The following is a 115,343-nucleotide window of genomic DNA, read 5'->3' on the forward strand; positions in this document are numbered from 1 at the left end:
GTCTCTGACCCGTGTTCGTCATAATGGTCTGGACGACAGCCCGCAGTTGCAAATTGATATCGATCAGCGCAAAGCCCAGGCGCTGGGCGTTTCCATTGATGACATCAACGACACCTTGCAAACGGCCTGGGGCTCCAGCTACGTCAATGACTTTATGGACCGGGGTCGTGTGAAGAAGGTTTACGTGCAGGCGGCGGCAAAATATCGCATGCTCCCGGACGACATCAATCTGTGGTACGTCCGCAATAATAGCGGCGGCATGGTGCCTTTCTCGGCCTTTGCCACGTCGCGCTGGGAAACGGGTTCACCGCGTCTGGAACGCTATAACGGCTACTCCGCCGTCGAGATTGTTGGCGAAGCCGCCCCAGGCGTCAGTACCGGTACGGCGATGGACATTATGGAATCGCTGGTCCACCAGTTGCCGACCGGATTCGGCCTCGAATGGACCGCGATGTCTTACCAGGAACGGCTGTCGGGCTCTCAGGCGCCAGCCCTGTACGCCATTTCTTTGCTGGTGGTGTTCCTGTGTCTGGCGGCCCTGTACGAAAGCTGGTCGGTTCCCTTCTCCGTCATGCTGGTTGTACCGCTGGGGGTCATTGGCGCGCTGCTCGCTACCTGGATGCGCGGTCTGGAAAACGACGTGTACTTTCAGGTCGGGTTACTCACCGTTATCGGGCTTTCGGCGAAGAACGCAATATTGATTGTTGAATTCGCCAATGAGATGAACGAGAAAGGTCACGACTTGCTCGACGCCACGCTGCATGCCTGTCGCCAACGCTTACGCCCAATTCTGATGACGTCACTGGCGTTTATCTTTGGGGTGTTGCCGATGACCATCAGCAGTGGCGCAGGTTCCGGCGGTCAGCATGCGGTGGGGACTGGCGTAATGGGCGGGATGATTTCAGCCACTATCCTGGCGATTTACTTCGTTCCTCTGTTCTTTGTGCTGGTACGCAGACGTTTCCCGTTGAAGCCACGCCCAGAATAATCGGACACAAAAAAGGCGACTTACGTTGAGTCGCCTTTTATTATCCTTTGCAGGATATGAATTTCTTCCAGAAAATTATTTACGAAGCATCACTTCGATAAAGTCTTTCCAGTTCCCCAGTTCACGTTCAATCATAACAACCTCTCTTATTATTATGGGCATTCTACGAAATCATCATCATAAAAAGAAGATCATTTAACCAATGGTTGCGATTACATCCTCCAGTGTTCGGGGGTATATGTAATCACTATGCGCTAACCTCATAAATTTTATGTGACTTACTGCAATATTTTGAAATATTCATACATCATCTACGACTTTGGCAATTCTGATGGAAAAACAGGCTGATGCAAACAGGCAAATTCTGATTTTCAGTTTCCCGTGAATTTTGGAACTTTCAGGAATCATTATTCACCATTCAACAACAATGTTATATTTTTCTATAACGGTTCGATGACAATATGTATTATTCATGTTTATAGAACACAAGAATAAATATTCAAATTACGTCAATAAGGATTCAAATGATCACCCTCTACGGCATTAAGAATTGCGATACGATTAAAAAAGCCAGACGCTGGCTGGAAGACAATGGGGTCGACTACCGCTTCCATGATTATCGCGTCGACGGCCTGGACAACGCGTTATTACACGCCTTTATCAGCGAATTAGGTTGGGAGGCGCTGCTCAATACACGTGGAACCACCTGGCGCAAACTGGATGAAGCCACACGTAACCAAATCACCGATGCGTCCTCTGCTGCTGCATTGATGATTGAAATGCCTGCAATTATCAAACGCCCATTGCTCTGCGCGCCGGGTAAGCCTATGCTGCTTGGCTTTAGTGAATCCAGTTATACGCAGTTTTTTAATGAGGTATAGTCTATGTCGTGCCCGGTTATTGAGCTGACACAGCAGCTTATTCGCCGTCCTTCCCTGAGCCCGGATGATGCCGGGTGCCAGGCGTTAATGATTGAACGCCTGCGCGCGGTAGGTTTTACCGTTGAGCATATGGATTTTGGTGACACACAGAATTTTTGGGCATGGCGCGGCAAAGGTGAGACTCTGGCATTTGCCGGTCACACTGACGTAGTGCCTGTCGGCGATGTCGATCGTTGGATTAATCCACCGTTCGAACCGACTATTCGCGATGGCATGTTGTTCGGGCGTGGCGCAGCCGATATGAAAGGCTCACTGGCGGCAATGGTCGTGGCCGCAGAACGTTTTGTCGCCCAGCATCCGAACCATCAGGGTCGTCTGGCGTTTTTGATAACCTCTGACGAAGAGGCCAGCGCCCAAAACGGCACCGTAAAAGTGGTTGAAGCACTTATGGCGCGCAATGAACGACTGGATTATTGTCTGGTTGGCGAGCCGTCCAGCACGGAAATCGTTGGCGACGTGGTGAAAAATGGGCGTCGTGGTTCACTGACCTGCAATCTGACCATTCACGGCGTGCAGGGCCACGTAGCCTACCCGCATCTGGCCGATAACCCGGTACACCGCGCGGCGCCAATGCTCAATGAACTGGTGGCGATTGAGTGGGATCAGGGCAACGAATTCTTCCCGGCGACCAGCATGCAGATTGCCAATATTCAGGCAGGAACCGGCAGCAACAATGTTATTCCCGGCGAACTGTTTATCCAGTTCAACTTCCGTTTCAGCACCGAATTAAACGATGAAATGATTAAGTCCCGGGTGCTGGAGCTGCTGGAGAAACATCAGTTGCGTTATACCGTCGACTGGTGGCTTTCCGGTCAGCCGTTCCTGACCGCACGCGGTAAACTGGTGGATGCGGTGGTGAACGCCATTGAGCACTATAATGAGATTAAACCGCAGTTACTGACTACAGGCGGGACGTCCGACGGGCGTTTTATTGCCCGCATGGGGGCACAGGTAGTAGAACTGGGGCCGGTCAACGCGACCATTCATAAAATTAATGAATGTGTTAATGCCGCCGACCTGCAGCTGCTTGCCCGTATGTATCAACGTATCATGGAGCAACTCGTCGCCTGATGAGTGTTCCTGTAAGAGGAAATGAGCATGGACTGGCTGGCAAAATACTGGTGGATTCTAGTGTTGGTGTTTCTGGTAGGCGTATTGCTGAACGTGATTAAAGATCTCAAGCGCGTCGACCACAAGAAATTTCTTGCCAATAAGCCGGAGCTTCCCCCGCATCGTGATTTTAACGATAAATGGGATGACGACGACGATTGGCCAAACAAGGATCAACCGAAGAAATAAGCCAACGTAGGCCGAATGGCGGTTTCACATCGCCATCCGGCCTGCGGGTTAAATCATCTCAATCACATCATCATCGTGAGGCTTACCACCGCTCAGCGCTTCATCAAAGTAGTGCTTCGGTACGGTAAAACGCAGGTGGTCGAGCGCAAACTGCATACTGCGTTCATCAATGGCGTGCCCCAGATTTTCGACGATATCCAGCGTCACATCCCCACCGGCACGTATTAACGCCTCCTGTGCGGCAACGGCATGAGATAACTCAATCACCCGGTCTTCACCGCCGTGAATCAAATGCACCGTCGTCGCGGTGGTTGCAACCTCCGGCAACGTGGCATAGCGACCATTAAAGGCGATGACCCGCGACGCCAGCCCAGGCTCGGCTTTAATACTCTCAAGCGACATAATCGAGCCCTGAGAAAAACCAATCAGCGCGGTCGCCTGAGGCGAAACGCCGCTTTGCTTCTGCCAGTAGCGAACGGTTTCGATAAAGACCGGCATAATCGCGTCAATACGCGCCTGGCGGTTCTCTTCCGTTACCCCCTGTACCGAAAACCACTGACGCCCGGAAGTCGTACCATAAGGCTCTGCCCCGCCAATGCTGACGATTAGCGCATCCGGAAACAGCGGCGCAAACCAGGAGCCAATTTCGCCCATGGCAACCGGGTTATCGCCGACGCCATGAAACAGCAACAAGAGCTGTTGAGCGGGTTTATCGGGACTTTGAACAACAAAATGGTCATGTTTCATGGCGATCTCCTTAACTGATGAGAATCATTCTACGCCGCTTAACCGCAATGACCATGCCAGGAAATTGAAGAAGTTAGTGAAAAAATTGCCATTGCATAATGCGATTATGTAGCCGTTGTTCACGCTCAGCATCCAGCTGTTTTAAGGCCTGCGCCGCCTCGGTGCGCTGAACTGCCAACAGCGCTTTGCGACCCGATATTTTCAACTGTTGGCACAATTCAGCATCGCTGCGTTGAGCCTGTATACGCCCGCGCAATGCCGGAAGAGGTAACTCGCTGCGCTCAAGCAAACGACTCAGACAACCTAATGATGTCAGTAATGGTCGATGCGCGAAGGCAAACCCAGCCAGCTCACCCCAGTCATCCTCATTAAGCGTAGTCTCTTTCAGTGGTACCAGCGGAAGGCGCTCTGCGTTCCACTGCGCAAGAATCTCCGCATCCCGTCGCAGGCGCTGGTGCGCCCGCCAGGCAAGGCGTTTTCCCGCTTCGCTGATGGGCAGCACCGCCATAGCGGTATAACAGCCGCTGCTGGCTTCCCGATGATTGCCCATCCGTACCAGGACAAAACCGCAGCGCTGCCAGAAACGCCATAATTCAGCCGTATAACCAAAGCTGACGGACAGATAGTCGCACTGCGTGCAATAGTGCCGGGCCTGCAGAATCAGCTGTTGCCCAATACCTTCCCTTTGACGCGCGGGATGAACCGCAATTCGACTGACCCGCCGCCCGACGAGCGTCGCCGCCAATGGGTCTCCGCCGTGCGCCGCCAGTGACTGCGCAACCAGATTTCCTCTTGGTCGGCGATATCCGGCCCAGACGGCCTGGCTTAATTCTGCGGATAATCCCCCCTCGTCGACCAGCCAGACGGCTCCCGCCACCGAGTCAGCAGCCGAAGCCTGAAGAAAATGCTGACCCGGCGCGTCCATCATTCGCCGCAGATCCAGTGGCGAGGTGCGATAATGCGCGCCGGAAAGCAGCTGATATACCGCTAACGGAAGCGCCGGGTTTGTCTGCCATGAGAGTTGCTCAAATGCCGAGAAGTTAAGCTCCCCCAAGGGGGCATGCGCAAAGGTTTCGTCGTCAAACACCAGCGCATCGCTGACAATTTTCTCCAGCGGACATCCCTGCGCCCAGCGCACGGGTTGTTGCAACTCATAGCGTCGAAGATGGGGAAAGCGGGCGCAGAATTTCAGCAAAAAGCCTCTGCCGGTACCCTCGTAGCCCTGAACGGTGGTGGTTAACAGCGTACGAGGGAAACGCGCAACCAGTTGGTGCAGCAGCGGCGCGGGGATCGCGGCGGCTTCATCCACAACCAGCCAGTCTGCGGTTGCAGAACTGCTTAACAGCGCATCCGGGGCCATAAAGCGGTAACGCTCTGCGGCAAATTGCGCCAGCACATCCGTTGCCGCTTTAGCAGGCGCGGTGACAATCGCGGTCCCGTTGATACGTGCTATCAGTTGCCCTGCCAGAGCCGATTTGCCCCGGCCACGTGCAGCTGTGACCGCAGCCACGCCGGGAGGCATATCCAGCAACTGGGTTAAAATCATCGCCTGTTCAGGCTGAGGGTAACCGGTTGCCGCGTGCCAGACTGCACGAACAGGAAAACGCGGGCTGGAAACTGCGTGATGCTGCTGCCAGTGCAGAGCCTGTCCGTCACGGGAAATCACCCGTTTGACATGTTCAACAAAGTGCGGCGTTGGGATAGGTTCAGCACAGTCGCTCCAGCGCAGTGAATCCACGTCCGGATGCGTGTGCCAGGTATGCCAGGGGGGAGTCAGCAAAACCAGCCAGCTCCCGGCGATCAGCGTTCCGCTTAAGGCGGCAAACGCCGCAGCGTCAAATCCCTGCCCGGCGTCAAAAACCGCATGACGAAACTCGCGGCCTAATAACGTTTGCAGCGCCTGTGGCGTACAGTTTGGCTCAGCAGGGGCGGGGGCGCCCACCCATAACCAGTCGCCGGGTAACGTGTCGCGTAGCGCTAATGCCCGCTCCTGACACCAGTTCCCCTCGCCACTGATAATCAGCAGACGACGGATCCCTTCGTGGGCCATCTGTTCGGTTAACGCGCTCAGCGCCGTATTATCAGACATCCCTGCCTCAGTAGCTTAAATGCCTTTACCAAAAGTATTACATTGTCCCGGATCGCCGCTGTCAAAACCGCGTTTGAACCAGCTAAGCCGCTGCTCAGAAGTGCCGTGGGTAAAGCTGTCCGGCACAACGCGTCCTTGTCCCTGCTGCTGCAGGCGATCGTCGCCAATAGCCTGAGCGGCGTTCAGCGCTTCAGCCAGGTCGCCGGACTCCAGCACGCCCTGCTGCTGCATACTGTTGCCCCAGACGCCGGCAAAGCAGTCCGCCTGCAGTTCCATACGTACGGAAAGACGGTTCACCTCAACCTGTGAGGCATTCTGCTGCATCTGGCGAATTTTCGGTTCAATACCCAGCAGTTTCTGCACGTGGTGGCCCACTTCATGGGCGATAACATAGCCCTGAGCAAAATCACCATCGGCGCCCAGCTTGTTTTTCATGTCATCATAAAATGAGAGGTCGATATACACCGTACCATCCGCCGGGCAGTAAAACGGCCCCATCACCGACTGACCTGCGCCACAGCCGGTACGCGTCGCTCCGCGATACATTACCAGCTTCGGCTGTTGGTAGGTCCGGCCCATGTTTTCAAACTGCTGCCCCCAGGTATCTTCCGTGGTGGCCAGAATCACCGAGGTAAATTTTGCTGCTTCATCATCATTTGGGCTGATGGAGTGTGATGATTGCTGTTGGGAAACTGGCTGGCCGGTCATTAATCCGGTGAGATCCACGCCATAATATCCCGCCACCAGCACCACAATCAGCAGGATGATGCCGCCTTTACCACTGGGCAAACGAAAACCAGGGCCGCCTATAGAAGGGCCGCCACCGGAGCTATTTCGTCTGTCTTCCACATTGTCACTTTCACGACGCCCTTGCCAGCGCATAATCACCTCAACTTTTTATTCATTATGATGATGATCGTAGGCGGTTCGGAACAGGATTACCATAAGAAACAGTAATCAAAATCGGCGGGATTGATGAGCCGGAGAGCGATCGCCGGCTCAGGGGAGGATTAGTCTAACTTCACACCCAGACGATGCGCGACGGCTTCATAGGCTTCGATCAGGCCGCCCAGGCTCTGGCGGAAGCGATCTTTGTCCATTTTATCCAGCGTTTCTTTGTCCCACAGACGGCTGCCGTCCGGTGAGAACTCATCGCCCAAGACCACTTCACCTTTATACAAACCAAATTCAAGTTTGAAGTCGACCAGAATCAGACCGGCATCATCAAACATCTTTTTCAGCACGTCGTTGGCTTTGTAGGTCAGCTCTTTCATACGCGCCAGATTCTCTTTGCTCACCCAACCAAAAGTTTCGCAATAGGAATCGTTAATCATTGGATCGTGCATAGCATCGTTTTTCAGGAACAGATCAAACAGCGGCGGATTCAGTTCAATACCTTCCTCAACGCCTAAACGCTTAACCAGGGAGCCTGCTGCGCGGTTACGAACCACACATTCAACCGGTACCATCTCCAGTTTTTTCACCAGACATTCAGTATCGGAAAGCAGTCGCTCCATCTGGGTAGGAATGCCCGCTTCTTGCAGTTTAGTCATAATGAAATGGTTGAACTTGTTGTTCACCATGCCTTTACGATCAAACTGTTCAATGCGCGCGCCATCCCCTGCTGACGTATCATTGCGGAATTCGAGCACCAACAGGTCCGGGTTTTCCGTGCTGTATACGGTCTTCGCTTTACCACGATACAACTCAGCTTGCTTTTGCATCTTTATTACTCCTGGGTGTGAATTAACGATAAATATTGCGTTTTTCTGCCGACGCACACGTTTGCGTATCATATCAGAAAAAAAGGGCTGGAGTTATCCAGCCCTTTATTTTTACTTACTGAACGCTGCCTGGAAGACGGCGACCAGCGCGTCGTTCTGGCTTTGCGTCAGGGTATGCCCCTTCGGATCGATAAACTGCAAGCTACTGCGGTTGTCTAAATCACCGACCTGCAGTTTATAGTCGCCGGATACCAGACCCGGATCGCTTGCGCCCAGCTCCTGCCAGTTGCTATCAGACAGTGGTTTGTAGGTCACGGCGATGCTGCCCTGAGAACGGGTGCTGTCGGTCACTTTCATCCCCACTTTCTCAAGCGCTGCCGGCAGACGCTGCCATACCACGTTGAACGGTCCACGTACCACCAGCATCGGTAAACCGGTGTCATCGGCAGCACTCTGAACATCCATGGTGGCGGCAGAGCGGTTCTGCGCGGCATTCGCGGCGTCAGTGGCGTTCTTATCCAGACCTGCGGAGATAACGTTCATCATCTCAGCGCTGTAACGCTGCATTGATGCTGGATCAGCTACGGGTTTACCCGCCTGCTCGAGGTTAATCAGTTTCACCGTTACCGCTTGCTGATAACCCTGCGGTTTAACCGAGATTTGATAACGTCCACGGTACTGCTCGTCTTCATCCAGACGGTTCCAGTTAACCCAGTCGGTGGTCAACGTCTGGCTGGCATCATCACGTTTGGTGATCGTGTAGTTTTTAGACTGAATGACGCTAACGACCTGTGGCCACAGCGTGTTGCCACGACCATTTTCCACCAGCAATGTCGACGTATCACCCGCGATCTGAGTGCGAGCACCGGTGACTAGTGCTAACGGCTGAGCCGGCGGGCGAATGTCCAGCGCTTTACCAACGGCACCGCTGCCGTTGGTGACCGGGATATTATAGTCACCCGACATAACCGGCAGAATCATCCCAGCTGGAGCGTGAAGCTCAGCAAGCGGTGCGGCCTCCAGATAGGATTCATCACCGCTCACCTGGCGCTTATAACGCGAGTCAGAACTACAGGCCGCGAGCAACATAACAAGCGAAACACCCGCAACCTTGGCCAGGCGCGACTTTTGTACTGAGTAAGCCATCAAATCTCCCTAAACTTTACAGCAAACCGGCATGCTTAAGCGCCGCTTTGACGATTTCACGAGCATTATCCGTGATTGGCGTCATCGGCAGACGTAGCGTATCGGTCGCCACAAGTCCCAACTCCTTACACGCCCATTTCACTGGGATAGGATTGGGTTCGACAAATAGTTTGTTGTGTAACGGCATCAGACGCTGGTTAATCACCCGCGCCTCGGCAAAGTTCCCGGCTGCCGCCAGTTTGCACATTTCGGCCATATCGCGTGCCGCAACGTTAGACGTCACGGAAATCACGCCATGACCACCGAGCTGCATAAAATCCAGTCCGGTCGCGTCATCACCGCTGAGCAGAATAAAGTCGTCTGAAACCAGCTCTTTGATCTGGTGAACGCGACTTAAGTTCCCCGTGGCCTCTTTAATAGCGATAATATTTTTTACTTTCGCCAGGCGACCAACGGTTTCCGGCAACATATCGCAGCCGGTACGGGACGGTACATTATACAGAATTTGCGGCAGGTCAGTATGTTCAGCGATGGCTTTGAAATGCTGGAACAAACCTTCCTGGGTTGGGCGGTTGTAGTAAGGCGTCACCGTCAGGCAGCCGACAACACCACTGTCGTTGAAACGCTGCGTCAGACTAATGGCTTCCGCGGTCGCATTAGCGCCGGTTCCGGCAATCACCGGAATACGCCCGTCGGCCAGCTCCAGGGTCATCATCACCACATCGCCATGCTCATCATGACTCAGGGTGGCAGACTCACCGGTGGTGCCAACCGAAACGATCGCCGAGGTGCCGCTGGCGACATGATAATCAATCAGTTTTTTCAGGCTCGACCGGCAGACTTTACCTTTCTCATCCATCGGCGTAACAAGCGCGACAATACTTCCCGTGAACATGGGCCATCCTCTGTGCAAACAAGTGTCTCAATGGTACGTTTGGTACGACAATAAAAGCAAGCGACCAGAGCCGTTCTGATTGTTGTATGCATGTTTTTTTTATGCTTTCCTTATGATTACCTCACCGCTCAAAGGAAGAACAGGTTTGACATCGTCATCGCAACACTATCTGGTCATTACTGCGCTGGGTGCTGACCGCCCGGGAATTGTGAACACCATCACACGTCATGTCAGCAGTTGCGGCTGTAATATCGAAGACAGCCGACTGGCCATGCTGGGTGACGAGTTCACGTTTATCATGTTGCTGTCGGGCACCTGGAATGCCATTACCCTAATTGAATCAACCTTGCCGTTGAAAGGTGCAGAGCTGGATTTACTGATTGTGATGAAGCGCACGACCGCACGCCCCCGTCCGGCGATGCCCGCTACGGTATGGGTGCAGGTCGATGTTCCTGATTCTCCGCATTTGATTGAACGCTTTACCGCCCTGTTTGACAGCCACCAAATGAATATTGCGGAACTGGTTTCACGCACGCAACCGGCTGAGAACGAAAAGGCGGCACAGCTGTTTATTCAAATTACCGCACATAGTCCTGCGTCACATGATTCGGCAAATATTGAAGATGCGTTTAAAGCACTCTGTACAGAACTCAATGCGCAAGGCAGTATTAACGTCGTCAATTACTCACAGCATGATGAACAGGATGGAGTTAAGTAATGAACCCACTGAAAGCCGGTGATATCGCACCGAAATTTAGCTTGCCGGATCAAGACGGAGAACAAGTAAATTTAACCGACTTCCAGGGACAGCGTGTTCTGGTTTATTTTTACCCGAAAGCCATGACACCCGGCTGTACCGTTCAGGCCTGCGGCCTGCGCGATAACATGGATGAGTTAAAAAAAGCAGGTGTTGAAGTGCTGGGAATCAGCACCGATAAACCAGAGAAGCTTTCCCGATTCGCGGAGAAAGAAGTCCTTAACTTCACGCTCCTGTCCGACGAAGATCACCAGGTTTGCGAGCAGTTCGGCGTCTGGGGTGAGAAGTCATTTATGGGCAAAACCTATGATGGCATCCACCGCATCAGCTTCCTGATTGATGCTGAAGGGAAAATTGAGCATGTGTTTGATGACTTCAAAACCAGCAACCACCACGACGTGGTAATGAACTGGCTGAAAGAGAACGCCTGATTTACATTTTGCCGGATAGCGCCTGATGGTGACGCCACGCGTCTTATCAGGCCACCATCCGCATAACTCCGTAGCCGGATAAGGCGTTTACGCCGCCATCCGGCATCAACGTCGTTTATTCAAACGTCCCTTTTACACAGGCTTTTTTCTCTCTGACGACGGCTTTGCCCTTCGCCCACAGGTGATGAACTTCAAGCGCATCATTGAGCACCAGAATGTCGGCATCGCATCCCACCGCCAGACGCCCTTTATGCTCCAGTCCCAAAAATTCTGCGACCGTTCGCGTCAGCGGACACAGCGCCAGTTCCAGCGGTATGGCATGAACCTTCACCAACTGGCGCACTGTTTCAGCCAGTGATTCAAACCCTGCGACACCGATGCCGGTAAGATTACCGTAGTCATCAAATTCCGGCTGGCTACCGTTACCATCCGAACTCAAGGTAATACGCGACAGCGGCACGTTCTGGCGTAGCGCCGTGGCGATAGCCGTGGCCGGGTCGACGGGTTTATCAATGCTGCTGGTAATGTCGATATAACCGCCTTTGCGGGCATACTCCAGCGCCGACTGAAACAACGGTTCCGCACGATTGACGTGTGTGGGCAGCAGCTTGGTAATCGGTACATCGCAACTGTCGAGGATCTGGTACAACGGCTCCAGCATGCGCGGGCTGTCGCCCATATGGAAGACGCTAATCCCCGGCTTGCGCCCTAACAATCCGCCAACGCGCGACTGCGCCGCCATGGTTGCCAGCGCCGAGGTGTCCGGGGCTGAAGAACGATGGTCTGAAACAGCACATTTCACGCCAATGATTTTATCGATCAGCGCCACATCGCGATCGATACTGCCGGTGATGGTCGGGGAAGGCAGAGAATACGCCCCGGTCAGCATCCATGCGCTGATGCCTTCAAATTCCAGCGCGCGGGTTTTCGCCAGCAGCGATTCAGGGTGACGGGTAATACCATCTGTCCCCAGCAATCCCACCACCGAGGTGACGCCAGCTTCAACCAGCCGCGACAAGCGCACTTCCGGCGTGCGGGTGTGCGGCCCCGCTTCTCCGCCGCCGCCAATCAGATGGACGTGTTGATCGATAAATCCTGGGCACACAATCGCACCGTCAAGATTGATACACTCGCAGCCAGGAAAATCGTCAGGGGAAATCGACGGCGCGATGGCAACAATTTTGCTGCCAGATACCAGTATATCCTGGCGTCCTAAATCTTCCGGCGCGTACACGTGTCCCTGCAGGAACAACGTCAAATTAAGAATGGAACAGTTCATAACCTTCCTTGTCAGGCAATAACCTGCATAACCCAAATAGAGAGCAGCGCATTAATTACGCATACCGCAATAATAAGCGGGTAATAACGGGGATGGACCCCCGCGGTACCCAGACAGCGTCCCACATTTTGCACCGGATTGCCCATCAGGTAGATAGCCGGTAACAGCACCGTAGCATCATGTCCCGAAAGCGTACCGGCGACAACCAGGCTGGCGCAAACACCGACGCCGCCTCCCATACTCATCACTGCCGCCAGCAGTACGGTAGCAGATTCCCCCGGCAGTCCCCACAGCGCCATTACCGGCTCACATACCCGCCCGACAATCTCAAGCAGTCCCGTCACCTTCAGCGCCTGAATAATCACAAACGCCATTACCACGTTAGGCAACAGGCTGGTTGTTGCAATAGTGAATCCGCGCCGTGCGCCATCGATAAACATATCCATGACGTTTTTACGTACTTGCGTTGTCATCTCACGCCTCCTGCTGCGTACGGCGATTTTCCAGCTGCGCAATCCACAAACGCAGCAGGTTCGCACCCACAAATTTGAAGACAAGGATCACCGCCAGCGGCGTAATCACCGGGACGGTAACCATCGTAAACAGCGCAGCACCCGAGGAAAAATAGTTGGTAATACACGCACTGCCGCTGGTTTGCCAGCAGGCAAAAATGGCACGTTCCTGTTCAGTGATAATGCCCTCTTCCGCCATTTCTTTAGTCATCCCTGCCGCAGCATCGGTATTTTGCAAATTCGCAATCAGCGCCAGCGAACAAATACCCGGAATACCGAGTAACGGGCGCAGGACTGGCGTCATCAGTTGCTGTGCCGCACGCAACCCTCCCAGCCCTTCGGTGACGGAAATTATCCCGAGTGAAAGAATGACGGAAGGCGCCAGCTCAAGCGCGAATAAGAAGCCGTCTTTTGCGCCCATACCGCCCGTGCCGCGAAAAGAGACCGCCGTGTCCCCCGCCGCATTAATCTGCCCAAACGCACCGTTGAGAACGGTGAAATCAAAGACTCGCCACCATTCGGTACTTTTCGCAAACATGCCGGAAAAAAGAATAATCGTAATAAAAAAAGCGAGATAACCGCCCCATCCCACCTTCTGCTGCGTGTGTGTGTTGTGACCCATTTTGTTCTCCTGTTGGCCTTATTCCTTGCGTGACTAAAGACATCACGCGGGTCAAGTTAAAGACAAACGCAGAGAAAAACGACACCAGAGGAGATTATTCAGAATGTGTGGATAGAGGTCAGACAAGTTCGGCTCCGGCGACATTGCATCGCCGGAGCAAACAGATTAGGGTTCATCAACGACCTGACCATCCGGCCAGGCATGCATTACCGCTTTGATTAACGTCGCCAGAGGAATCGCAAAGAATACGCCCCAGAATCCCCACAGGCCGCCGAATATCACTACTGAGAGAATAATCACCAGCGGATGCAGATTTACCGCCTCGGAGAACAGCACCGGCACCAGCAAATTACCGTCCAGCGCCTGGATTATCAGGTATACGGCAAAACAGCTCCAGAACTCGGTGCCAAGCCCGAACTGGAACAATGCCACACCGACCACCGGAATAGTGACCACGAAAGCGCCGATATACGGGATCAGCACGGAGAAGCCTACCAGCACCGCCAGCAGCAGCGAATAGTTGAGGCCAAACAGCAGGAAGCCGAGCCAGGTCGCCACGCCAACCACCACCATTTCCAGCACCTTGCCGCGGATATAGTTGGTGATTTGCTGGTTCATCTCTTTCCACACCTGCCCCGCCAGTCCGCGATTACGCGGCAGCACCCGACGCACTGCGTTCAGCATTTGTCCTTTATCTTTGATCAGGAAGAACACCATCAACGGGACGAGAATCAGATACACCGCCAGCGTCAGCAATCCGACCAGTGAAGCCAGCGAATATTTCACCACCGAATCGCCCATGGTGAGCATTCGCGAGCGCATATTCTCCGCCATCGCATCAATAATGCCTGCATCCATCAGCGCCGGATAACGCCGCGGTAAAGTGGCGGCAAAATCAGACAATTTATTGAGCATGCCGGGCATATCGCGGATCAGGTAGATCCCCTGTTGCCATGCAACGGGCATTACCACAAACGCCATCAGCAGCAAAATACCGACAAACACCACCAACACAATCGATGTCGCCCAACGCCGTGAACAACCAATATGTTCCAGCCGTACTGTCGGCCATTCGAGCAGGTACGCCAGCACAATGGCGACCAGCAGCGGCGCCAAAAGACCGCTAAAAAAGAACAGGATGCCAAAACCGGCAACCAGAATAATCAGCAAGGCGATGGCTTCGGGGTCGCTAAAGCGGCGGCGATACCATTGCATCAACATTTCGAGCATAAAACCCTTCCATGAATCCAATAGCGGGATTGCGATCCCGAATTGTATCGAAATGTCACAAAAAAGACTTCGCTTTTTATAGCGGATTACGCAAAGTGAAAAGACATTTTTCCTGGGTGTTCATCGTCAGGTTTCGCAGTTACACTCCCTAAGCTTGCGGAGTGTGAACGATACTTCACGGCATTGGTCAAATGGCTATCTCAAAAAAGAATACAGGACAGAGGTTATGTTCAGGCAGTTGAAAAAAAACCTGGTTGCTACCCTCATTGCTGCACTGACCATCGGTCAGGTTGCGCCCGCATTTGCCGGAACCGCGGACACCCTGCCTGATATGGGAACCTCGGCAGGGAGTACGCTTTCCATAGGACAGGAAATGCAGATGGGCGATTATTATGTACGCCAGCTGCGCGGCAGTGCGCCATTAATTAACGATCCGTTGCTGACGCAATACATTAATGCGCTGGGGATGCGTCTGGTCTCGCACGCCGACTCGGTAAAAACGCCCTTCACCTTCTTTTTGATTAACAACGATGAAATCAACGCCTTTGCTTTCTTTGGCGGCAACGTTGTTTTGCACTCCGCACTGTTCCGCTATTCCGATAACGAAAGCCAACTGGCATCGGTTATGGCGCACGAAATTTCCCACGTTACGCAGCGTCACCTGGCGCGCGCAATGGAAGATCAGAAACGCAGCGCGCCGCTAACGTGGGTGGGTGCGTTAGGGTCAATTTTATTGGCGATGGCCAGCCCGCAGGCGGGTATGGCGGCGCTGACCGGTACGCTGGCGGGTACACGCCAGGGGATGATTAGCTTTACGCAGCAAAACGAACAGGAAGCAGACCGCATCGGTATTCAGGTACTGCAACGCTCGGGATTCGATCCCCAGGCCATGCCGACGTTTCTGGAAAAATTGCTCGATCAGGCCCGTTACTCTTCGCGTCCACCAGAAATTTTGCTGACTCACCCCCTGCCAGAAAGCCGTCTGTCGGATGCCCGTAACCGCGCCAACCAAATGCGTCCGGCTGTCGTCCAGTCTTCAGAAGATTTTTATCTGGCCAAGGCACGCACCTTAGGCATGTACAACTCTGGTCGCAACCAGCTGACCGATGACCTGCTGAGTAACTGGTCGAAAGGCAATATACGTGAGCAACGTGCGGCGCAGTATGGCCGGGCATTGCAGGCAATGGAGGCCAGTAAATATGACGAGGCACGTAAAGCACTGCAACCGCTGCTGGCGGCAGATGCTAACAATGCCTGGTATCTCGACCTGGCAACGGATATCGATCTCGGCCAGAAGAAAACCAGCGATGCCATTAATCGGTTGAAAAACGCCCGCGACCTGCGCACCAACCCGGTACTGCAGCTCAACCTGGCAAATGCGTATTTACAGGCCGGGCAAGCCAAAGAGGCGGCGACCATCCTGAATCGCTATACGTTTAACCATAAGAACGACCCTAACGGCTGGGATCTGTTAGCGCAAACGGAAGCCAACCTGAACAACCGCGATCAGGAGCTGGCGGCCCGCGCGGAAGGGTATGCCCTCGCAGGACGTCTGGATCAGGCGATTTCGATGCTCAGCAGCGCAAGCTCACAGGTCAAGCTGGGTAGCCAGCAGCAGGCCAGATACGATGCCCGTATCGACCAGCTACGCCAATTGCAAGAGCGCTTTAAACCGTATACGAAAATGTAATTATCGAACCCTTGCCGGATGGCGATATGTAGGCCTGATAAGGCCTTTGGTCGCTATCCGGCAGGATTGTTATGCAAGGAGAAGTCATGTCAGACGCGATTAAAATCTACCATAACCCACGCTGCTCCAAGAGCCGTGAAACGCTGGAGTTACTGAAGTCCAACGGTGTGGACCCGGAAGTGGTGTTGTATCTGGAAACCCCGGCTGACGCCACAACCCTGCGTGAATTGTTGCAGATGCTGGGCATGTCCAGCGCGCGCGAGCTGATGCGCCAGAAAGAAGATCTCTATAAGTCACTTAATCTGGCGAACGTAAATCTGAGTGAAGATGCGCTGATTCAGGCAATGGTGGAAAACCCGAAATTGATGGAGCGCCCGATTGTGGTTGCCAAAGGCCAGGCGAGAATTGGACGCCCGCCGGAGCAGGTACTGGAAATCATCGGTTAACCTGAAACCTGCCGCAGTCTCTTCGGCTGCGGCGCTTACAGCTTCAGTATCTCTTTTACGAATGGAATGGTCAGCTTACGCTGGGCGGTGATCGATGCATGATCAAGCTGATCCAACGTCATAAACAGCGTACGCATTTCTCGATCCAGACGCTTGAGCAGGAAGCGTCCCACATCTTCCGGCAGTTCAAACCCACGAAGTCTGGCGCGTAATTGCAACGCCTGCAGCTTATCTTCATCGGAAAGCGGCTGCAGCTTGTAGATTTGTCCCCAGTCCAGGCGCGAGGCGAGATCCGGCAACCCCAGATTCAACTGTCTTGGCGGGCGATCGCCTGTGATCAGCAGACGCGTTTTCCCCGACTCCAGGATGCGGTTGTAGAGATCAAAGATCGCCATTTCCCACAGCGAATCCCCGGCCACACATTCGATGTTATCGATGCATACCAGCGATAAATGCTCCATACCGTCGAGCACCTCGGGGACGAACCAAGTACGCTTGTCGAGCGGCACATAGCCTACCGCATCGCCGCGCGCGGACAGTTCCGCACAAGCTGCATGCAGCAAATGACTACGGCCAGCGCCTTCACGCGACCAGAGATAAATATACCCGCTATGGTCCTGACGCAGCACGTTTTGCAGTGCAGCCAGTAAAGAGGAGTTATCCCCCGGCCAGAAACTTGCGAAAGTTTCGTCGTCAGGAAGATAAAGTGGCAAAGAGAGCTGTGCCGGTGTGTTCAGAGATACCTCAACCCAGGATTTCATAAAATCGCGTTGAGTTTAACACAGAAATACGTCGTGATAGAACCGGGCAACATCGCCACCCGGTAAGAGATTTACTGTTGCGGACTGTCGGCATCTTCCGCGTCAAGCACGACTTCTTCCGGACGCAGCAGGCTGATAACTTTGAAAATCAGGCTCAGACAAACGCCAACAATGGTCGCCAGCGCCATGCCTTTCAGCTCAGCGGCGCCAATGTGAACTTTCGCACCACTCACGCCGATGATCAAAATAACCGAGGTCAGGATCAGGTTTTGCGCTTTGTTGTAGTCAACTTTTGACTCGATCAGTACGCGAATACCAGAAGCACCAATCACGCCGTACAGCAGCAGCGATACGCCACCCATGACCGGCAGTGGAATGATTTGGATCGCCGCAGCCAGTTTGCCCACACAGGAGAGCAGAATGGCAAAAATTGCCGCGCCGCCGATAACCCAGGTACTGTAAACACGGGTAATCGCCATTACGCCAATGTTTTCGCCGTATGTGGTGTTCGGCGTAGAGCCGAAGAAACCAGAGATAACCGTAGACAGGCCGTTGGCAAACATAGAACGATGCAGGCCAGGATCGCGAATCAAATCTTTTTTCACGATATTCGCCGTTACCACCAGGTGTCCAACGTGTTCAGCGATGACCACCAGCGCCGCCGGCAGGATGGTCAGAATGGCAACCCATTCAAAGCGCGGCGTGTAGAACGTTGGCAGAGCAAACCAGTGGGCCTGCGCAATCGGCGTGGTGTCCACGACCCCCATCACGAAGGAGAGCGCGTAGCCGGCCAGCACCCCAATCAGAATCGGGATAATCGCCATAAAACCGCGGAACAGTACAGAGCCAAATACCGTAACCGCCAGCGTCACCATTGAGATGATGATGGTTTTTGAATCCGGTAATTGTCCCTCTGCTGGCAGTAACCCCGCCATGCCCGCAGCGACGCCAGCCAGCTCCAGACCGATGACGGCAACGATTGCGCCCATCGCCGCAGGAGGGAACATGACATCCAGCCAGCCGGTTCCTGCTTTCTTAACGATGAAAGAAACCAGACAGAACAGAACGCCGCACATAATGAAACCACCCAGCGCCACTTCATACCCTAACGGCAGCAACAGCAGTACCGGGGAAATAAATGCGAAGCTGGAACCCAGATACGCAGGAATTTTACCTTTACAGATAAAGAGATACAGCAATGTACCAATGCCGTTAAACAGCAGAACGGTAGCCGGGTTGATGTGGAACAGGACTGGCACCAGTACCGTTGCGCCAAACATGGCGAACAGGTGCTGCAAACTAAGCGGGATTGTCTGTAAAAGCGGCGGTCTTTCACTCACCCCGATAGCACGGCGCGTCATAGTGTTTTCCTCTGAGTGTTGTTTGTTATTAGCCTTGGGTTGTTATATTCAAAAAAAAGCCGACTCTTAAAGTCGGCTTCTTTTCACTTATTCGTTTACTTGGTACCAAAAATCTTATCGCCGGCATCGCCGAGCCCCGGAATAATGTATCCGTGCTCGTTCAACCCCTGATCGATGGAGGCCGTGTACAGCTCAACATCCGGGTGCGCTTTTTCCAGTGCCGCAATACCTTCCGGTGCCGCAACCAGGACCAGCACTTTAATGCTGGTGCAGCCTGCATTTTTCAGCAGGTCGATGGTGGCGATAACGGAACCGCCGGTTGCCAGCATCGGGTCAACGATCAGCGCCATACGCTCATCGATGTTAGATACCAGCTTCTGGAAGTACGGAACCGGCTCCAGCGTTTCTTCGTTACGGTACATACCAACCACGCTGATACGCGCGCTCGGAACGTTTTCCAGTACGCCTTCCATCATGCCCAGGCCCGCACGCAGGATTGGCACAACGGTGATTTTTTTACCTTTGATTTGGTCAACTTCAACCGGACCGTTCCAGCCTTCAATGGTCACCTTTTCGGTTTCCAGACCAGCGGTTGCTTCATAAGTCAGCAGGCTGCCAACTTCCGAGGCGAGTTCACGAAAGCGTTTAGTGCTGATGTCGTTTTCACGCATCAGTCCCAGCTTGTGTTTGACGAGTGGGTGTTTGACTTCCACGATCTTCATACTCTTCTCCTTTCCTCAGACGAGTGGCAACCACAAAAAAAATCGCCGGATTATACCGCTTTTCGTCTCTGGCGCAACACTGGATACGCTTGATATGGATCAACCAAAGTCGTTTGCGTCTGGATGATGAGTATAAAACAAGCCCCGCATTATTGGCGGGGTTGGCTGTCAATACTATGAATTTTATAGATATTCAGCATTGGTCTGGATAACGTTTTGATACCATGAAAAAGATTTCTTCGGCGAGCGTACTAACGTTCCGCTTCCGTCATTATTTTTATCAACATAGATAAAGCCGTAGCGTTTTTTCATCTCCCCCGTCCCGGCCGAGACTAAATCAATACAGCCCCACGGGGTATAACCCATCAGGTCCACGCCATCTTCCACTACCGCTTTTTTCATTTCGCTGATATGTGCGGCCATATAGTCAATACGATAGGAATCATCCACCGATCCGTCGGCCTGCTGCACGTCAATCGCACCAAAGCCGTTTTCGACGATAAACAGCGGCAGTTGGTAATGATCCCAGAACCAGTTCAGCGAATAGCGCAGACCAACGGGATCAATCTGCCAGCCCCAGTCCGATTTCTGCACGTACGGGTTGGAAACCAGACTTTTCGACTCGTCGTAGTCCAGCTGTGGGTTGTCTGCCGTGGCCTGCGTTGCGAAAGACATATAGTAGCTAAAGCCGATGTAATCGACCCCCCCCTCGGTCAGCGCCTGACGGTCTTCCTCGGTGATATCAAGATCAAAGCCACGCCGGGCAAAGTAGTTGAGAAGATGCTGCGGGTATTTGCCGCGCACATGGACATCGGTAAACCAGTAACGCCGGTGCATGGCGTTCATCGCCATCATCATATCGTCCGGCGCACAGGTCAGTGGATAGATAGGACACATGGCAATCATGCACCCTATCTGCAATGCCGGGTTAATCTCACGCGCAGCCTTTACCGCCAGCGCGCTTGCCACCAGTTCATAGTGCGCCGCCTGGTACATAACCGGCTCGCGGTCTTCACCGGGCTGATATTTCAGGCCAGAGTTAGTAAAAGGCGCGAAGTCTTCGTGATAATTTGCCTGGTTGTTAATTTCATTAAACGTCATCCAGTACTTCACTTTGTGCTGGTAACGGGTAAAAACCACTGCGGCAAAACGGACAAAGAAATCGATAAGTTTGCGGTTACGCCAGCCGCCATATTCCGTCACCAGATGGTATGGCATCTCGAAATGCGACAACGTAATCACCGGTTCAATGCCATATTTCAGGCATTCGTCAAACAGGTCATCATAGAACTGCAGGCCAGCCTCATTGGGTTGCGCTTCGTCGCCTAAAGGGAAAATACGCGTCCAGGCAATCGAAGTGCGAAAACATTTAAACCCCATTTCGGCAAACAGTTTAATGTCGTCTTTATAGCGGTGATAAAAATCGATGGCGTCGTGGTTAGGGTAGTTTTTACCGGCAATCACACCGTCAGTGATTTCACGCGCCACGCCATACGCCCCCGCCGTCATGACATCGGCAACGCTAATTCCTTTTCCACCTTCCTGCCAGCCACCTTCCAGTTGATGAGCGGCTACGGCACCACCCCACATGAAATCTGCTTTAAATCCTGACATACCCTTCCCCTCTCGTGATTACTCTGTGCCAAACGCTGTTGATGAGGTCTGCAACAGAAAACAGAAACCGGTTTCAGTACGATACTGTGTATTCAGCAGGCAGGTTTCAAGCACAAGACTGTACCCGGTTTCATTTTCGTGGCGCAGTTCAAACAAATAGATAAATGATTGTAAAATGCTGAAAAAATCAGCACATAAAACTTGATGCAGAGCAGGCTCGCAAACGTTTGCTTTCCCTGTTAGAATTGCGCCGAATTTAACTTTTACTGCAAGTAAACATGTGGGGAAGCAGGCAGTGACCGATAAAACCTCTCTTAGCTACAAAGATGCCGGTGTTGATATTGATGCAGGTAATGCTCTGGTTGATCGAATCAAAGGCGTAGTAAAGAAAACTCGTCGTCCGGAAGTTATGGGTGGTCTGGGTGGCTTCGGTGCGCTGTGCGCATTGCCGCAAAAATATCGTGAACCGGTACTGGTTTCCGGCACTGATGGCGTCGGCACAAAACTGCGTCTGGCGATGGATCTGAAACGCCACGACACTATCGGCATTGACCTCGTCGCAATGTGCGTCAACGACCTCGTGGTTCAGGGCGCTGAGCCGCTGTTTTTCCTCGACTACTATGCTACCGGCAAACTGGATGTGGATACCGCAGCCAGCGTCATTAACGGTATTGCCGAAGGCTGTCTGCAGTCTGGCTGTGCGCTTGTCGGCGGTGAAACGGCTGAAATGCCGGGGATGTACCACGGCGAAGATTACGACGTGGCAGGCTTCTGCGTTGGCGTCGTCGAAAAATCTGAGATCATCGACGGTTCAAAAGTGGCTGACGGCGACGTACTGATTGCACTCGGCTCCAGCGGTCCGCACTCCAACGGCTACTCTCTGGTGCGCAAAATTGTTGAAGTCAGCGGTTGTGACCCGGAAATCACCGAGCTTGAAGGCAAGCCGCTGGCCGATCACTTACTGGCCCCGACCCGCATTTATGTCAAATCCATTCTGGAACTGATTGAGAAGGTTGATGTGCATGCCATTGCCCACCTGACCGGCGGTGGTTTCTGGGAAAATATTCCACGCGTTCTGCCAGACAACACGCAGGCTGTGATCGACGAATCTTCATGGCAGTGGCCAGCCGTCTTCAACTGGCTGCAAACGGCGGGTAACGTCAGCCAGCATGAGATGTATCGCACCTTTAACTGCGGCGTAGGCATGGTTATCGCCCTGCCAGCTTCTGAAGTGGACAAAGCCCTTGCTTTGCTCAATGAGAAAGGTGAAAACGCATGGAAAATCGGTATCATCAAAGCTTCTGATTCCGAACAGCGTGTGGTCATTGAATGAAAAACATTGTGGTGCTCATTTCCGGCAACGGAAGCAATTTGCAGGCGATAATGGATGCCTGCGAACAGAATAAAATCAATGGCACCATACGTGCAGTATTCAGTAACAAGGCCGATGCGTTCGGCCTTGAGCGCGCACGCGAAGCGAATATTCCTGCACACTCGCTGGAAGCCGCCCAGTTTGCCAGTCGCGAAGCATTCGACCAGCAACTGATACAAGAGATCGACGCTTATGCCCCCGATCTCGTGGTGCTGGCCGGTTATATGCGCATTCTAAGTCCGACGTTTGTTGCTCACTATTCTGAACGATTGCTGAATATCCACCCTTCTTTATTGCCGAAGTATCCTGGCCTGCACACGCACCGTCAGGTTCTGGAAAACGGCGATGAACAGCATGGCACTTCCGTCCATTTCGTCACAGATGAACTGGACGGCGGACCGGTTATTCTCCAGGCCAAGGTTCCGGTATTTGAAGGCGACAGCGAAGATGATGTCACGGCACGAGTCCAGACCCAGGAACATACCATTTACCCGCTGGTGGTAAGCTGGTTTACTGATGGTCGCCTGAAGATGCGTGATAACGCAGCATGGCTGGACGGCGTTTGTCTGCCGCCACAAGGCTACGCCGCCGACGAAGAATAAAATCAACCTGTAAACCGGATCTCATCATCCGGTTTACAGGCATAAATACCTTTTCCGGTTAACATCTCCGGTATTCATCTACGCTCCCCCTTTCTCTTTGCTATCAGACGGTTTATTGTCATATTTTTCTGGCACTGTTGGACATCTGAGAGCAATGCTCGCCATAATAAATCGGTAGTGTCCCGTGAATGAAACGGAGTAAAAGTGGTAATGGGTCAGGAAAAGCTATACATCGAGAAAGAACTCAGCTGGTTAGCGTTCAACGAACGTGTACTCCAGGAAGCTGCTGATAAGTCAAACCCGTTGATCGAACGGATGCGTTTCTTAGGCATCTATTCCAATAATCTCGACGAGTTTTATAAGGTTCGTTTTGCCGAACTGAAGCGCCGAATCATTATTAGCGAAGAACAGGGTTCAAACTCTCACTCCCGCCATCTGTTAGGTAAAATCCAGGCCCGTGTATTAAAAGCCGATCAGGAATTTGACGGCCTGTACAACGAGTTGCTGCTGGAGATGGCGCGCAACCAGATTTTCCTTATCAATGAACGTCAGTTGTCGGTCAATCAACAGAGCTGGTTACGCCACTACTTCAAACAATATCTTCGCCAGCACATTACACCGATCCTGATTAACCGCGAGACGGATTTAGTTCAGTTTCTGAAAGATGACTACACCTATCTGGCGGTGGAAATTATCCGCGGCGATACGATCCGCTATGCGCTGCTGGAAATCCCTTCCGACAAGGTTCCCCGTTTTGTGAATCTACCGCCGGAAACCCCGCGCCGTCGCAAACCGATGATCCTGCTGGACAACATCTTACGCTACTGCCTTGACGACATTTTCAAAGGGTTCTTTGATTACGATGCGCTGAACGCCTATTCGATGAAAATGACTCGCGATGCCGAATACGATTTGGTGCACGAGATGGAATCGAGCCTGATGGAGCTGATGTCGTCCAGCCTGAAACAGCGTCTGACCGCAGAGCCTGTACGTTTTGTCTATCAGCGCGACATGCCCAATGCGCTGGTCGAGGTACTGCGTGAAAAGCTGACGATTTCTCGCTACGACTCGATTGTTCCCGGCGGGCGTTACCATAACTTCAAAGACTTTATTAATTTCCCCAACGTTGGCAAAGCTAACCTGGTGAACAAACCGCTGCCGCGTTTGCGCCATATCTGGTTCGATAACGAGAAGTTTCGTAACGGCTTTGACGCCGTTCGCGAACGCGACGTGCTGCTATATTATCCGTATCACACTTTTGAGCACGTTCTTGAACTGTTGCGCCAGGCCTCTTTCGACCCGAGCGTGCTGGCGATAAAAATCAACATCTACCGTGTGGCCAAAGACTCGCGCATCATTGATTCGATGATCCATGCTGCGCACAACGGTAAGAAAGTCACCGTGGTGGTGGAGTTGCAGGCTCGCTTTGATGAAGAAGCCAACATTCATTGGGCCAAGCGTCTTACCGAGGCAGGCGTTCACGTTATCTTCTCCGCGCCGGGCCTGAAAATTCACGCCAAATTGTTCCTTATCTCGCGTAAAGAAGGTGATGAAGTTGTGCGCTATGCACATATCGGGACGGGGAACTTCAACGAAAAAACGGCGCGTCTCTATACCGACTACTCGTTACTTACCGCCGACTCACGCATTACCAACGAGGTTCGTCGGGTGTTCAACTTCATCGAGAACCCGTATCGTCCGGTGACGTTCGATTATCTGCTGGTTTCTCCGCAGAACTCGCGCCGTTTGCTGTACGCGATGATTGACAAAGAAATCGCCAACGCGCAGCAAGGACAGCCTTCCGGTATCACCCTAAAACTGAATAACCTGGTCGATAAAGGCCTGGTTGATCGTCTCTATGCGGCCTCAAGCTCAGGCGTGCCAGTCAATTTATTGATTCGCGGTATGTGCTCTTTGATTCCGAACCTGGAAGGCATTAGCGACAATATTCGCGTGATAAGCATAGTTGACCGCTACCTTGAACACGACCGGGTTTATATCTTCGAAAACGGTGGAGACAAGCAGGTATACCTCTCCTCCGCAGACTGGATGACCAGGAATATCGACTATCGCATCGAAGTCGCCACACCGCTGCTGGACCCGCGTCTTAAGCAACGGGTGCTGGATATTATCGATATCCTGTTCAGCGACACGGTGAAGGCTCGCTTCATCGATAAAGAACTCAGTAATCGCTACGTACCACGCGGAAACCGCCGTAAGGTTCAGTCACAATTGGCGATATACGACTACATCAAATCACTCGAGCAACCTGACTAACGCTATGCCAATACACGACAAGACTCCACGACCGCAGGAATTTGCTGCGGTCGACCTTGGTTCAAACAGTTTCCATATGGTCATTGCCCGCGTGGTTGATGGCGCAATGCAGATTATCGGGCGACTGAAACAGCGCGTTCATCTGGCGGATGGCCTCGGCGAAGATAACAAGCTGAGCGAAGAGGCAATGGAGCGCGGATTAAGCTGCCTGTCGCTGTTCGCCGAACGTCTGCAGGGCTTTCCCCCATCAAGTGTATGCATCGTGGGAACCCATACTTTGCGTCAGGCGCTAAATGCGACCGAGTTTCTCAAGCGAGCAGAAAAAGTTATCCCCTACCCGATTGAGATTATTTCCGGTAATGAAGAAGCCCGACTGATTTTTATGGGCGTGGAGCACACCCAGCCGGAAAAGGGTCGTAAGCTGGTTATTGATATCGGCGGTGGTTCAACAGAACTGGTGATCGGCGAAGATTTCGAGCCCAAACTGGTGGAAAGCCGTCGTATGGGCTGCGTCAGTTTTGCTCAGATGTATTTCCCGGGCGGCGCTATTAGTCGAGAAAACTTCCAGCGTGCGCGCATGGCGGCAGCGCAAAAGCTTGAAACCTTAACCTGGCAGTTTCGCATTCAGGGCTGGAACGTTGCGCTGGGCGCGTCGGGCACGATTAAAGCGGCACACGAAGTGCTGCTGGAGATGGGCGAGAAAGATGGTTTTATCACCCCTGAACGCCTGGACAAACTGCGATCCGAAGTGCTGAAGCATGCGTCATTCGATGCGCTCAGCCTGCCGGGGCTGTCTGAAGAGCGAAAAGCGGTGTTTGTGCCGGGACTCGCGATTCTGTGCGGCGTTTTTGACGCACTGGCTATCCGCGAACTCCGCCTTTCTGATGGCGCACTACGCGAAGGCGTGCTGTATGAGATGGAAGGTCGTTTTCGCCACCAGGACGTTCGCAGCCGTACCGCGAGCAGCCTGGCGAACCAGTACAACATCGACAGCGAACAGGCCCGGCGCGTACTGGAAACGACGATGCAAATGTACGATCAGTGGCATACGCAGCAGCCAAAGCTGGCCAATCCACAACTGGAAGCGTTGCTGCGCTGGGCGGCGATGCTGCATGAGGTTGGGCTGAACATCAACCACAGCGGTTTACATCGCCACTCGGCGTATATCCTCCAAAACAGCGATTTACCGGGTTTCAATCAGGAACAACAGCTGATGATGGCAACCCTGGTTCGATATCATCGCAAAGCGGTGAAACTGGATGATTTGCCCCGCTTTACGTTGTTCAAGAAAAAACAGTTTCTGCCGTTAATTCAGCTGTTGCGCCTGGGCGTGCTGCTGAATAATCAGCGACAGGCGACCACCACGCCACCGACGCTGACCCTAATTACCGACGACAACCACTGGACCTTACGCTTTCCGCATGACTGGTTTAGCCAGAATGCGCTGGTGCTGCTCGATCTGGAAAAAGAGCAGCAATACTGGGAAGCCGTTACCGGCTGGCGACTCAAAATTGAAGAAGAGAGTTCACCCGATATCGCCGCATAAGCTCTCAGCAGGTGCCAGTTCTTCTGGCACCTGTTCTTCCAGCATTTCATGCAACGGCTGCGGTTTACCAATCAGATACCCCTGCATGTAATCAATCCCCAGCGAAATTACCGCACTGCGTATTTCTTCGCTTTCGACGTACTCCGCGACCACCAGCATTCTTTTCATCCGCGCCAGATGGCAAATAGAGGCCACGATTTGATAGTCGAGGCTATTCGAAACGATGTTGCGAATAAAGCTGCCATCAATTTTCAGGATATCGGCATTCACATTCTTCAGCCGCGCATAGCTGGCATATCCGGTACCAAAATCATCAATCGCAATCTGACAGCCCAATGATTGCAGCTGCAGTAACGTTGCCTGCGCCTGTTCCGCATTGGTTAAGGCATTGCTTTCCGTTACTTCAAAAATCAGCTGCCACGGTTCAACTTTGTACTTAATCAGCAACTGGTTGATGTCATGCGGAAGCCGGGCACGGCATACCGACGTGGGAGATAAGTTAATAGCAAACCGACGGGCGGGCATTTTTTCCCGATTCTGCGCCATAAACTTCAGCGTATTTTCAATCACCCACAGATCGATGCTGGATGACAATCCAAACTCATGCGCTACCGGTAAGAAGCTGTCAGGACCGATGGTTTTACCATCATCCCCCTCTAGCCGCAGCAGAATTTCGTGATAAACATCGCCGCGCACGCCTGAAATCGGCTGCGCCATCAGGAAAAAGCGATTGTGCTCCAGCGCCAGCTGCAGACGATTCATCATCGCAACCTTATCTTTCAGGTCACGTTGCAGGTGCATCACGCCTCGGCGCTGCAAATTCTCTGGCGCATTAGTCGCCAGAGAAAGCTCGGCGATGGTGCTTAACTCCCCCAGTAACAAGTAGATGTGGTTAACAGGAGAACGGACATAGCAAAAACTAATCCCCACCTGCGGCTGTAAAGGCATGCCATCCCAGATAAAACGAAACTGCTTGATATGCCTGTCCAGCGCTTCAATACGCTCCTGATGCGACTCGGTGTTAAAACGCAGCACTAAATCATTACCCGATAACTGATAGACATGCTCATCTTGTTTCAGCAATGGCTTTACCCACTGGGCAAGTTTTTGCTTGTACTGGATACGCAGCATAATGCCGTAATTTTTCACCAGCAGTTCCATACCCGGAACACTCAAAAAGCAAAGCACTGACCATGGCGCCTTTCTCAAATCCCGGTTCAAAGCGCGCAAATTCGGAATATGCACCATGGGGTCAAAGAAGGCCAGACGATGAGAATGTCTGGCAACAATTCTCTGGCGCGTTGCCAGTACGGCAATAAAATTCACGATGAAGGAGAAAACCAGGTAACTCGATGAGGTAATGGCAAGCTGCACATCGTAACCCGAATACCAGGGCATATAGCGTTGATAATAATGAATTGCTGTAATGAGTACGAGCATCCATATTAACGAAATAAATTTATAACCGTAACGCATTGCTCCCCATAGCATGACGGGCAGCAGCAGTGACAAGGTATAATTCGTGCTAAATATCGAGCTTTGCTCATCTAACGGCATACACAACAATGTCATTAGTATGGTCAATATAATCAGCCAGACCGCAAACTCTGTTTTGGTAACTTTGGTGTCAAACTGCTGCTTTAACTGAGATAAATAGCCTCTGATATACAAAGGATTACGAATCGTGCGAATGATAAAGTAGCACAGTGGAACCCCAACCAGATTCCCGGCCAGCATGGCCTGATAGTTGATCAACGTGCCGGTATTAAGGGGCATAACGCCCACCATGCCGGATTTGCTCTCATAGACGCCCACAAACGCGGCGAAATGGAAGAATAGCAGAAACAGCGTTGCCGGGCAGAAAACCTGCCAAAACATGTGCTGAAACATCAGGTGGGAGTCACCGTAAGAAACGTTATTACGCCGGGGAGCAAAAACTTTATACCCTCCCCAACTAAGCACTATCGTAACTATAAAGTGCGAAATTATTGAGAGCATTTCAAATAACCCAACCTGCGGATATTTGTACCAGATGATGGAAATGATAATTCCTGGTAATGCCGCCCAACCGAAAAACAACATCAGGCTAACCATTAGCGCTAAAGGCAGGTAGAAAAGAATTACGTTCCCGGTACTAATATGGGCATAGGTGTTAGCAGTGCTCAATATAGGCAACAGCAAGGAAGGCAAGATGAGAGGTAACGCCCACCATCTATCTCTAATACCAATATAATTTTTATTGAGTTTCATAGATGCTCAGTAGAATCCCGCACATCCTGCAGGGGGTATTCGGACAGGCATCCCACCTGACGTTAAAACGATAAAGTTAAATACATTAAAATGACTCATCAATTCTAGTTGTCAGCAAAGGGTGATGCTTGATACATATCAATAAATAAGTCCCTCATTAATCAATTATTACTCTTTTCATGGTTTTTTATCGTTATCTCATTATTAATGCAAATAATAATATTAATTTCCATAACATAAATAGATAAAACAACTGAATCAATTTTACATAAGGAAAAATTGACCATTCCCTCACAGTATGCCTTAATGTGACTATCGCCCTCAGTTGGGTACACTACAAGGAACCTTTTGTGAGCCAGGTTACCAGCCTACGCAAACGACACCGATTTAACAGTCGCATGATCCGGATCGTACTGCTTATCAGCTTTCTTTTCTTCTTCGGACGCTTCGTCTACTCCGCCATAGGTGCGTGGCACCACCACCAGAACAAAAAAGAATCTCAGCAGATCACCCTGCCGCAACAGGCATCTCCTGCACAAACTGACGTACGCTGACCGCTCGCGCCGATGATACCCACAGCATTAAGATTCCTTACCGGATGGCTAATCGCCTGACATTTAACCATCCGGTAAGGGATTTGAGTGATGAAACTTCACGCAGTCTTACCCACCCACACGTGCTGATATATCGGATAATCAACCGTGTTTTTCGCACAAATACACCATCTTTTAATCCCACTTCACCGCGCCATTCGCGCTGATTTTTTTACGTTCCAGTGTACTGGATATAAAAAAGATACACTGCGCTCAAATAGACGCTAATTAATATCGCTAGAAAATATCACTGACTAAAACATTCATATTTAGCATGAAATTAAATGCTTATCTGAATTGTTACCATTATTAAATTCCACAGGGTAATACCATGAGTACTTTTCATTATTTCCGTAAATAAGAAGCGGTGTTGAATGGATCGCAGACGTTAAGTGTGTGATTAACCCTACTATCGAGCAGGACTGTCGCATCGATAAAATTCGCGCAATAAAAAGCCCTCTGTAAACAGAGGGCTTTTACATACTACCGGTTCAGAAACCGCTAAACGGGAGGAATATTATTCCCACTCAATCGTAGCTGGCGGCTTACCGCTGATGTCATACACCACGCGGGAAATACCGTTAACTTCGTTGATAATGCGGTTAGAGACGCGGCCTAAGAAGTCATACGGCAGGTGCGCCCAGTGCGCGGTCATAAAGTCGATGGTTTCAACAGCACGCAGGGAAACAACCCAGTCGTACTTACGGCCATCGCCCATGACGCCAACGGAACGTACTGGCAGGAACACGGTGAACGCCTGGCTCACTTTGTTGTACAGGTCAGCGTTGTGCAGTTCCTCAATGAAGATAGCATCCGCACGGCGCAGCAGGTCGCAGTACTCTTTCTTCACTTCGCCCAGCACGCGTACGCCCAGACCCGGCCCCGGGAATGGGTGACGGTACAACATGTCGTACGGCAGACCCAGTTCCAGACCAATCTTACGCACTTCGTCTTTGAACAGCTCACGCAGCGGTTCAACCAGACCCATCTTCATCTCTTTCGGCAAACCGCCCACGTTGTGGTGAGATTTGATGACGTGCGCTTTACCAGTGGCAGAAGCCGCGGATTCGATCACGTCCGGATAGATGGTTCCCTGCGCCAGCCACTTAACGTCTTCCAGCTTCAGCGCTTCTTCGTCGAAGACTTCCACGAACACGCGGCCGATGATTTTACGTTTAGCTTCCGGATCGTTCTCGCCTTTCAGCGCGTCCAGGAAACGCTTTTCACCTTCAACATGAATGATGTTCAGGCCGAAATGGTCGCCGAACATATCCATCACCTGCTGAGCTTCGTTGAGACGCAGCAGACCGTTGTCGACGAACACACAGGTCAGGTTTTTGCCAATTGCACGGTGCAGCAGCATCGCGGTGACGGAGGAGTCAACGCCGCCGGAGAGGCCGAGGATCACTTTATCAGTGCCAACCTGCTCACGAATGCGGGCAACGGCGTCATCGATAATTTTTGCCGGGGTCCACAGCGCTTCACACTGGCAGATGTCGCGCACAAAACGCTCCAGCATGCGCATCCCCTGACGGGTGTGGGTAACTTCCGGATGGAACTGCACACCGTAGAAACGTTTTTCCTCGTGCGCCATGATGGCAAACGGGCAGTTGTCGGTGCTGGCAACGGTCACGAAACCTTCCGGAATAGCGGTCACTTTGTCGCCGTGGCTCATCCACACGTCCAGCAGTGGTTTGCCGTCTGCGGTCAGAGAGTCTTCAATACCGCGGATCAGCGCGCTGTCGGTCTGAACTTCAACCTGCGCATAGCCGAATTCACGTTCGTTAGAACCTTCAACATGGCCACCGAGCTGCATTGCCATAGTCTGCATGCCGTAGCACACGCCGAACACAGGCACGCCCGCTGTGAAAACGTATTCCGGCGCACGCGGGCTGTTTTCTTCAGTGGTGCTTTCCGGACCACCGGAAAGAATGATACCGCTTGGGTTGAATTCGCGAATTTGTGCTTCCGTAACATCCCACGCCCACAGTTCACAATAGACGCCCAGTTCACGTACGCGACGAGCAACCAGCTGAGTGTACTGAGATCCGAAATCAAGGATGAGAATGCGATGTTTATGAATATTGTCTGTCATTGACGCTAATTCCGAGGCAAGTGAAACAAATTCGCCCGGCATATAGCCGGGCGCGGAAACTTATCAGGAGCCCATGCGGTAGTTAGGGGACTCTTTGGTGATGGTCACATCGTGAACGTGACTTTCCTGAATACCCGCACCGCTGATACGTACAAACTCTGCTTTTGTTCGCAGCGCGTCGATAGTACCACAGCCGGTCAGACCCATACAGGAGCGCAGGCCACCCATCTGCTGGTGAATGATCTCTTTCAGGCGACCTTTATACGCAACGCGACCTTCGATACCTTCCGGGACCAGTTTGTCAGCGGCGTTATCGCTCTGGAAATAACGGTCGGAAGAACCTTTGGACATCGCGCCCAGAGAGCCCATACCACGGTATGATTTGTAAGAACGGCCCTGATACAGTTCGATTTCGCCCGGAGATTCTTCAGTCCCCGCCAGCATAGAGCCAACCATCACTGCAGAAGCACCCGCAGCGATCGCTTTTGCGATGTCGCCGGAAAAACGAATACCGCCATCGGCAATAACCGGGATACCAGTGCCTTCCAGCGCTTCAACAGCGTCAGAAACGGCGGTGATCTGCGGTACACCTACGCCGGTAACGATACGGGTAGTACAGATGGAGCCTGGGCCGATACCGACTTTAACAGCGCTGCAGCCGGCTTCCGCCAGCGCGCGAGCGCCTGCACCAGTCGCAACGTTCCCCCCGATGATCTGCAGATCCGGGTATTTAGCACGAGTTTCACGGATACGCTGCAGTACGCCTTCTGAGTGACCGTGAGAGGAGTCAATCAGCAGTACATCAACGCCAGCGGCAACCAGCGCGTCAACACGCTCTTCATTACCCGCACCTGCGCCTACAGCAGCCCCAACGCGCAGACGACCATGCTCGTCTTTACAGGCGTTAGGTTTACGTTCCGCTTTCTGGAAATCTTTAACGGTGATCATGCCGAGCAGATGGAAGCTGTCGTCAACAACCAGCGCTTTCTCGACGCGTTTTTCGTGCATTTTGGCAAAGACAACATCGCGTGCTTCGCCTTCACGAACGGTCACCAGACGCTCTTTCGGCGTCATGTAGACGCTAACCGGCTGATTCAGATCAGTCACAAACCGTACGTCACGACCGGTGATGATGCCGACCAGTTCGTTATCTTCAGTCACAACCGGGTAGCCTGCGAAACCGTTACGCTCGGTCAGTTCTTTTACTTCGCGCAGAGTGGTGGTTGGCAGTACGGTTTGTGGGTCGGTCACGACGCCAGATTCGTGTTTCTTCACGCGACGAACTTCTTCCGCCTGGCGCTCAATAGACATGTTTTTGTGGATAAAACCGATGCCGCCTTCCTGAGCCAGGGCAATTGCCAGGCGCGCTTCCGTCACGGTGTCCATTGCTGCGGAGAGCATAGGAATGTTCAGGCGAATGGTTTTCGTCAACTGGGTGCTGAGATCAGCAGTATTCGGCAGAACGGTAGAATGAGCGGGAACGAGGAGGACGTCGTCAAACGTCAGGGCTTCTTTTGCGATACGTAGCATGGGCAATATCTCACCTGGGAGGTTATTAAATATTGCCGCGGCATTATACAGAGCGTAACCGATTGCATCCACACTTTTTTGCAAAAAAACCTTGCGCTCCTCTGTGAGCATGTTACTTTCGACTGAATAACTTGCTGATTTAGAATTTGATCCCGCTCACATGTTATCCTCTCAGACCACCTCAATTTTTACCGTAAGCCGCCTGAATCAGACGGTTCGTTTGCTGCTTGAGCAGGAAATGGGACAAGTGTGGATCAGCGGTGAAATTTCGAATTTCACGCAGCCGTCCTCCGGTCACTGGTATTTCACGCTCAAAGATGACACCGCTCAGGTACGCTGCGCGATGTTTCGCAACAGCAATCGCCGGGTAACGTTCCGACCACAGCACGGTCAGCAGGTACTGGTACGCGCCAACATTACATTGTACGAGCCTCGCGGCGACTATCAGATAATTGTTGAGAGCATGCAGCCAGCGGGCGAAGGTTTGCTGCAGCAAAAATATGAGCAACTCAAGGCCAAACTGCAGGCTGAAGGGCTATTCGATCAGCAGTTCAAAAAAACGCTGCCCTCACCGGCCCACTGCGTCGGGGTAATCACCTCTAAAACCGGCGCCGCGCTGCACGATATCCTCCACGTCCTGAAGCGTCGCGACCCTTCCCTGCCCGTTATTATCTACCCGACCGCAGTCCAGGGCGATGATGCGCCAGGGCAGATCGTTCGGGCCATTGAACTGGCGAACGCGCGGGGCGAGTGCGATGTGCTGATCGTCGGGCGCGGCGGCGGCTCGCTGGAAGATTTGTGGAGCTTTAACGACGAACGTGTAGCACGGGCGATCTTTGCCAGCCGCATTCCAGTCGTCAGCGCCGTCGGCCATGAAACCGATGTCACTATTGCCGATTTTATTGCAGATTTACGGGCACCTACGCCGTCGGCGGCAGCAGAAATTGTCAGCCGTAATCAGCTTGAACTGCTGCGTCAAATTCAGCATGGTCAGCAGCGTCTGGAGATGGCGATGGACTACTACCTCGCCAATCGTACTCGTCGGTTTACCCAGCTTCATCACCGCTTGCAACAGCAGCATCCGCAACTGCGTCTGGCCCGTCAACAGACCGTGCTGGAACGACTGCGTCAGAGAATGAACTTCGCACTTGAGAATAAGATTAAACAGGCAAATCAGCGTCAGCAGCGCATGCTGCAGCGTCTGAATCAGCAAAACCCGCAGCCACGTATTTACCGTGCGCAAACACGCATTCAGCAACTGGAATACCGCCTGGCGGAAAATATCCGTGCGCGTTTAAGCGAACAGCGCGAGCGTTTTGGCAACGCGGTTACCCATCTTGAGGCAGTCAGCCCGCTGGCCACGCTGGCGCGCGGTTATAGCGTGACGACCGCAAAAGAGGGTGAAGTGCTGAAACAGACTAAACAGGTTACAGCAGGTGATGTGCTCACCACCCGCCTGTCTGACGGATGGGTGGAAAGCGAAGTGAGAGCTGTCACGAAGACAAAGAAAACACGCAGGAAAAAACAGGATTAAAGCGGCACAAACGCCACGCGTTTCTTCGAGATAAGGCCATGACCGTTCTGGCAGAAATAATCCACCGCGCCACAGGCTTTAAGCACCTGCAGTGGCTGATTGCACTCCGGGCAGTGCGCTTCTAACTGAATATCTTTATTACAGTTATCACAGTGCGCCATACCGTTTTGCGGCTCCAGCTCTGCATGACAATCCGGGCAAATAATAGACATAGCGACTCCAGTACAGGGATCCATTACTGCGCTGAGTTTAACACGATGCGTTTAATGCCGCCCGCGTAACTGCTGCTGTAACGTTAACAGGCACTCCACTTCCTCCAGCCTGCGCTGCGTCGTGCGGCTCACTTCCTGTGGACTGCGTTCAAACAGACTTTGCGCGCCCAGAATATGCTCCGCCAGACAATGGGCATATACGCTACCAGGCAGACTCCAGCGTTGTACAACATCACCGTCAATCAATTCGAGCACATCCTCGACACCACGGCGATCATGGCTAATGACACGACCATCGCGCAGACAAAGGCGCAGGCCTTTTTGTCCGCCAGCCGGCCCCGCGTATTTATTCAGCCAGATATCCAGCGGAATGCCGCTAATCTGTCCCTGCAGATGCGCCTCTCCTTCTGCTGTGGTCAGGTCGCCCTCTACAATATTACGTCCCAGACGGTCTTTAGCGCTTTTCACCTGCAAGGTCATACTGTCATTACCGCCCAGGTAACGCACTGTTTCACGCAGCATTGCCAGTACATGTGTGCCAATGTCCAGAATCACACCGTCCGGATGACGAAGCTCACGGGTATCCGGCTCACCGGTGGCAAAGTTTAGCGCAATAGGTTCTCCAACAGCGTTAAACCCGCTCGGTTCCTGCAAAAAACCGTCGATTTTAGCAATGTGTGAAAAGTGAGAGACAAGTGCCTGTTGCGGATTATCGCCCTGCCACTGCGCTCCGAGTTTGCCCAACGCCAGCTGCATTGCGCCATTGCGTGCCATCCAATGGTCGAGTGCCAGCACGCGGTTGGCAGCATCCGGTTGAGCCAGCAGCGTTTTCAGTTTTTCAATTTGGGAAAGCGTGGCGACAATAGGCTTTTCGACCACGATACGAGCGATGGGAGCCGCCAGCGCCTGTTCAAGCACATCAAGGTGATGCAGGGATGCGGTGGTAATAAACAGGGTATCAAGCGGCATTGCAAGAAGTTCAGCGAGCGACGTACAGCGTGTCACGTCTGCGGGCTGCTTTGCGGGTTGAACATCAAATCCCACACAGCGTAGTGCATCACCGAACATATTACGTAATGCGGGCAAGTATGCCGTTTCAACGACTGCACCAAGCCCAACAAATCCTAACAGCATGCTCTTACCTCGTTAATTGAATAGCCGGGACATAACGTCTGCCCCGGCACAATCGAGGTGTTATCAGGCGCTAGTTGCCGGTTTAGTTTGCGTATTCTCCAGCATGCGACGAATCGGAACAATGAGGATGATCAGTACCGCAGCGCAGATCAGCAGCGCAATCGAGCAGCGTGCGAAGAGATCCGGCAGCATATCCAGTTGGTCAGCCTTCACATGACCGCCAATCAAACCTGCGGCCAGGTTGCCCAGCGCACTGGCGCAGAACCACAGGCCCATCATCTGCCCGCGCATTCTTTCCGGCGCCAGCAGCGTCATTGTCGCCAGACCGATCGGACTCAGGCACAGCTCGCCAAGCGTCAGCATCAGGATACTGCCCACCAGCCAGAATGGAGAAACGCCTGCCCCGCCGTTACTGAGAACGTTTTGCGCCGCCAGCATCATCAGACCAAAGCCTGCCGCCGCAAAGAGGATACCGATAACAAACTTGGTGATGCTACTCGGGCGAATATTCATGCTTGCCAGCTTCGGCCATGCCCAACTGAATACCGGTGCCAGCAGGATAATAAACAGCGCGTTTATCGACTGGAACCAGACCGCCGGGATTTCAAAATCACCGATCATACGGTTAGTGTAGTCGTTGGCGAACAGGTTGAACGAGGTTGGCTTCTGCTCAAACGCGGACCAGAAGAACGCGGCGGAAACCAGCAGGATAAAGCAGACCAGCAGTCTGGCACGCTCTTTACGGTTCAGACCGGCAAAGATGAACAGGTAGATAAAGTAGAGCGCAACGGAGGCTGCAATCACGTACACCAGCATGCTGGCAACCGCGACCGGATTAATTACAATCACGCCCTGCGCTATCAGCGTAACGATAACCGCCGCACCGACGGCCAGCGCCAGCAGCCACGCGCCCACACCGTTACGTTTCACTACCGGGCTATTCCAGGTGGAGTCGAGCCCCACTTCGCTGTCGTAGCGTTTCATTGATGGAACGGCAAATACACGGAAAATGATCAACGCCACCAACATCCCGATACCACCGATGCCAAAGCCCCAGTGCCAGCCGTGGGTTTTAATCAGCCAGCCGGAAATCAGCGGCGCGATAAACGACCCCATGTTGATGCCCATGTAGAACAGCGAGAAACCGCCGTCGCGACGCGCATCGCCTTTTTTGTACAGCGTGCCAACCATGACCGAAATACAGGTCTTAAACAGACCGGAACCGAGCACGATAAACATCAGACCAATAAAGAACAGGTTGTTCCCCATAATGGCGGAGAGCGCAATTGACAGATGGCCGAGGGCAATCAGGATGGAACCGTACCACACCGCTTTCTGTTGGCCGAGCCAGTTATCCGCCAGCCAGCCACCCGGCAGCGCAGCGAGGTACATCGTACCGGCAAAGATACCCACAATCGCCGAGGCATTTTCACGTGCCAGCCCCATGCCGCCGTCATAAACGGTAGCAGCCATAAACAGGATCAGTAACGGGCGAATACCATAAAACGAGAAGCGCTCCCACATCTCTGTGAAGAACAGCGAGCCGAGCGGATAAGGATGGCCGAAGAAAGTTCGGCTTTCTTTTTGATTAACAGAGGATTGCATAATTCTCCCGAAAGTTATGTCGTCGTGTGTGTAAACACCGCGATGTACGCCAGCCAGTTACGTATCTGACCGATTTTTTACATGCGGCGAAAATTTATTTAACCATTTGATAACCTAAGGCTAGTTTTGTCTAGTACCAGCCCCCGGACTTTAAGATGAAAACTCGACAAATGTCTACTTTCTTAGATTTAAACTTGGTAAAAAATGAATAGTGATTGACATCGCACGGGCTGAGGCTGGCGATGAAACTTCGAAAAAAAACCCGCGACAAGCACGGGTTTTTATCAGCATCAGCAACGGTTACTTGCTTTTTTTGATGTGTTTTATCAAACGCTTACGTTTGCGCATCTGCGTCGGCGTCAGCGTATTACGCTTGTTCGCAAACGGGTTTTCCCCTTCTTTGAACTGAATGCGGATCGGCGTCCCCATTACATCCAAAGACTTACGGAAATAGTTCATCAGATAGCGCTTGTAGGAATCCGGCAGGTCTTTGACCTGGTTGCCGTGAATCACCACGATTGGTGGGTTATAACCACCGGCGTGGGCATATTTCAGCTTCACACGACGACCACGCACCAGCGGCGGCTGATGATCTTCTGCCGCCATAGTCATAATGCGCGTCAGCATCGCGGTGCTAACGCGACGGGTAGAGCTGTCATACGCTTCGCGGACCGATTCAAACAGATTACCCACGCCGCTGCCGTGCAGCGCAGAGATGAAGTGTACACGCGCAAAATCAATAAAGCCCAGACGGAAGTCCAAGGTCTCTTTGACCTGCTCTTTCACTTCCTGCGTCAGGCCATCCCACTTGTTGACCACAATAACAAGTGAACGCCCACTATTGAGGATAAAGCCCAGCAGCGACAGGTCCTGATCGGAAATACCTTCGCGCGCGTCAATCACCAGCATCACCACGTTGGCATCTTCAATCGCCTGCAGCGTTTTGATAACTGAGAATTTTTCTACTGCTTCGGTAATTTTGCCGCGCTTACGCACGCCCGCGGTATCGATGAGCACATATTCGCGCTCATCGCGTTGCATCGGGATATAAATACTGTCACGCGTGGTCCCCGGCATGTCGTAAACCACTACGCGGTCTTCGCCGAGAATACGGTTAGTAAGCGTGGACTTACCTACGTTCGGGCGACCAACAATCGCCAGTTTGATCGGCAGGTCCTGCGGATTGAAGTCGTCTTCAGGCTCTTCTTCGCCGTTCTCTTCGGCTTCCAGTTGCGCCCAATATTCTGCATCTTCATCCACTTCTTCCTGAGGAGCAACGTCATCCATCCACGGCAGCAGAACATGCTCCAGCAGGCTGAGAACACCACGACCATGGGATGCCGCGATCGGATAAATTTCACCCAGACCCAGCGAGTAGAAATCGACGACCGCCTGATCAGGATCGAGTCCGTCAGTTTTGTTGGCTACCAGGAACGTCGGTTTCTGGCGCGAACGCAGATGTTTCGCAATGGCTTCATCCGCAGGCATCAGGCCAGCACGCGCATCTACCATGAACAGCACAACGTCCGCTTCTTCGATCGCCAACAGCGACTGTTCCGCCATGCGGGTTTCTACACCGTCTTCGGTGCCATCAATACCGCCGGTATCAATACAGATAAACTCGCGGCCTTCAATTTCCGCACGACCGTACTTACGGTCACGAGTCAGACCCGGGAAATCCGCAACCAGCGCATCTCGGGTGCGAGTTAGACGGTTAAATAACGTGGATTTGCCAACGTTAGGGCGCCCGACAAGCGCGACCACAGGTACCATGTTTAAAGCCTCATTTAATAAATCATCAGACAACGGGCACATTTTTTGCCCCGTTGTTAAAAACAGTAAAACGGCCCCTGCACCAGGAGCCGTTTTTCAAAGCGAGCGGCCGGGACGATTAACGCGTAATAGAGTACAGCGTACCGTCTTTCGCCTGGATCAGCAGTTTACCATCAGCAGAGACCGGCTCGGTCAGGAAACCAGAGCTGTCAACTTTCTGCTGGGCGACAAAGCGGCCATCGTCAACGTTAATCCAGTGCAGGTAGCCTTCGCTATCACCCACGACCAGATTGCCGTTATACAATACCGGGGACGTCAGCAGACGGTGCAGCAGATCGCTTTGCGTCCACAGCGTCACACCGCCGTCGGTGGTCAGCGCCAGTACACGGTCGTTCTGGTCAACCAGGTAGATACGGTTACCGTCGACGATGAAATCATTCACTGAGCCCAGTTCACGTTTCCACATGATCTGGCCGCTGCGCAGATCCAGCGCCGTCAGGTTACCATTATAAGCCAGCGCGTAGACAACGCCATTGACGATAACCGGCGTGGTATCAACGTCGCTCAGACGATCGATTTCCGTTGGACCTGTCGCCTGAGAAATACGCTGCTGCCAAATCATCTGGCCCTGCTGCATCAGCACGGCGCTTACGCGGCCGTTATCACCGCCAACGATAGCTGCGCCAAAGGCGGTCGCTGGGGCAGATTCGCCGCGCAGAGACAGTGAAGGCATGTCGAGGTTAACGGTCCATTTGATAGCGCCGTCAGCTTCGTTCAAGGCCTGCAACTGACCGTTACTGGTGTGGATTAATACCACGCCATCGCTCACAACAGGACGAGACAGCGCTTCACCGGCAACTTTCGTCTGCCATGCGGTGGTACCATCGCTGGTGTTCAGCGCATAAACCTGCGCTTTTTCGCTGCCAATGTAAACATGGCCACCGGACACGGTTACACCGCCAGAAAGCTGTGCAGAGGCGCGGGAGAACCAGCCGTCTTTCTCACCCAGATTAACAGACCAGACTTCTTTGCCGTCGTCCGCATTCAACGCCTTAACGACGCCGGCGCGATCGGCTGCATAGACAACGTTATCCGCCAGCGCAGGATGAAGATTGGAATAGAAATCACCAATACCGTTACCTACAGAGGTGCTCCAGTCCGTAGACGGAGTAAACTGGTTTTCAACCACCGGTAATGGGGACATCTTAACGACATCTTCTTCGCCACTAAACAGTGAACAGCCGCTCAATAGGGTAACGGAAAGCAGCCCTGGCAGAAGTAATTTACGCAATTGCATCGGGTCCCTCTCAGATGGACAAATTATTGATTTTCATCTGCATCATTTCGCTCAGAGCAGGAGAGGCATCGCTTTTCACGCCCGCTTCCCATGCGCTACGCGCACCTTGTTTGTCGCCTTTGCTCAGCAATGCTTCACCGCGCAGGTCGGCAACAATGGCCGTCCACCCTTCACCTTTAATGGTGTCGAGTGTTTTCAGCGCGGTATCAGCCTGTTTAAGCTGAACCTGAACACGAGCCAGACGCAGGTTAATCACCGCTTTGAGATTCTCATCGCTGGTCGCTGCTAAGCCTTGTTGCAGCTGGCTTGCGGCTTTCTCAAGTTCATTTTGGTCAACAAACTGCTGCGCCAGTTCCAGTGAAGCTAACGCGCCGTAGGTATTTTTGTTTTCTGCGGCAAATTTCTCTGCAGCAGGAAGACTATCCGGTTTACCCGCGCTAACCGCAGTCACCGTATTTTGATATGCCAGAGAAGCAGAGCGTGCGGACTCCGTCTGATGGCTGGTCCAGTAACGCCAGCCAACCAGCGCGCCAACCCCTAAAATGACCCCAACAGCCAGCGCTTTGCCGTTTTCAGCAAAGAAGCGTTTTACTGCGTCAATCTGGTCGTTTTCGTTCTCGTAAATTTCCACGCTGTCCTTCTCCTTAGCCCAGTAGAGTGCGCAAATGCGCGGCAACGCTATCCTGCGCTACTGCCGTTTGCTCACCAGAGCGCAAATCCTTCACTACAACAGTACCGTCAGCCACTTCGGACTCGCCCAGTACCAGTGCAACGCGGGCGCCCCACTTGTCGGCGCGGGCGAACTGTTTCTTAAAGTTGCCGCCACCGTGGTTTGTCATCAGTTTCACACCAGGAACTTCATCGCGCAGACGTTCTGCAAGCCGCATTGCAACCGACTGCGTATCCGCCCCCGAAGCGACCAGGTATATATCGACAACAGGATCTGCGTTAAATTCCGGATTAACTGCCTGAACTAACAAAACAAGTCGTTCCAGACCCATGGCAAAGCCTACGGCCGGCGTTGCGCGACCGCCAAGTTGCTCTACCAGACCGTCGTAACGCCCACCGGCACACACGGTACCCTGAGAGCCCAGGCTGCTGGTAACCCACTCAAATACGGTGCGGTTGTAATAATCAAGACCACGAACCAGACGCTGATTGACGGTGTAGGCAATACCTGCGGATTCCAGCAGTTTGCACAGGCCCGCAAAGTGCTCGCGAGAGTCGTCATCAAGATAGTCGCCCAGCGCAGGTGCGTCGTTGAGCAGCGCCTGTACTTCCGGGTTTTTGGAGTCGAGAACGCGCAACGGGTTAGTGTACATACGGCGCTTGCAATCTTCGTCCAGTTTCTCTTTGTGCTGTTCCAGGTAGGCAACCAGCGCATCACGGTAGTTAGCGCGGGCTTCAAGCGAACCAATTGAGTTCAGCTCAAGGCTGACATGCTGAGAAATACCCAGCGCGCGCCACCAGCGAGCGGTCAGCATAATCAGTTCAGCATCGATGTCCGGGCCTTGCAGGCCAAACACTTCGACACCCAGCTGATGGAATTGACGATAGCGCCCTTTTTGCGGACGTTCGTGGCGGAACATCGGCCCGATATACCACAGACGCTGTTCCTGATTGTACAGGAGACCATGTTCGATGCCGGCGCGTACGCAGCCCGCAGTCCCTTCAGGACGCAACGTCAGGCTGTCGCCATTACGGTCCTCAAAGGTATACATCTCTTTTTCAACCACGTCGGTGACTTCACCGATCGCGCGTTTGAATAACGGGGTCTGCTCTACAATCGGCAAGCGGATTTCACTGTAACCGTAGCTGCCGAGCACGTTTTTGAGAGTGCCTTCAATGCGCTGCCAGATGGCGGTTTCGCCAGGCAGATAATCGTTCATGCCGCGAATGGCTTGAATGTTTTTTGCCACGTTTATTCTCTTTATGAATATAAAAATGAACCCTCAGCGCTAACCCGAACAATGCGGGCGCCATGCGGGTTCAATCATACACGGGAAGCACGCCGCTTCCCATCACGTTGTTATTTTTCAAGCTGCTGCACGTCAATACGACGCGCTTCGTCCAGGATACTCGCTTTGGCGCGAATGCGGGCTTCAAGCTGCGTAATCATATCGTCGTTATCGAGTCGATCCTTACGCACGCCGTCTTCATACAGACCGCTTTTCTTGTTACCGCCCGTGACGCCCAGCGTAGAAACCAGCGCTTCGCCAGGACCGTTCACCACGCAGCCGATAATCGAAACATCCATTGGCGTAATGATATCTTCCAGACGTTGTTCCAGCGCGTTAACCGTACCGATAACGTCGAACTCCTGACGCGAGCAGGTTGGGCAGGCGATAAAGTTGATCCCGCGCGCACGAATGCGCAGCGATTTCAGGATATCGAAGCCAACTTTGATCTCTTCCACCGGATCCGCCGCCAGAGAGACACGCAGCGTATCGCCGATCCCTTCGGACAACAGCAATCCTAAACCGATCGCTGATTTTACCGCCCCACTGCGTGCGCCACCGGCTTCGGTGATCCCCAAATGCAGCGGTTGATCGATCTGTTTCGCCAGCAGGCGATAGGATTCTACGGCGAGGAAAACGTCAGACGCTTTAACGCTGACTTTGAATTGATCGAAGTTCAGACGATCGAGGTGATCCACATGGCGCATAGCGGATTCCAGCAGCGCCTGCGGCGTCGGTTCACCGTATTTTTCCTGCAGATCTTTTTCCAGCGATCCGGCGTTGACGCCGATACGGATAGGAATATTTTTATCACGAGCGCAGTCCACTACCATGCGAATACGCTCTTCATTACCGATATTGCCTGGGTTGATACGCAGGCAATCGACGCCGTATTCCGCCACCTTCAGCGCGATACGATAGTCGAAGTGAATATCGGCAACCAGCGGGACATTAACCTGCTGTTTGATAAGCTTGAACGCTTCTGCTGCATCCATTGTCGGTACAGAGACACGAACAATATCTGCGCCGACGCGTTCCAGCGCTTTGATCTGATTAACCGTCGCTTCCACATCTGTGGTACGCGTATTGGTCATAGACTGTACGGCGATGGGCGCGCCATCGCCGATCGGCACGTTCCCAACGTAAATGCGTGTCGATTTTCTACGTTGAATTGGAGCCTGGTTATGCATTAAAAAATCTCCCGCATTGCCGTCTGTTACTGAGCCGGTGATTGTTCGGCATTAACGGTCAGACGCGCAACCTGGTTAGTTCTGATAAAACGACTCAGATCGACAGGTTTACCCTGGAACTGAATCTGCACTGCCGCCGGAGCGCCAATTTTCAGTTTGTACGGCGCCTGACCCGTCAGATTCAGATTGCCGTCCTTACGCTGCATACCACTGAACAGTTTTTTTCCGGTCGCATCGGTCACTTCCAGCCAGCAATCGGCGGTAAAGTTCATTACCAGTGCGTTAGAATCGGCTGCTGGAGTAGTGACACCCGCCTGGTCAGTCGGCAGCGGCGCCGCGGTAGCTGGCGCTGCAGTTGCGGTATCGACGTTAGCCTGAGAAGGTGCCACAACGGCATTCTGCTGCGCATCAGCGGCAGGTGCCGGGGTTGCAGCAACATCTGGCGTAGGCGCTGCGTCCGCCACCGCGCCATCGTCTGGAGCCGGGGTAGTATCCTGGCCCGCTGCGGCGCTGGTATCTAACGGTACGTTCTGCGCACCATCTTTACCGGCATTCAGCTCAGCGGAGGATTGATCGGCCATGGTGGTGATCTCTTCCTGCTGCGCCTTATGGTTCTGCCACCACCAGGCTCCCGTCAGTCCGACAACGACAAACAGCACCAGCCAGGTAAAGGTCATTAACCAGCCGTCACGTTTCTTACGACGCTTACCGAGCGAGAAGCTCTGCATCGGTGCGACTTTGGCTGGGCGAATCGGAGCCTGTTTTTCCAGCCCTGGCAACAGTTCTTCTTCAGGAATATGCACCAGACGCGCATAAGAACGGATATACCCGCGCAGGAATGTTGAAGCGAGATCGGCTGGCGCCTTATCTTCTTCAATATCACGTACCGTGGAGACCTTCAGGCAAAGTCGCTCCGCGACTGCCTGCTGGCTGAATCCGAGTTGTTCACGGGCATTGCGCAGACGAACGCCGGTGGATAGTGCTTCATTTTTGTCGTGCGTGGCTTCAGTATTCATTCGCTACAGCTGCGTAAATTTGGGTTCTGATGCCGGCGAGCCACAATGCTCACCCACACCGCGAAACATCTGGTCAGTTAACCTTCGTCAGACAGTATAAAACGGTCAGACTATCAAAGACAAAACAACGTAAACCTGAGGGCTAAAGGCTTGTTGCGCCGCTACATACTGCCTTAAAGTCGACAAAAACGCACCGTTATTATTGACCTCACGAAAACAACAAAGAACCTCATTTGGCTTACGTTGCACTACGGTACATGAATTATACCGTAGTGCACTCAACATCAAACGGTCTTGATATCGATAGCGTCGCCCTGCATACGCTTACGCAGGGTACGCTTGGTACGGTCGATAACGTCACCCGCCAGCTGACCGCAGGCTGCATCGATGTCATCGCCACGTGTTTTACGCACGATGGTAGTGAAACCATAGCTCATCAACACTTTAGAGAAACGATCGATACGGCTGTTAGAGCTACGGCCATATGGCGCGCCTGGGAACGGGTTCCACGGGATCAGGTTAATCTTACACGGCGTATCTTTCAGCAACTCTGCCAACTGATGCGCGTGTTCAGTACCATCATTGATGTGATCTAACATCACATACTCAATGGTCACTCGACCCTGGTTAGCGTTGGACTTCTCCAGATAACGACGAACTGCGCCAAGGAATGTTTCGATATTGTACTTTTTGTTGATAGGTACAATTTCGTCACGAATTTCATCGTTCGGCGCATGCAGAGAAATCGCCAGCGCGACATCAATCATATCGCCCAGCTTATCCAGCGCAGGGACAACGCCTGAGGTGGAGAGCGTGACGCGACGCTTGGACAGCCCAAAACCGAAGTCATCCAGCATGATTTCCATCGCTGGCACCACGTTGGTCAGGTTGAGCAGCGGCTCGCCCATCCCCATCATCACTACGTTAGTGATAGGACGCACGCCGGTAGCTTTCACCGCACCGACGATTTTCGCCGCACGCCAGACCTGACCAATGATTTCCGACACCCGCAGGTTACGGTTAAAGCCCTGTTGCGCCGTAGAGCAGAATTTACACTCTAATGCACAACCGACCTGTGAAGAAACACACAGGGTCGCGCGATCGTCTTCCGGGATATACACGGTTTCTACGCGCTGATCGCCAACCGCGATGGCCCATTTGATCGTACCGTCAGAAGAACGCTGCTCTTCCACCACTTCCGGGGCGCGAATTTCAGCCACTTCTTTCAGCTTGTTACGCAGCACCTTATTGATGTCAGTCATGTCATCAAAGTTGTCGCTGCAATAGTGGTACATCCACTTCATGACCTGATCGGCACGAAACGGTTTTTCACCCATATCTTTGAAGAATTCGCGCATTTGCTGACGGTTCAGATCCAGCAGGTTGATTTTTCCATTTTTATTTGGAACCGCAGGAATGACGACTTCAGAGGTGTTAACTAATTCAGACATAATTTTTTCCGGCCTCGTTGTTACACGTTGTGGCCCGTGGAGGGTTAAAAAGAAACGCCCCGGCAAGCGTTCTGCTCTTCCGGGGCGTTGCATTGTACAAAGTCTGGCGCAGGGATGCCACGTTTGCACGAAGCATTAGCGAAAATAATATGTAAATCGCTAATTCCTCTCCAAAGGATTTCGCATCGCAGGAAAGCGGCACGTTCGAGCCTCCCCGAAAGCATAGAAAACTATGCGATGTGAAAGACTCAGGAGATTAGCGCGTGCGCGGGCAAACCTCGCCTTCACCGAAGAAATAGGCGATTTCACGCGCGGCAGATTCAACGGAGTCGGAACCGTGAGTACCGTTCTCAGTGAAGCTGTCAGCGTAGTCTGCACGCAGAGTACCCGCCAGCGCATTCGCCGGGTTGGTTGCACCCAGCAGATCACGGTGACGCTGTACGGCATTTTCGCTTTCCAGAACAGAAACAACGATCGGACCGGAGGTCATGAATTCAACCAGACCGTCAAAGAACGGCTTACCATCATGCTCAGCATAGAAGCCACGCGCCTGCTCAACGGTCAGGTGCAGCATTTTAGTACCGACAATTTTGAACCCTGCTGCTTCAAAGCGCGCAAAGATGCTCCCAATAACGTTTTTTGCCACCGCGTTTGGTTTGATGATGGAAAAAGTACGTTCAATAGCCATGATTACCTCTGAAAAAGATGTTTTGTTGTTGTTTACCTGGCGCGGATTATAAAGAGCATCCCGGCAATTGACTATTGACGAAGATAACATTTCTTTAAAATAAGATGAATTTTAGCAACAAAGGTCACCTGGTGGTCTACTGCAACGAAAATCTCACCGTCGCCACCTGTCCGGCGTCATCCATCACCAGCAGTTGATAATCCCCTTTGGTCGCCAGCCGTAGCGTAAGACGGCGTCCGCGTTCATCCAGCCGTTCACCGTTAAGAAACCACCAGCGATCGCCAGTCCCACCGCTGGTTTGTACTGGCAATGAGGCCAGCGCAGAACCGGGTAAACGCTTCACGATCGCGCCATCACGAACCCCTGTCAACTGCAACGGCAGCGAAGCATCCTGCCCCAGCGGCGGACACGTGGCAGAAACCGGCGGTAATCTCGCCCCACGGCGCTCTGACTCCGGCAGCCATGGCTCCAGCGGTAAAGGCCAGACGATTAACGTTTGTTCGCGCGCCTGCGGGCAATCCGCCGCCACACGTTTACCTTCATCGTCCAGCCAGACGGGGAAACGAATGCCACTCACGCCCTCCTGTTCGGGCAATAACAACGTGGGCGGCTGGCTGCCGTCCAGCAGCCAGGTTGCCAGACGGCGTCGACAGTTGCTGTCTCCCGGCGCAAGTGACTGCCCGCCCGGCCAGCACACTACGCCGCGGCTAACGGATTCAGGGCGCGGATCCTCTGGCTGATTTGCCCCGCGAGAGAGCAAAAGATTGTTGACCTGATTGAGCAGCGGCACGGCGCTGGCAAAACCAAACTGGCCCACCACCGGCGTACCGTCGGGTCTACCGGTCCAGATACCCATCACATAACGGGCGTTAACGCCAATCGCCCACGCATCGCGATAGCCATAACTGGTACCCGTTTTCCACGCCAGCGGAACCACTCTGCTCAGCGCGTTATCCGGCAGCGGTTGCGCTTCGTCAGCCATAATGCGGCGAATAATCCACGCCGCGCCCACCGACATCAACGGACGCTCCAGCAGAGGATCGTCTGGCTGCAGGCGCAGTTTTCCCGCTTTTCCCTGACGGGCAAAGGCACTGTACGCCGCCGCCATGTCTTCCAGTCTGGCCCCTGCCCCGCCCAAAATCAGCGACAGATTCGGTGCGGCACCAGCGGGCAGATACAGCGGTAAGCCAACGTTACGTAACGATGCGGCAAAACGCTTCGGGCCATAGGCTTCAAGTACCTGCACGGCGGGTAAATTCAGCGAGCGCACCAGCGCTTCGCTCATACTGACCGGGCCATGAAAACCACTGTCAAAATTCCCTGGTCGATAATCTCCGGTTCGACGCGGCACATCCTGCAACAATGAAGCAGGATGAATTAATCCGTCATCCAGCGCCAGACCATAGATAAACGGCTTCAGCACCGAGCCCGGCGAGCGGATCGCATTCACCATATCCACATGGCCAAAGCGGGAGTCGTCATTCATATCTACCGACCCCACCCAGCCACGCACGCTCATATCCGTGTGATCGACCACAATCATCGCCAGCGAACTGCGCGCAGGTAAGCGGCCCTTCCAGTTTTGCGCCAGCTCTTCCAGTTGGCGCTGTAATCCGGCGTCAAGGGTGGTCACGATTTTATCGCTCCGGCTTTTTCCCAGCATCATGCGCGAGAATAACGGCGCTAACTGCGGCATTTGTCTGGGCGCCAGCCAGACCGGTTCTTCGCGTGACTCCTGCACCTGTCTGGCAGGCCAAACGCCCTGCGTCGCCATGCGCTCAAGCACTTTATTGCGCGCCGCTTCAGCACGATCCGGCCAGCGGTCCGGGCGCAGACGGCTCGGTGCCTGCGGCAACACGGCCAGCAGCGCGGCATCGGAATAACTCAACTGTGTGGGAGATTTACCAAGGTAGGCCCAGCTCGCAGCACCCACGCCCTGCAGCGTGCCGCCAAACGGCGCACGGTTAAGATATAGCGTCAGGATGTCGCGCTTAGAAAGATGCCATTCCAGCTGCAATGCGCGCCAGAGCTGGCGGAACTTGCCGCCGAAAGTTCGCGGGTGGGGATCGAGCAATCGTGCGACCTGCATGGTGAGCGTACTGCCGCCTGAAACGACGCGACCTGAGGAGAGGTCCTGCCATGCCGCGCGCAGCACTGAAAACGGATTGACGCCGGGATGTTTCCAGAACCAGCGGTCTTCGTAGTTGATTAACGCCTCAAGGTAACGGGGGGACACCTCATCAATAGTCACCGGATAACGCCAGATACCGTCCGCGTCGGCGAAGCGCCATAGCGGCGTACCATCGTAAGCCACCACGACACGTGCCGGATCGACTTCGTGAAGCGGCAGCGGCCAGATTTTATCTGCCGCCCAAACCCCCGCTACCAGCAATAGCGCAACGGCTGCCTGCCAGAGCCAGCAGCCGCGTTTCCCCAACCCGCGCATCATTTACGGTCTGACAATCAAAAGCCCCTCTGTCGCACCGGTCGCGCGCCACTGCGGAACATACATTGACTCCACTTGCGGCACAGGAACCTGATAGGTCCCCGGCGTTACCGCCCGCGCCAGATAGACCAGCGTCACAGGCTGTCCTTCGTTGAACGCTACCGCGGCGACAAAGCGATCGTCACGGAACTCAACGTGCTGGATATCCGCCTGCTGCATCTGATTGAGCAAATTCGCTACCTCGCTGCCGCTGTCCTGCAGGCTGGCGCTGCCGTTAGCCAGATTCTGGTTTTCCAGCTCCAGGCCGGCTGGCAGTAAGTCAACCACCAGCGCATCCGGTACGTTCTGGCTGGCTTTCACCTCCAGCCAGACCAGTACCAGCTCGCCGCTGCGCAGAGAATCCAGCGCTTTGCTGTTCCCGTCGAGCCCCAGGATCTGACGCTCAATGTGCAGGACGTTGCTGGCAGGCGTCGGCGAGGTTTGCGGGTAACCGCTCACATCCAGACGCAGCCACAGCGGCAGATTACCGGTATTGGTGACGTTCAGCGTAGACAGCGCGTCAGCATCCAGATTACGCGTTTGTGATTTCTCCCCGGCTAACGCCTGTTCAGAGAGTGACGTTTGCGCCTGCCACGAGCCTGGCAAGTCCTGCAACGTACGCGCGGCAAGGAACAGCGCATTGTTTTCCTGAGTAGAGAGCCAGCGCTGCCCAAAGGCCTGTTCTGACAAGGTATTCAGCAGCGTATTCTGCACTTCAGGTTTAAGCTTGTTCTCTTCCAACAATGCCAGCATCAGCGCGTTGTCACGTAGCTGACTGCCGTAATCCGCCATCCACTGCTGCGCATCGCGGCGTGGCGTATTCAGCGCCAGCGTCAACGCTTGTTCACTGCGGTTGGCGTCGCCCATGTTTTTCAGCGCTATCCCCAGTTGCAACAGCGGTAAACCGGAAGCCGCCTGTGCACGACGCTCCCAGATCTCACGCAGCGCGCCGAGCGGGGCTTTCTGCTGACGAGCCAGCACCAGCGCGGCGTAGGCCTGTACGGCAAACCGGCTTGCTGATGCGTCGTCGGTATAGCGAATCGACATCATGCCCGGATCCTGCAAATAGCGCAGCAGCCGCTCGTTACCCCGGTTAATCACCTCTGCCGGAACGCTATAGCCCTGTTCATTCGCGCGAACGAGGAAATCCATCACATACGCGGTCAGCCAGTACTCTTCCGACCCGTTCTTATCCCACAGCGCAAAACCGCCGTTATCACGCTGCATTTGCAGTAAACGAGAGATGCCAATCTCTACTGCCGCACGGCGTTTTTCATCGCTGTCGCCCGCGATACCTAACGCCTTCAACTGCGCGGCATTGGTGTATAAGGATGGGAACAACCCGCTCGCCGTTTGCTCGAGGCAACCGTAAGGGTAAGCTTTCAGTTCACGGATATAGCGCGCCAGATTCAGCGGTGGCTTACCGCTGAACAGCAGTTGTCCCTGCATCGTCACAGGAGAGAAATTCGTCAGTTCTTCGCCCGGAATCTGCCAGGTTGCGCCCGGCTGAAGTGCGACGCCGTAATTAACAGTTTGCGCCGGGAACGCCGGTCGCACGCCAATTTTCCACTGTTTATGCTGAACAGGCAGCGTTTCACCCGGTAGATTCAGACCGCTAATTTGCGCCTGAATTTCGCCATCGCCAAAGCCCTCCCGCGCACGCACCGGAATAAACAGCGTAGTCCGTACGCCTGGCGCCAGATTCACCGGGGCGGGATCTTGCCCCATCAGCTCCAGTAAACCGCTGGCCGCGAGATTAATAATCAGCGTTTGCGGTTTGTCAGTCAGGTTGGTCACGTCCAGCGTCAGGCGCGAGGTATCGCCCCCCGCCAGAAAGCGCGGCATGTTCAGTTCAGTAATTACCGGCGCGGCGACAATCACTTTGCTTTCGCTACTGCCAAAGTCATCCGCCGTCCAGGCTTGCGCCATTACCCGCAGCTCGCCGTTGAAATCACCAATTGGTAACGTCACCGTACCTTCGCCCTGCTCGTTAAGCGTCACCGGCAGCGCCTGTTGCGCCACAATATTGACGTGATTAACCGGTGGCTTGCCGCCGCGTTTTAACTCATCGCCGTCACCACCAAAGCGCAGCGCCGCCAGACGTCCTTGCCCTTCGATCACCTGGCCGTAAATATCATAAATATCCGCGCCATAGCGTTTTTGCCCGAAAAACGCCTGCCAGGGATCCGGCGTGGCGTAATCGGTAATGTTCAACACCCCGCTGTCAACGGCTGAGACCAGCACGTTAACCTGTTTTGGCACATCGCCATTTTTAACACTGGCTTTAATCTTGACAGTCAACGACTGATTTGGACGCATTTTCGCCGGACTTTCCAGCGCCAGCGCCAGACGACGGTTTTCATCGCCTAACGGCAAATGCAGTAAGCCGACTGCCCGCTTTGGCGTTGCCGAACGAGACTTGTCGCCAGGACGAACCACCAGCGCGCTGAGATACAAGTCATGGCGATTCCAGGTTTTATCGACCGGGATGGAGATATCAAGACCATCCGTCGGTACGTCTATCTCTTGCCACCACAGCGGGCCTTCGCTGGACTCCACCATCGCGTAACCTTTGCCAGCAGCGGGTGCGGCAATGTGTAGCTTCATGGTATCGCCGGGACGATAGCCGGGTTTATCCAGTTTCAAGGTCACGCGATCTGGACGCACTGCCCCGCTGCCGTCGCTGTTATCCTGCCAGCTATAACCAGCCCAGAAGCGCACGCTGCTCACCGCATCATTCGGAGCTTTCACTTCCAGGCGATAGGCACCCCACTCGACCGGGAAGCTGACTTTACCGGTCTCATCGGCCTTAAGATCCAGGGTCTGCTCACCCTCAACCAGATCTTTTTGATCGAACTGCGATTGCCAGCCCTCACCTTCAGACCAGTTCCAGTAATAATCACGGCGTTCACGGATCAAACGCACCTGTAAACCGGACACCGCTTTTTTCTCGCCTTGCGCATCGGCATACACAATATCAAAAGCGGCATTGCTGTTTTCATCAACGCCAGGCTGATTGACGGTGGTATCAGTGCGGTAGTCATAAACGGCTTTCGCCGCAAACTGCGGACGAATACCTGGCAGCGTATCCGCAGGCCAGATGGCTTGTTCAACCCGACGCGTCACCGGACGGCCACCCGACTCCAGCAGGCTGGCTTGCAGAATCACCTGTAACGGAGAATGCGTCTCCTGCCATTGGCTGTTGGTAGTCACTTCGCCGCGACCGTGGTCATCCAGCGTCAACTGAACCTCATCGAGGCTGCGAGAAAGATTTTCTTCGGCAATATTACCAAACTGGAACCCCGGTAATGCCTGCACCGCTTCCCGCAGCGGGCGCAGGAAAAGCTGCCCTTGCAGAGCATTGCCGTTGGCGGGCGCGCCGTACAGGTAGTAGCCCACCACCGAAAACTTCACTTCATCAGTTGGAGCCAGCGGCATCTTATTGGCGGTGAGATTGAGCGCCATCCGCTCAGGCATGAAATCTTCGACGTGGAAATCCCACATCCGCGACTGGTTGTCGCCAGTATTGGCACGAATATGCCACATGCCGGTTGGCGCGCTGCTGTCCAGCGGCCAGCTAAAGCGATACAGACCGTTTTCCGGTTGGCTCACTACCGAGCGTAACACCTGTCCGTCGGGCTTAACGACCTCCAGCTTCACCGGCTGGTCAGGCAGCGTTTTGCCGTCGCTATCTCGCAGTAATCCGTTGAGGATCACCGTTTCGCCGGGGCGATAGAGGTCTCGGGGGCCAAACATAAAGAACTGCTTGCTGTATCCCGGCGCGCCGGCAATATCAAATTCAGCCAGATCCAACGCCGGGAGCTTCAGGTCCAGCAGCGTGGTTTGCCCGTCTTTACGGGCCAGCAATAAGGCCGCGTCTTTATCGGTTTCCAGCTTGACGTGACCCTGCGCGTCGCTGGTAGCCTGCGCCAGCGTCTGCCCTTTTTCGTTGAGTAACGTGACCTCAATACCCTGCTGCGCAGCGCCGTTTTCCAGACTCTGCGTAAAGACATCCAGTTGATTGTGGTAACGGTGCGCAGAGACACCAATGTCACTGAGCGTAAACAGCGTAGCAGCATTGCTGTAGTTATAGTGTCCGGCCTGATTCATCACCGCAATGTAAACGCCTGCTTGCTGCAACGGCTTGATATCGCTCAGTGGCAGTAGCAGCTTCTCTCGGGTATTACGCGCAGGATTGAGGTCAAAGCGTCCGGTATAAACCAGTTCCGCCATTTTCAGCAGATTGTCTGACTCCCAGTTTGACAACGAATTACGGTATTCCCACTGGCTGACAAACGCACCGAGCGATTCAGGCTTCACGCGAAAGAAGTTTACATCCACGCTATCAACATTAAGGGCCATCACCGGTAACCCATCAATCACTTTTCCCGGCAGCAGCGAGCCGCGACTAGCGAACCCTACGCTTGGCTGGACGTCGCGGGTGGTAATGTTTTTTTCATAATCGATAGCGAACGTCGCTTTATTCAGCGCCAGTAAATCACGCTCAATGGTAACCACCAGTTCCCGATTAGGTTCGAGATGGCGTAAGCGTAGCTCTTTTAGATTTGGCGCCAGCTCCCAGGCACCATCCACTTTGCCGCTTTTTTTATCAACAACGTGCACTACGCGAGAAAAATCTTGTTCCGGATCGAGGGGAATGGAAAAGGTCAAAACGAGCGTTGCCGCGCCGTCGAGTTGGACCTCGGAGGCATCAAGCAACGTCAGCGACTTGCCCTGGCTTTGCTGAATCAGCTTTTGTAATTGGGCCTTATCTTTTGCTGGCGCAGTCTGCGGTGCAGGCGCATCAGGCTTCGCAGCCGTCGGCGATTTTTCGTTATTATTATCGCACCCAACCAGTGCCAGCATCAGCATACAGGCCGCTACGCGTAAATGTTTCATTTTTCATCCCTGGCCGTAGTGGCCCGTTAGCTACGTAGAACAACTATTATGCGTCAGATTTTCGGCTGTGGAAGCCAGTAACTGTTCTACGTTGTCCTATTTTTCGTGATTAATGTGGATTCGCCTGACAAATCAGCCTCTTTTACTTGTCGCATTGCACTAAACATCCGACAATTTGCCAAAACCTGGTAAAAATGGAGATGCCTATGACCACCGCCTTTTTTGTCGCTGCCGACTGGCTTGCCGAACACATTGACGACCCGGAAATACAAATTCTTGATGCCCGGATGGCACCTCCAGGACAGGAAGATCGCGATGTTGGCGAGGAGTATCGCGCGGGCCATATTCCTGGCGCAGTCTTTTTTGATATTGAAGCGCTTTCCGACCATACGTCACCGCTACCGCATATGATGCCGCGACCGGAAGCCTTTGCCGTAGCGATGCGCGAATTGGGCGTTCATCAGGATAAACACCTGGTTGTCTACGATGATGGCAACCTGTTTTCCGCGCCGCGCGCATGGTGGATGCTGCGGACATTTGGTGTCGAGAATGTCTCCATTCTGGCGGGCGGTCTGGCTGGCTGGCAGCGCGATGAGCTAATGCTCAAAGAAGGAAATGAGGATTTACCGGAAGGTGAATTTAACGTGGCATTTACACCTGAAGCGGTTGTGCGCGTTACCGACGTACTGCTGGCCAGTCATGAAAAAACAGCGCAGATCGTCGATGCCCGACCGGCTGCGCGTTTTAATGCCGAAGTTGACGAGCCGCGTCCGGGCCTCAAGCGTGGCCATGTGCCTGGTGCGCTTAACGTACCGTGGACAGAGCTGGTTCGTGACGGTGAACTGAAAACTACCGACGAACTGGATGCTATTTTCTTCAGCCATGGCGTAAGCTTTGACCGTCCCATTATCGCCAGCTGCGGCTCAGGCGTCACGGCGGCGGTGGTTGTGCTGGCGCTTGCCACGCTGGGCGTTTCTAACGTCGCATTGTATGACGGTGCATGGAGCGAATGGGGCGCGCGTAACGATTTACCGGTAGAACCGGCCGCCCATAATCCCTCTGCTTAACCCTCCCCCTGCTGTTACCCCGCTCACAACGCATAACGTTACATGTAACGTTATGCGTCATTTGTTTTTAAAACAAACAGATAGCTAGAATTCTCCCCTTTGACGCTGCTAACTTTGTCCTGTTTTCGCACTCTGATGTGCGGTTCATATAAGAGAGAACATGATGAAAAGAGCTGTCAATGCCCTACAAAATTTTGGCAAATCGCTCTATGGTCCGGTGCTCATTCTCCCGATCGTGGGCTTATTCATTGCCTTCGGTAACGTCCTTAGCAATGGCAATCTTGCGCAATATTTACCTTTTCTCGCTCATCCCATTTTACAAAACAGTGGTCAGTTAATTGCGAAATCCGCCGTATCTGTACTGGCAAATCTGGCGCTGGTTTTCGCCGTCGGCATTCCCATTGGCCTTGCCACCCGTGATAAAGGTTATGCGGCCTTGACAGGTCTTGTCGCTTTTATTGTTTTTATCAACGCGATGAACGTCACGCTTCAGCTACGCGGCGATCTGGTTGCGACGGATCAGATGCGCGGTGCGGGTCAGAGTATGGTGCTTGGCGTGCAGGTGCTGGAGATGGGCGTTTTTGCCGGGATTTTGCTGGGCGTCGTGGCAGGTTATCTCTATAACCGCTATTCCGGCGTGCAGTTCAGCGGCGCGATGGCGATTTACTCAGGCCACTGTTTCGTCGCCATCATTATTCTGCCCACCTCAATGCTTCTCGGCGTAGCGATGAGCGAACTGTGGCCTTTCGCTCAGCATGGCATCAGTACCATGGCGTTGACCATTAAAGACGCTGGACCTTACGGCGTCGCTATTTACGGTTTTCTTGAACGCATTCTGGTGCCGACCGGACTACACCACCTGGTTTACACGCCGTTTCTGTATACCGAACTGGGCGGCACTGCCGAGGTTTGCGGTAATGTGTATCAGGGGGCGCGCAACATCTATTTCGCCGAGATGGCCTGTCCGACAGTGGCACAGCTCAGCAATACGGTGGTGTGGGACGCTCGCGGCATCAGTAAAATGTTTGGCCTGCCTGCCGCCGCGCTGGCTATGTATATGACGGCCACGCCACAGCGCAGGGCTGCCGCGAAGGCCATTCTGCTCCCCGCCGCACTGACCTCATTACTGGTCGGCGTCACCGAGCCCATTGAGTTTTCCTTCCTGTTTGTCGCTCCGCTGCTGTTTGTGGTACACGCGGTGCTGACCGGCATCGGCATGATGCTGTTTTCTCTGCTGGATGTTCACGCCATCGGCGCCAACGGCGTCATTGACTTCATTCTCTACAACCTGCCGCTGGGCGTCGAAAAGGCTAACTGGCCGATGTACATCGCGGTCGGGATGATGATGTTCGTTCTCTACTTCGTCATCTTTCGCTTTCTTATCCGCTATTTCGATATGAAAACGCCAGGTCGTGAGGAGGACGCGCGGGAGACACGTTTGTACAGCAAAAAAGATTATCAGGCAAAAGGCCGCGATGATTCAGGCGAAGCCATTATTGCCGGGCTGGGCGGTCGCGCCAATATTGAAGTGGTTGATAACTGTTACACCCGTCTGCGCGTCACCGTGAAAGATATCGCCATCATCAACGAGCCGCAGCTCAAAGCGACCGGCGCGAAAGGCGTCATTAAACAAGGTAATAACGTTCAGGTGGTCTACGGACTGCATGTTAAGAAAATGCGAGAAGCCGTAGAGGCGTTTCTCTGAAGGAGCCAATCATGTTTACCCCCCCTTTTATTTTATCCATTGCTGGCGGTGGAAGCACTTATACGCCCGGGATTGTCAAAAGTCTGATGGTGCGTCTTGCCGATTTTCCGCTGGCTGAAATTCGTCTGTATGACATTGACGAAGCACGTCAAAGCACCATTGCACCGGTGGTTGAAAAAGTGATCCGCGATCACAGCCAGTCAATTAAATTTACCGTAACCCGCGATGCGCAAACGGCCTTTCGCGGGGCGCATTTTATTTTCTCGCAGATGCGCGTAGGCCAGTACAAAATGCGCGAGCTGGACGAAAAAATCCCGTTAAAACACGGCGTCGTCGGCCAGGAGACCTGCGGCCCCGGTGGTTTAGCCTACGGGCTACGCACCATTCTGCCGATGGTGGAACTAATCGATCTGGTCGAACGTTTTGCCGATAAAGCGGCGTGGATTGTCAATTACGCCAATCCGGCGGCGATTGTGGCAGAGGGGGTACGTCGCTTACGCCCGAACGCGCGGGTTCTCAATATTTGTGATATGCCGGTCGCTGCAATGCGTAACATGGGTGCGATTCTGGGCGTTGACCGTCATAAGCTGGAGGTGGACTACTTCGGCCTTAACCACTTTGGCTGGTTTACCCGCGTGCGGGTTGATGGCGAAGACCAGCTCCCGGCGTTACGGCGGCATATCGCTAAATTCGGCCTGCTGACAGAAGATGCCGCACAAACGGATCCGCAGCATGCCGATCCTTCATGGGTCAAAACATGGCGTAACATCAAGCCGATCATGGACAACTTCCCTGAATATCTGCCGAATCCGTATTTACAGTATTACCTGATGTCGGAACAGATCGTGGCCCATCAGGATCCAGATCACACCCGGGCCAACGAAGTGATGGAGGGGCGTGAGAAGAAATTATTCGCCGCGGCTCAGGAATACCAGAGCACGGGGATTTTGCCCGATGCGTTTCACGTCGGAGTTCACGGCGCGTTTATCGTTGATGTCGCCTGTAGCCTGGCTTTTGATTTACGCCAGCGTCACCTGGTGATTGTTGAAAACAGAGGCGCGATTGCCAATCTGCCCTATGACGCGATGGTCGAAGTACCTGCGTACATCACTTCACAGGGAGCTGAACCGGTTCGCATGGGGGCAGTACCGTTGTTTCACCAGACGCTGCTGATGCAACAGCTGGCCTCAGAGCAACTGCTGGTTGAGGCCGCCATTGAAGGCAGCTACGAGAAGGCACTACAGGCTTTCACGCTGAACCGGACGGTGCCAACCATGGTACATGCCAAAACCCTCCTTGATGAGATGATCGAGGCTAACCGGGACTACTGGCCAGCGCTGAAAAAAGCCTGGCAGGAGGGGGAATTGCGCTAAAGTCTGGTGCGGAAGACTTGTCGGTGTGGATGAAAACACCGACAATTCCGCGAATTGATGAAAACGGAGGCCCAATGACTATCCCATATTTCTCCCTTCCTGCCCGGCAAGTGAAACCGGCCTGATCATGGACAACCGGCTTGCCTCTCTGCTGACGCGCGGAGAACCGCTTACCCGCGCAGAGTACCGTGTGCTGGCGCACCTGACACAGCATCCGCTGCTGGTAGGTAACATCACGGTACGTGAGCTGGCCCAGGCGACTTTTGTTTCCACCGCCACCATTATGCGCTTGTGTCAGAAACTGGGCTTCAGCGGTTTCAGCGAGTTTATATGGCACTGCAAACAGCTGCTCTCCGATACGCCGCACATCGCAGCGCAGGCCGCGGACAGCGGCGAGTTACCGGCGATGCTTAGCCGTTTCATCGCCAACTATCAGCTTACTTTTCAATGGAATACCCAGGAAAAACGTCGCCATTTTGTTGATTTATTACGGCAAAAGGAGAGTTTCTTTCTGTATGGCGCCGGATTTTCCTATCTGTTTGCGGAGTATCTGACCAAAAAATTGCAGGTTCTCGGTAAGACCGCTTTTATTTCCGGGCCAGGCGACAGCCGGAACATCTTTCTCAGTAATGCCGCCCGCTATCAGGTATTCGTCGCGGTGTCACGCAGCGGCGAAACGGAACAGGTTATTGATAAAGTCAGGATTGCGCAAAACGTTGGCATGACGATTGTGGCCTTTACCCGTGCGTCGGCCAATTCGCTGGCGGGCATGGCGGATTTGCACTTTGCGCTCTATGACGAAGCGGTACACTTTGCCGCGGAGGCCGCCGGAGTGACCTCTTTTGAATCGAATCTGGTGCTACTCATGGATTTGTTGCTGCTGGAAGCAACGGGGTGAGCGCTCACCCCGAATGCCTCAGATAATCCGGTTCTGTTTGAAGTCGCGCAGGAAACCGCCCCAGCGGCGTTCGTAGAACGGTGCGATGTGCTCAGTGATAAAGTGACTCACGCCCTTCTCACCTTTCTTCACCTGGCAGATATCAATGGGTTCATCACCCGGCAACGTATCGGTCGCGACGCTACCCGCAGCATGGATGATCTCTTCAATATCACCTTCAGCTTCAATACCAATCAGCAGATTCGGCTGGGCTTCCGAACTTTCTTTGATTGAGCAGAGAAATGCGCGTTTTACCGGCTTAATGGTTTTAAACAGCGTGGTCAGTGAGTCAATCATCTGCGCCGGAGGTTCAGCGACTTCAGAAAGGATCAGCGATTCACCACCTTCCAGTACTTCCTGGGTGCTTAGCGGATTACCCTCTTCCCCCATCAGCAGGCTGATTTCACGCGGCATAAACTCTTTGCCGGTCGGCAGTTTAGCGTTGAGAAAGAGCGTTTCGCCAAGCGTCATTTCAAATAGCGTACGCACCGGCATAACGACAAATGCTTGCTCATCTTCAACCGCCTGTTGCAGGGCTTCCAGGGAGGTGAAGAACGGGATCACGGTCGTGCCGTCTTCTTTTTCCCAGTGCTGAAGGTCGAGGGCGCTGTCTTCAACCACCGCCTCGCCTTCTGCGGCAGTACCCGGCACCCAGACGGTGGATTCCAGTAATGTACGGAAAAATGCCGGACGATGCGCAGGTTCTGTCGCTGCTTGCTCCAGCAACGTTTCTAATTCATTTTTTGTTTCGGACATAAGTATCACAAATTGGATGAATACATGTAAGCCGGATAAGCGTAGCGCCATCCGGCAATACAGTCATGAATTATGCGGTCAGCAGATTCGCGATGGTGCGCACACCCAGACCGGTTGCGCCCGCAGACCACTGCTCAACAGGCGCTTTGCGATAGGTTGCAGAGCAATCGATGTGCAGCCAGCCTTGCTGGTAATTTTCCACGAAATGGGACAGGAAGCCCGCCGCGGTGCTTGCACCCGCTGGGTAGGCCGCACTGCCGGTATTATTCAGCTCAGCAAAATTTGACGGCAGTTGGCTACGGTGGAACTCTGCCAACGGCAAACGCCAGAACGGCTCGTTTTCTTGCGCCGCACTTGCCAACAAACGCGCGGCCAGTTGGTCATCAAAGCTAAACAGCGCGTGGTAATCGTTGCCCAGTGCGGTTTTCGCCGCGCCGGTCAGCGTGGCGGCATCAATGATCAGTTCCGGTTTTTGCGCGCTGGCGTCGATTAAGCCATCGGCCAACACCAGACGCCCTTCAGCATCGGTATTCATCACTTCAACTTTTTTACCGTTGCGATAGTGAATGATATCGCCAAGCTTAAAGGCGTTGCCGCTGATCAGGTTATCCGCGCAGCACAGATACAACTTCACACGCTTGTTCAGGCCACGGGTGATGGCAAACGCCAGCGCGCCGGTGACCGTTGCCGCACCGCCCATATCGGACTTCATTGAGTCCATAAATGCGCTTTGCTTGATGCTGTATCCGCCGGAGTCAAAGGTAATTCCCTTGCCAACCAGGCAGGCATAAACTGGAGCTTCTTTGTCGCCAGTCGGGTTGTAATCCAGCGCCAGCAGCACCGGCGGGCGTTCAGAGCCTCGACCTACGGTATGCAGCCCCATGTAGTTCTGCTCGCGCAGATCTTCACCTTTGGTGATACGGTACGAGACGTTGTCGCAGGCCACGCCGCACAGCAGGTCTACCGCGCGTTGCGCCAGCTGTTCCGGGCCCAGCTCTTCTGCAGGTGCGTTAATGGTATCGCGCACCCAGTCAATAATCTTCAGCCGGTTATCCAGCTCTTTGCGCTGCGCCTCGTCCAGAGCGGTCCACTCAACTTTGCGGGTGCCTTTTGGTCCTTTGTAACCCTGCCAGAACGCCCAGCTACGTTCGGTATCCCAGCCTTCACCATCCAGTTGGACATGTTTAATACCCAGGCCGTCAATTTTACGCGCGGCGCGCTGGATAAGGCTGAGATCATCTTTTCCGTTCAGGTGCAGGGTAATACCGTCATTATTAATGCTGTATGTCGCCTTTTCACCCCAGCGAGCGTCAGCGGGTTGCGTGGAAAGCGTAATTTTCATGGCTTCTGTCATTTTATTTATCCTTATTTCGCGCATACAGGAAAACGGGCCACCCGTGGGCAGCCCGTTGACTTATTCGGCTTCGTCCAGCCAGACCAGTAAAATGGCCTCAAGGATTTTTTCGTTCGATGCCTGTGGATCATCATCGAACTCTTCCAGGTCACAGATCCATTGGTGCAGATCGGTGAAACGAACGGTCTTGGGATCGAGATCGGGGAACGCGTCGTACAGCGCCTCGCCGATTTCGCGGCTATCGGTCCACTTCAGTCCCATACTACCCTCTGTTAATGCTCACGTGCATGATTGATTGTGTAACGTGGGATTTCGACCACTAAATCGTCCTCGGTTACCCGTGCCTGACAGCTTAAACGGCTCTCCGGCTCCAGTCCCCAGGCTTTATCCAGCATGTCGTCTTCTTCTTCTGTGCTTTCCGGCAAAGAATCAAAACCTTCACGTACGATGCAGTGGCAGGTCGTGCAGGCACAGGATTTTTCACAGGCGTGTTCAATCTCGATACCGTTACGCAGGGCAACGTCGAGAATGGTTTCGCCGGTCTCAGCTTCCAGAACTGCGCCATCGGGACAGAGATCCTGATGAGGCAAAATAACAATCTTTGGCATATTAAACCTCGTCCACGGAATGGCCTTTCAGCGCGCTACGGACGGATTTGTCCATACGGCGAGCGGCGAATTCCTGGGTTTGTTTGTCTACGTTTTTAATGGCTTGTTCTATCGCGTCAACATCGTCACCCTGTGCTACCTCGCTCAAATGCGTAGCAGCGGTGTCGATAGCCTGACGTTCTGCGGCGCTTAACAGCGCGGCATCAGCGTTCAGCGCACCGGATAAACTCTCCAGTACGCGTGCCGCTTCGACTTTCTGTTCTGCCAGCATACGAGCTTTAACGTCCTGCTCGGCAAAACTCATCGAATCCTGAATCATGGAGGCGATTTCACTGTCGGTCAGACCGTAGGACGGTTTGACCTGAATCGAGGACTCAACGCCGGTGGATTTCTCCATAGCGGTGACGCTCAGCAGCCCATCAGCATCGACCTGGAAGGTCACGCGGATATGCGCGCCGCCTGCCGGCAACGCCGGGATACCGCGCAGCGCAAAACGCGCCAGTGAACGACAGTCCTGCACCAGCTCACGCTCGCCTTGCATCACGTGAATGGACATCGCGGTTTGGCCATCTTTAAACGTGGTGAAGTCCTGCGCACGCGCCACCGGGATAGTAGTGTTACGCGGGATCACTTTCTCCACCAGACCGCCCATGGTTTCCAGTCCCAGAGACAGCGGGATAACGTCCAGCAGCAGCATTTCGCTGTCCGGTTTATTCCCGACCAGAATATCCGCCTGGATTGCCGCACCGATAGCGACCACTTTGTCCGGGTCGATAGAGGTCAGCGGCGTACGGCCAAAGAATTCACCGACGCGTTCACGTACCAGCGGCACGCGCGTTGAACCACCGACCATTACCACTTCCAGCACATCCTGCGGCTCAACGCCCGCATCTTTCAGCGCACGGCGGCAGGCCAGCAGCGTACGTTTAACCAGTGCGGAAATGAGTTCATTAAAGGTTTCACGGGTGATTTCACCCTGCCATCCCGCCACGTTAACCGTCACAGAATCGGCGTCGCTGAGTGCGATTTTCGCTGCAATCGCGGCATCCAGCAGTTCGCGCTGTACGCGGTTATCGCTGCGATCGGCAACGCCCGCCTGCTCGCGAATGTAATCGGCCAGCAGATGGTCAAAATCGTCGCCGCCGAGCGCGGAATCACCGCCGGTCGCCAGCACTTCAAACACGCCGCGACTCAGGCGCAGAATAGAAATATCAAAAGTACCGCCGCCAAGGTCATAGACCGCGATCACGCCTTCCTGACCGGAATCCAGGCCATAAGCGATCGCCGCAGCGGTCGGTTCGTTCAGCAGACGCAATACGTGCAGGCCCGCCAGACGCGCGGCGTCTTTCGTCCCCTGACGCTGTGCATCGTCAAAGTAAGCCGGAACGGTGATCACTACGCCATCCAGTTCGCCGGACAACGATTCGGTTGCCCGCGCGGCCAGCGCTTTCAGAATGTCAGCGGATACGCGCACCGGATTAAGCAAACCGGCAGCGGTTTCAATCATCGGCAGGCCGTTTTCGCTCGCCTGGAATGAATAAGGCAGATGTGGGTAACGTGCCTGGATATCCGCCAGAGAGCGGCCCATCATGCGTTTTACCGAGCTGACGGTGTTTGCCGTATCCTGCGCTGCATTGGCGCGGGCATCGTAACCGACCGAGTAGCCCTGCTGCTGATAGTGAACCACTGACGGCAACAGGTGGCGACCTTCATGATCTGCCAGCGTTTCGGCCTGGCCGCTGCGTACGGTCGCAACCAGGGAGTTGGTGGTGCCTAAATCGATACCGACCGCCAGACGACGCTGGTGCGGCGCGGCGCTCAGACCAGGCTCACTAATTTGTAATAAGGCCATTTTCGCTTCCGGAAATTAAAAATCGAGCAGTTTTTCTTCGAGTTGTTCTGCACTGCTTCGCAGTTTATCGAGAAAACGCAGCTTACGCACGGTATCTGCCGCTGCGTCCCACGTCTCGCTATCCAGCTGTTCCACCATCAGTTGATGGCGAACGTTGTACATTTCGCTGACGCGTTGCATAAACGCATCCAGCCGTTGATTGTCTTTTGCCTGTTCAATCTCGTCCAGCTCTTCGCGCAGCTCAAGTTGCTCCATCAGGAACGCGGTATCGCGCACCGTGTGCTGCTCGCTGCGGATATCAAAGCCGTGTAAAGACAACAAGTATTCGGCGCGCATCAAAGGATGACGCAGCGTTTGCCAGGCCTGGTTGATAGTGGCGGACTGCGAAACCGCAGCAAGTTGTTCCGCCTGAGAACCGCTGGCGAATTTATCAGGATGATACTGACGTTGCAGATCCTGAAAACGTAGGCTCAGCGCCTGAGTATCGAGCTGATAACGGGCCGGTAAGCCAAAGAGGGTGAAGTAGTCCATAACATTCTCAGGGCATCGATTCTCTGTTGTTCGATGAGGCAAAACCAGAGAGTCAGGTAAAACAAACCCCACGCGCAGGCGACCACGGTGGGGTTATCAGTAAGCGCGTTACACGTGGAAGCTTTCGCCGCATCCACATTCGTCTTTCACGTTCGGGTTAGTGAACTTAAACCCTTCGTTCAAACCTTCTTTGACGAAGTCTAACTGCGTACCGTCGAGGAATTGCAGGCTCTTACCGTCGATCACGACTTTTACGCCTTTGTCTTCAAACACGGTATCTTCAGCCGCCGGCTCGTCAACAAATTCCAGTACATAAGCCATACCTGAGCAGCCGGAGGTTCTCACGCCCAGACGCAGACCAAACCCTTTACCGCGGTTTGCCAGGAAGGTATTTACACGCGCTGCTGCACTGTCGCTTAAGGTAATCGACATAATAAAACCTCAACTCTTAATTATTTTGCTTCACGTTTGCTTTTGTAATCCGCAATCGCGGCTTTAATCGCGTCTTCAGCCAGAATAGAGCAGTGAATTTTCACCGGTGGCAGTTCAAGCTCGTCGGCGATATCGGTATTTTTGATCGCCTGTGCTTCGTCCAGAGATTTCCCTTTTACCCATTCGGTAACCAGAGAGCTGGAGGCAATAGCGGAACCGCAGCCGTAAGTCTTGAAACGCGCGTCTTCAATGATACCCTCATTGTTGACTTTGATCTGCAACTTCATCACGTCGCCACAGGCCGGTGCACCCACCATGCCGCTGCCCACGTTCTCGTCGCTGTTGTCAAAAGAGCCCACGTTACGTGGATTCTCGTAATGATCGATTACTTTTTCGCTATAAGCCATGATGAATTCTCCTTATCGGTACCGATTAGTGATGTGACCATTCAATACTGTTCAAATCCACGCCCTGTTTGAACATTTCCCACAGCGGGGAAAGGTCGCGCAGGCGGCCAATGGAGTTGCGAACCAGATTGATGGCGTAGTCAATCTCTTCTTCGGTAGTGAAACGACCTAAAGAGAAACGAATTGAGCTATGTGCCAGCTCGTCGGTCATCCCCAGCGCGCGCAGCACGTAGGATGGCTCCAGGCTTGCAGAGGTACATGCAGAACCGGAGGATACAGCCAGGTCTTTCAGCGCCATAATCAGCGACTCGCCTTCAACAAAGTTGAAGCTGACGTTGAGAATGTTCGGTGCGCCCTGCTCGAGGTCACCATTGAGGTACACCTCTTCCATATCTTTCACGCCGTTCCACAGACGGTTACGCAGAGTGCGCAGGCGCGCCATCTCGGTTTCCATCTCTTCTTTGGCGATACGGTAAGCTTCACCCATCCCAACGATTTGGTGCACAGGCAGCGTACCGGAACGCATACCGCGCTCGTGACCGCCGCCGTGCATCTGCGCTTCAATACGAATACGCGGTTTACGACGAACGTACAGCGCACCGATACCTTTCGGGCCATAAATTTTGTGGCCGGAGAAGGACATCAGGTCAACTTTCAGTTGGCTCAGATCGATAGGCAGTTTGCCCACGCTCTGGGTCGCATCAACGTGATAGATGATGCCGCGGGCACGGCACATTTCGCCGATGGTTGCGATATCCTGTACCACGCCGATTTCGTTGTTAACGTGCATGATGGAGACCAGAATGGTGTCGTCACGCATTGCCGCTTCAAGTTCTTTCAGGTCGATAATACCGTTACGCTGTGGGGCGAGGTAGGTCACTTCAAACCCTTCGCGCTCCAGCTGACGGCAGGTGTCCAGCACGGCTTTGTGTTCGGTTTTGCTGGTGATGATGTGCTTGCCTTTTTTCTGGTAAAAGTTGGCTGCACCTTTAATCGCCAGGTTATCGGATTCCGTCGCACCGGAAGTAAAGACGATTTCACGCGGATCGGCACCGACCAGATCAGCAATCTGATTGCGGGCGATATCTACCGCCTCTTCAGCTTGCCAGCCGAAACGGTGTGAACGGGAAGCTGGGTTACCAAAGTTTCCGTCCAGGGTCAGACACTGCATCATTTTCTCGGCAACACGCGGGTCCACCGGCGTGGTTGCGGAGTAGTCGAGATAGATCGGTAATTTCATTGCTCTATAAACTCCGTACATCGCTTCAATGCAAGGAATCAGGCAACCGGCTGGATGTACGACCGAGTTAACGGGGCGTCTGGCACCCCGGCCTGATTCTGAAATACTTTTTACGCTTCATCTTTCTGGCTGCCTTAATGCAACCAGAAGATATTGCGTAATTTTTATTAGGCACGCAGTTTGACGTCGATAGCGTCTTGCGTACGGGTGCTGCGTGGAGCGTCATGTGTGTGCTGGCGACCAGACACATCCAGGACTTCCTGATTATTCACCAGTTCGCCCAACGTAATGTTGTTGAGGAAACCGGTCAGACGATCGCTCAGATCGCGCCACAGCGCGTGGGTCAGGCATTTATCGCCGCCCTGACAACCGCCTTTGCCCTGGCAACGGGTCGCGTCTACAGACTCGTCAACAGCGCTAATCACTTCACCTACTGCGATGCTGCCGGCATCTTTACCCAGCAGATACCCGCCGCCTGGTCCACGTACGCTGGAAACCAGACCGTTTTTACGCAAACGGGAAAACAGCTGCTCCAGATATGACAGGGAAATTCCCTGACGTTCAGAAATATCAGCCAACGGTACCGGGCCCGTTTCGGAGTTGAGCGCAACGTCCAACATTGCGGTCACGGCATAACGCCCTTTTGATGTCAGTCTCATGTCTTACTTAGCCTCAAACTCGCCCCTGCCCGGGGTTTTTTATTGTAAAATGGGGGTATTGCATAGCAGGGGCAAGTCTGACATTCCCGACTAAATCAGTCAACTATTTACTTGACTAATTTAGTCAGGTATTTAACCTTCAGTGCCATTTTCATTTACCGGATGGCGCTTCGCTAATCCGGCCTGGAAATCGTGCAGCCATCCGACATCAAGACGCTTACTTGCCTTTATTCTGCTGCTCTATAGAAGCTAAAATTCCGCGCAAAATGTTCAGCTCCTGGCTCTCAGGACGCGCACGAGTGAACAGACGGCGCAGCTTGTTCATCACCTGCCCCGGATGTCCTTCGCGGATAAACCCGGTCGACAGCAGCGTTTGTTCCAGATGACCGTAAAAACGCTCTAAATCATCGACCAGCGGATACTCAGTTTCTTCGTATTCTGCGGTCTTGTCGCTTTCCTGCGTTGCCAGCCAGGCCATGCGAACTTCATAAGAGATGACCTGCACCGCCATCGCCAGGTTGAGCGAGCTGTATTCCGGGTTTGCGGCAATGGCGACGTGATAATGGCACTTCTGCAGCTCTTCGTTGGTCAGGCCAACGCGTTCACGTCCAAACACCAGCGCCACCGGCGAGTTCGTTGCTTCAGAGACGCTTTTTAAACCGCATTCACGCGGATCCAGCATTGGCCACGGCAGCGTACGGGAGCGCGCGCTGGTACCCACCACCAGGCTGCAACCCGCCAGCGCTTCATCGAGAGTGTCGACGATCTGCGCGCTGCCGATCACATCGCTGGCACCTGCCGCCAGGGCGATGGCCTGGGAGTCCGGTTTAACCAGTGGATTTACCAGCCACAGATTAGTTAAACCCATGGTTTTCATTGCGCGGGCCACAGAGCCCATGTTGCCAGTGTGAGAGGTTTCCACCAGCACGATTCGAATATTTTGCAGCATTGTATTTCTTCGGCTAAAGATTATTCGGGCATATTATCATAAAACGAAGACATATTCCGAACTCGCTGCTATACTCTGCGCCGTTTTCCCGTTCTTTAACATCCAGTGAGAGAGACCGATGCATCCGATGCTGACCATCGCCGTGCGCGCAGCGCGCAAGGCGGGTAATGTAATTGCCAAACACTACGAAACGCCAGACTCTGTAGAAACCAGCCAGAAAGGCAGCAATGATTTCGTGACTAACGTCGATAAAGCCGCCGAAGCGATTATTATCGAAACAATTCGCAAATCTTACCCACAGCACACCATCATCACCGAAGAAAGCGGTGAGCATGTTGGTGAAGATCAGGATGTTCAATGGGTTATCGATCCACTGGATGGCACCACCAACTTCGTAAAACGTCTGCCGCACTTCGCGGTTTCCATCGCAGTACGCATTAAAGGCCGTACTGAAGTCGCCGTTGTTTACGATCCAATGCGTAACGAACTGTTTACCGCAACCCGCGGCCAGGGCGCACAGCTGAACGGCTACCGTCTGCGTGGCAGCACCGCACGCGATCTGGACGGTACCATCATCGCCACCGGTTTCCCGTTCAAAGCGAAACAGCACGCCACTTCTTACATGAAAATTCTTGGCAAGATGTTTACCGAGTGCGCTGACTTCCGCCGCACAGGTTCTGCTGCGCTGGATCTGGCTTACGTTGCCGCTGCACGTGTTGACGGTTACTTCGAAATCGGTCTGAAACCATGGGATTTCGCCGCAGGTGAGCTGATTGCTCGTGAAGCAGGCGCACTGGTTTGCGACTTCACCGGCGGTCATAACTACATGGCGACTGGCAACATCGTTGCAGGTAATCCGCGCGTAGTGAAAGCCATGCTGGCTAACATGCGTGACGAACTGAGCGACGCGCTGAAGCGTTAATTCAGTACAGCCCGGTGGTGTCATGCTACCGGGCTTACGTGTTGATACAGGCCGGATAAGGCGAAGCCGCCATCCGGCTTTGATTAAAACGGTCTAATCCCTCGCCCCACCGGCACCGCGCTCACCCACATCACTACCGCAGCAGCAATCAGCACCGCACCACCGGCTAATGCCAGCGTCGTCCAGCCAATCTGTCGCCACAGCACCGGCGCTTTATGTCCGCTAAGTCTCACCGCCAGCGAGCGGAAACTGTGTACCAGCAAAGCCAGTGACGTAATGGTCAAAGAGGTTCCTGCCGCCATCGCCAGCGCCGATGCCATGCCCCAGCTAAAAACGCCAACCACTTTGCTAAACAGTAAAACCATAATTGCCCCGGAGCATGGCCGCATTCCCATAGACAAAACGATCATCAGCCGGGCGCGCCAGTCATTACCGCTTTGCAGCTGTTCAGGATCAGGCAAATGCTGATGCCCACAGCCACATCCCTCGTGATGCACATGGTGCGGCGTGAAGGCGATAAATTTCGGGCGACGCAGCAACTGGCGCAATTTCTTCAGCGCACGGACGCACAATAAAACGCCCAACACGCCAACCAGCGCATAACTCCCTTTCTCCAGCCAGAAACTACTCATATGTAGCTGTCGTGCAGGCAACTGCAAAATGGTGAGCACCACAACCACCAGCCCGATGGCGACCAGTCCCTGTAATAAAGATGAGGCCAGCGTCAGGCCAATACTCGACCTCAGCTTCGAGGGATGCGTTGCCAGCCAGGTGGTAATGACGACTTTTCCATGTCCTGGCCCCAACGCATGCAGCACACCATAGAGAAAACTAAACAGCAGCAGCGATCCCCCGGCCTGGGCCGGATTGGCGGCAACGGCTTTCAGCAAACCGCTCATCTGCTGGTTAACGTCGCGCTGCCAGACGACACTCTTCATCATCACCTGCGGCCAGGCCTGCCATAGCCACAGTATGCCGACTGCAGCCAGCAGTAAAAACACCGCCAGCGGCCATAGCGTGAGCCAGCGGCGTCTGGCGGCGCGTTGTTGATAAACTACGGACATTGCAGCGTCACCGTCTGTGCAAACTGTTTACCCAATTCCATATCCTCCGGCGGTGCGTCTTCTTTATCCAGCGACTGCGCAAAGCTCAGCATTTGTTCATTCGGCGTCGGCGTATGTACTGAAATACGGCATTGCTGACTTATGGCCTGCGCCAGCCAGGCATCGCTGTCTTTGTCATAGCTCATATCAACGTAGTAGGTGGGGTCGAAGGTTGAAATGGTATATTTTTGACCGCTCAGCGGCTGAGCTTCTGCCAGCGGCAACACGAACGTCAGCACTGCCTGATGTTCTTCACGCTCCATGCCATATTCCGTCGGCCTGTTTTTAAACTTTACCTTTTTCCCGTCGTGCCACACTTCGGTGAAATAGTGCTGCCCGAGGACGTTGGCCATCACTTCTGCCGCCAGTTTTTTCCAGATCTCATCACCAGGCTTGGCATTTCCCGCATCGTAAAGCAGATCTGCCGAGGTGATTTCATCCATCGTCCAGCGCATTTTTAGCGCGACGAACTGGTCATTCTCGCTCACTATCTCGGTTTTCAAATGGATAAAGCTGTGGGGATGCGCACCTGCGCCAAAGGACAGGATCGCGAGAAACAACGTCATAATGATACGTTTAACGCCTTGCATGAGTTCTCCACGAGAAAAATCTACACCGCCACAAATAATGATGCCGTGTTTGGCGAAAGTGTGCTGAGGATACCATTGAACGAAAAAATGTTGAGCCCCCTTTTCCGGTATCGATTCAGTTCTCAATTTCAACAATTTCTTCTTCAGCAACATCCTCCCAAATACCTTTTCGTCGCCACAACTTAAGTAAAATGATAACAATTTGTTAATTTATGGTTTCATTTTAATGTTTTGTTAACACTGAATTTAAATCCATGAGTGTACTCCCGTGCAAATTTAACTAATATTTAACCATTTATTTTCCATAAAATTACAATAATGGGCATAGATCACATTCACCAAACTTGTGATTCATTCCCTCTTCCATTCGTTGTTAACTTCACGCCGTGACATGTCCTGCCCCCTACGAAAGGTACAACTATGAAATTCAAACTCGCATTACTCAGTGCAACCCTGGTTTCTGCATGCATGTTGTCCGGCACGTCCTTTGCGGCGGAAAAATATGAAATTGCTGTGGTTGCCAAAGTCACCGGGATTCCGTGGTTTAACCGGATGGAAACCGGTGTTAATGAAGCAGCAAAAAAACTGGATGTGAATGCTTACCAGACCGGGCCTTCCACGCCGGATCCGGCACAGCAGGTCAAAGTGATTGAGGATCTGATCGCCAAAAACGTCAATGCCATCATCGTGGTACCGAATGACGCCAAGGTCCTTGAGCCAGTACTGAAAAAAGCGCGCGATAAAGGCATTGTCGTTCTGACGCACGAATCCCCGGATGAGCAAATTGGCCAATGGGATATCGAAACCATCGATAGTGAAAAATACGCACAGGCCAACGTCGATGAGTTAGCAAAAAACATGGGCGGCAAAGGGGGTTACGCCATCTATGTCGGTTCACTGACGGTGCCGCTGCATAACGCGTGGGCGGATTATGCAATTAAGTACCAGAAAGAAAAATATCCGGAAATGTTTGAGGTCACTTCACGTCTGCCGGTCGCGGAAAGCATCGATAAATCCTACGCCACGACGCTGGACCTGATGAAAACCTATCCGCAGATGAAAGGCATTATCGGTTTCGGCTCGCTGGGTCCAATCGGGGCGGGTCAGGCTGTGCAGAAAAAACGCGCCAAAGATAAAATCGCCGTCGTCGGGATCGCAATGCCAGCACAGGCTGCACCTTACCTGATGCGCGGTGATATCAAAAAAGCGCTGCTGTGGGATCCAAAAGACGCGGGCTACGCGCTGGTAACGGTTGCCGATCAGCTGTTGCAGGGCAAAGAAGTTAACGCCGACCTGAGTATCGATGGTTTAGGGAAAGCCGATATCGACACGGAGAAGAAAGTGATCCGCTTTAACAAGATCCTCGAAGTCACCAAAGACAACGCACAATCACTTGGTTTCTAAGGCTTTAGCCAACACCAGGGAACCTTAACGCCGGCCGTCTGGCCGGCGCTATCAACCAAACTAACACTCAGCGTCCATCCGGGCGCTCGCAGGGGTATTGTCCATGGCAGACACCACCGCATTTATCACTCTTGAGAATATCAGCAAACAATTCCCGGGCGTGCTGGCGCTGGATAACGTGAATCTGACGCTGAGAAAAGGCGAAGTTCACTGTCTGGCGGGTCAAAACGGCTGTGGTAAAAGTACCATTATTAAAGTGATCTCCGGAGTTTATCATCCGGAAAAAGGCGCGCAGATTTTACTCGATGGCAAATTGTTCCATCACCTGACGCCGCAGCTCTCTTCCCATTATGGCATTCAGGTTATTTATCAGGACCTGTCGTTGTTCCCTAACTTTAGCGTCGCGGAGAATATCGCGGTCAACCGCTATCTGCCCGGTGGCGATATCTGGGTACGTCGTGGCGCCATGAAGCAGCAGGCGCTGGCAGCCATGAAACGCATCGGTGTGAACATCGATCCCGATAAAAAGGTTGAAAAACTCTCGATTGCCGACCGACAACTGGTCGCCATTTGCCGGGCGATTGCCGCCGACGCGCGTCTGGTGATTATGGACGAGCCCACCGCCTCACTAACCCGTCAGGAGGTTAATGGCCTGCTACGGGTCGTTAACGAACTAAAAGCTGCCGGAATTTGTGTAGTGTTTGTCAGCCACCGTCTGGATGAAGTGATGGAAGTGGCTGACCGCATCAGCGTGATGCGCGACGGCAAACTGGTGGGCACTTATCCTGCCAGCGAACTCGACAGCCACGAGCTGGCTTTCCTGATGACCGGACAACGCTTCCACTATAGCCCGCTGCCGGAAAGACCCGCTATTGAGCAAGAGCCCCTGCTGGAGCTGCGCAACCTCAGCCGCAGAGGCAAATACCAAAACATTAATCTGTCGCTGCACGGCGGCGAGATTGTCTCCATTGTGGGCCTGCTGGGCGCCGGACGCACCGAACTTTGTCTGAGCCTGTTTGGCATGACGCACCCAGAAAGCGGTGAGATTCGCATTAACGGCCAGCCGGTCACTCTTCGCAATAACCATGATGCCATTAAACATGGGATCGGCTACGTCTCAGAAGATCGCCTGACGCAGGGGCTGATCATGGAGCAGTCGATCTACGACAACACCATCGTCACGGTGTTTGATCAACTGCATACCGGCAGCGGCCTGCTCGATCACCGTAAAGCGCAAAAGCTGGTCGCCGACTTGATCCGCGAGCTGAATATCAAAGTGTCCGATCCACACCTGCCGGTTAAAACCCTTTCCGGCGGTAATGCCCAGCGTATCGCCATTGCCAAATGGGTGGCGACTAATCCCCGCATCCTGATCCTCGACTCCCCTACCGTGGGCGTAGATATCGCCAACAAAGAGGGTATTTACCAGATAGCCCGCGATCTGGCGGAACAGGGTATGGCGGTGCTGATGATTTGCGATGAAATCCCGGAAGCGTATTACAACAGCCACCGCGTGCTGGTGATGCGTCGCGGCAGGCTGGTGGCGGAATTTAATCCTCATCAGTGCCGTGAAGAGGAGATTGCTGAAGTGGTCGAGGTAATCAATGAATAAGATGCATCTCTCCCGTTTAATCGGGCAACATGAGTTTTGGCTGGGCCTGCTGGTTGTGGCCCTTGCCGTTGGGCTGAGCATCAGCACCGATGAGTTCTTGTCTTTGGGGAACCTGACGGATGTGGCTACCAGCTATGCGATTCTCGGCATCCTTGCCTGCGGGCTGTTTGTGGTACTGATTTCCGGCGGGATCGACATCTCATTTCCGGCGATGACCGCGATAGCCCAGTATGCGATGGCCAGTTGGGTTATCGGCCACGGCGGCAACTTCGCGCTGGCGTTAATCATCGCGATTGCGGTGGGTCTGCTGCTGGGACTTATTAATGGCTTCCTGGTCTACTGGCTGCGCGTTCCGGCCATCATCATTACCATCGCCACTTTGAACGTTTACTACGGTCTGCTGGTGTACGCCACCAAAGGCACCTGGCTGTACGGCTTTCCAGACTGGTTTATGAACGGCATCAATTGGTTCTCGTTCACCGCGGCGGATGGCTACGACTACGGCTTGACACTGCCTCTGCTGTGCCTGGCGGCTGTGATCATCTTTACCGCCGTGCTGATGAACTATACCCGTCTTGGCCGTCAGGTTTACGCCATGGGCGGTAATCGTGATGCGGCTTCGCGCCTGGGGCTGAATCTGCTGAAGCTGCATTTCTACGTGTATGGCTACATGGGTATTCTGGCAGGCGTTGCCGCCGTGGTTCAGGCGCAAATCACCCAGTCAGTTGCGCCCAATTCGCTGCTCGGCTTTGAGTTGACGGTGCTGGCGGCGGTCGTGCTCGGCGGAACCAGCATGAGCGGCGGACGCGGAACATTAACCGGAACCCTGCTCGGCGTGGTCCTGCTGGCCTTCTTACAAAATGGCCTGACGCTGCTCAGCGTCTCCTCTTACTGGCACACCGTGTTCAGCGGCGCCATTATCCTGGTCAGCATTAGCGCCACGGCCTGGAACGAAAAACGCAAACTGGCAAGGGAGCTTTGAGATGAAAACAATCGCCAGATTTTTACCCGGTGATGCCATCATTCGTCTGCAATGCGTCATTATTGTGGTCGTCGCCCTGGTCTTCTCGGCCCTGCTCGGCAGCCGTTTTTTCAGCGTCGCTAACTTCCAGTCGATTGGCTCGCAACTGCCGATCCTTGGCATGCTGGCCCTCGGGATGGGCATGACCATGCTGACCGGCGGCATAAACCTGTCGATAATTGCAGGAGCGAATGCCTGCTCGCTGGTAATGGCGGCGATTATCGTCACCCATCCGGATAACCCGCTGTTTCTGGTGCTGGCGCTGCTGGCAGGCGCTGCCGTGGCGGTCGCAATCGGTACGCTCAACGGCGCGCTGATTGCCTGGGTCGGGGTTTCGCCGATTCTCGCCACGCTCGGCACGATGACGCTTATCTCCGGGCTGAATATTCTGCTTTCCAATGGGACGGTGATTTCCGGTTTCCCGACCGCCATTCAATATCTTGGTAACGCCACGATTGCCGGTATTCCGGTAGCGCTGCTGCTCTTTTTCCTGGTGGCAATCCTGCTGTGGGTACTGCTGGAGCACACCACGCTTGGGCGCAGTCTGTATCTCGTGGGTTCCAATGAACAGGCTACCCGCTACAGCGGCGTAAATACCGTCCGGGTACAAATTTCCGTGTACGTGATTTCTGCCCTGCTCGGCTGGGTCGCCGCCATTCTGATGATGGCAAAATTCAACTCGGCAAAAGCCGGATACGGTGAGTCCTACCTGCTGGTCACCATCCTTGCCTCCGTCCTCGGCGGCATCAACCCGGATGGCGGTTTCGGGCGCATTATCGGCCTGGTACTGGCGCTGATTGTGCTGCAAATGCTGGAAAGCGGCCTTAACTTGCTGGGGGTGAGCAGCTATCTGACGATGGCGCTGTGGGGCGCGGTGCTGATCCTCTTTATCGCATTACAGAATCGTAAAGCCTGATTTCAGGAGAAAAAATTATGGCAAGTTACTTTATTGGTGTGGATGTCGGAACCGGAAGCGCCCGTGCCGGCGTGTTTGATCTCAACGGCAGAATGGTCGGCCAGGCCAGTCGGGCTATCGAGATTTACCGCCCGCAGGCCGATTTTGTTGAGCAGTCTTCCGATAACATCTGGCAGGCGGTGTGTAACGCGGTTCGCGATGCGATTAACCAGTCAGATATCAACCCAATCCAGGTGAAAGGTCTGGGCTTTGACGCTACCTGCTCACTGGTGGTGCTGGATAAAGAAGGTAAACCGCTGACCATCAGCCCGTCCGGGCGCAGCGAACAGAACATCATTGTGTGGATGGATCACCGCGCCATTACCCAGGCTGAACGCATTAACGCCCTGCATCATCGGGTGCTGGACTACGTTGGCGGCATTATCTCCCCGGAAATGCAAACGCCCAAGCTGCTGTGGCTGAAGCAGCATATGCCCAATACCTGGGCCAATGCGGGTTACTACTTTGACCTGCCCGATTTTCTGACCTGGCGCGCAACAGGCGATGACACACGCTCATTGTGTTCGACAGTGTGTAAATGGACCTATATGGGCCATGAAGACAAATGGGATGCCAGCTATTTCCGCCAGATTGGGCTGGAAGACCTGCTGGAACATGATGCTGCCAAAATTGGTCGCTACGTGAAAACCATGGGCGAACCGCTCGGTCACGGGCTGTCCGCGCGCGCCGCCAGCGAAATGGGACTGATTCCGGGGACCGCGGTCAGCGTCTCGATAATCGATGCCCACGCCGGTACACTCGGTACGCTCGGCGCAAGCGGTGTTTCCGGCGAGGTGGCGGATTTTGACCGTCGTGTCGCGCTAATTGGTGGCACCTCCACCGGACACATGGCAATTTCCAAAGAGCCGCGTTTTATCGGCGGCGTCTGGGGCCCTTACTACTCAGCCGTACTGCCGGAATACTGGCTCAATGAAGGCGGGCAGTCAGCAACCGGGGCGTTAATCGACCACGTTATTCAGTCGCACCCGTGTTACGAAACCCTGCTGACGCAGGCTAAGTCTCAGGGGCAAACCATTTATGAAGTGCTGAATGCGCTGCTGCGCAAAATGGCTGGTGAGCCGGAAGATATCGCCTTTTTGACCCGTGACATGCACATCCTGCCCTATTTCCACGGCAACCGCTCGCCGCGCGCTAACCCCACGCTCACGGGAGCAATCACCGGACTGAAGCTGTCCCGCACGCCGGAAGATATGGCGCTCCAGTACCTCGCAACCATCCAGGCCATTGCGCTGGGAACGCGCCATATCATTGAAACGATGAACCAAAGCGGCTACACCATCGATACGATTATGGCCAGCGGCGGCGGGACGAAAAACCCGATCTTCGTTCAGGAGCATGCCAACGCCACCGGTTGCGCCATGCTGCTGCCTGAAGAGAGCGAAGCCATGCTGCTGGGCGGCGCCATGATGGGGACTATCGCTGCAGGCGTGTTCGACACGTTCCCGGAAGCGATGTCGGCAATGAGCCGGATTGGTAAAACGGTGACCCCGCAGACCAATCGCATTAAGCAGTACTACGATCGCAAATATCGGGTATTCCACGAGATGTATCAGGATCATATGAAATACCGCCAACTGATGCAGGAGGACGCATGAGTGACTCCTGGTCTCAGGCCACCGGCGTATTTCAGCTCTATAGCGATGCCCTCGCAGGTCTGGGACAGCATCTGACTGAACCGGTCTGGCAGTCGCTAATGGCGGAGCTGCGCGGTTGCCAGGGGAAAATCGTCGTCACTGGCGTCGGTACATCCGGTATTGCGGCGCGTAAAGTCGCGCACATGCTCGCCTGCGTGGAACGTCCGGCGATTTACCTCAACGCGACGGATGCGGCGCATGGCGATCTCGGTTTTTTACGCGCCGACGACCTGGTCATTATGCTATCACGCGGGGGAAATTCGGATGAACTCACCCGACTGCTGCCCGGGCTGGCTGCGAGAAATGTGCCCATCCTGAGCGTGACTGAAAACGCCGACTCAGCCATTGCTAAAGCGTCGAGGCTGGTGATTTCCACCGGCGTCCAGCGTGAGGCCGACCCGCTGAACATGTTGGCCACCACCTCAATTTTACTGGTCCTGGCTATCTTTGACGCCGCCTGCGCCTGTCTGATGAGCGAAAGCGGTTACTCAAAAGAGACGCTATTGTCTGTACATCCTGGCGGTGATGTGGGATTAACGCTGAGCCGCGAGCAGTAACACCAGACCGCGCATTTCCACTCGTCTTCTCAACCCGTCACCCTCAGGCGGGTTTTTTTATGTCTCAATAGAAGATAAAACAGTGAAAAAGCCAGTTAACGCGCTGCGTTCCACTCCTGCTATCTGTTCCGCACGTTAAAAATTCTGTGACGCTCTCCAGCATTCCTGGTGGAAAGCATTCCATTCTCCAAATCTATGAGCAAACTTTAGCTATTCTTATCAAACATACTTACGGGAGATCCTGCAGATGATGTCAACGCTTGCTCCACCATCTGTACTTTCCGCTCCCCAGCGCCGTTGCCAGGTGCTGCTGACGCTTTTCCTGCCAGGGCAAATCGCTACAGCTCAAACCTTCAGTAGCCTCAATGGCGTTGATGATGCCACTGTTGAGGAAGATATTATTGGCGCAGGACTCGAAATCCAGCGCTATCACCGGCTCGCGATTACCACCGCGCTGAATGGCGGCTATACGATCGAAGGGACCCCGCTAAATCAGCGCCTGTGTCTGTTGCAGTGGCTACGCCGCGGTCTGCGGATCTGCCCGACTTTCATCGCCCAGCATTTCACACCCGCATTAAAAATGGCGCTGAAACAACAAGGTATCGCGCGTACGCTGTATGACGACACCAATCTGCATGCGCTCATTAATCTGTGCTCCCGGCGCTTGCAGAAGCCGTTTGAGTACCGTGACATCCAGTTCCTGCGCCTGTATTTACAGTATTGTCTGCTACAGCATCACGCGGGAGTCACCCCGGAATTTAATCCGCTCCAGCAACGCTGGGCGCAATCCTGCGCAGAGTATCCGCTCGCTGAGGAAATTGGCCGCCACTGGCAGCGCCACGTCATGCAGAGTGCGCCGCCGGGCGAATCGCTGTTTATGGCGTTGCTGTTCTCAATGCTCCGTATCCCCGACCCTGTGCGCGATAACCACCAGCAGGATCGTCGCCTGCGCCTTGCTATTGCACGGCTGGTGCTGCGTTTTCGCGAGTATGGCAATGTGCGCTTCAGCGATGAGCAAGGACTGAACGATCAGCTGTATATTCACCTTGCCCAGGCGCTTAACCGCAGCGTGTTTGCCATTGGCATTGATAACACGCTGCCGGAGGAGTTCAGCCGACTTTATCCCCGTCTGGTTCGTACTACCCGCGAGGCGATACATGGCTTCGAAGCGGAGTACGATGTGCAGTTTTCAGAAGAAGAGATCGGGCTGGTCGCCGTTATTTTCGGTGCCTGGCTGATGCAGGAGAAGGATTTGCACGAGAAGCAGATTATCCTGCTGACCGGCAACAATGAACAACTTGAAGCGCATATTGAGCAACAGCTACGCGAACTGACGCTGCTGCCGCTCAACGTAAAACATATGCCGATGCAGGACTTTCAAAAACAGGGTACGCCGCGCGGAGTCACGTTGATTATTACGCCGTATACCACGCCGCTGCCGCTGTTTTCACCGCCGTTGATTCATGCGGATCTGGCACTTACGCCGCATCAGCAGCAGCAGATCCGCAAAATTCTCGAATCATAACGTTGCAGGCTGCGCCACCACCTTCGGGCGCAGAAAGATTGCCGGTAGCGCCACCAGCGCCATCACCCAGAATACGCCGTTGCCCAGATTCTGGTACAGGTAGCCTGCGAATACGGTCATGATGGCGATGCTGCCGCCCATCGCCACCGCAGAATACACCGCCTGCAAACGTATCACTTCGCTGCCCTGGCGCGTCGCGATATAGCGCATTGCCGCCAGGTGGCAGACGGTAAAGGTTCCGCAATGGAGGATTTGCACCACAATCAGCCACGGTAGCTCAGTGCTCCAGCCCATCAACCCCCAACGTGCCACGCCGCAAACGGCGGAAAGCAGCAGCAAATCCCGCGCGCTAAAGCGGCGGAACAGCTTGTGACTGAGCGCAAAAATAATCACTTCCGCCACCACGCCTAATGACCATAAATAGCCCACCGCCGAAGCGGAATATCCGGCAGACTGCCAGTAGATGGCGCTGAACCCGTAATAAGCGGCATGCGCACCTTGCAACAGACTCACACAGGCAAGAAAACGCCAGCTTTGGGTTATCAACGCACGCCAGGCGGGCCATCCCGCGCTCTCCTGCTGACGGTTTTCCCCCGCTGGCTGCACGCTCGGGCGGATCATCATCCCCAATAGCATCGACGCGACGCCAAGCGACAGCAGGACCAGGATCACCCGATAGTCAAACAGGCTCACCAGCTTACCGGTCAGCGCGGAGCCAATCACAAAGGCAACGGATCCCCACAGTCTTACCCGACCGTAGTCCATGGTTATCTGTTTTTGCCAGGTGTTGGCCAGCGCGTCGGTCAACGGCACCAGCGGCGAGAAAAACAGGTTAAAGCCGACCATCACCACCATCAGCCACGCCACGTTGGTGCCCGCCCAGAAGGCCAGCGCAAACACCAGCGTCAACAGGGCAAGAATACGTAAAGCGGAGATCAGACGAGAGGGATCGCTTACGCGCGGCGCAATCAGCAAACTGCCGAGAAAACGGGCAATCAGCCCCGCGCCCAGCAGTAAACCGATGGTTTCCGGCGTCAGCCCCAGCCCTTCGAGCCAGACGCTCCAGAAAGGCAGAAAAATACCGTAGCTAAAGAAGTAGGTGAAATAACCGAGCGCCAGCCAGCGCGTGGAATGCAAAGCCATGAATCCCTCCCGTTTGGAGGCGATAGTCTGGCGACAAACGCAGGCTGGCGCAAGAGAGTATTAACAGGCAGATAACATGATTTTGCCCTATTCGACGCAAATCTGCATCGCAAAATGGCAGCGTTCTCCCTGCGCTAAAACCTGCAATCCCGGCTGCCCCTGCATGTGGTGGGCATTCACCGGATGCGTTTGCGGCTCCAGGCACAAGAACTCCTCACCCGACATTCTGAACAGCATCAACCATGGAGTTTGCGCTAAAATCGTGACTTTCATCACATCTCGCTGAATAACGGCCCGCCCGCTCCAGCCAGAATATCCAACGTTCAGCCAGCTATCCTCGCCGTATTGCGCGTACATGAAATCCGCCGCTGGAGGGATTTCACGTTGCCATTCCAGCGGCAGATGCTGTTCCCCCTCCGGCCAGTAGCCGCCGGTGGTGAATTGCGCCGTGCTGTGCTTATCAAAAGCGAAAAACGGATGGAACCCACAGCCATAAATCATCGGCTGTTCACCGCAATGGGTGAGCGTCAACGAGACGTGCAGGCTTGAGGTTTCCAGTTGATAGCAAAGTTGCGCCGTATAGTCATAGCCACAGGGATGCCAACTGCGCAACTGCAGCAAACAACCGCTTTGGGTCACGGTGATAACCTGCCAGCGTTGCAGCCAGCCGTCACCGTGCAGGAAAAAGGTGTCATCTGCGCCATGTTGAGGTAACACCACCTCTTCACCGCGCAGCATAAAACGATTTCCCGCCACCCGATTCGCGACCGGCAGCATCGGGAACAAGCCGCAATCACCGGGCTGCTGACCATGACCTTCGCGTAAAATTGCCTGTTGATGTTGTAACGAAACCAGACTTAATAGCGAACCGCCCTGCGGATCTACGCACATCCGCAGATGTGCGTTTTGTAGCATCAGCAGACCATCCATTAGCGAGCGCTTCGTTGTTGGGCTGATGCGCCAACTTTCGTATGCTGCGCCGCCAGCTGCTCTTCCAGCGCTTCCAGCGTCACGCCTTTGGTTTCAGGTACATTACGCAGAACATACATGAATCCCATCGCGCAAATCACACCGTACAACAGGAAGCTTCCCGACGCGCCCAGACTCGCATTGAGCAGCGGGAAAGTATAGGTCAGCAGGAAGCAGGCAATCCACAGCGCTAGCGTACCGAGCGACATCGCCAGCCCGCGGACGCGGTTAGGGAAAATTTCAGACAGCAGCACCCAGGTCACCGGGGCCAGCGTCAGGGCATAAATAGCGATCGCCGCCAGCACCAGAACCAGAACCGGCCAGCCCATAATGCCCAACCCGTACGCCCCGGCAATCAGCATATAGATAACCGTTAGTCCTGACGCCCCGAACAACATCAGTTTACGGCGACCAATTTTGTCTACTAACGGCAGAGCGGCAAGGGTAAAGACCAGATTGATGATCCCTGTCGCCACGATCGATTTTAACGTACCGTTGATGTCGAATCCGGCAGAGGCGAAGATCTCCTGCGCATAGTTGAAAATAACGTTGATCCCACACCACTGCTGGAACACTGCCAGCACCATTCCAATAATCACGATCGGTTTGATCTGCGGTTGTAACAGCGTTGACCACGCGACCTTGTGATTATCTTTTTGCAACGTATGTTCAATCTCTTTCAGCGTTTGACCAGCATATTCCGCCGAACCAATGCGCTGCAGCATGGTACGCGCACGATCGGCTTTGCCTGCTTTCACCAGCCAGCGCGGCGATTCAGGTACAAAGAACATCAGTACCAGGAAAATTATCGCGGGCACTAATTCAGCGCCAAACATCCAACGCCAGCCCGTCTGACCGTTCCAGCTTTCCACAATCGCCTGCTGCGTAGCGCCTGAGGCTACAGGTTCGGCAATCATCAGGTTGATAAGCTGCGCCGCCAGTACGCCAATCACGATAGTGAGCTGGTTAACGGCAACAAAGCGCCCACGCTTTTCAGCCGGACTAACCTCGGCGATATACAACGGGCTTAGCGCAGACGCCAGACCAATCCCCACGCCTCCAACGATGCGATAAACAATAAACATGTCGAAATTACTGGCGACGGCAGTTCCCCAGGCGGAAGCGCTAAAGAGGATCGCCGAGAGAATCAGCGGCATCTTTCGGCCAAACTTATCGGCGCACCATCCGGAAATCAGCGCGCCAAAGATACAACCGACCAAAGCCGAACTCATCGCCCAGCCGGATTGCGCCGGATCGGTAATCGAGAAATAGGCTTCATAGAAGGGTTTTGCCCCACCGATCACCACCCAGTCATAGCCAAACAGTAAACCACCGCAGGCCGCAACCAGGCAGATAGTCCAGACGTAACCAATCTTTAAATGTGTCTGCGCGTTATTCATTATGATTCCTCTTTCAGGGAAACGCAGGGGACAGTAGGTTTCGGGTGAGGTTGCCCCCACCCATTTCGGGTGTTACTGGAAAAGCCTTACGTTAATGGCGTGACGCAGCAGTAATGCCTTGTCATGCGCCGGATTGAGCTGCAGGAGTGCGTCAAGATCGCGCTGGCAAGCAGCACTATTTCCCAACCCCAGATGCCCGAGCACACTGATAAACAGGCAGTGTTGCTGGTGTTTTGCTTGTGCTGAGGTATCCAGTACCACCAGATCGGGTAGCGATACGGCAAAGAAATCGACATCCGGGACATTGTCGCGATGCGATTCAACCCATTGCAGGAAGCTATTAAACAGAGCGTTCGCCTGAGCATCATCGCCAAGTTTTCTCTGCGCCATACCCTGCCAGAAGAGATAATCCACAGGCTGGTCGTTGTAGTAACGGCCGGCATCCAGTGTGCTACCGCCGCGCGTCGCACGGGAGAAGTAACGCTGGGATTCATCAAAACACCCCTGCTGCTGCGCGCAATGTCCCAGTAAATACCAGATATCGTTATCCGTTTGTCCGGGTAAACGCCCCTCCCCGAGGTTTTGCGGGTAGTGCAACGCCTGTTGCAACTGCGCGATGGCGGTTTGCGGGTCGCCGGACTGAATGGCAGCCAGCGCACGATGCATCTGATTCAGCAGATATTGCCCTGTGGCTTTGCCTTCACCACCTTCCCACGGATGGAACACGCGCTCACGTAATACTGCTGCGGCATCGTCGTAACGCCCTAATCCATTCCACAGACTGAGCAGTTCCACCGTCAGATCGTCACGATGGAAGACAATCTCTTTGCTGGCTTCCAGTCGCTGCAGGCGCAGCTCAGCCGGTTGCGCCATCAGCTTCTTGAGATAGTCGAGTTCAAACAGGAAACGGGCATTTTGCGGCTCCAGTGCCACGGCCTGCGACAGATACTGCATCGCCTGCTGCGCATCATGCAGTTTGTTCCAGGCATAGATCCCCAGTAAGCGGTGCACCGGAGCGAAATCCGCTTCCTGCGCAAGGGTAAACTGCCAGCAGGATACCGCTTCGGCATAACGCCGTTTGCTGTACCAGAAACAGCCAAGTAAATAGCGGGCAAAAGCGCTCTGTTCGAGGGTTTGCAGCATCTGCACTTCATCCAGCGTATTGGGGAAACGAACGCGGTTTTGCAGGCATTCGCGGGCACGTTTGATGAAGGGTTGTGGGTTGTCACTTAGCGAGGCGCGCCACAGCATAGGCAGCGTTTCCTGGCTGTCGAGCAGTTCCAGCACGCCACGGGCAGCATCCTTTTGCCCCAATGAGATCAGCCAGCCTGCCAGTTCACACGCGTTGGTACCGCGCCGCCCGGTAATCGAGATCAGCGCTTGCGCCGTCGCCTCGTCCTGACAGATGGCCCAGCGCGCATAGTGCAGGGTGTAGCTCAGAGGATAATCAACCAGCTGTTGGCGAATGTAGTCCAGGGCTTGCGGAATGCGATCAAGTTTTGCCAGCGCCAGCGCTTTCAGTCCCATCGCCAGGTTATTACTGCCGTTAAAGCGCAGGCTCTGCTCGACCTTTTCCAACGCGCCAACGTAGTCCTGACGCTTCATCGCCAGACGCGCTAACGACCAGAAAGCCGCATCCCGACAGTTGCCGCTCCAACTGGCCTTATAATAATGATCCCAAGCACTGTCATCGTCGCCCTGACGTTCCTGTGCGGCGGCCAGCAGCATGCTCGCCTCGCCATCACGCGGATTTTTATTGAGCTTATGCGCCCGTTCCAGCGCCTGACCCGCACAATGCGCCGCCAGCGCCCAGTCCGCGCGGTTTAGCGCCAGCGTCCCCATGGCCACATTATTGCGGTAATCCAGCGGATCAACATCCAGCGCGCGGCGATAATAATCTTCAGCATAGCGGCTGGCATGGTTGTACTGCTCCAGATGCTGACCAATAAAATAGAGTTCATCGGTATTAGAGAGTGCTTCTGGCTGTGCTGGCGCGACGGCCGCCGAAGGCAGCGGTAACTCTTGCGCGATGTGCTCTTCGTACTGCAAAAGCGTAGCACCATCGGCGTTAGTGACGGTCATTGTCACCCGGGTATGGCCATTGTCTGACACATCAGCCAGCCAGCTCTGTCCCGGCTCCAGAGTGAGTGTATTTTCATAGAATGGCTGCCCGTGTGCGGCAAGCGTAACCTGAACATCGCGTAACGGCGCAATCGCATAAATGCCCACAGAAAGCTGGCGACTCTCACGCACCAGACGAAGCGCCAACTGCGTGCTGGCGTTTTGCACCATACCCAGTTCGCTGTAAGGCAGGAAGTTTTGCACGAAGACTTTCTCTTCGTACGGCGCAAGCCAGGTGAAATCCGGCTGGTTATCGGTAAAGACCCCGGTCATAAGTTCGATATACGGACCGTTGTCATCAGTGAGATTACGATCCCAGGCAACGCCAAAGTCGCCATAACCCCAAGTCCACTGTTTTTTCCCTGGCGAAACGTGGTGATCGGCCACATGCAGCAACCCACCGCGCTCGCCGTGATGCCAGGCACCAACAAAATCATAATCAGATTTTTCAGCCATATAGGAGGTCGGCACTGGTACGTTTTTGTAGCGCGAGATATCCACGCCAGCCGAATAGTCCACTTTGTAGTATGTGCCGGTGGCGATGGGAAATGCAGAGACATCGCGCTTACCGTGGTCGAATACCGCCGTCACATCCGGTGGAAACACGCTTTGGTGATCGTCGCCGCCCTTCACCGCCGGATTCGCCCACCATAAGAAGTGGCGCGGGGTAGCGTTACCGTTAAAAACCTTCCCGGTTATCTCGATCAACGCGCGATCCGGATACAGCGTGAATCCGGTCATGACCTGTAAACCACGCATGGGCTCTACCTCGCCCATCCAGACGGTGTATTCGCCCTGCTCACCCTGCTGTTGCGTAAAATCCACCGGCATAAAGGTGGTCGGGCGATGATGTTGCGGCCAGTTAAACTCAATGCCGCCAGAGATCCACGGCCCAAGCAGACCGACCAGCGCAGGTTTTACCACTTCGTTGTAGTAGACGAAGTCGCGCTGCTGCACTTTGTCATACGCTCGATGAATGCGTCCGCCTAACTCCGGCAGCAGCATGATGCGAATGAAGTCATTCTCCATCCATACCGCCTGATAGTCGCGCATTTCACGTTTGCCGGTCAGCGTATCAATCACGCCATAGGGATAAACCGCTCCTGAAGACCCCTGATAAACTCGCTTTTCCAGAAACATTGGGTTGGCGTCTTCTTCACCCGCTGTCCACGTGGGGAGGGTGATCGTTTCCTGCCAAACTTTTACTGAACCGTACATGCCGCGCTCCACTTAATAAACAAAAGTAAAAATTCAACTTGATGCTATTCTGCGGCAGTTAAGTGGCGTTAAAATGCGCAATGCTCACGCAATATAGTTAAGGGAGTTAAGTGAATGCAGCGTTCGGGGTTCAACAACGCCAGGGTACGTCAGGCGAATAAACAGATTTTTTTGTCACATCTGTGGCGAGAAAAGCAGCTCAGCAAGTCACAGCTGGCGCAGCTCACCAGCCTGTCGATCCCGGCGGTTAGCAATATCCTCGAAGAACTGATGGATGAAGGAAGAATCAGCCATTCACGAGAAACTTTAAGCCAGCGCGGTTTGAGCAGTGGCAGCTATCATTTGCCAGAAAAAGGTGCCTGGACGCTGTGTATCAACGTCACCCCCACCAGCATCACCAGTCAACTGGCGGATGCTCGGCTGGTTGCCGTCGGCGACTGGCAGCATGAAGTCATCAACCCCGAATCGCCAAAAGCGCTGCTGACAGCATTGGCGGCGCACTGGCGGGAATATCGTCGACAATTTCCCGAGGTCACGATTAATCTGGCGCTTGGCGTTCACGGTCAGGTTGATCCGATAACCGGCGCATCAAAAACCATGCCTCAGGCGCCGTGGAAAACACCGGTGGAAATAAAATATCTGCTGGAGGAGATGCTCGGCGTACAGGTCCGGCTGGATAATGACTGCGTGATGCTGGCGCTGGCGGAAAAATGGCAAAACCCGGCGGCTAACGGTGATTTTTGCGTGATTAACGTTGATTACGGTATTGGCTCATCGTTTGTGATTAACGATAACATCTGGCGCGGGAGTCTGTATGGCAGCGGTCAGATTGGACATACCATCATTCATCCCGATGGGATCGCCTGTGACTGTGGCCGTTATGGCTGTCTGGAAACAGTGGCGTCATTGAGCGCGTTGAAAAAGCAGGCCCGCGTGTGGATGAAATCGCAGCCGACATCCCTTTACGACCCGGAAACGCTCACCACCGACCAGCTTATTACTGCCTGGCAACACGGAGATGTTCGCATTCAGGCCTGGGCCGAACATGCCGCCAGCGCCATCGGCCTGAGTCTTTATAATTTTTTGAATATACTGAACATTAATCAAATATGGTTGTATGGTCGTAGCTGTGCATTTGGCGATAGCTGGCTCAATACGCTGGTACAGCAAACCGGGTTTAATCCGTTCGATCACGGCGATAACCCGCGTGCCAGAGCAACTCAGATAAGCTTCGGTCAGCTTAATCGCCCTCAGCAACTCATGGGAATTGGCTATCTTTATGTCGAATCACAGCTTAGCGAGCTGTAGTCATTACTCCGCCAGGCTCACGGCTAAACGTTCATGCACAGTGGCGATAAAATCGGTCAATGCCGGTTTGATTGGCCCTTTTTTCCACGCCATCAGCAGGGCAATGGTCGGAACATCGCCAACAATAGGCCGAAAAACCACCTGCCCGGTATTAAAATTATTCATATAACCGGGTATCAAAGTCACCCCCAGCCCCATGCCGACCAGATTCATGGTCACCAGAATATTGGTCGCTACCTGCACAATATTGGGCTGGCTTTCCTGCTGCTGAAACCAGTTTTTGACAATCATCGCTAGCGCCCCGGAATAAGCGGGATCGGTACTGACAAAATTTACGCCGTGTAACTGTTCTGCGGAGATCGCTTGCTCATTGGCTAACGGATGATTCACCGGTAACACCACGACCAGCGGCTCATGAATCAGCTCCAGATAATCCAGCTCCGGGCTGTACACCGGGTGACGCATTAAGCCCACGTCCAGTTCTCCGTTGAGGATCCTTTCTTCCTGTTCGGTGGTTATCAGGCTTACCAGCTCAATGTGCGTATCCGGTTGTTTTAAACGAAATAAGGGTAGCACCTTCGGGAGCAAATTCACCTCAGCGGAAGGGACAAAACCAATAGCGAAATGATTATCTTCCTGCCCCGTTTTACGGGCGCGAACTTTGGCATTTTCCGCCTTCTCAAGGATCGCCAGCGCGTCCTGTAAAAAGCACTCCCCCGCCGCCGTCAGCGCAACTTTTCGCTTATCCCGCACCAGTAACGGAACGCCCACGCAGGTTTCCAGATCGCGGATCTGGCTGCTTAACGACGGCTGAGAGGTATGCAGCTTTTCTGCCGCCCGGGTGAAATTCAGCGCCTGCGCCACCGCCACAAAATAGCGTAAGTGCCTAAGTTCCATGCCTTTCTCCTTGTTATCGAAAAAATGTCTCAACTGGTAGAAATTTACTATTTCACAGATTGATAACTAACCAGCAACATCCTTATGGCACAAAAATAGAAGGTCAATACATCTTATCTTTCAGGATTAAAAAATATGACCACACCCTCAAATTTAGACATCTACCAACTGATCGACACGCAAAACGGTCGTGTAACCCCACGGATTTATACTGACCCAGAAATTTACCAACTGGAGTTGGAGCGCATCTTCGGGCGCTGCTGGCTATTTCTCGCCCACGAAAGCCAAATCCCCAAAGCCGGTGATTTTTTTAACACCTACATGGGCGAGGATGCGGTCGTGGTGGTTCGCCAGAAAGATGGCAGCATCAAAGCGTTTCTCAACCAGTGCCGCCACCGGGCGATGCGCGTCAGCTACGCCGACTGCGGGAACACCCGCGCCTTTACCTGCCCGTATCACGGCTGGTCGTACGGTATCAATGGCGAGCTGATCGACATCCCGCTGGAGCCTCGCGCTTACCCGCAAGGGCTATGCAAATCGCACTGGGGACTGAACGAAGTTCCTGGCGTAGAGAGCTATAAAGGGCTGATTTTCGGCAACTGGGACACCACCGCGCCCACGCTACGCGATTATCTCGGCGACATCGCGTGGTATCTCGACGGTGTGCTTGACCGCCGCGAAGGCGGCACAGAAATCGTCGGCGGCGTACAGAAGTGGACCATCGACTGTAACTGGAAATTCCCCGCCGAACAGTTTGCCAGCGATCAGTATCACGCATTGTTCAGCCACGCCTCCGCTGTGCAGGTGTTGGGGGCAAAAGACGACGGTAGCGATAAACGCCTCGGTGACGGACAAACCGCTCGCCCGGTGTGGGAAACCGCCAAAGATGCACTACAGTTCGGCCAGGACGGGCACGGCAGCGGCTTCTTCTTTACCGAAAAGCCGGATGCCAACGTGTGGGTCGACGGCGAAGTCTCCAGCTACTACCGCGACACCTACGCGGAAGCTGAACAGCGTCTGGGTAAGGTTCGTGCTCTGCGTCTGGCCGGTCACAACAATATTTTTCCAACGCTTTCCTGGCTCAACGGTACCGCTACGTTGCGCGTCTGGCATCCGCGCGGTCCTGATCAGGTTGAAGTGTGGGCGTTCTGTATTACCGATAAAGCCGCCTCTGATGAAGTGAAAGCCGCATTTGAAAACAGCGCTACGCGCGCTTTTGGCCCCGCCGGATTCCTTGAGCAGGACGACTCGGAAAACTGGTGTGAAATTCAAAAACTGCTGAAGGGGCATCGGGCGCGTAATAGCAAACTGTGCCTGGAAATGGGGTTAGGTCAGGAGAAACGTCGTGAAGACGGCATTCCGGGGATCACCAACTACATCTTCTCAGAAACCGCCGCCCGCGGCATGTATCAGCGCTGGGCTGATTTACTCAGCAGCGAAAGCTGGCAGGAAGTGCAGGAAAAAACCGCCGCTTACCAGCAGGAGGTGATGAAATGAGTGCTTTAGTTTCCCTGGAACTGCATCACCGCATTACGCAGTTTCTCTACCATGAAGCCAGCCTGCTGGATGACTGGCAGTTTCGCGACTGGCTGGCACAGCTGGATGACGACATTCGCTATACCATGCGCACAACGGTCAATGCCCAGACGCGCGACCGTCGCAAAGGAGTGCAGCCGCCAACCACCTGGATTTTTAACGACAACAAAGATCAGCTTGAACGCCGTATTGCGCGACTGGAAACCGGAATGGCCTGGGCAGAGGAGCCGCCGTCGCGTACCCGACACCTGATCAGCAACTGCCAGGTCAGTGAAACCAAAGTGCCGGATGTGTTCGCCGTGCGCCTTAACTATCTGCTGTATCGCGCGCAAAAAGAGCGCGATGAAACCTTTTACGTCGGCATGCGCATGGACAAAGTGCGCCGTTTACCGGGCGATGAGTGGCGCTTACTGGAGCGTGAGATCGTGCTGGATCAAGCGGTGATCACCTCCCATAACCTGAGTGTATTGTTCTGATGAGTCGTATTTATGCCTGCCCCGTAGGGGATTTGCCGGAGGGTGAAGCGCTCCGGCTCGACACCTCGCCCGTCATCGCGCTGTTCAACGTTGGCGGCGAGTTTTATGCCATTAACGATCGCTGTAGCCACGGTAATGCCTCGATGTCGGAAGGTTATCTGGAAGACGACGCGACGGTGGAATGCCCGCTGCATGCCGCCAGTTTCTGCCTGAAAACCGGTAAGGCGTTGTGTTTACCTGCCACCGATCCGCTGACCACCTACGCGGTGTACGTGGAAGGTAGCGATGTGTTCGTTGATATTCCAGAGGACGCGAGATGAGCGATTTACGCGATAACGTGGTCTTTATCACCGGCGGCGGCTCCGGTCTTGGCCTGTCGCTGGTCGAGCGTTTCATTGAGGAAGGCGCGCGGGTCGCCACGCTGGAACTTTCGCCAGCCAAAGTCGCCAGCCTGCGCCAACGTTTTGGCGAACATGTGCTGGCAGTAGAAGGCAACGTCACCTGCTACGCCGACTATCAGCGCGCGGTGGATCAAATTCTGGCGCGCTACGGCACGCTGGACTGTTTGATCGGCAACGCCGGGATATGGGATCACAACGCCTCGCTGGTCAATACGCCAGCAGACGCGCTGGAGAGCGGCTTTCATGAGCTGTTTAACGTCAACGTGCTGGGCTATCTGCTGGGCGCAAAAGCCTGCGCCCCTGCGCTTATCGCCAGCGAAGGCAACATCATCTTTACCCTTTCCAACGCGGCGTGGTATCCCGGCGGCGGCGGTCCGTTGTATACCGCCTCTAAACATGCCGCCACCGGGTTGATTCGCCAGTTAGCCTACGAGCTGGCGCCAAAGGTGCGCGTCAACGGCGTCGGTCCGTGCGGTATGGCGACCGATCTGCGCGGCCCACAGGCGCTGGGCCAGGGCGATACGTCGATTATGCAGTCGCTGACGCCGGAAAAAATCGCCGCCATTTTGCCGTTGCAGTTTTTTCCTGAGCCAGCGGATTTTACCGGCCCGTATGTGATGCTGGCGTCAAAGCGCAACAATCGCACATTGAGTGGCGTGATGATCAATGCCGATGCCGGTTTGGGCATTCGCGGTATTCGTCACGTTGCCGCCGGACTGGATCTCTGAGGAGGCGTTATGAGCCATAAAATTATCGCTATCGTCGGCGGTGGTCAGGCTGCGGCAATGGCCGCCGTCGCACTGCGTCAGCAAGGATTTAACGGCGAATTGCATCTGTTTTCCGATGAGCCGTATCTGCCCTATGAACGCCCTCCGCTCTCCAAAGCGATGCTGCTGGACGAAAATCCACAGCGACAGCCGATCCTGAACGCTGACTGGTGGCGGGAGAACAACGTACAGCTGCATCTCGGCGTCACGCTGCGTCAGATTGACCGCACCTCGCGCACGCTGATGCTCGCCGATGGTCAGTCCTACCGCTGGTCGCAGTTGCTGTTGGCGACCGGGGCCGCCGCCAGACCGCTGCCGCTACTGGATAAACTGGGCGAACGTTGCTTTACCCTGCGTCACGCCACAGATGCCGAGCGTCTGCGCGGTGCCTTGCTGCCGGGCAAGGCGATTGTGATTGTCGGTGCGGGCACCATTGGCCTGGAATTAGCGGCCAGCGCGATCCAACGCGGCTGTCGGGTGACGTTAGTGGAGCTGGCCTCAACGGTAATGGGTCGCAACGCCCCTGCTCCGGTGCGCGACTATCTGCTAAACCGCCACCGACAGGCAGGGGTGCGGGTGCTGCTCAACAGCGCCATTGAGCACGCTGAAGCGGGAGAGTTTCTCTCGCTTACCCTGCAAAACGGCGAGACACTACAGGCCGATGCGCTGGTTTATGGCATCGGTATCGTGGCGAATGATGCGCTGGCTCGCGAAGCGGGGCTGGAGACGGCTAACGGTATTATCGTTGACTCCGCATGCATCACCTCCGATCCCGCGATTTTTGCCGCCGGTGATGTGGCGATAACGCGCCAGCCCGACGGTTCGTTAGAACGGGTAGAAAGCTGGGAAAATGCCAATAACCAGGCACAGATTGCCGCTGCCGCAATGCTCAACCTGCCGTTGCCGGAGAAGAAGCCAGGCTGGTTCTGGACCGACCAATTTAATGACAATCTGCAATTTGTTGGCGATATGCAAGGGCAAACATGGTTATGTCGTGGCAATCCGGATGACGGCAAGGCTGTCTGGTTCCACCTGCGTGATGGGAAGCTAATTGGCGCAGTAGCGCTCAACAACGGACGCGAAGTGCGCGCACTGCGTAAGTTAATTCATTCAGGACGAGTGGTAAGCGAGGAAGCACTGTGCGATGAAGGCGTGGCGCTGAAGTCGTTGTGATAGCAGCCTGATAATCGCAGCGCTATCAGGCATTAAAAAAGGCCGCATCAGCGGCCTTTCGTTTTGCGTAAAGCAGAATTACGCGTAAACCGGGAAGCGTGCGCAGATATCCAGAACCTTACCTTTGACGCGCTCGATAACGGCTTCGTCATTGATGTTGTCCAGAACGTCACACATCCAGCCAGCCAGCTCTTTCACTTCCGCTTCTTTAAAGCCACGGCGAGTCACAGCCGGAGAACCGATACGGATACCGGAAGTCACAAACGGGCTCTTCGGATCGTTCGGCACGCTGTTTTTGTTAACAGTGATGTTAGCGCGGCCCAGTGCGGCGTCAGCTTCTTTACCGGTCAGGTTTTTATCAACCAGATCCAGCAGGAACAGGTGGTTTTCAGTACCGCCAGAAACCACTTTGTAGCCACGGTTCAGGAACACTTCCACCATCGCTTTGGCGTTTTTGGCAACCTGCTGCTGGTAAACCTTAAACTCAGGTTCCATCGCTTCTTTCAGCGCCACGGCTTTCGCTGCAATCACGTGCATCAGCGGGCCGCCCTGCGCGCTTGGGAACACCGCGGAGTTCAGCTTTTTGTACAGCTCTTCGTCACCGCCTTTCGCCAGGATCAGGCCGCCGCGCGGACCCGCCAGGGTTTTGTGGGTGGTGGTGGTCACTACGTGCGCGTGTGGAACCGGGTTCGGGTAAACGCCTGCGGCGATCAGGCCCGCAACGTGCGCCATGTCAACGAACAGGTATGCGCCAATGCTGTCGGCGATTTCACGCATTTTTGCCCAGTCAACAACGCCGGAGTAAGCAGAGAAGCCGCCGATGATCATCTTCGGCTTGTGCTCTTTGGCCTGCTTAGCCATATCTTCGTAGTCAATTTTACCGGACTCATCAATACCGTAAGGAATGATGTTGTACAGCTTGCCAGAGAAGTTAACCGGGGAACCGTGAGTCAGGTGGCCGCCTTGCGCCAGGTTCATGCCCAGAACGGTATCACCCGGTTGCAGCAGAGCGGTGTAAACAGCGAAGTTAGCCTGAGAGCCGGAGTGCGGCTGTACGTTAGCGTAGTCAGCGCCAAACAGCTCTTTTGCACGATCGATAGCCAATTGCTCAACGATATCAACGTACTCACAACCGCCGTAGTAGCGCTTGCCCGGATAACCTTCAGCGTATTTGTTGGTCAGCTGAGAACCCTGCGCCTGCATAACACGCGGGCTGGTGTAGTTTTCGGAGGCGATCAGTTCGATGTGCTCTTCCTGACGTACTTTTTCCTGCTCCATAGCCTGCCACAGTTCGGCATCATAATCGGCAATGTTCATTTCACGCTTTAACATCCGCATCTCCTGACTCAGCTAACAATAGAATTTCGGCCTAAAAAGGCAGTCCCGTTGGACGACGGCGAACAGTATAACCGAATCATTCTTCGATAACAGGTCTTGACAAAGGATTTTACGCAAACGATTACCTTCACGGCACGCAAGGCTTTGGAGAACAAAGGTCTGCTGAATTTCAACGGATTTCTTTTCAGGTTTGTGATGCAGATTTTTCACGATGTAACCTTTACAACGCAAAGTGACAAAGAACCATTTACAATGCAGGGGTATTTTTTATAAGATGCATTTGACATACATCATTAAAATTTCAGATAAAGGAAGACCGTATGCTTGACGCACAAACCATCGCTACAGTGAAAGCCACCATTCCCCTGCTGGTTGAAACAGGCCCGAAGCTGACCGCACATTTCTACGATCGCATGTTTACGCATAACCCAGAGCTGAAAGAAATCTTCAACATGAGTAACCAGCGTAATGGCGATCAGCGAGAAGCGCTGTTTAACGCTATTGCCGCGTATGCCAGCAATATCGAGAACCTGGCGGCGCTGTTGCCTGCCGTTGAGAAAATCGCGCAGAAGCATACCAGCTTCCAGATTAAACCGGAGCAGTACAACATCGTAGGTGGCCATTTGCTGGCAACGCTGGACGAAATGTTCAGCCCAGGCCAGGAAGTTCTGGATGCATGGGGCAAAGCATACGGCGTGCTGGCGAACGTTTTCATCAACCGTGAAGCGCAGATCTACAGTGAAAATGCCAATAAAAATGGCGGCTGGGAAGGTACCCGTCCTTTCCACATCGTGGCAAAAACCCCACGCAGTGCGCTTATCACCAGCTTTGAATTTGAACCTGTCGACGGTGGCGCAGTGGCTGAATATCATCCGGGGCAATACCTGGGCGTCTGGCTGAAGCCGGAAGGTTTCCCGCATCAGGAAATTCGTCAGTACTCACTGACCCGTAAACCCGATGGCAAAGGCTACCGTATTGCTGTGAAGCGTGAAGACGGTGGTCAGGTTTCCACCTGGCTGCACAACCATGCGAATGTGGGCGACGTCGTTCACTTAGCTGCACCTGCGGGCGATTTCTTTATGGACGTTGCGACCGATACCCCAGTGTCTCTGATTTCAGCAGGCGTGGGTCAAACCCCGATGCTGGCGATGCTGGATACGCTGGCAAAAGCGAATCATACGGCGCAGGTTAACTGGTTCCACGCGGCAGAAAATGGCGATGTACATGCCTTTGCCGATGAAGTGAATGAACTGGGCAAAACGCTGCCACGCTTTAGCGCACACACCTGGTATCGTGAGCCAACCGAAGCCGATCGCGCGAAAGGTGCGTTTGATAGCGTTGGTCTGATGGATTTGAACAGACTGGAAGGCGCAATCAGCGATCCGGCGATGCAGTTTTATCTGTGCGGTCCGGTTGGCTTTATGCAGTTTGCCGCGAAGCAGCTGATCGGTCTGGGCGTGAAAAACGAGAACATTCATTACGAATGCTTCGGCCCGCATAAAGTCTTGTAATTACTCATGCCTGATGGCGCTGCGCCATCAGGCAAGCACGGCGCGGCTTAGATTGCCGCGTCGTCTTCTTCACCGGTGCGAATACGAATCACGCGTGCCACGTCGAAGACAAAAATCTTACCGTCACCGATTTTACCGGTCTGGGCAGTACGAATAATGGTGTCGACGCAGGTATCGACGATGTCGTCGGTGACCACAATTTCAATTTTTACCTTCGGCAGAAAATCCACCATATATTCCGCACCACGGTACAGCTCAGTATGGCCTTTCTGACGGCCAAACCCTTTCACTTCTGTTACAGTCATACCGGTAATGCCGACTTCAGCCAGCGCTTCGCGGACGTCGTCCAGCTTGAAGGGTTTAATAATCGCATCAATCTTTTTCATGCTATTCCTTGAAAAGGTCGCCTGTCTTTTGATCGAATAAAACTAACATAATCCGCAGATTTATTCTTTGAAATCGTTTGCATCCAGCTCATGGCGAGAGAGCAACTTGTAGAATTCGGTGCGGTTGCGCCCCGCCATTCGCGCCGCATGGGTCACATTGCCCTTGGTAATTTGCAACAGCTTACGCAGGTAGTTGAGTTCAAACTGGTTACGCGCTTCAACAAAGGTCGGCAGCGCGGTGTTCTCCCCTTCCAGCGCCTGCTCCACCAGCGCGTCGCTGATCACCGGCGAAGAGGTCAACGCCACGCACTGCTCAATCACGTTAACCAACTGACGCACGTTACCAGGCCAACTGGCGGTCATTAACCGTTTCATGGCATCGGTCGAAAAGGCGCGCACGAACGGTTTGTGTCGTTCAGCAGACTGGCGCAGCAGATGGTTTGCCAGCAGCGGAATATCTTCCGTACGCTCGGCCAGCGCCGGGATCTTCAGGCTCACCACGTTGAGGCGATAGTACAAATCTTCGCGAAATTCCCCCCGAGCCATCGCTTTGGGTAAATCACGGTGGGTCGCGGAAACGATCCGCACATCAATATCGATATCGCGGTTACTGCCCAGCGGCCTGACTTTTCGCTCCTGCAATACACGTAGCAATTTAACCTGCAACGGCGCGGGCATATCGCCAATCTCATCGAGAAACAGCGTCCCGCCTTCCGCGGCCTGAAACAGCCCTTCACGATTGCTCACCGCACCGGTAAAAGCGCCGCGCGCATGACCAAACAGCTCAGACTCCAGCAGTTGTTCCGGCAATGCGCCACAGTTAATGGCAATAAAAGGCTTGTGGCTGCGCGGGCTGGCGTTGTGAATGGCCTGGGCAAAAACTTCTTTCCCGGTTCCGCTTTGGCCGTTGATCAATACGCTTACGTCCGATTGCGCCACCATGCGCGCCTGTTCCAGCAGGCGCAGCATCAGTGGGCTGCGGGTGACGATGGACTCACGCCAGCTGTCATCAGCGGCAGGCGCAGACTGTTCCAACGCCCCGTCGATCGCATGGTATAACGCGTCTTTATCGACCGGCTTAGTGAGAAAGCTGAACACCCCTTGCTGAGTCGCCGCAACGGCGTCGGGGATGGAACCGTGAGCGGTGAGGATAATAACCGGCATTCCCGGCTGCACTTTCTGGATTTCAGTAAACAGCTGCATGCCGTCCATTTCATCCATGCGCAGATCGCTAATAACCAGATCCACTTTTTCACGGTTAAGCACCCGTAGCCCTTCCTGCCCGCTTTCTGCGGTTACGACGCTGTAGCCTTCGCTGGTCAGGCGCATTCCAAGTAATTTCAACAGGCCGGGATCGTCATCCACCAGCAGCAGATGCGCGGGCTTACGGCTTATCATGGCGTGACCTCATCGGCAGACGACGCTGCGCCTTCCTCGTTATCAGGTGGGGTGAGTTTATCGTTCCCGTGCGGCGCATCAGGGTTGTAACTACCGGCAGGTTTGCGCGTGGAAAGCTGGCGTTCGATATCGGTCAGATTCTCCAGCTTGCGGGTCGTGAGATCGAGCTGAGACTGCAAGTGTTGTTGCTGCTGACGTAACGTATCAAGATCGCTGTCTGATGCCTGCTGAAGCTTGCTGTAGCGCATACGCTCTTCGGCCAGTTGCAACTGCAACGTCTGACTGCTGCGCCAGACCTGATACAGCGGGCGTACCTGTTGCGGAATTTGCGGGCTTAATGCGTCGAGGCGCGTAACCGTCTCCCGCCTTTCAGGCGGCGTAATGTTGGCGTTATCAAGCAGGATCCCGCGCCTGAAAGCCCCCTGCCAGGTATCAGGCATCATCGTGCTGGCTTCACTACGCGCCTGTACCGGCATCAGGCGATTGGCGCAATCCATCGCCCGCAGCCAGTACAGCGGATTGGTCTCTGTGGGCTGACCAGACAGCGACCAGATATCGCTACAGTCGGTTGCAAGGTAGTCCGCCAGTTGATGAGGCGGAATTTTCTCCTGCGAGGGGTCGCCGATAATATGATTCACCGCGTTCGGGACGCAGCCTACCAGCGCCAGACACGGCAGGCTTGCGAGGATGACGCGACGGAAAAAATGTCGTTTAAGCATTCGGACAACAACGTATGGCATACTCACCAGACTTAGGTTTATTTTAGTGATTTTTCGCTGCAGATAGCGGCAGTTCTATGCGAAAACAAACGTTTTGCGCATGCTCATCAACCAGATACAGTTTGCCCCGCATACGGCGGATGCAATCTCTGGCAATGCTCAGCCCCAACCCGCTTCCTTTTACTGCCCCTTTTCGCTGATGGCTACCCTGGAAAAAAGGCTCGAAGATCATGGTCTGTTCTGCTTCTGGAATCGGTGTGCCGGTATTCATTACATCAATGTATACCATTGAGCCATGCAAACTGCTGCGGATCCAAATGTTACCGGATTCAGCGCCATAGTGCACCGCATTGGAATAAAGATTGTCCAGCACGCTCATCAATAGCATCGGTTCTGCCAGGCAGGCGTTCACCGCAAGCGCAACATCAGTATGTATCATTTTGGCGCGAGCGGGCAGGCTATGTGCAGAAACAACGCTTTCCACCAGCGGCGCGATTTCCACACGTTCAAGCTCAACCTCGTCATCCGCCAGCTTGCGGTTGTAATCGAGCAGTTGCTCAATCAGTTTTTGCAGGTTGCGGCTACTGTCATCGAGAATACCGACCACCTCTTTTTGCTCTGGCGTTAACGGCCCAACGACCTGATCGGCTAACAGCTCGGTACCTTCGCGCATACTCGCCAGAGGCGTTTTCAGCTCATGAGACAGGTGGCGTAAAAACTGATGTCGTTGTGACTCCAGCCAGGAGAGACGTTCGCTCAGCCAGATAATGCGCTGCCCCACGGAGCGCAGCTCCCGGGGTCCCGTAAATAATACGCTATCGCCCAGCGAGCGCCCTTCCCCCAGACGATTGATCATTTTTTCTATGCCCTTCACCGGACCGATTATCATGCGGGTAAACAGCAACACCATCGCCAGGCTGACAAGAAACAGCACCAGCGCCTGCCAGCCAAAGAACTGCCCACGTTCGGCTATTTCCTGCTGTAGCTGCTGCCCACGAGAAAAGACGACCGTGCGCGTCGCTTGTACCATTTCAGTATTGGCACTGGCGAAAGCGTCCAGCCGCGCCGCCGCCACGCTATCAGGACCACTGTTGGTGCACTGTAACTGCGCGAGATCGTTGAGGTCCTGACGCAGTGCCTGATAAAGCTTGGTATCCGGCAACACGCCCGCATGCGCATCCAGCATGTCGCTGTAGCGTTTACGTTGGCTCTGGTAAACCTTAGCCAGCGTTGGGTCATCAAGCACACAGTATTGCCGGTAGCTACGCTCCATCTCCAGCGCGGCATTGGTCATCGCTTCGCTGCGTCTGGCGTCAATCAGCGTGGTTTGGTTCGTCAGCGCCGCCTGCGCGCTCAGGGCATTCAGACTTTGCCACGCCTGCCAGGCCAAAACTAACAACGGCAGCAGGATAAGCAAAAATGCCAACGTAACCAATTGACGTAAAGATCGGGGGAAAACAGACCAGCGCTTCAAGGCGTTACTCTCAATGGACAGGAATAGGTTGATGCTAACTGAGGGGAACGTCAGATACAACAAAGCCGGGATTAACCCGGCTTTGTTGTGGAATAAGGCGGTGCCTAACTCGACGTTTCGCCCGAAGGTTGATATGAGCGATGCTAATATCAGATGTTGGACGGCAGGCACCTTGTTGTGCGTCATTCGAAGTTTATGTAGCACGTCCCGAAGGGGCTGACATAAGAAGGTGAATGAGCCACTGGGCTATATTATGCAGCATCTGTGCCAATATTCAAAACACTTTATTAACACAATGATAAATATGAAAAATGTTCTTATTCATATGAAAAATGATTTTGGCTATTTTTCACCCTTACTGTCGCCAATCAGCAACACCCACAGCACTTAAAAACAAATTCATTGTAAATCATATAATTAAATGTCTCTTTTTAGCGACAGCGTAACCCCGCCTATGTCGGGATTTCCCGACACTTAAACGCATTGTCGGATAGCGGCATACAAAATGACTGACAAAAAAAAGCCCCTCACGCAGAGGGGCTTAAAGGTTATCGAGCTGATTACCCGAGCTGTTTACGCGCGTTGCGGAAGATACGCATCCACGGGCTGTCCTCGCCCCAGTTTTCCGGGTGCCAGGAGTTGCTCACGGTACGGAATACACGTTCCGGGTGCGGCATCATAATGGTGACGCGACCATTTTCAGTAGTAACGGCAGTAATTCCGTTCGGCGAACCGTTCGGGTTAGCCGGGTAGGTCTCGGTCACCTTACCGAAGTTATCAACGTAGCGCAGCGCCACCAGCCCCTTACTCTCCAGCGCGGCCAGATGCGCGCCGTCACGCACTTCCACACGGCCTTCACCGTGAGAAACGGCAATCGGCATCATCGAACCAACCATATCGGCAAGCAGTAAAGACGGGCTTTGCGTCACTTCGACCAGGCTGAAGCGGGCTTCAAAACGATCGGAGTGGTTACGCACAAAGCGTGGCCACAGCTCGCTTCCCGGGATCAGTTCACGCAGGTTAGACATCATCTGGCAACCGTTACACACCCCGAGCGCCAGCGTTTGCGGGCGATGGAAGAAGGTTTCGAACTCATCACGGACGCGGTTGTTGAACAGAATCGACTTCGCCCAGCCTTCCCCTGCGCCGAGCACATCGCCGTAAGAGAAACCGCCACAAGCGACCAGCGCCTGGAAGTTACCCAGACCGATGCGTCCGCCCAGCAGGTCGCTCATATGCACATCAATGGCGTCAAAGCCCGCACGGTGGAAGGCAGCCGCCATTTCGACGTGGGAGTTCACGCCCTGCTCGCGCAGCACGGCCACTTTTGGACGCGCGCCGGTAGCGATGTACGGGGCGGCAACATCTTCGTTGATATCAAACGACAGTTTAACGTTGAGGCCAGGATCGGCATCGTTGGTTTTCGCGTCGTGTTCCTGATCGGCACACTCAGGGTTGTCGCGCAGACGCTGCATCTGCCAGGTGGTTTCCGCCCACCACATGCGCAGCGTGGTGCGGCTTTCGCTGAACACCGGCTGACCGTTGGCGCTCAGGGTGAAACGGTCACCCGTTACCGCCTGGCCGAGATAGTGCACGCAATCTGCCAGGCCATGTTGTGCCAGCAACACCTCAACCGCTTCACGGTCAGCAGCGCGAACCTGGATCACTGCGCCCAGCTCTTCATTAAACAGCGCCGCCAGACGATCGTCACCCAGCGAGTGGATATCAGCGTCAATACCGCAGTGACCGGTGAAGGCCATTTCCGCCAGCGTAACCAGCAGTCCGCCGTCGGAACGGTCATGGTAGGCCAGCAGCTTACGCTGCGCGACCAGCGCCTGAATGGCGTCGTAGAAGCCTTTCAGTTGCTCAACGTTACGCACGTCGGCAGGCTTGTCGCCCAGTTGACGATAAACCTGTGCCAGCGCCGTCGCGCCCAGCGCGTTGTGACCAAGACCGAGGTCAATCAGCAGCAGGGCGTTGTCTTCAGTAGAGAGCTGCGGGGTTATCGTGTGGCGCACGTCTTCCACGCGGGCAAAGGCGGTGATCACCAGCGACAGCGGCGAAGTCATTTCACGCTGCTCATTACCTTCCTGCCAGCGGGTTTTCATCGACATAGAGTCTTTGCCCACCGGAATAGTCAGGCCAAGCGCCGGACATAATTCTTCCCCAACGGCTTTTACCGCTTCGTACAGCCCGGCATCTTCACCGGGGTGACCCGCAGCCGCCATCCAGTTAGCCGACAGTTTAATGCGTTTGATATCGCCAATCTGCGTTGCCGCAATGTTAGTCAGCGCTTCACCTACCGCCAGACGCGCAGAGGCCGAGAAATCCAGTAGCGCAACTGGCGCACGCTCACCGATAGACATCGCTTCACCGTAGTAGCTATCCAGGCTTGCGGTGGTGACCGCGCAGTTGGCTACCGGGATCTGCCACGGACCAACCATCTGGTCACGCGCCACCATGCCGGTAACGGTACGGTCGCCGATCGTCACGAGGAACGTTTTCTCAGCGACAGTCGGCAGATGCAGCACGCGGTTAACCGCATCTGCAATCGAGATTTCGCCACGATTCAGGGCGTCGCCTTTGGCTTTCAGCGTCTGCACATCGCGGGTCATTTTCGGGGTTTTACCCAGCAGCACATCCAGCGGCATGTCGATCGGCTGGTTATCGAAGTGGCTGTCGCTCAGTGTGAGATGCTGTTCTTCGGTGGCCTCACCGATCACCGCATACGGCGCGCGCTCGCGCTTACACAGTTCGTCAAACAGCGGTAGCTGGTCAGCTGCAACCGCCAGCACATAGCGCTCCTGGGATTCGTTACACCAGATTTCCAGCGGGCTCATACCCGGCTCGTCGCTAAGAATATCGCGCAGCTGGAACTTACCGCCGCGACCGCCATCGCTTACCAACTCCGGCATGGCGTTAGACAGACCACCTGCGCCAACGTCATGGATAAACAGGATCGGGTTCGCATCGCCCATCTGCCAGCAGCGGTCGATAACTTCCTGGCAACGACGTTCCATTTCCGGGTTGTCGCGCTGTACCGAAGCGAAATCAAGATCGGCATCAGACTGGCCGGAAGCCATAGAGGAGGCCGCCCCGCCGCCAAGCCCGATGTTCATCGCCGGGCCGCCGAGGACGATCAGCTTGGCGCCAACGACGATCTCACCTTTTTGCACGTGATCGGCACGGATGTTACCGATCCCCCCCGCCAGCATGATCGGTTTATGGTAACCGCGTAGCTCTTCGCCGTTGTGGCTGTTGACCTTTTCTTCGTAGGTGCGGAAGTAGCCGGTCAGCGCCGGACGACCGAATTCGTTGTTAAATGCCGCGCCGCCCAACGGACCTTCGGTCATGATATCGAGCGCGGTAACAATACGGTCCGGCTTACCAAAGTCTTCTTCCCACGGCTGTTCAAAGCCAGGAATACGCAGGTTGGAAACGGAGAAGCCCACCAGCCCGGCTTTCGGTTTTGCACCGCGACCGGTTGCACCCTCGTCGCGGATTTCGCCGCCGGAGCCGGTAGCCGCGCCCGGCCACGGAGAGATAGCCGTCGGGTGGTTGTGGGTTTCAACCTTCATCAGGATGTGGGCTGGCTCCTGATGGAAATCGTAGCGGCCGGTTTTGTGGTCGGCAAAGTAGCGGCCCACTTCAGAACCTTCCATTACCGCGGCGTTGTCTTTATAAGCAGACAGCACGTGGTCCGGCGTGGTTTCGAAAGTGTTTTTGATCATCTTGAACAGCGACTTGGGCTGCTGTTTACCGTCGATAACCCAGTCGGCGTTAAAAATTTTGTGGCGGCAGTGCTCGGAGTTAGCCTGCGCAAACATGTACAGTTCAATGTCGTTCGGGTTGCGTCCCAGTTTGGTAAACGCATCCTGCAGATAGTCGATTTCGTCTTCCGCCAGCGCCAGACCGAGACGCAGGTTAGCGTCGATCAGCGCCTGGCGTCCCTCACCCAGCAGATCAACACTGGAGACCGGCGCAGGCTGGTGATGGACAAACAGTTTTTCGGCATCGTTCAGCGCAGAGAAAACCGTTTCCATCATGCGGTCGTGCAGTTCGTCGGCAACCATCTGCCACTGCTCAGCGGTCAGCGTAGAGGCTTCTACATACCAGGCAATGCCACGTTCCAGACGGCTAATCTGTTGCAGGCCGCAGTTGTGGGCAATATCAGTCGCTTTAGAAGACCACGGGGAGATGGTGCCAGGGCGAGGCGTAACCAGCAGCAGTTTGCCTTCAGGGGCATGGCTGTGAAGAGCAGGACCATATTTCAGCAGGCGTACAAGCTGGGCGTGCTCATCCTCATTCAACGGTGCATTCAGATCGGCAAAATGGACGTACTCGGCGTAAATATTGTGGACCTGGAGGTTGGCAGCCTGAAAACGTGCCAGCAGTTTGTTAATACGGAATGCAGACAGTGCAGGTGAACCACGCAGAATTTCCATCATAAGTCTCTCGTCTTCTAAGCTTTCGGTGTGCCCAAGTGGGGGAAACGGGCGTCATTATAAAGAATCTACCGCGCCGACGAAACCGTTTGCGTCGAAATAAAATCACGACCTTCTCTTATCATCAAATGCGGTCTGGTTTCTGAATAAGTTGCCAACTGACGCAAGTTTAAGCAAAATGCCGCTCATTAATGACGACTTCACTTCTTAATCATCACCACAGCAGGCAGAGACAACGTACGGTTCAGAGAATTAACTAATTGAAAAAATTAAAGATTAATTATCTGTTCATCGGCATATTAACGCTGTTGTTGGCAGCGGCCCTCTGGCCATCTATTCCCTGGTTCGGTAAAGCCGAAAATCGTATCGCCGCCATTCAGTCGCGGGGAGAACTGCGCGTCAGTACCCTCGACTCGCCGTTAACTTACGCGACCCTCAACGGCAAGAAATTTGGCCTGGATTATGAACTGACTCAGGCGTTCGCCAACTACCTGGGCGTGAAGTTAAAAGTCACCGTGCGCCAGAACATCAGCCAGCTTTTTGACGACCTGGATAACGGCCATGCCGATCTGTTAGCCGCAGGCCTGGTATATAACAGCGAGCGGGTGAAAAATTACCAGCCCGGCCCAACCTACTATTCGGTTTCACAACAGTTGGTGTATCGGGTTGGGCAATACCGCCCGCGCACTCTTGCCACTGTGAACGAAAATCAGCTGACCATCGCCCCGGGACACGTGGTTGTTAACGATCTCCAGTTACTTAAAGAGAATAAATTTCCCGATCTGAGCTGGAAGGTGGATGACAAAAAGGGCACTACTGAACTGCTTGATGATGTTATCGCCGGGAAGCTGGATTACACCATTGCCGATTCCGTCGCCATCAGCTTATACCAACGCGTACATCCTGAACTGGCCGTAGCGCTGGACGTATCTGACGAACAGCCGGTGACCTGGTTTAGTCGCCTGGACGATGACAACACGCTGTCTGCCGCCCTGTTGGATTTTTTTAACACCATGAATGAAGACGGCTCTCTGGCGCGACTAGAAGAAAAGTATCTCGGACATGGCGATGATTTTGACTATGTTGATACCCGCACCTTTTTACGCGCCGTAGACAGCGTATTGCCGGACCTTAAGCCGCTGTTTGAGAAATATGCGCAGGAGATAGACTGGCGACTGCTCGCCGCAATCTCTTATCAGGAGTCGCACTGGGACGCGCAGGCCACTTCCCCGACCGGCGTACGCGGGTTGATGATGCTGACCAAAAATACCGCTCAAAGTCTCGGACTTACCGACCGTACCGATGCCGAACAAAGCATCAGCGGCGGCGCACGGTATTTGCAGGATATGATGAGTAAAGTGCCCGATACCGTCCCCGAAGGGGAACGCATCTGGTTTGCGCTCGCAGCCTACAACATGGGTTATGCGCACATGCTGGATGCACGGGCGCTGACCGTGAAAACCAAAGGCAATCCGAACAGTTGGTCCGACGTAAAACAGCGTCTGCCGCTGCTCAGCCAAAAGCCGTATTACAACAAGCTGACCTATGGTTATGCACGTGGCCACGAAGCCTACGCTTATGTAGAAAATATCCGTAAGTACCAGATTAGCCTGGTGGGGTATCTGCAGGAGAAAGAAAAACGGGCGCTTGAAACGCAGCAACTGGCGCAGGATTACCCGGCGGTGACGCCGGCAGAGCTAATAGGTAAAGATGAATTGCCGCTTTCGGCGTTTTTGTCTCAGACGTCGTCAAATTACCTGTCGCACTCCCCTTCCCTGCTGTTTTCACCGCAGAAAAAAGAGGACAAGTAGCCTCGTAGGCCTGATAAGCGCAGCGTCATCAGGCAATCAGACCGGCATTTACAAATTGGCGTTTTTTTTCAGCGCTTTGATTTCCTGACGACGCATGCGGAAGAAATCACTGAGCAACGTGGCGCATTCATCCCGTAGCACCCCTTCGGTCACCTCCACCCGATGATTCATTCCAGGGTGATGCAGTACATCCATTAATGACCCGGCTGCCCCCGTTTTCGCATCGCGCGCGCCAAAAACGATCCGGCCGATACGGCTGTGCACCATCGCGCCTGCGCACATCACGCACGGCTCCAGAGTGACATACAGCGTGGTATCCAACAGACGGTAGTTTTGCAGCACCAGGCCGCCCTGACGCAGCGCCATAATTTCAGCGTGGGCAGTCGGATCATGGTGACCAATCGGACGGTTCCAGCCTTCGCCAATCACGCGGTTGTTATGTACCAATACCGCGCCCACCGGGACTTCACGCTCATCCCAGGCGCGCTTAGCCAGCGTTAAAGCATGACGCATCCAGTATTCGTGGCTAAATTCAACTTCAGACAAAGGGGGTAACTCCAGTAATCAAAGCGGGCGCATTATACACAGACGCTATCGTTTACTCTATTCGAGTTGTTGTAGCTCTCCGCGCGGCGTGACGCGCCAGCGATGCTGGCAAAAAGAGAGCAGAGGATTGTCCTGATTACTGTCGCTGTAGCCACTGTAAAGCTGAAGCGGCGCACCAATGTGGCGTTCCAGTTGCGTCACTTTCTCATGGCCCAGACAGCGCAGAGGCAGCACCCACCCGCCGAATCCCCGCGCCATTTTACTGGCGATCAGATTGACTCGCGGTAGCCACGGCGTGTCGAAGTACACCTGCTCGACCAGCGACTGCGGGGAGCCAGTGATAAGCCAGATTTCGGCGTCAGAGCTTAACAGGTAGGTTGTCAGCCGCTGCTGCACGAGCGGAAAGGCCGTCACGTTACTGCGAAACCAGCGCACAAAGTCAGCCTGATGCCCTTTCAGACGCGCCTCGCTACGACCAAAAGTGCATCCCCACAACAGCAGGCTCATTGGCCAGCGGGCGGCGCGCCCTTGTATCAGCAGCGCCAGCGCAATCACCGGTAGCAGAGGCAGCACAAGCAACGCGTTCAGCGGCTGGCGACGCAGCAGATAACGTATAAAGCTACCGAACATATCCTGCTGGTGTAACGTGCCATCCAAATCAAAAAAAACAACGCGGCGCTGGTGATTGGTCAAACCTTATTCCTCTGGATCGTTGAACCCCAATAGCCAGGTAAACAGGAACCCGGCGATAACTGCTACCAGATAGCCTAACAGATAGAACATCACTTTTCCGGCAACAATCGTCAGTGCCAGCGGCAAACCGGAGATGCCAAAGGTGATAACCGTCGCCACCTTCCAGTAGCTAATCAGCGCCCCGCCTACCGCTCCGCCAAGGCAGGCACCGATAAACGGTTTACCCAACGGCAGCGTGACGCCAAAAATAAGCGGCTCGCCAATACCCAGCAGCCCGACCGGCAGCGCTCCTTTGATCACTTTCTTTAGCCGCGCATTGCGGGTTTTCATCAACACCGCTATCGCAGCCCCTACTTGTCCAACGCCTGCCATCGCCAGGATAGGAAAGAGCGCGTTATAACCGTGCGCCTGTACCAGCTCAACGTGGATGGGCACCAACCCTTGATGAAGTCCGGTGAGCACCAATGGCAGGAAAGTTCCCGCCAGTATGGCACCAACCAGGAAACCGCCGCGGTCGATAGCCCAGGATGCGCCGTGAGCGATAGATTCAGAAATCCAGCCTCCAAGCGGTTGTAGCGCCACAATCGCGATGGCCCCGGTAATGATGGTGGTCAGCAGCGGGTTAAGGATAAGCTCCAGCGATTCCGGCAACAGCTCGCGGAATTTGCGCTCGATCCAACACATCAGCGCAACCACCAGCAGCACTGCGATCACCCCGCCGCGCCCCGGCTGCAACGCTTCGCCAAACAGGGTAATCTGCGCCAGCTGCGGACTGGAGAGGATCCCCGCCATCACCCCACCCATCGCCAGAGAGCCGCCGAAGACTTTGGCGGTATTCACCCCAACCAGAATATTCATGATGGCAAACACGGCGCTACCAAATATGCCCATCAGCCCCAGCATATTCGGATTATGGGTCGCAAAATCCCCCACGATATCCGGTCGCTTAAGGATGTTAATAATGCCGGTAATCAAACCGGAGGCGATAAACGCCGGAATAAGAGGGATAAAGACGTTCGCCAGCTTGCGCAGCGCATCGCTCATTGGCGCTTTGTACTTCGCTTTGGCCTCTGATTTGGTGCGATCGATATTATTCACATCTGCACGCTCGCCGCCATCGGCAATCAGGGAGCGCATGGCATCCACCACCTTGGCAGCTTTACCGGGGCCGACGATTATCTGATGCTGCGCGCCCTGCTTCACGTAACCGCTAACACCGGGCAGTTGCCTGAGACGGGGAATATCAATCTGATCGTCATCCTGAACTTCCACCCTGACGCGGGTCATACAGTTTTCCAGGCGCAGAATATTTTGCTCTCCGCCTACGCCCAGCAGAATGTCGCTGGCCAGCACCGCCGTCTTATCCATATACACCTCTTAGTGTTCTAACGCCGCGCGTAAAAAACCCTGGTGAGCGGCAAGCTTTTCACGGGCGGCAGCGGCATCCAGGCCGGTGAGCGCCATTAAAATCGCTGGCTTAACGTCAAAATCAGTCTGCTTTAACAGCGCTTGCGCCTGTTCACGCGCAATGCCGGTGGCTTCAACCACCATACGGCACGCCCGATCGACCAGTTTGACGTTGGTTGCCTGCATATCCACCATCAGGTTCTGGTACACCTTGCCAAATTTCACCATCGCACCGGTGGAGATCATATTGAGCACCAGTTTTTGCGCGGTGCCGGATTTCAGTCGTGTTGACCCGGTCAACGCCTCCGGCCCCACCACCGGGGAGATCGCAATATCCGCTTCATGCGCGACAGGAGAATCCGGATTGCAGGAAATAGCCGCCGTCGTACAGCCCACCGAACGCGCATATTTCAGCCCGCCAATCACATACGGCGTGCGACCTGAAGCCGCCAGACCAACCACCAGATCCTGTGCGGTAAGGTTGAGTGCGCGCAGATCGTCTTCGCCTAACTGCGGGTTATCTTCCGCGCCTTCTACCGCCTTGAGCAGCGCGCCCGGCCCCCCGGCAATCAGCCCAACTACCAGACCATGCGGTACACCGAAGGTCGGTGGGCACTCAGACGCGTCCAGCACCCCAAGACGTCCGCTGGTACCTGCGCCCATGTAAATAATGCGTCCACCGGCTTTTAGCGCGTTAGCTGCCGCATCGACCGCGCACGCAACTTGAGGCAGAGTTGCTTTTACTGCTTCCGCTACCAGCGTATCCTGTTGATTAAATCGATGAACCAACTCCAACGTTGAGAGCGCATCCAGATCCATGGTCTGTGGATTGCGGGTTTCTGAAACTAATGCACCGAGATTCATTTTTTGTTCCTTAGGAATTTTTAATTCATAATAATCTGTCATAATGGAATATTATATTCATCCAGGCGAGTGAAATTTTGTTTTGCAATCGCCATCACGTTTTCGCCAGGAGACAGCATGAACTGTTTAATTCGCATTCGTCAGCGTTACCCGGACCTCGCGCAAAGCGATAAAAAACTTGCGGATTATCTTCTTGCTCAGCCGGATACCGCGCGTCATCTCAGCTCACAGCAGCTGGCCTTTGAAGCAGGCGTCAGCCAGTCCAGCGTGGTGAAGTTCGCGCAAAAGATGGGCTTTAAAGGGTTTCCGGCGCTGAAACTGGCGATTAGCGAAGCGTTGGCCAGCAATCCCAACCCTCATTCCATTCCGGTGCATAATCAGATTCGCGGTGACGATCCCATGCGTATGGTGGGCGAAAAGCTGATTAAAGAGAACGTGGCGGCGATGCATGCGACGCTGGATGTCAACAGCGAAGAGAAACTGATGGAGAGCGTCACGATGCTGCGCTCAGCCCGGCGCATTATCCTGACCGGGATTGGCGCATCGGGTCTGGTAGCGCAGAATTTTGCCTGGAAACTGCTAAAGATTGGGTTTAACGCGGTGGTTGAACGCGATATGCACGCCCTGCTGGCGGCGGTGCAGGCGCTTTCACCCAACGATCTGCTGCTGGCCATTTCGTATACCGGAGAACGCCGCGAACTCAACCTGGCTGCGGATGAAACGTTGCGCGCCGGAGCCAAAATTCTCGCCATCACCGGATTTACACCTAACGCCCTGCAACAGCGCGCAACTCATTGTCTGTACACGATTGCTGAAGAACAGGCCACGCGCAGCGCAGCGATTTCCTCTACCCATGCGCAAATGATGCTCACTGATTTACTGTTTATGGCGCTGGTGCAGCAAGATCTGGAGCATGCCCCGGAACGCATTCGCCACAGCGAAGCACTGGTAAAAAAACTGGTCTGAGCAAAGAATGCGCGTATAATGCCCGCCCGATTTGTGATGTTTTGAGAGTTTCCTGATGGCCCTGTTAATCACTAAAAAGTGTATCAATTGCGATATGTGCGAGCCCGAATGCCCGAATGAGGCGATTTCGATGGGTGACAGCATTTACGAGATTAACAGCGACAAGTGTACGGAATGCGTAGGCCATTACGACACACCAACCTGTCAGAAGGTGTGCCCGATCCCCAATACTATTTTGAAAGATCCGGCACATGTCGAAACGGAAGAGCAGCTGTGGGATAAGTTTGTACTGATGCACCACGCCGATAAGCTGTAACGTTGCCTGATGACGCTATGCTTATCAGGCCGATGAAACGTTAGCTCTCGATAATCACCGTGGCGCAGGCGTAGTGACGCTCATCGGCCAGCGTCACATGCATATGTGCGACGCCGAGTTTTTCCGCCAGTTTTAACGCCTCCCCCCATAACCGTAGACGCGGCTTACCGAGTTCGTCGTTAAAGACTTCAAACTGATTAAACGCCAGACCGTTGCGAATACCGGTACCAAAGGCTTTTGCTGCCGCCTCTTTGACCGCAAAACGCTTCGCCAGAAAGCGCACCGGTTGCTGATGCGTCTCCCAGATTGCCCACTCGTTGTCGCTGAGCACGCGTCTTGCCAGACGGTCGCCGGAACGGGAGATCACCGCTTCGATGCGGGCAATCTCCACGATATCCGTACCTAATCCCAGAATCGCCATTAGCCACGCGCTTCCAGCATCAGGCGCTTCATTTCGACTACTGCATCTTTCAGACCGCTCATCACCGCGCGGCCGATAATGGCATGGCCAATGTTCAACTCGTGCATTTCCGGGATCCGGGCGATGGCTTTAACGTTGTGGTACGTCAGGCCGTGCCCCGCATTCACCTTCAGGCCAAGGCTGGCGGCAAAGGTCGCCGCTTTGGCGATACGCGCCAGTTCGCTGGCCTGTTCAGCGTCGGTTTTCGCATCGGCGTAACAGCCGGTGTGAATTTCGATGTACGGCGCGCCGACTTCAGCAGCGGCCTTAATCTGTTCGTCATCCGCATCGATAAACAGCGAAACCAGAATGCCTGCATCCGCCAGGCGTTTGCAGGCATCGCGCATCTTGTCACGCTGACCCGCGACGTCCAGGCCACCTTCAGTCGTCACTTCCTGACGTTTTTCCGGCACCAGGCAGCAAAAATGCGGCTTAGTCTCAACGGCAATCGCCAGCATCTCTTCGGTTACCGCCATTTCCAGATTCATACGCGTATCCAGCGTCTGGCGCAAAATGCGCACGTCGCGATCGGTAATATGGCGACGGTCTTCACGCAGGTGCACGGTAATGCCGTCTGCGCCCGCCTGCTCAACGATAAACGCCGCCTGAACCGGGTCAGGGTATGCGGTGCCGCGTGCATTACGTAAAGTGGCAATGTGGTCAATGTTGACGCCTAACAGTAATTCGGCCATGGCAATCCATCCTCGTTAATCATTTTTTGTTTTTACTGCGCGTTTTGGCATAAATTGCCGGAACAGTTCCCGGCTTTTTAACGGCTTACCACCAAGATACGGCTTTAACGCCATGCGGGTAAAGCGTTTCGCGGCGCGAAGCGTATCAGCATCCGGAAATTCCCGCGATTCGAGTGCTTTCAGATGGCGTCCGGTAAAGGTGGCGTTATCAATCACTACGCTTGCGATAAACCCTTTTTCTTCCCGGTAACGATAGGTCATGGTGTCGTCCACCGGCTCGCCACTACCCGCACAGTGGGTAAAATCGACGCCGTACCCCAGATGTCCAAGTAAGGCCAGCTCAAAGCGACGCAGCGCAGGCTCTGGCGAACCCGTCGCGCCAGCCAGCGCCTGAATACAGTTCAGGTAGTCGAAAAAGAGTTCAGAAAAGCGGGTCTCATACTCAAGTACACGAGAGATAAGCTCGTTGATATACAAGCCGCTGTACAGTGTGATACCGCTAAGGGGGAGAGCCAGAGAAACGGCTTCGGCACTGCGTAAGGTTTTGACCTCACCACGTCCACCAAAGCGAAGCAACAACGGAGTAAAAGGCTGGAGCGCGCCTTTGAGATTAGAACGTTTGGAGCGCGCGCCTTTAGCCACCAGGCGCACACGACCCGATTCTTCCGTGAAGACGTCCAGCACGAGACTGGTTTCGCTCCACGGGCGGCTATGCAGGACAAAAGCGCGTTGCCATCCTTCCATCATACCCGCCGTCTTTCAAGCTGCAGGTGTGTTGGCTGCGCCCACTCACCCCAGTCACTCACTTGAGTAAGCTCCCGAGGATCTGCGGTCTTGCCGCCTTCCTGCACCTCGAAAGCCATAACCTATGAAAAATTAGACGTCGTCGCCGTAACCGAGGCTACGCAGCGCGCGCTCGTCATCGGCCCAGCCGGATTTCACTTTCACCCACAGCTCGAGGTGAACGGGCGCTTCGAACATCTCCTGCATGTCTTTACGCGCTTCGATGCCGATGGTTTTAATTTTGGCCCCTTTGTTGCCAATAACCATCTTCTTCTGCCCTTCACGTTCAACGAGGATCAGCCCGTTAATATCGTAACCACCGCGTTCGTTAGAGATAAAACGTTCAATCTCCACGGTAACGGAGTACGGCAGTTCAGCCCCCAGAAAACGCATCAGCTTTTCACGGATGATTTCAGACGCCATAAAGCGCTGAGAACGGTCGGTGATGTAATCTTCCGGGAAGTGATGAATGGCTTCCGGCAGGTGCTTACGCACGATGCCCGCAACGGTATCAACATTCAGGCCGGTTTCGGCAGAAATCGGGACGATATCAAGGAAGTTCATCTGGCTTGCCAGGAACTGCAGGTGCGGCAGTAAATCGGCTTTTTCCTGAACGTTGTCAACTTTGTTCACAGCCAGAATAACCGGGGCTTTACCGTCGCGCAGCTTGTTGAGCACCATTTCGTCGTCCGGCGTCCAGCGGGTGCCTTCCACAACGAAAATAACCAGTTCAACATCACCAATCGAGCTGCTTGCCGCTTTGTTCATCAGGCGGTTGATCGCCCGTTTTTCTTCCATATGCAGGCCCGGGGTATCAACATAAATCGCCTGATACGCACCTTCGGTATGGATGCCAACAATACGGTGACGTGTTGTCTGAGCCTTACGTGAGGTTATGGAAATCTTCTGCCCAAGCAGATTATTCAACAGGGTGGATTTGCCGACGTTCGGGCGACCGACGATGGCAATAAATCCGCAGTAAGTTTTCTCTTCGCTCATTCCAGCTCCAGTTTTTTCAACGCCTGTTCGGCGGCAGCCTGCTCAGCCTTACGACGGCTCGAACCTGTGCCAACCACCGGTTCACTCAGGCCGCTGACCTGGCAGTGGATAGTAAATTCTTGATCGTGTGCTTCACCACGAACCTGCACCACCAGATAGGACGGTAGCGGCAGGTGGCGACCCTGCAAATATTCCTGCAGGCGCGTTTTCGGATCTTTTTGTTTATCGCCTGGGCTAATTTCATCCAGACGAGTCTGATACCAGTTCAGGATCAGTTGTTCAACGGTTTGAATATCGCTGTCGAGGAAGACGCCGCCGATCAAAGCTTCAACGGTATCTGCCAGGATCGATTCACGACGGAAACCGCCGCTTTTCAGCTCGCCTGGCCCCAAACGTAAACATTCACCGAGGTCAAACTCACGGGCTAATTCAGCCAGCGTATTGCCGCGAACCAGCGTCGCGCGCATGCGACTCATATCACCTTCATCCACACGCGGAAAACGGTGATACAGCGCATTAGCGATAACAAAGCTCAGAATAGAGTCGCCTAAAAATTCTAAACGCTCGTTATGTTTGCTGCTGGCGCTACGGTGAGTTAATGCCTGCTGCAACAGCTCCTGATGATTAAAAGTGTAGCCCAGCTTCCGTTGAAGCCGATTAATTACGATGGGGTTCATGCGATACCAATAAATGAATGCGTCAACAATTCAGCACACGAAACAGACCTGATATACGCATTTCGCTTAGCCATCCCGCTTCGGCTGAATGCATTTATACACAAACCAACGCTGTTTCGTGTGCCGTGGCAACCTGTCGGTGCCAACCTCAAACTTCGGGGGAATATTCTATACACAACGACAAGGGATGTCGTTAGTCTGCGGGAATTTATCCGAGAAATAATTCACGTTGTCGCCATAATGACGACAACGTGAACGATTATCAGCGATTAGTGAATGCCACCAATACGGCTTAAACGCACACCGGTCGGCCATTCGCCTTCTTGCTTATCGAAACTCATCCAGATAGCGGTCGCTTTACCAACCAGATTCGCTTCCGGCACAAATCCCCAGTAACGGCTGTCCGCGCTATTGTCACGGTTATCACCCATCATGAAGTAGTGTCCCGGCGGGACGATCCAGGTTGCCAACTGC

The 115,343-nt window shown here is 54.0% G+C and carries 101 protein-coding genes (2 of these 101 cut by a window edge); 36 read left to right on the forward strand and 65 right to left on the reverse strand.

Translation table 11 applies throughout. The features are described 5' to 3' along the window. Window positions 1–988, forward strand: the end of a protein-coding gene (gene acrD / locus N0B36_RS19160) for a multidrug efflux RND transporter permease AcrD (RefSeq protein ID WP_259688832.1). It extends 2,126 nt beyond the left edge of the window; only the last 988 of its 3,114 coding nucleotides appear in the window; its start codon lies beyond the left edge, outside the window; the stop codon is at window positions 986–988. A gap of 75 nt (window positions 989–1,063) precedes the next feature. Here the strand turns inward: acrD and ypfM are convergent, their stop codons facing one another. Continuing rightward, window positions 1,064–1,123: a protein YpfM gene (gene ypfM, locus N0B36_RS19165; RefSeq protein WP_001386977.1), complete on the reverse strand. Its 60-nt coding sequence runs from the start codon at window positions 1,121–1,123 to the stop codon at window positions 1,064–1,066. Between the two features lie 389 nt (window positions 1,124–1,512). Between ypfM and N0B36_RS19170 the strand changes: the two genes are divergently transcribed. From N0B36_RS19170 to N0B36_RS19180, 3 genes are read left to right on the forward strand one after another with little or no spacing between them, the layout of a single operon-like run. Beyond that, entirely contained in the window at window positions 1,513–1,869 is a 357-nt protein-coding gene (locus tag N0B36_RS19170) for an ArsC family reductase (protein ID WP_016153966.1), read from the forward strand. A gap of 3 nt (window positions 1,870–1,872) precedes the next feature. Next, window positions 1,873–3,000 carry a succinyl-diaminopimelate desuccinylase gene (gene dapE, locus N0B36_RS19175; protein WP_259688833.1) on the forward strand — a complete coding sequence of 376 codons (1,128 nt, stop codon included), beginning with the start codon at window positions 1,873–1,875 and terminating at the stop codon, window positions 2,998–3,000. A gap of 27 nt (window positions 3,001–3,027) precedes the next feature. Further along, on the forward strand, window positions 3,028–3,228 hold the full coding sequence (locus N0B36_RS19180) for a YpfN family protein (RefSeq protein WP_003835080.1): 201 nt from the start codon (window positions 3,028–3,030) through the stop codon (window positions 3,226–3,228). A gap of 48 nt (window positions 3,229–3,276) precedes the next feature. Here the strand turns inward: N0B36_RS19180 and ypfH are convergent, their stop codons facing one another. From ypfH to dapA, 6 genes are all read right to left on the reverse strand, one after another. Next, entirely contained in the window at window positions 3,277–3,975 is a 699-nt protein-coding gene (gene ypfH / locus N0B36_RS19185) for an esterase (RefSeq protein ID WP_016153968.1), read from the reverse strand. Window positions 3,976–4,048: 73 nt separating this feature from the next. Beyond that, window positions 4,049–6,064 (reverse strand): tRNA(Met) cytidine acetyltransferase TmcA, encoded by a 2,016-nt coding sequence (locus N0B36_RS19190; RefSeq protein ID WP_259688834.1) that lies wholly within the window; start codon window positions 6,062–6,064, stop codon window positions 4,049–4,051. Window positions 6,065–6,079: 15 nt separating this feature from the next. Continuing rightward, complete coding sequence (locus N0B36_RS19195) at window positions 6,080–6,946, reverse strand: neutral zinc metallopeptidase (protein WP_259688835.1); 867 nt, start codon at window positions 6,944–6,946, stop codon at window positions 6,080–6,082. Between the two features lie 128 nt (window positions 6,947–7,074). Next, on the reverse strand, window positions 7,075–7,788 hold the full coding sequence (gene purC, locus N0B36_RS19200) for a phosphoribosylaminoimidazolesuccinocarboxamide synthase (RefSeq protein WP_003835086.1): 714 nt from the start codon (window positions 7,786–7,788) through the stop codon (window positions 7,075–7,077). Between the two features lie 111 nt (window positions 7,789–7,899). Further along, window positions 7,900–8,934, reverse strand: coding sequence for an outer membrane protein assembly factor BamC (gene bamC / locus N0B36_RS19205; RefSeq protein ID WP_016153971.1), 1,035 nt, complete (start codon window positions 8,932–8,934; stop codon window positions 7,900–7,902). Between the two features lie 16 nt (window positions 8,935–8,950). Beyond that, the gene (gene dapA / locus N0B36_RS19210) at window positions 8,951–9,829 is read right to left on the reverse strand and encodes a 4-hydroxy-tetrahydrodipicolinate synthase (RefSeq protein WP_016153972.1); all 879 of its coding nucleotides are present in this window, start codon (window positions 9,827–9,829) and stop codon (window positions 8,951–8,953) included. Window positions 9,830–9,974: 145 nt separating this feature from the next. On the opposite strand from dapA, the gene N0B36_RS19215 reads away from it, so the two are divergent. Continuing rightward, window positions 9,975–10,547 carry a glycine cleavage system transcriptional repressor gene (locus N0B36_RS19215; RefSeq protein ID WP_019077363.1) on the forward strand — a complete coding sequence of 191 codons (573 nt, stop codon included), beginning with the start codon at window positions 9,975–9,977 and terminating at the stop codon, window positions 10,545–10,547. Beyond that, window positions 10,547–11,017, forward strand: coding sequence for a thioredoxin-dependent thiol peroxidase (bcp, locus tag N0B36_RS19220; protein WP_003835095.1), 471 nt, complete (start codon window positions 10,547–10,549; stop codon window positions 11,015–11,017). The genes N0B36_RS19215 and bcp overlap by 1 nt, the downstream gene beginning before the upstream one ends. Window positions 11,018–11,132: 115 nt before the next feature. Here bcp and iadA read toward each other — a convergent pair whose 3' ends face one another. From iadA to N0B36_RS19240, 4 genes are all read right to left on the reverse strand, one after another. Continuing rightward, a complete protein-coding gene (gene iadA, locus N0B36_RS19225; protein ID WP_259688836.1) occupies window positions 11,133–12,296 on the reverse strand; it encodes a beta-aspartyl-peptidase in 1,164 nt (387 codons plus the stop codon). Between the two features lie 11 nt (window positions 12,297–12,307). Beyond that, on the reverse strand, window positions 12,308–12,769 hold the full coding sequence (locus N0B36_RS19230; protein WP_003037948.1) for a YjiG family protein: 462 nt from the start codon (window positions 12,767–12,769) through the stop codon (window positions 12,308–12,310). A 1-nt stretch (window position 12,770) separates the two neighbouring features. Then, window positions 12,771–13,430, reverse strand: coding sequence for a nucleoside recognition domain-containing protein (locus N0B36_RS19235; protein WP_016153974.1), 660 nt, complete (start codon window positions 13,428–13,430; stop codon window positions 12,771–12,773). A 165-nt stretch (window positions 13,431–13,595) separates the two neighbouring features. Next, complete coding sequence (locus N0B36_RS19240) at window positions 13,596–14,660, reverse strand: AI-2E family transporter (RefSeq protein WP_016153975.1); 1,065 nt, start codon at window positions 14,658–14,660, stop codon at window positions 13,596–13,598. Window positions 14,661–14,886: 226 nt separating this feature from the next. Between N0B36_RS19240 and bepA the strand changes: the two genes are divergently transcribed. Further along, complete coding sequence (gene bepA / locus N0B36_RS19245) at window positions 14,887–16,350, forward strand: beta-barrel assembly-enhancing protease (protein ID WP_259688838.1); 1,464 nt, start codon at window positions 14,887–14,889, stop codon at window positions 16,348–16,350. 86 nt (window positions 16,351–16,436) lie between these two features. Then, complete coding sequence (gene arsC / locus N0B36_RS19250) at window positions 16,437–16,796, forward strand: arsenate reductase (glutaredoxin) (RefSeq protein WP_115190349.1); 360 nt, start codon at window positions 16,437–16,439, stop codon at window positions 16,794–16,796. Window positions 16,797–16,831: 35 nt separating this feature from the next. Here arsC and N0B36_RS19255 read toward each other — a convergent pair whose 3' ends face one another. The 4 genes from N0B36_RS19255 to N0B36_RS19270 all read right to left on the reverse strand — a co-directional run bounded on the left by N0B36_RS19255 (window position 16,832) and on the right by N0B36_RS19270 (window position 21,254). After that, window positions 16,832–17,533: a DnaA inactivator Hda gene (locus N0B36_RS19255; protein ID WP_200049399.1), complete on the reverse strand. Its 702-nt coding sequence runs from the start codon at window positions 17,531–17,533 to the stop codon at window positions 16,832–16,834. A gap of 95 nt (window positions 17,534–17,628) precedes the next feature. Continuing rightward, window positions 17,629–18,918, reverse strand: a complete 1,290-nt coding sequence (uraA, locus tag N0B36_RS19260; protein ID WP_016157119.1) for a uracil permease — start codon at window positions 18,916–18,918, stop codon at window positions 17,629–17,631. 95 nt (window positions 18,919–19,013) lie between these two features. Next, the gene (upp, locus tag N0B36_RS19265; RefSeq protein ID WP_003835110.1) at window positions 19,014–19,640 is read right to left on the reverse strand and encodes a uracil phosphoribosyltransferase; all 627 of its coding nucleotides are present in this window, start codon (window positions 19,638–19,640) and stop codon (window positions 19,014–19,016) included. Between the two features lie 183 nt (window positions 19,641–19,823). Next, window positions 19,824–21,254 (reverse strand): 6-phospho-beta-glucosidase, encoded by a 1,431-nt coding sequence (locus N0B36_RS19270; RefSeq protein WP_200080345.1) that lies wholly within the window; start codon window positions 21,252–21,254, stop codon window positions 19,824–19,826. A gap of 295 nt (window positions 21,255–21,549) precedes the next feature. On the opposite strand from N0B36_RS19270, the gene purM reads away from it, so the two are divergent. The 4 genes from purM (at window position 21,550) to ppx (ending at window position 27,051) form a co-directional block, all read left to right on the forward strand. Next, entirely contained in the window at window positions 21,550–22,587 is a 1,038-nt protein-coding gene (gene purM, locus N0B36_RS19275; protein ID WP_049041569.1) for a phosphoribosylformylglycinamidine cyclo-ligase, read from the forward strand. Beyond that, window positions 22,584–23,228: a phosphoribosylglycinamide formyltransferase gene (gene purN, locus N0B36_RS19280; protein WP_259688843.1), complete on the forward strand. Its 645-nt coding sequence runs from the start codon at window positions 22,584–22,586 to the stop codon at window positions 23,226–23,228. Before purM ends, purN begins: the two co-directional genes overlap by 4 nt. Before the next feature lie 210 nt (window positions 23,229–23,438). Further along, the gene (gene ppk1, locus N0B36_RS19285) at window positions 23,439–25,505 is read left to right on the forward strand and encodes a polyphosphate kinase 1 (RefSeq protein ID WP_003835119.1); all 2,067 of its coding nucleotides are present in this window, start codon (window positions 23,439–23,441) and stop codon (window positions 25,503–25,505) included. Window positions 25,506–25,509: 4 nt separating this feature from the next. After that, on the forward strand, window positions 25,510–27,051 hold the full coding sequence (gene ppx / locus N0B36_RS19290; RefSeq protein WP_047501587.1) for an exopolyphosphatase: 1,542 nt from the start codon (window positions 25,510–25,512) through the stop codon (window positions 27,049–27,051). Here the strand turns inward: ppx and N0B36_RS19295 are convergent. Next, window positions 27,031–29,301: a sensor domain-containing phosphodiesterase gene (locus N0B36_RS19295; protein ID WP_047501586.1), complete on the reverse strand. Its 2,271-nt coding sequence runs from the start codon at window positions 29,299–29,301 to the stop codon at window positions 27,031–27,033. The genes ppx and N0B36_RS19295 overlap by 21 nt on opposite strands. Window positions 29,302–29,651: 350 nt before the next feature. Here N0B36_RS19295 and N0B36_RS19300 point away from each other — a divergent pair, with 350 nt between their 5' ends. Further along, window positions 29,652–29,855, forward strand: coding sequence for a YfgG family protein (locus tag N0B36_RS19300; RefSeq protein ID WP_047416419.1), 204 nt, complete (start codon window positions 29,652–29,654; stop codon window positions 29,853–29,855). 556 nt (window positions 29,856–30,411) lie between these two features. On the opposite strand, the gene guaA is transcribed toward N0B36_RS19300, so the two are convergent. Together guaA and guaB are read right to left on the reverse strand one after the other, a co-directional pair. Then, entirely contained in the window at window positions 30,412–31,989 is a 1,578-nt protein-coding gene (gene guaA / locus N0B36_RS19305) for a glutamine-hydrolyzing GMP synthase (protein WP_016153990.1), read from the reverse strand. Between the two features lie 63 nt (window positions 31,990–32,052). After that, window positions 32,053–33,519, reverse strand: a complete 1,467-nt coding sequence (gene guaB, locus N0B36_RS19310; protein WP_019077375.1) for an IMP dehydrogenase — start codon at window positions 33,517–33,519, stop codon at window positions 32,053–32,055. A 160-nt stretch (window positions 33,520–33,679) separates the two neighbouring features. On the opposite strand from guaB, the gene xseA reads away from it, so the two are divergent. After that, the gene (xseA, locus tag N0B36_RS19315; RefSeq protein WP_080860045.1) at window positions 33,680–35,053 is read left to right on the forward strand and encodes an exodeoxyribonuclease VII large subunit; all 1,374 of its coding nucleotides are present in this window, start codon (window positions 33,680–33,682) and stop codon (window positions 35,051–35,053) included. On the opposite strand, the gene N0B36_RS19320 is transcribed toward xseA, so the two are convergent. The 13 genes from N0B36_RS19320 to N0B36_RS19380 all read right to left on the reverse strand — a co-directional run bounded on the left by N0B36_RS19320 (window position 35,050) and on the right by N0B36_RS19380 (window position 54,761). Then, entirely contained in the window at window positions 35,050–35,265 is a 216-nt protein-coding gene (locus N0B36_RS19320; RefSeq protein WP_016157125.1) for a zinc ribbon domain-containing protein, read from the reverse strand. The genes xseA and N0B36_RS19320 overlap by 4 nt on opposite strands. A 51-nt stretch (window positions 35,266–35,316) precedes the next feature. Continuing rightward, on the reverse strand, window positions 35,317–36,399 hold the full coding sequence (locus N0B36_RS19325; RefSeq protein ID WP_153690145.1) for a Gfo/Idh/MocA family oxidoreductase: 1,083 nt from the start codon (window positions 36,397–36,399) through the stop codon (window positions 35,317–35,319). 63 nt (window positions 36,400–36,462) lie between these two features. After that, window positions 36,463–38,004, reverse strand: a complete 1,542-nt coding sequence (locus N0B36_RS19330; RefSeq protein ID WP_016157127.1) for a peptide MFS transporter — start codon at window positions 38,002–38,004, stop codon at window positions 36,463–36,465. Between the two features lie 300 nt (window positions 38,005–38,304). Beyond that, entirely contained in the window at window positions 38,305–39,777 is a 1,473-nt protein-coding gene (der, locus tag N0B36_RS19335) for a ribosome biogenesis GTPase Der (RefSeq protein WP_016153996.1), read from the reverse strand. A gap of 118 nt (window positions 39,778–39,895) precedes the next feature. Beyond that, window positions 39,896–41,074 (reverse strand): outer membrane protein assembly factor BamB, encoded by a 1,179-nt coding sequence (bamB, locus tag N0B36_RS19340; RefSeq protein ID WP_016153997.1) that lies wholly within the window; start codon window positions 41,072–41,074, stop codon window positions 39,896–39,898. Between the two features lie 10 nt (window positions 41,075–41,084). After that, window positions 41,085–41,705: a YfgM family protein gene (locus N0B36_RS19345; RefSeq protein WP_016157128.1), complete on the reverse strand. Its 621-nt coding sequence runs from the start codon at window positions 41,703–41,705 to the stop codon at window positions 41,085–41,087. 13 nt (window positions 41,706–41,718) lie between these two features. Further along, window positions 41,719–42,993, reverse strand: coding sequence for a histidine--tRNA ligase (gene hisS, locus N0B36_RS19350; protein WP_016153999.1), 1,275 nt, complete (start codon window positions 42,991–42,993; stop codon window positions 41,719–41,721). A 110-nt stretch (window positions 42,994–43,103) separates the two neighbouring features. Next, entirely contained in the window at window positions 43,104–44,222 is a 1,119-nt protein-coding gene (ispG, locus tag N0B36_RS19355; protein ID WP_016154000.1) for a flavodoxin-dependent (E)-4-hydroxy-3-methylbut-2-enyl-diphosphate synthase, read from the reverse strand. 26 nt (window positions 44,223–44,248) lie between these two features. Continuing rightward, window positions 44,249–45,238 (reverse strand): cytoskeleton protein RodZ, encoded by a 990-nt coding sequence (rodZ, locus tag N0B36_RS19360; protein ID WP_047501579.1) that lies wholly within the window; start codon window positions 45,236–45,238, stop codon window positions 44,249–44,251. A gap of 284 nt (window positions 45,239–45,522) precedes the next feature. Next, window positions 45,523–46,689, reverse strand: coding sequence for a bifunctional tRNA (adenosine(37)-C2)-methyltransferase TrmG/ribosomal RNA large subunit methyltransferase RlmN (locus tag N0B36_RS19365; protein WP_016154002.1), 1,167 nt, complete (start codon window positions 46,687–46,689; stop codon window positions 45,523–45,525). 256 nt (window positions 46,690–46,945) lie between these two features. Continuing rightward, window positions 46,946–47,377 carry a nucleoside-diphosphate kinase gene (gene ndk, locus N0B36_RS19370; RefSeq protein WP_003037710.1) on the reverse strand — a complete coding sequence of 144 codons (432 nt, stop codon included), beginning with the start codon at window positions 47,375–47,377 and terminating at the stop codon, window positions 46,946–46,948. 136 nt (window positions 47,378–47,513) lie between these two features. Further along, a complete protein-coding gene (gene pbpC / locus N0B36_RS19375) occupies window positions 47,514–49,826 on the reverse strand; it encodes a peptidoglycan glycosyltransferase PbpC (RefSeq protein ID WP_103766617.1) in 2,313 nt (770 codons plus the stop codon). Beyond that, window positions 49,827–54,761 (reverse strand): alpha-2-macroglobulin, encoded by a 4,935-nt coding sequence (locus tag N0B36_RS19380; protein WP_259688852.1) that lies wholly within the window; start codon window positions 54,759–54,761, stop codon window positions 49,827–49,829. 206 nt (window positions 54,762–54,967) lie between these two features. On the opposite strand from N0B36_RS19380, the gene sseA reads away from it, so the two are divergent. The 4 genes from sseA to N0B36_RS19400 all read left to right on the forward strand — a co-directional run bounded on the left by sseA (window position 54,968) and on the right by N0B36_RS19400 (window position 59,804). Continuing rightward, entirely contained in the window at window positions 54,968–55,828 is an 861-nt protein-coding gene (gene sseA, locus N0B36_RS19385; protein ID WP_047501573.1) for a 3-mercaptopyruvate sulfurtransferase, read from the forward strand. A gap of 163 nt (window positions 55,829–55,991) precedes the next feature. After that, the gene (locus N0B36_RS19390) at window positions 55,992–57,533 is read left to right on the forward strand and encodes a PTS transporter subunit EIIC (RefSeq protein WP_016157133.1); all 1,542 of its coding nucleotides are present in this window, start codon (window positions 55,992–55,994) and stop codon (window positions 57,531–57,533) included. Between the two features lie 11 nt (window positions 57,534–57,544). Next, window positions 57,545–58,906, forward strand: a complete 1,362-nt coding sequence (locus N0B36_RS19395; protein ID WP_016157134.1) for a 6-phospho-alpha-glucosidase — start codon at window positions 57,545–57,547, stop codon at window positions 58,904–58,906. A gap of 127 nt (window positions 58,907–59,033) precedes the next feature. Beyond that, window positions 59,034–59,804: a MurR/RpiR family transcriptional regulator gene (locus tag N0B36_RS19400; protein ID WP_235116940.1), complete on the forward strand. Its 771-nt coding sequence runs from the start codon at window positions 59,034–59,036 to the stop codon at window positions 59,802–59,804. 18 nt (window positions 59,805–59,822) lie between these two features. Here N0B36_RS19400 and sseB read toward each other — a convergent pair whose 3' ends face one another. The 11 genes from sseB to trmJ all read right to left on the reverse strand — a co-directional run bounded on the left by sseB (window position 59,823) and on the right by trmJ (window position 68,631). Beyond that, entirely contained in the window at window positions 59,823–60,599 is a 777-nt protein-coding gene (sseB, locus tag N0B36_RS19405; protein WP_259688853.1) for an enhanced serine sensitivity protein SseB, read from the reverse strand. 70 nt (window positions 60,600–60,669) lie between these two features. Beyond that, window positions 60,670–61,953, reverse strand: coding sequence for an aminopeptidase PepB (pepB, locus tag N0B36_RS19410; RefSeq protein ID WP_259688854.1), 1,284 nt, complete (start codon window positions 61,951–61,953; stop codon window positions 60,670–60,672). Window positions 61,954–62,013: 60 nt separating this feature from the next. Continuing rightward, window positions 62,014–62,214 (reverse strand): Fe-S cluster assembly protein IscX, encoded by a 201-nt coding sequence (gene iscX, locus N0B36_RS19415; RefSeq protein WP_003037694.1) that lies wholly within the window; start codon window positions 62,212–62,214, stop codon window positions 62,014–62,016. Window positions 62,215–62,225: 11 nt separating this feature from the next. Next, window positions 62,226–62,561 carry an ISC system 2Fe-2S type ferredoxin gene (fdx, locus tag N0B36_RS19420; protein WP_003037690.1) on the reverse strand — a complete coding sequence of 112 codons (336 nt, stop codon included), beginning with the start codon at window positions 62,559–62,561 and terminating at the stop codon, window positions 62,226–62,228. Between the two features lies 1 nt (window position 62,562). Next, window positions 62,563–64,413: a Fe-S protein assembly chaperone HscA gene (gene hscA, locus N0B36_RS19425; RefSeq protein ID WP_181221314.1), complete on the reverse strand. Its 1,851-nt coding sequence runs from the start codon at window positions 64,411–64,413 to the stop codon at window positions 62,563–62,565. A gap of 15 nt (window positions 64,414–64,428) precedes the next feature. After that, complete coding sequence (gene hscB, locus N0B36_RS19430) at window positions 64,429–64,944, reverse strand: co-chaperone HscB (RefSeq protein WP_016154008.1); 516 nt, start codon at window positions 64,942–64,944, stop codon at window positions 64,429–64,431. Window positions 64,945–65,052: 108 nt separating this feature from the next. Further along, window positions 65,053–65,376 carry an iron-sulfur cluster assembly protein IscA gene (iscA, locus tag N0B36_RS19435; protein WP_003835203.1) on the reverse strand — a complete coding sequence of 108 codons (324 nt, stop codon included), beginning with the start codon at window positions 65,374–65,376 and terminating at the stop codon, window positions 65,053–65,055. Window positions 65,377–65,396: 20 nt separating this feature from the next. Further along, window positions 65,397–65,783, reverse strand: a complete 387-nt coding sequence (gene iscU, locus N0B36_RS19440; protein ID WP_002913991.1) for a Fe-S cluster assembly scaffold IscU — start codon at window positions 65,781–65,783, stop codon at window positions 65,397–65,399. A gap of 25 nt (window positions 65,784–65,808) precedes the next feature. Next, entirely contained in the window at window positions 65,809–67,023 is a 1,215-nt protein-coding gene (gene iscS / locus N0B36_RS19445; protein ID WP_016154009.1) for a cysteine desulfurase, read from the reverse strand. Window positions 67,024–67,190: 167 nt separating this feature from the next. Further along, window positions 67,191–67,682 carry a Fe-S cluster assembly transcriptional regulator IscR gene (gene iscR, locus N0B36_RS19450; RefSeq protein ID WP_005120405.1) on the reverse strand — a complete coding sequence of 164 codons (492 nt, stop codon included), beginning with the start codon at window positions 67,680–67,682 and terminating at the stop codon, window positions 67,191–67,193. Window positions 67,683–67,899: 217 nt separating this feature from the next. Beyond that, the gene (gene trmJ, locus N0B36_RS19455; RefSeq protein ID WP_259688855.1) at window positions 67,900–68,631 is read right to left on the reverse strand and encodes a tRNA (cytosine(32)/uridine(32)-2'-O)-methyltransferase TrmJ; all 732 of its coding nucleotides are present in this window, start codon (window positions 68,629–68,631) and stop codon (window positions 67,900–67,902) included. Between the two features lie 118 nt (window positions 68,632–68,749). Here trmJ and suhB point away from each other — a divergent pair, with 118 nt between their 5' ends. Further along, window positions 68,750–69,553: an inositol-1-monophosphatase gene (gene suhB / locus N0B36_RS19460; protein WP_016157140.1), complete on the forward strand. Its 804-nt coding sequence runs from the start codon at window positions 68,750–68,752 to the stop codon at window positions 69,551–69,553. An 83-nt stretch (window positions 69,554–69,636) separates the two neighbouring features. On the opposite strand, the gene N0B36_RS19465 is transcribed toward suhB, so the two are convergent. Then, on the reverse strand, window positions 69,637–70,617 hold the full coding sequence (locus N0B36_RS19465; protein WP_259688856.1) for a nickel/cobalt transporter: 981 nt from the start codon (window positions 70,615–70,617) through the stop codon (window positions 69,637–69,639). After that, the gene (locus tag N0B36_RS19470; RefSeq protein ID WP_019077386.1) at window positions 70,608–71,246 is read right to left on the reverse strand and encodes a DUF1007 family protein; all 639 of its coding nucleotides are present in this window, start codon (window positions 71,244–71,246) and stop codon (window positions 70,608–70,610) included. Before N0B36_RS19470 ends, N0B36_RS19465 begins: the two co-directional genes overlap by 10 nt. A 420-nt stretch (window positions 71,247–71,666) precedes the next feature. Between N0B36_RS19470 and N0B36_RS19475 the strand changes: the two genes are divergently transcribed. The 7 genes from N0B36_RS19475 to csiE all read left to right on the forward strand — a co-directional run bounded on the left by N0B36_RS19475 (window position 71,667) and on the right by csiE (window position 79,975). Further along, the gene (locus N0B36_RS19475; RefSeq protein ID WP_003037665.1) at window positions 71,667–72,650 is read left to right on the forward strand and encodes an autoinducer 2 ABC transporter substrate-binding protein; all 984 of its coding nucleotides are present in this window, start codon (window positions 71,667–71,669) and stop codon (window positions 72,648–72,650) included. A 103-nt stretch (window positions 72,651–72,753) separates the two neighbouring features. Next, window positions 72,754–74,262, forward strand: coding sequence for a sugar ABC transporter ATP-binding protein (locus N0B36_RS19480; RefSeq protein WP_016154014.1), 1,509 nt, complete (start codon window positions 72,754–72,756; stop codon window positions 74,260–74,262). Then, entirely contained in the window at window positions 74,255–75,244 is a 990-nt protein-coding gene (locus N0B36_RS19485) for an ABC transporter permease (RefSeq protein WP_008785467.1), read from the forward strand. The genes N0B36_RS19480 and N0B36_RS19485 overlap by 8 nt, the downstream gene beginning before the upstream one ends. Before the next feature lies 1 nt (window position 75,245). Then, entirely contained in the window at window positions 75,246–76,199 is a 954-nt protein-coding gene (locus tag N0B36_RS19490) for an ABC transporter permease (RefSeq protein ID WP_003037658.1), read from the forward strand. Window positions 76,200–76,216: 17 nt separating this feature from the next. Further along, window positions 76,217–77,854: an FGGY-family carbohydrate kinase gene (locus N0B36_RS19495; RefSeq protein WP_003847100.1), complete on the forward strand. Its 1,638-nt coding sequence runs from the start codon at window positions 76,217–76,219 to the stop codon at window positions 77,852–77,854. Then, window positions 77,851–78,450 carry an SIS domain-containing protein gene (locus N0B36_RS19500; protein WP_047358248.1) on the forward strand — a complete coding sequence of 200 codons (600 nt, stop codon included), beginning with the start codon at window positions 77,851–77,853 and terminating at the stop codon, window positions 78,448–78,450. The genes N0B36_RS19495 and N0B36_RS19500 overlap by 4 nt, the downstream gene beginning before the upstream one ends. Window positions 78,451–78,697: 247 nt before the next feature. Then, window positions 78,698–79,975, forward strand: coding sequence for a stationary phase inducible protein CsiE (gene csiE / locus N0B36_RS19505; protein WP_047416449.1), 1,278 nt, complete (start codon window positions 78,698–78,700; stop codon window positions 79,973–79,975). On the opposite strand, the gene N0B36_RS19510 is transcribed toward csiE, so the two are convergent. The 4 genes from N0B36_RS19510 to N0B36_RS19525 all read right to left on the reverse strand — a co-directional run bounded on the left by N0B36_RS19510 (window position 79,970) and on the right by N0B36_RS19525 (window position 86,826). Then, window positions 79,970–81,118: a 3-phenylpropionate MFS transporter gene (locus N0B36_RS19510; protein ID WP_019077391.1), complete on the reverse strand. Its 1,149-nt coding sequence runs from the start codon at window positions 81,116–81,118 to the stop codon at window positions 79,970–79,972. The two genes, csiE and N0B36_RS19510, sit on opposite strands and share 6 nt — an antisense overlap. Window positions 81,119–81,205: 87 nt before the next feature. Then, on the reverse strand, window positions 81,206–82,048 hold the full coding sequence (locus N0B36_RS19515) for an aldose 1-epimerase (RefSeq protein WP_046275224.1): 843 nt from the start codon (window positions 82,046–82,048) through the stop codon (window positions 81,206–81,208). Further along, the gene (locus N0B36_RS19520; RefSeq protein ID WP_046275225.1) at window positions 82,048–83,487 is read right to left on the reverse strand and encodes a sugar porter family MFS transporter; all 1,440 of its coding nucleotides are present in this window, start codon (window positions 83,485–83,487) and stop codon (window positions 82,048–82,050) included. The genes N0B36_RS19515 and N0B36_RS19520 overlap by 1 nt, the downstream gene beginning before the upstream one ends. Window positions 83,488–83,559: 72 nt before the next feature. Next, window positions 83,560–86,826: a DUF5107 domain-containing protein gene (locus tag N0B36_RS19525; protein WP_259688857.1), complete on the reverse strand. Its 3,267-nt coding sequence runs from the start codon at window positions 86,824–86,826 to the stop codon at window positions 83,560–83,562. A 114-nt stretch (window positions 86,827–86,940) separates the two neighbouring features. Between N0B36_RS19525 and N0B36_RS19530 the strand changes: the two genes are divergently transcribed. Continuing rightward, window positions 86,941–88,134, forward strand: coding sequence for an ROK family transcriptional regulator (locus N0B36_RS19530; RefSeq protein WP_046275227.1), 1,194 nt, complete (start codon window positions 86,941–86,943; stop codon window positions 88,132–88,134). Window positions 88,135–88,137: 3 nt separating this feature from the next. Here N0B36_RS19530 and hcaR read toward each other — a convergent pair whose 3' ends face one another. After that, window positions 88,138–89,031, reverse strand: coding sequence for a DNA-binding transcriptional regulator HcaR (hcaR, locus tag N0B36_RS19535; protein ID WP_200080355.1), 894 nt, complete (start codon window positions 89,029–89,031; stop codon window positions 88,138–88,140). Window positions 89,032–89,166: 135 nt separating this feature from the next. Between hcaR and hcaE the strand changes: the two genes are divergently transcribed. From hcaE to hcaD, 5 genes are read left to right on the forward strand one after another with little or no spacing between them, the layout of a single operon-like run. Continuing rightward, entirely contained in the window at window positions 89,167–90,528 is a 1,362-nt protein-coding gene (hcaE, locus tag N0B36_RS19540) for a 3-phenylpropionate/cinnamic acid dioxygenase subunit alpha (RefSeq protein ID WP_200080356.1), read from the forward strand. Continuing rightward, entirely contained in the window at window positions 90,525–91,043 is a 519-nt protein-coding gene (hcaF, locus tag N0B36_RS19545) for a 3-phenylpropionate/cinnamic acid dioxygenase subunit beta (protein WP_200080357.1), read from the forward strand. Before hcaE ends, hcaF begins: the two co-directional genes overlap by 4 nt. Next, entirely contained in the window at window positions 91,043–91,363 is a 321-nt protein-coding gene (gene hcaC, locus N0B36_RS19550) for a 3-phenylpropionate/cinnamic acid dioxygenase ferredoxin subunit (protein WP_016154025.1), read from the forward strand. Before hcaF ends, hcaC begins: the two co-directional genes overlap by 1 nt. Beyond that, window positions 91,360–92,172, forward strand: a complete 813-nt coding sequence (gene hcaB / locus N0B36_RS19555; protein ID WP_200080358.1) for a 3-phenylpropionate-dihydrodiol/cinnamic acid-dihydrodiol dehydrogenase — start codon at window positions 91,360–91,362, stop codon at window positions 92,170–92,172. The genes hcaC and hcaB overlap by 4 nt, the downstream gene beginning before the upstream one ends. A gap of 9 nt (window positions 92,173–92,181) precedes the next feature. Continuing rightward, window positions 92,182–93,384: a phenylpropionate dioxygenase ferredoxin reductase subunit gene (gene hcaD, locus N0B36_RS19560; RefSeq protein ID WP_200080359.1), complete on the forward strand. Its 1,203-nt coding sequence runs from the start codon at window positions 92,182–92,184 to the stop codon at window positions 93,382–93,384. 78 nt (window positions 93,385–93,462) lie between these two features. Here hcaD and glyA read toward each other — a convergent pair whose 3' ends face one another. Then, the gene (gene glyA / locus N0B36_RS19565; protein WP_003835277.1) at window positions 93,463–94,716 is read right to left on the reverse strand and encodes a serine hydroxymethyltransferase; all 1,254 of its coding nucleotides are present in this window, start codon (window positions 94,714–94,716) and stop codon (window positions 93,463–93,465) included. A gap of 326 nt (window positions 94,717–95,042) precedes the next feature. On the opposite strand from glyA, the gene hmpA reads away from it, so the two are divergent. After that, complete coding sequence (gene hmpA, locus N0B36_RS19570) at window positions 95,043–96,233, forward strand: NO-inducible flavohemoprotein (protein WP_200080360.1); 1,191 nt, start codon at window positions 95,043–95,045, stop codon at window positions 96,231–96,233. 47 nt (window positions 96,234–96,280) lie between these two features. Here hmpA and glnB read toward each other — a convergent pair whose 3' ends face one another. The 5 genes from glnB to purL form a co-directional block, all read right to left on the reverse strand. Further along, entirely contained in the window at window positions 96,281–96,619 is a 339-nt protein-coding gene (gene glnB / locus N0B36_RS19575; protein ID WP_002914032.1) for a nitrogen regulatory protein P-II, read from the reverse strand. A gap of 60 nt (window positions 96,620–96,679) precedes the next feature. After that, window positions 96,680–98,014, reverse strand: a complete 1,335-nt coding sequence (gene glrR, locus N0B36_RS19580) for a two-component system response regulator GlrR (protein WP_304412487.1) — start codon at window positions 98,012–98,014, stop codon at window positions 96,680–96,682. After that, window positions 98,014–98,757 (reverse strand): two-component system QseEF-associated lipoprotein QseG, encoded by a 744-nt coding sequence (qseG, locus tag N0B36_RS19585; RefSeq protein ID WP_259688869.1) that lies wholly within the window; start codon window positions 98,755–98,757, stop codon window positions 98,014–98,016. Before qseG ends, glrR begins: the two co-directional genes overlap by 1 nt. A 22-nt stretch (window positions 98,758–98,779) precedes the next feature. After that, complete coding sequence (gene qseE, locus N0B36_RS19590) at window positions 98,780–100,210, reverse strand: two component system sensor histidine kinase QseE/GlrK (protein WP_049282310.1); 1,431 nt, start codon at window positions 100,208–100,210, stop codon at window positions 98,780–98,782. A gap of 560 nt (window positions 100,211–100,770) precedes the next feature. Beyond that, complete coding sequence (gene purL / locus N0B36_RS19595; RefSeq protein ID WP_103766628.1) at window positions 100,771–104,658, reverse strand: phosphoribosylformylglycinamidine synthase; 3,888 nt, start codon at window positions 104,656–104,658, stop codon at window positions 100,771–100,773. A gap of 257 nt (window positions 104,659–104,915) precedes the next feature. Here purL and mltF point away from each other — a divergent pair, with 257 nt between their 5' ends. Then, entirely contained in the window at window positions 104,916–106,466 is a 1,551-nt protein-coding gene (gene mltF / locus N0B36_RS19600) for a membrane-bound lytic murein transglycosylase MltF (protein WP_016157165.1), read from the forward strand. Window positions 106,467–106,514: 48 nt separating this feature from the next. Here mltF and tadA read toward each other — a convergent pair whose 3' ends face one another. From tadA to murQ, 4 genes are read right to left on the reverse strand one after another with little or no spacing between them, the layout of a single operon-like run. Then, on the reverse strand, window positions 106,515–107,012 hold the full coding sequence (gene tadA, locus N0B36_RS19605; protein WP_047501533.1) for a tRNA adenosine(34) deaminase TadA: 498 nt from the start codon (window positions 107,010–107,012) through the stop codon (window positions 106,515–106,517). A gap of 57 nt (window positions 107,013–107,069) precedes the next feature. Next, window positions 107,070–107,705 carry a phosphatidylglycerophosphatase C gene (gene yfhb, locus N0B36_RS19610; protein WP_016157167.1) on the reverse strand — a complete coding sequence of 212 codons (636 nt, stop codon included), beginning with the start codon at window positions 107,703–107,705 and terminating at the stop codon, window positions 107,070–107,072. Window positions 107,706–107,708: 3 nt separating this feature from the next. Continuing rightward, the gene (locus tag N0B36_RS19615) at window positions 107,709–109,073 is read right to left on the reverse strand and encodes a PTS transporter subunit EIIC (RefSeq protein WP_259688873.1); all 1,365 of its coding nucleotides are present in this window, start codon (window positions 109,071–109,073) and stop codon (window positions 107,709–107,711) included. Window positions 109,074–109,082: 9 nt separating this feature from the next. Continuing rightward, complete coding sequence (gene murQ, locus N0B36_RS19620) at window positions 109,083–109,976, reverse strand: N-acetylmuramic acid 6-phosphate etherase (protein ID WP_016154044.1); 894 nt, start codon at window positions 109,974–109,976, stop codon at window positions 109,083–109,085. A 117-nt stretch (window positions 109,977–110,093) separates the two neighbouring features. Here murQ and N0B36_RS19625 point away from each other — a divergent pair, with 117 nt between their 5' ends. Both N0B36_RS19625 and N0B36_RS19630 read left to right on the forward strand, forming a co-directional pair. Beyond that, window positions 110,094–110,942, forward strand: coding sequence for a MurR/RpiR family transcriptional regulator (locus N0B36_RS19625; protein ID WP_047501531.1), 849 nt, complete (start codon window positions 110,094–110,096; stop codon window positions 110,940–110,942). Between the two features lie 55 nt (window positions 110,943–110,997). After that, window positions 110,998–111,258 (forward strand): YfhL family 4Fe-4S dicluster ferredoxin, encoded by a 261-nt coding sequence (locus tag N0B36_RS19630; protein WP_003037590.1) that lies wholly within the window; start codon window positions 110,998–111,000, stop codon window positions 111,256–111,258. A gap of 40 nt (window positions 111,259–111,298) precedes the next feature. On the opposite strand, the gene acpS is transcribed toward N0B36_RS19630, so the two are convergent. The 6 genes from acpS to lepB form a co-directional block, all read right to left on the reverse strand. Beyond that, on the reverse strand, window positions 111,299–111,679 hold the full coding sequence (gene acpS, locus N0B36_RS19635; RefSeq protein WP_003037588.1) for a holo-ACP synthase: 381 nt from the start codon (window positions 111,677–111,679) through the stop codon (window positions 111,299–111,301). Further along, window positions 111,679–112,410 carry a pyridoxine 5'-phosphate synthase gene (gene pdxJ / locus N0B36_RS19640; RefSeq protein ID WP_016157172.1) on the reverse strand — a complete coding sequence of 244 codons (732 nt, stop codon included), beginning with the start codon at window positions 112,408–112,410 and terminating at the stop codon, window positions 111,679–111,681. Before pdxJ ends, acpS begins: the two co-directional genes overlap by 1 nt. Window positions 112,411–112,425: 15 nt before the next feature. After that, window positions 112,426–113,154 (reverse strand): DNA repair protein RecO, encoded by a 729-nt coding sequence (gene recO / locus N0B36_RS19645; protein WP_016154047.1) that lies wholly within the window; start codon window positions 113,152–113,154, stop codon window positions 112,426–112,428. Between the two features lie 132 nt (window positions 113,155–113,286). After that, window positions 113,287–114,192, reverse strand: a complete 906-nt coding sequence (era, locus tag N0B36_RS19650; RefSeq protein ID WP_003037581.1) for a GTPase Era — start codon at window positions 114,190–114,192, stop codon at window positions 113,287–113,289. Further along, window positions 114,189–114,869, reverse strand: a complete 681-nt coding sequence (gene rnc, locus N0B36_RS19655) for a ribonuclease III (protein WP_003037579.1) — start codon at window positions 114,867–114,869, stop codon at window positions 114,189–114,191. The genes era and rnc overlap by 4 nt, the downstream gene beginning before the upstream one ends. A gap of 269 nt (window positions 114,870–115,138) precedes the next feature. Further along, on the reverse strand, window positions 115,139–115,343 hold the 3' portion of the coding sequence (lepB, locus tag N0B36_RS19660) for a signal peptidase I (protein ID WP_191220846.1). The gene runs 770 nt beyond the window's last position; 205 of the gene's 975 nt are visible here — the last part of the coding sequence; the start codon falls outside the window, past its right edge; the stop codon is at window positions 115,139–115,141.

This window comes from Citrobacter sp. XY323, assembly GCF_025106035.1.
Classification (GTDB): domain Bacteria; phylum Pseudomonadota; class Gammaproteobacteria; order Enterobacterales; family Enterobacteriaceae; genus Citrobacter; species Citrobacter braakii.

Excerpts from the sequence above, each read along its gene's own strand:
- N0B36_RS19170 (WP_016153966.1), top strand. The coding sequence starts at position 1,513 with ATGATCACCCTCTACGGCATTAAGAATTGCGATACGATTAAAAAAGCC.
- dapE (WP_259688833.1), top strand. The coding sequence starts at position 1,873 with ATGTCGTGCCCGGTTATTGAGCTGACACAGCAGCTTATTCGCCGTCCT.
- N0B36_RS19180 (WP_003835080.1), top strand. The coding sequence starts at position 3,028 with ATGGACTGGCTGGCAAAATACTGGTGGATTCTAGTGTTGGTGTTTCTG.
- ypfH (WP_016153968.1), bottom strand. The coding sequence starts at position 3,975 with ATGAAACATGACCATTTTGTTGTTCAAAGTCCCGATAAACCCGCTCAA.
- N0B36_RS19190 (WP_259688834.1), bottom strand. The coding sequence starts at position 6,064 with ATGTCTGATAATACGGCGCTGAGCGCGTTAACCGAACAGATGGCCCAC.
- N0B36_RS19195 (WP_259688835.1), bottom strand. The coding sequence starts at position 6,946 with ATGCGCTGGCAAGGGCGTCGTGAAAGTGACAATGTGGAAGACAGACGA.
- purC (WP_003835086.1), bottom strand. The coding sequence starts at position 7,788 with ATGCAAAAGCAAGCTGAGTTGTATCGTGGTAAAGCGAAGACCGTATAC.
- bamC (WP_016153971.1), bottom strand. The coding sequence starts at position 8,934 with ATGGCTTACTCAGTACAAAAGTCGCGCCTGGCCAAGGTTGCGGGTGTT.
- dapA (WP_016153972.1), bottom strand. The coding sequence starts at position 9,829 with ATGTTCACGGGAAGTATTGTCGCGCTTGTTACGCCGATGGATGAGAAA.
- bcp (WP_003835095.1), top strand. The coding sequence starts at position 10,547 with ATGAACCCACTGAAAGCCGGTGATATCGCACCGAAATTTAGCTTGCCG.
- iadA (WP_259688836.1), bottom strand. The coding sequence starts at position 12,296 with ATGAACTGTTCCATTCTTAATTTGACGTTGTTCCTGCAGGGACACGTG.
- N0B36_RS19230 (WP_003037948.1), bottom strand. The coding sequence starts at position 12,769 with ATGACAACGCAAGTACGTAAAAACGTCATGGATATGTTTATCGATGGC.
- N0B36_RS19235 (WP_016153974.1), bottom strand. The coding sequence starts at position 13,430 with ATGGGTCACAACACACACACGCAGCAGAAGGTGGGATGGGGCGGTTAT.
- N0B36_RS19240 (WP_016153975.1), bottom strand. The coding sequence starts at position 14,660 with ATGCTCGAAATGTTGATGCAATGGTATCGCCGCCGCTTTAGCGACCCC.
- bepA (WP_259688838.1), top strand. The coding sequence starts at position 14,887 with ATGTTCAGGCAGTTGAAAAAAAACCTGGTTGCTACCCTCATTGCTGCA.
- arsC (WP_115190349.1), top strand. The coding sequence starts at position 16,437 with ATGTCAGACGCGATTAAAATCTACCATAACCCACGCTGCTCCAAGAGC.
- uraA (WP_016157119.1), bottom strand. The coding sequence starts at position 18,918 with ATGACGCGCCGTGCTATCGGGGTGAGTGAAAGACCGCCGCTTTTACAG.
- upp (WP_003835110.1), bottom strand. The coding sequence starts at position 19,640 with ATGAAGATCGTGGAAGTCAAACACCCACTCGTCAAACACAAGCTGGGA.
- N0B36_RS19270 (WP_200080345.1), bottom strand. The coding sequence starts at position 21,254 with ATGTCAGGATTTAAAGCAGATTTCATGTGGGGTGGTGCCGTAGCCGCT.
- purN (WP_259688843.1), top strand. The coding sequence starts at position 22,584 with ATGAAAAACATTGTGGTGCTCATTTCCGGCAACGGAAGCAATTTGCAG.
- ppk1 (WP_003835119.1), top strand. The coding sequence starts at position 23,439 with ATGGGTCAGGAAAAGCTATACATCGAGAAAGAACTCAGCTGGTTAGCG.
- ppx (WP_047501587.1), top strand. The coding sequence starts at position 25,510 with ATGCCAATACACGACAAGACTCCACGACCGCAGGAATTTGCTGCGGTC.
- N0B36_RS19295 (WP_047501586.1), bottom strand. The coding sequence starts at position 29,301 with ATGAAACTCAATAAAAATTATATTGGTATTAGAGATAGATGGTGGGCG.
- guaA (WP_016153990.1), bottom strand. The coding sequence starts at position 31,989 with ATGACAGACAATATTCATAAACATCGCATTCTCATCCTTGATTTCGGA.
- guaB (WP_019077375.1), bottom strand. The coding sequence starts at position 33,519 with ATGCTACGTATCGCAAAAGAAGCCCTGACGTTTGACGACGTCCTCCTC.
- xseA (WP_080860045.1), top strand. The coding sequence starts at position 33,680 with ATGTTATCCTCTCAGACCACCTCAATTTTTACCGTAAGCCGCCTGAAT.
- N0B36_RS19320 (WP_016157125.1), bottom strand. The coding sequence starts at position 35,265 with ATGTCTATTATTTGCCCGGATTGTCATGCAGAGCTGGAGCCGCAAAAC.
- N0B36_RS19325 (WP_153690145.1), bottom strand. The coding sequence starts at position 36,399 with ATGCTGTTAGGATTTGTTGGGCTTGGTGCAGTCGTTGAAACGGCATAC.
- N0B36_RS19330 (WP_016157127.1), bottom strand. The coding sequence starts at position 38,004 with ATGCAATCCTCTGTTAATCAAAAAGAAAGCCGAACTTTCTTCGGCCAT.
- der (WP_016153996.1), bottom strand. The coding sequence starts at position 39,777 with ATGGTACCTGTGGTCGCGCTTGTCGGGCGCCCTAACGTTGGCAAATCC.
- bamB (WP_016153997.1), bottom strand. The coding sequence starts at position 41,074 with ATGCAATTGCGTAAATTACTTCTGCCAGGGCTGCTTTCCGTTACCCTA.
- ispG (WP_016154000.1), bottom strand. The coding sequence starts at position 44,222 with ATGCATAACCAGGCTCCAATTCAACGTAGAAAATCGACACGCATTTAC.
- rodZ (WP_047501579.1), bottom strand. The coding sequence starts at position 45,238 with ATGAATACTGAAGCCACGCACGACAAAAATGAAGCACTATCCACCGGC.
- N0B36_RS19365 (WP_016154002.1), bottom strand. The coding sequence starts at position 46,689 with ATGTCTGAATTAGTTAACACCTCTGAAGTCGTCATTCCTGCGGTTCCA.
- ndk (WP_003037710.1), bottom strand. The coding sequence starts at position 47,377 with ATGGCTATTGAACGTACTTTTTCCATCATCAAACCAAACGCGGTGGCA.
- pbpC (WP_103766617.1), bottom strand. The coding sequence starts at position 49,826 with ATGATGCGCGGGTTGGGGAAACGCGGCTGCTGGCTCTGGCAGGCAGCC.
- N0B36_RS19380 (WP_259688852.1), bottom strand. The coding sequence starts at position 54,761 with ATGAAACATTTACGCGTAGCGGCCTGTATGCTGATGCTGGCACTGGTT.
- sseA (WP_047501573.1), top strand. The coding sequence starts at position 54,968 with ATGACCACCGCCTTTTTTGTCGCTGCCGACTGGCTTGCCGAACACATT.
- N0B36_RS19390 (WP_016157133.1), top strand. The coding sequence starts at position 55,992 with ATGAAAAGAGCTGTCAATGCCCTACAAAATTTTGGCAAATCGCTCTAT.
- N0B36_RS19395 (WP_016157134.1), top strand. The coding sequence starts at position 57,545 with ATGTTTACCCCCCCTTTTATTTTATCCATTGCTGGCGGTGGAAGCACT.
- N0B36_RS19400 (WP_235116940.1), top strand. The coding sequence starts at position 59,034 with ATGGACAACCGGCTTGCCTCTCTGCTGACGCGCGGAGAACCGCTTACC.
- sseB (WP_259688853.1), bottom strand. The coding sequence starts at position 60,599 with ATGTCCGAAACAAAAAATGAATTAGAAACGTTGCTGGAGCAAGCAGCG.
- pepB (WP_259688854.1), bottom strand. The coding sequence starts at position 61,953 with ATGACAGAAGCCATGAAAATTACGCTTTCCACGCAACCCGCTGACGCT.
- iscX (WP_003037694.1), bottom strand. The coding sequence starts at position 62,214 with ATGGGACTGAAGTGGACCGATAGCCGCGAAATCGGCGAGGCGCTGTAC.
- fdx (WP_003037690.1), bottom strand. The coding sequence starts at position 62,561 with ATGCCAAAGATTGTTATTTTGCCTCATCAGGATCTCTGTCCCGATGGC.
- hscA (WP_181221314.1), bottom strand. The coding sequence starts at position 64,413 with ATGGCCTTATTACAAATTAGTGAGCCTGGTCTGAGCGCCGCGCCGCAC.
- hscB (WP_016154008.1), bottom strand. The coding sequence starts at position 64,944 with ATGGACTACTTCACCCTCTTTGGCTTACCGGCCCGTTATCAGCTCGAT.
- iscA (WP_003835203.1), bottom strand. The coding sequence starts at position 65,376 with ATGTCGATTACCTTAAGCGACAGTGCAGCAGCGCGTGTAAATACCTTC.
- iscU (WP_002913991.1), bottom strand. The coding sequence starts at position 65,783 with ATGGCTTATAGCGAAAAAGTAATCGATCATTACGAGAATCCACGTAAC.
- iscS (WP_016154009.1), bottom strand. The coding sequence starts at position 67,023 with ATGAAATTACCGATCTATCTCGACTACTCCGCAACCACGCCGGTGGAC.
- iscR (WP_005120405.1), bottom strand. The coding sequence starts at position 67,682 with ATGAGACTGACATCAAAAGGGCGTTATGCCGTGACCGCAATGTTGGAC.
- trmJ (WP_259688855.1), bottom strand. The coding sequence starts at position 68,631 with ATGCTGCAAAATATTCGAATCGTGCTGGTGGAAACCTCTCACACTGGC.
- suhB (WP_016157140.1), top strand. The coding sequence starts at position 68,750 with ATGCATCCGATGCTGACCATCGCCGTGCGCGCAGCGCGCAAGGCGGGT.
- N0B36_RS19465 (WP_259688856.1), bottom strand. The coding sequence starts at position 70,617 with ATGTCCGTAGTTTATCAACAACGCGCCGCCAGACGCCGCTGGCTCACG.
- N0B36_RS19470 (WP_019077386.1), bottom strand. The coding sequence starts at position 71,246 with ATGCAAGGCGTTAAACGTATCATTATGACGTTGTTTCTCGCGATCCTG.
- N0B36_RS19475 (WP_003037665.1), top strand. The coding sequence starts at position 71,667 with ATGAAATTCAAACTCGCATTACTCAGTGCAACCCTGGTTTCTGCATGC.
- N0B36_RS19480 (WP_016154014.1), top strand. The coding sequence starts at position 72,754 with ATGGCAGACACCACCGCATTTATCACTCTTGAGAATATCAGCAAACAA.
- N0B36_RS19485 (WP_008785467.1), top strand. The coding sequence starts at position 74,255 with ATGAATAAGATGCATCTCTCCCGTTTAATCGGGCAACATGAGTTTTGG.
- N0B36_RS19490 (WP_003037658.1), top strand. The coding sequence starts at position 75,246 with ATGAAAACAATCGCCAGATTTTTACCCGGTGATGCCATCATTCGTCTG.
- N0B36_RS19495 (WP_003847100.1), top strand. The coding sequence starts at position 76,217 with ATGGCAAGTTACTTTATTGGTGTGGATGTCGGAACCGGAAGCGCCCGT.
- N0B36_RS19500 (WP_047358248.1), top strand. The coding sequence starts at position 77,851 with ATGAGTGACTCCTGGTCTCAGGCCACCGGCGTATTTCAGCTCTATAGC.
- csiE (WP_047416449.1), top strand. The coding sequence starts at position 78,698 with ATGATGTCAACGCTTGCTCCACCATCTGTACTTTCCGCTCCCCAGCGC.
- N0B36_RS19510 (WP_019077391.1), bottom strand. The coding sequence starts at position 81,118 with ATGGCTTTGCATTCCACGCGCTGGCTGGCGCTCGGTTATTTCACCTAC.
- N0B36_RS19515 (WP_046275224.1), bottom strand. The coding sequence starts at position 82,048 with ATGGATGGTCTGCTGATGCTACAAAACGCACATCTGCGGATGTGCGTA.
- N0B36_RS19520 (WP_046275225.1), bottom strand. The coding sequence starts at position 83,487 with ATGAATAACGCGCAGACACATTTAAAGATTGGTTACGTCTGGACTATC.
- N0B36_RS19525 (WP_259688857.1), bottom strand. The coding sequence starts at position 86,826 with ATGTACGGTTCAGTAAAAGTTTGGCAGGAAACGATCACCCTCCCCACG.
- N0B36_RS19530 (WP_046275227.1), top strand. The coding sequence starts at position 86,941 with ATGCAGCGTTCGGGGTTCAACAACGCCAGGGTACGTCAGGCGAATAAA.
- hcaR (WP_200080355.1), bottom strand. The coding sequence starts at position 89,031 with ATGGAACTTAGGCACTTACGCTATTTTGTGGCGGTGGCGCAGGCGCTG.
- hcaE (WP_200080356.1), top strand. The coding sequence starts at position 89,167 with ATGACCACACCCTCAAATTTAGACATCTACCAACTGATCGACACGCAA.
- hcaF (WP_200080357.1), top strand. The coding sequence starts at position 90,525 with ATGAGTGCTTTAGTTTCCCTGGAACTGCATCACCGCATTACGCAGTTT.
- hcaC (WP_016154025.1), top strand. The coding sequence starts at position 91,043 with ATGAGTCGTATTTATGCCTGCCCCGTAGGGGATTTGCCGGAGGGTGAA.
- hcaB (WP_200080358.1), top strand. The coding sequence starts at position 91,360 with ATGAGCGATTTACGCGATAACGTGGTCTTTATCACCGGCGGCGGCTCC.
- hcaD (WP_200080359.1), top strand. The coding sequence starts at position 92,182 with ATGAGCCATAAAATTATCGCTATCGTCGGCGGTGGTCAGGCTGCGGCA.
- glyA (WP_003835277.1), bottom strand. The coding sequence starts at position 94,716 with ATGTTAAAGCGTGAAATGAACATTGCCGATTATGATGCCGAACTGTGG.
- hmpA (WP_200080360.1), top strand. The coding sequence starts at position 95,043 with ATGCTTGACGCACAAACCATCGCTACAGTGAAAGCCACCATTCCCCTG.
- glnB (WP_002914032.1), bottom strand. The coding sequence starts at position 96,619 with ATGAAAAAGATTGATGCGATTATTAAACCCTTCAAGCTGGACGACGTC.
- qseG (WP_259688869.1), bottom strand. The coding sequence starts at position 98,757 with ATGCCATACGTTGTTGTCCGAATGCTTAAACGACATTTTTTCCGTCGC.
- purL (WP_103766628.1), bottom strand. The coding sequence starts at position 104,658 with ATGATGGAAATTCTGCGTGGTTCACCTGCACTGTCTGCATTCCGTATT.
- N0B36_RS19615 (WP_259688873.1), bottom strand. The coding sequence starts at position 109,073 with ATGGATAAGACGGCGGTGCTGGCCAGCGACATTCTGCTGGGCGTAGGC.
- murQ (WP_016154044.1), bottom strand. The coding sequence starts at position 109,976 with ATGAATCTCGGTGCATTAGTTTCAGAAACCCGCAATCCACAGACCATG.
- N0B36_RS19625 (WP_047501531.1), top strand. The coding sequence starts at position 110,094 with ATGAACTGTTTAATTCGCATTCGTCAGCGTTACCCGGACCTCGCGCAA.
- N0B36_RS19630 (WP_003037590.1), top strand. The coding sequence starts at position 110,998 with ATGGCCCTGTTAATCACTAAAAAGTGTATCAATTGCGATATGTGCGAG.
- acpS (WP_003037588.1), bottom strand. The coding sequence starts at position 111,679 with ATGGCGATTCTGGGATTAGGTACGGATATCGTGGAGATTGCCCGCATC.
- pdxJ (WP_016157172.1), bottom strand. The coding sequence starts at position 112,410 with ATGGCCGAATTACTGTTAGGCGTCAACATTGACCACATTGCCACTTTA.
- recO (WP_016154047.1), bottom strand. The coding sequence starts at position 113,154 with ATGGAAGGATGGCAACGCGCTTTTGTCCTGCATAGCCGCCCGTGGAGC.
- era (WP_003037581.1), bottom strand. The coding sequence starts at position 114,192 with ATGAGCGAAGAGAAAACTTACTGCGGATTTATTGCCATCGTCGGTCGC.
- rnc (WP_003037579.1), bottom strand. The coding sequence starts at position 114,869 with ATGAACCCCATCGTAATTAATCGGCTTCAACGGAAGCTGGGCTACACT.